Below are 115343 nucleotides of genomic sequence, written 5' to 3'. Positions count from 1 at the left end.
ACTGTTTGATTGGAGATTGCTCTCTGAGTAAGTCCGTGATTGACTAGTACTATTCTCAGTTAAACTCTCAACAGTACTTGAGTTTTGATTACTAACAGAAGCGGAAGTTGACTCCGTTTGTGAAGTGGTCCCTAAGACTTGTTCACCATTTAAGTTAGCTTGCTTTTGAACATTCGTGTCAGCAAAGGCATTACCGGTCATCATTGCACTACCGCCAAGGACAGCAGTCATTGCAGATAACCCTTTAATATATGCCTCAGTCGTGTCACTTAATTTACTTTCGTCTAATGCATCTGGGTCAACGTTCTTTGCTTTAACGCTATTCTTATCTTGAACAGCAAGAAGCTTAAAGAAGCGATCCAGAGAACTCATCCAGCCCTGATGTGTCTTGTAAAGTTTTACCTTACTGTCATCAGAATTGAACATCTTCTTTTTATTTCTCCGATTAACCATAAAAAAGCTCCCTCTCTAAAAATAGTTAAGTAAATATAAATAAATTGATTAGGGACAAAATTTATTAAACTCCTATCAAATAATAGCTTATTACTTTTTAACGAAAATGTTAACTCTTTTGGTCGATTTTGTTTATCAGATGTTCATCTTTCTTTTTTACTGTTACCAAGGCGTTTACTTTCTTTTACTTATATGTTTAATCAACCCATTTATGAAAAACCGTCAATCGGTCTATTTAACGGCATTTATTCTTATCCACAAAACAAATAAATAATTCTGATTACAAATTTATTTTTTGATTAAAGCCATTCTTAAAAGAGATATTTATTCTTACTAATTATTTTTTCTAATGACTTTTTTGTCATATGTACAGTAACTTATAGACTGTTCAGCCACATTTGAATAAAAAATAAAGAATCCATTTTTCAATCGATAATTACTGTAAATATAAAAGGAGCCAGAAGGATTTACTTTCTGGCTCCAATTTTAGAGAATTATCTAATTGTTGGTTGGTATTTTACACTAACCTTTCTACCATTTTGCATAAAAACACAAACCGTTTGCGGATCAACAGTTCCCTTAAACGAACGTTCTGGATAGTAAGTAATCATCCCCGTATCGGTTTCAATCTCTGCCTCACCGATTCGCTCACCATTAGCTGTTATTTCTATTACCGTTGTTGTCTTATTATCTTTCACAAAAACAGCTGGCTGGACTTCTGAGATCTTCATACTTGGCAACTCGTCCTCGCCAATTGCTTCAACTTTTGAGTGTCCTTGTTGACCATCAGAATATGAAATATTTTTTATATCATATTTCACCACGTTAACGCTAAAATCAACCTCATGTGAATCACCGTTTGCGGTTTTTACTAATAACCTTATTGGTGATGTCTGACCGCTAAATCCATCAGCAGCTTCAAAATGAATCTTATTTCCCTGGGTAAGGGTAAAGGTATTCACCCCGCCACCGAGTAATTTTTGTTTTAAAACCTTAGCGGGATTTTCTTGACCATTAACAATAAAGCTTAGCTTCGTTACTGGTAATTCAAGAATCGGCTGACTATCAGGAAGAATTAACCTGCGCGTTTCAATTTGTGGAATGTAGCTAGAATTACTGTACAACAAATTCTTTACCATATTTTGATACTGTTCAATAGATAAATTAGTATATAAAAATGGCGTTATCGTTGTATTACTAAGTACGATCTTCCGTTGCAAATGATACTGAGGAAGGAAAATATTTGGTTGATACTGGAAAAAGCTAACCCGAGCAAATTCATCATTAGAAATAATATATACTGGAGCAATTTTTCCTTGATATTGAGGATCGTTACTATAAAAAGTAACTTTTAATTTAAATAGATTATCAATTGCGGTAAAGGTTAATTGATACGTTCCAATAATTGCATTCGCTATTAACTGACCATTTTTATCTGCTTTAAGTGCTGGCAAAGTTGCAATCGCTTGTTGGACATTATCACGCTTAAATGAAATAAATTGTGTTCGTTGTGGCTCATTAAGGTAAGGAGATGGACTTAGCGCAAATGAAGTTTTTACTCCTTGATCATTATGGATATCAATCGTCTTCTCTTGACTTTGCGTTCCTAACAAGCCAAAGCTCTGCTGGTACCCACCAATATATGTGTCAGCCAAGTACAGTTCTTCGTTCCGTCCCTCATTCATCATTACAGTCGGATCAAAGCTTGTAATTTGGTTTCCCTTCTGATCAAGTAATACTCCTTGAGGTGCCTTAAGGCTGATTGAATTATAGCTCCCATCTGGATTTGGCGAAAATGTAACAGTCTGAATAGGGTGCTTCATATCTCCACTAACTGAATTAATGATAAGTGAGTTATTAATTTTACCTGCGTTATGATTAGCTTTAGTATCAGTCTTATCAGCAAGAGCAGTATTACCATTAATTTTTGGAGAAGCTGACCAATCAGCCACATTATTGAGGTTTGTATTCTTTTGTTGATCGTAATCGGTCATTTTTCATCTCTCCCGCAATCCTTTCACTGATAATTTTAAGGTCTACTCAGTATTATTTTCACCTCAAATATTAGACTCTTCACATCAATTTTTCAAGCGTCTTGTTAAAAAAATAACAATATTTTTTATCGGATGTTAAAGCGAGAAAAAGGCTAAGCAAACATTGTTGCTTAGCCTTTTAGTTCATAAATATAAATATTAAATTGACATTTTAATTATCTCTATTAGTTTATCGATTCATCCTTAAATTCTGGTTGATAATTACACTCAATTTTCTGATGCTCCTCAAGGTAAAGCATAACGGTTAACTGATCTAACTGGCCAGAATAAGTGGTTAATTTTACTAGTTTTATTTCTCCCGTTTCCGGATCGAGCTGAGCTTCACCAACCGTTTGACCATTAGCGGTGATATTCACAATAGTTGTATTATCCCCATCCTTACTAAAGAATGCTTGAACTACGCCAGCCTCCTTTAGTGTTAATCGATCATTCCCAGCTTGAAATGTAACTCGGTCATGATCAGCTGAGTGAACAACTACCGGCCGCAGAATAACTGTTGTGTAATCAACAACATGTTGATCACCATTAACTGTTGTAACTGCTAATTTTAATGGATCCGTTTTCCCGCTGAAATTCTTAGCTGGGACTACATCAATTTTATTACCGTTGATCTTGAAGAGGTTATTTTCACCATTTATTGAAAATTGCTTCAACTTCGAAGCTGCTGATTTTTTACCATTAACAATAAAGTGGATGACCTTAACTGGAATTTCTAAATATGGATGACCAGCATCATCACTACCCTTTTTTACAATAACTTGATCAGAATTATTTTTTTCTACAGCAGGATTAACTAACGCAGGGATTGGGGACTGGCTAACTGAAACAGTCTGAATCTTTCTTCCAGCAGAAGTAGTTTCTGATCTGGTAATCGTTGGTTCTATTGATAACTCTTCATGTGCACTTACGGATGAACGAGTTTCTCCTTGTTTCTGAAGCATCATCTTGTATTCAGCAAGGCTCATCTTGGTCCGTATGGAAAGTGGCTGTCCCACTCCCGTCATTGTCGTTACCGTATTAGCAACGAAGCTTTCTTTATCATCTGGTAATTCTTCTTTAGTAAATTGATTTTCCATAATATTACCACTCCACTTCGCTAAATGATTGTCACAGTTACCCATTTTATAATCCAATTATAACTATAAAATTGGCAAAATTACCTAGCAAATTCCAAACAGCTTAAAACTCCCGGAGCGCATCTCCTAAGAACTTCCAATAGTCCAACAGGAGCGACATATCAACCACACTTAAGTCATCAAGGCCAAGTTTGGTCATGTCGTTGAGGCTTACCCGGAGAATATTTAAGAAACTCGTCATCCGGACAATCTTGCCCTGCTGGATCTTAGGGATTCGTTCAAGGATAGATGACTGTAATTGCTGTAGGATTCCGTCATAGAAACCGGCTTTATCAGTCGCCTGAATTGGCATAGCATCAAAGATCTCCTCGCTTTGTTGAGAGAAAGACTGATACCACTGGTCCATTGCAGTCCAGTAAAGCTGGTACAACCGTTGATCCTCGGCAGTTCCGTGTTCTGGACGGTAACGATTAACTGCCTTCCACTGGGCAAGGATTTCAAGATACAATGACTCATGCTGGGTCCATACTTGGTCCTCACGGGTTGCGGTAATCCAATGCTGCATATCATCGATCAATTTTTGCGGATTGATGTTCTGGTTCACTCCAAAAACTCCTTTCGGGATTAAATGATTCGTCACTACTTACCACGACTAAAGAATTGGGCTGCTTTAATAGCCCGTTGCCAGCCCTGGTAAAGTTGGTTTGCTTGATCTTCAGCCATCTGAGGCATAAATTCATCCCCAATTTTAGAGAGCTTCTTCACTTCATCTTGGTCATGCCAAAAGTCGACGGCCAAGCCCGCAAGAAATGCTGCTCCCAAGGCAGTTGTTTCTTCCATAGCTGCCCGTCTAATTGGGGTTTGTAGAATATCAGCTTGGAACTGCATCATGAAGTTATTCCGTGATGCTCCACCGTTAACGGTTAATGCTTTCAGTGGCAATTGAGTATCCTTGACCATTGTATCAACAACATCGCGAGTCTGATAGGCAATTGCTTCCAAGGTTGCCCGAATAATGTGACCACGGTTGGTTCCCCGAGTCAGACCAAACATTGCTCCCCGAACTTCCTGATCCCAGTATGGTGCTCCTAGTCCAGTAAATGATGGAACAACGTAAACCCCACCAGTGGTTTTGGCATCGACGGCCATTTGTTCTGACGCACTAGCATGTTCAAAAAGTTGTAGACCATCACGCAACCATTGAACGGCGGAACCAGCAACAAAGATACTCCCTTCCAGGGCATAGTGGGTTTCTCCGTTGATTCCATAGGCGATCGTTGTCAGTAAACCGTTATTAGACAAGGTGGGCTCCAAGCCAGTATTCATCACAATAAACGCCCCGGTTCCATAAGTATTCTTGACCGAACCCTTTTCGTAAGCCGCTTGACCAAAGAGAGCCGCCTGCTGATCCCCAGCAATGCCGGCAATTGGGATCTGCACACCGTAGAAGTGATAGTCTCCCGTATAACCATAGATTGCTGAGCTTGGCTTTACCTCTGGTAGCATTGCCTTAGGAATACCCAAAAGTTTCAGGATATCATCATCCCACTTGAGATCATGGATATTAAAAAGCATCGTCCGGCTAGCGTTAGTGACATCCGTTGCGTGGACGCGCCGTCCGGAAAGGTTCCATAGTAACCAGGTATCAATCGTCCCAAAGAGGAGATCACCATTAGCAGCTTTCTCTCGTGCACCCGGAACCTGATCAAGAATCCACTTAATCTTGGTGGCGGCAAAATAGGAATCAATTACCAGTCCCGTCTTCTGGTGGATCACGTCCTTATAGCCGTCCTTGATCAAGGATTCCGCAATCGCACTGGTTTGTTTTGACTGCCAAACGATCGCGTGGTAGATAGGCTTCCCAGTATGGCGATCCCAGATAATCGTGGTTTCCCGCTGGTTGGTAATCCCAATTGAGGCAATCTTATATGGAGGGATTTGTGACTTGATCATTACGTTAGAGATAACCGACTGGACAGCATCCCAGATCTCGAGTGCGTCATGTTCCACCCACCCTGGCTTAGGAAAATATTGGGGGAATTCCTGCTGACTCATAGCTACTTTATTACCATCATGATCAAAGATAATGGCCCTGGTACTAGTCGTTCCTTCGTCAATTGCCATTACATATTGTTGTTCATTCAAAGTAATCATCCTTTTTAAATTAAATCGGGAATCAACCCTCACGAGAACCTGTCATAATTTACGGCTGAAAAAAGAGGCTGGGGGTCATCCAGCCTCTTTACTATTTTAGAGATAATAATGCAACAACGCAGTAGCTATCCGGCAGTTAAAATTCCAATAATAAATCAGCATTCCAACTCCCGTGCCATTTTTGCGGAGGTGGGACAATGAACTAGACGAGCTATTTTTATCCCTCTCTCATCTCCAAATGTTATAGAATCTCATCGCGAGAAACCTAACAGGCTGACTTTTATCATGTCAGGTCTGCAACGGCTATTCCCGTTGTTTTATCTTACTTGTCGCTAACCATCTTGCCGGCTACACTGTAACGATCCTTCCGCATTTCATTCAATACGATGTGGATCCGTTCAGCTGGAACATTAGCGTCTTTAGAAATAGCAGCGGTAACGTCCTTAACCAAGGCCTTTAGTTGTTCATCAGTTCGTCCTTCAAGTAAGTCAATATGTACTAACGGCATCTGTGTGCCCTCCCTTGTTCAATTTCTTTAATCTTACCATATCACCAAGTGTCCGGCAATCATTCTTCTTAACCACGACGGCCAAGTCGTTGTCGAACCTCCTTCACAATTTCATACGGTCCGGTGTAAAGAATGTGGTCACCGTATTCAAGAACGGTATCGCCATTTGGTGAAATTGGTTTATGCTTCCGGTAAATCCGGCTAATCGTAATTTGGTTAATTAGTGGTAGTTCGTGTAATTCAGCCCCTACATAACGCCGGTTATGAATTGTTACTTCAAACAATCCTGCCCGCGCACTCATTAACATCTCAAAGACTGATGGCGATTCAATAAGCGACCGGAGAACACTATTTTGGACAACGTAACTATTAAAGACTTCGACCCCCATACGGTGTAGCTCGTTCATATGGTCAACGGCCGTTTGAGGATTTTGGACGCTTGCGATAATTCGCTTAACCCCATGATTCTTCGCTAATTTAGCCAACCGGTAATTTTTCTCATCCTTCCGGAAACCAAGGACCATCACATCAGCATCAAAGTAGTTTCCTTTTTCAAGAACTGCTTCATCAATCTCTGGGAAGTATTTCAAGTCGTCAACCTCACTATTGAAAGTCTTATAGTTATCTTCCTGGTCTGTCAGCATCCGGACATCATACCAGTTATGCGACAACTGCTGAGCAACCGGGACAGTTAAAACATTGCTTCCAATGATCACGATCCGTTCCTTAACGAGGTCTTCTTTAGCCAACTTGTAAGTTGAATTAAAGATAATTGGCGCAATGATACAAACAATCACCGCGGCTAGGACAAAGGCAGCCGATTGACTACTAGTAATTGCGTGGAGATTTTGAGCAACTTGTAGCGATGGCAAGACCAATGTAATCGTCGTTACCGTTAGAAAACCACCCGCAAAAGAATTCCGCCCGTTAAAACGCCGTCGGTAAACCAAAACGGTCGGCAACTTAGCAACGATAAAGCAGAAAACCAGAACTGGGATCAATGCTAAGGCCGTCTTATTAGCGAATAATGATTTCAGATCAAGACGCACCCCAGTCATGATAAAGAAGACTGGAATGAAGAAGCCGTAACCGATCGAAGTTAGTTTTTCCTGAGTAGCCTCACTTGGTTCAAGAAGCTTCATGACCATTCCGGCAAGGAAGGCCCCCAAGATATTTTCCGCACCAACCGTTTCAGCAACGGTAACTAAAGTAAAGATCAGGAAGAAGGCCAGGCGAATATCAAGCTGGGTCGTAGCCTTAGAAACCTTATTGAACCAGATGTACGGCTGCTGAAACCGTCGCAAGAGGATAATTGCCGCCAGAAAGAGGAGGACAATTAACCAGAGGCGACCAGCATTATGACCGTAGATTGAGGCGTAAAAGGTAAGCGCAATCATTGGAACTACTTCACCCAAAACCGCCGTTAACAAAATCGTTTGCCCCATTGGTCGACTCAAGATTTCCTTTTCCTTCAGAGTCGCAATGACCACTCCCAAGGCCACTGTTGAGAAGAGAATTGTCCCTAAGAGGATGTCCGAAAACAGTCCCATAAAGTGGAGGATGGCCCCCAATAGGAACGCAGTAATGATGACGCAGGTAAAGCTAAGGGCGGCCATCGATACCGGTGAATTAGCTGTCCGTTTCTGTCCGGGTATTTTTTTGAAGAGATCAAAGTTAATCTCCATCCCGGATAAGAACATTAACAGAATCACTCCAAGGCTAGACAGGAGGTGCAGGTAACCTGTTTCTTGGACAACATTAAATGCACTCTTTCCCAAAAGAATCCCGATGACGATTTCCGCAACCGCAGTCGGGATACTTGAAACCTTGAAGCGGGCCATCACGATTGGAATTATCAGTGCGGCCAACATCACAATCAATAGTGATAGTTGTTGCATGTTTAACCTTCTCTCTTGTAAATAATTATCTTATTATATGATCTTTTTATGGGGAACTCCAGAAACTATTCAAGCTGGGAATTCACCCTTTAGTGAGTCTAATTGGCTAACCTAAAATAATGAAGATTGATGATATATTAATATTTAAAATATAGAATGCTTTTTCTAACCTTTGCTAAACAGTGAGGTATAATTGAGACAACGACCGTAAGGATAGTGTCACTGTCTCTCAAAACGGTGAGATAAATTAATTTAAAAGGGGTTTAAATATGCCAAACAAATTATCCGCATGTACGAGTATTTTGATTGGAAAAAAAGCCAGTATTGATGGCTCAATTATGGTTGGGCGAAACGAGGATGCTAAGGCTGCCTGGCCAAAGCACATGGTGATTCACCCTCATGGCGCAGTTCCCCGAAAATTCATTTCAAAGGAAACTAAGCTTGAGATTGACTTACCCGACGATAGTGCCCGTTATTCTGCCACTCCAGAATGGACGGACAAGTATGGACTGTTCGAGGAAGACGGAATTAACGAATACGGCGTTGCGATGAGCGCAACTGAAAGTGCTTACTCAAACAGTTTGGTTCTTGGTGCTGATCCGCTAGTAAAGAACGGTTTAAATGAGGAAGCAATGGTTACCGTTGTCTTGCCATTTGTAAAAACCGCCCGTGAAGGAGCCCTCCGTCTAGGCAGTCTAATTGCCAAGTATGGGACTGGCGAGACAAACGGGGTTTTATTTGCTGACGATAATGAAGCCTGGTACTTTGAAACCGGTGCGGGACACTACTGGGTTGCTCAACGAATCCCGGATGATTGTTACGCGGTAGTTGCTAACCAACTAGCAATTCAAGAAATTGACTTTAACGATCCGGAAAATTTCATGTTCCACCCCGGAATCCAAGAGTTCGTGGAGCAGAATCACCTGAACCCTGATCCCACAACGTTTAATTTCCGCAAAATTTTTGGAACCGCTGACCGCTCAGACGCGATCTATAGTGAACCACGGGTATGGATTGGCCACCAGATGTTCAGTCCAAGTCAAGCCAGCAGTGAAACTCCAGAATCAACCGAATTACCATTCCTGATGAAGCCAGATCGTTTACTTTCAGTCATTGATGCGCAAAACTACTTAAGCAACCACTATGAAGGAACCGAATTTGATCCTCTCACTGATGGTCCAAATGCTCATAAGTACCGACCAATCAGCTTAGCAAAAACCCAAGAATCACACATTCTGCAGACTGGCCGAAAAGGACCAAGCATTCACTGGCTTGCCATGGGAGTTGCTAACGAAAGTACCTATGTACCATTCTTTAATGGGATCACGAAGCTCCCAGCTCCCTATGGTCGCGGAAAACTACCAGCTCAATTAAATTCAGCTTACTGGATCTTCAAACATGCTAGTGTGCTAGTTGATAGCCACCTCCACGACTTTTTGCCCCTTCTTCGGGATGTTCAAAAGGAACGGAACAGTGCTGCACAAAAGCTCATTCGGGAAACGGACGAGAAAGTACCAACGTTACATGGGGATGCCTTAACCAACTTTTTGAATGCCCAAAGCGACAAATTCGCTACCGATACCCTAACGGCTTACAAGAACTTAGCTCTAGAATTAATTACTAAGATGACCGATTATTGTGAATTGAATTTTAAGACGGATGAGAATCTGTAACGAAATTAAGTTGAAGTGCTGAGAGATTGATCATCGGCACTTTTTTGGTTTAAATAAAATAACCAGTAACTCCTCAATATAAGTTACTGGTTATTCTTAATCTTTAGTGTTTCTCGGCTCCTAGGTCGCGGCTCTGCTCACCCCACCGGAAACTCTTTGGGGCGAAAACATTTTACTTATCCAATACAATATCAGATGGCTTTACTTCGCTACCAAAGTAAGGCTTAAGTTGGCTGTTGTAGTCTTGAGTGAAGAAGCCTTTCTTAGTTAACTCAGTGATCTCCTTGTTGGACCAATCGAGGAGCGACTTATTACCTTTCTTCACAGCTGGAGAAACGTATTGTTTAGGACCGATGCTCTTGATACCAACCGTGTACTTTGGGTTCTTCTTTACCCAAGCATAGAGGTAAGAGTTATCATCGGCCAAAGCAACGGCACGGTTATTCTTCAGAGCATTAAACTGTTGTGTCTTAGAATCAAACTTCAAGAGTTGAACACTAGGTTGCTTACTGGTGAAGTAGTTTTCAGCAGTAGTTCCCTTGGTAACAATGACCTTTTTGCCTTTCAATTGACTAACCTTGGTGATGGCCTTCTTCTTTGGTGAAACAACACCAACGGAAACCTTCATATAAGGCTTAGCAAAGTCAACGACTTTCTTCCGTTCAGGAGTAACGGTGAAGTTAGCCAAAACAATATCGGCCTTATTAGAATTCAAAGTATCTACCCGGTTATTGGCGTTAACTTGAATGAACTTCGGCTTTACTCCAAGGTCCTTGGCCATTTGACGGGCTAATTCAACATCATAACCAACCCGCTTACCATCTTTATTTACCCAACCATATGGCGGTAAATCACCAAAAACTGCCACCCGCAGTGTCCCCCGTTTCTTAATGGCGGAAACAGAACTTGAGTTACTTTCGGCACTAACCGTAGTTGGCTTAACATAGCTTGCTCCGGCAAACAAAGCAACTGCTCCTACTATTGTAAAAGCACCAGCAATAATTTTCTTCCAATTAATTTTCTTCATCTTAATTCTTCCTTCCTAAAATTCCATACTTGATAAGAATTCCGCTGCTCTCGTGGTCTGTGGACGTTCAAAGAATTGCTTTCCTGGGGTTTCTTCCAAGATACGACCGTTCTCTAAAAAAAGCACCCGGTCCGCAATCTTGGCGGCAAAGTTCATTTCGTGAGTCACAATAATCATTGTCATGTGATCCTGATCAGATAACTCCCTAATGATTTCGAGAACTCCGCGGACCATTTCGGGATCTAATGAGGCGGTTACTTCATCAAAAAGCATCAATTCGGGATGCATTGCTAACGCCCGAACAATGGCAATCCGCTGCTTTTGTCCACCGGATAGTTGCCGGGGGTAAGAATTAGCTTGGTCGGCAAGATCAACCCGTTCCAAGAGTTCCATCGCTTCCTTTTTAATATCCGCGCGGTTCCGTCCTTGGACTTTAGTTGGAGCCAGAAGAATGTTATCCAAGACGGTCAAGTTAGGAAAAAGATCGTAACTTTGGAAAACCATCCCGATTTTTTGACGCAACTTCTGCCACTCCTTCGGGGCCGGATTGATTTTCTTTCCTTTAAAGTAAATACTTCCTTCTCGGAACGGTTCAAGACCATTAAGCGTTCTAATCAAGGTACTCTTTCCTGAACCAGATGGCCCAAGGAGGGTCACTACCTCACCTTTTTTGAGCTCAAAGTTAATGTCATGAAGCGCTTGCCAATCCCCATAAAACTTATTTAAATGTTCAACTTTTAGAATTTCTTCCGTCATAATTCCACCTACCTATTTTTGTTCTGCCTTTGCGGTTAAGTGCTTTGACCATAGTGATAATGGGTAATCAACGATAAAGTAGAGGATAAAGATTAACCCGTACACCCAGAAGATTCCAGTCGGGTGCGTCTGGCTATTCGCCTCAATAATCTGCTGACCGACATTGATTACATCCATAACACTAATCATCAGTAACAGCGAGGTTGTCTTGATCACTCGGGTAGCCAAGTTAATAGTTGCCGGCAATTCAAGCTGGATTGCTTGGGGAAGCAGGACATAGAGGAAAAGCTGCCATTGGTTCAGCCCCAACGCTAGGCCAGATTCTCGCTGGTGTTGGGGAACGGATTCAAGCGCTCCCCGAACGATATCTCCAAATTCGGCAGCGACCCATAGAGAGAAGGCTAAGACTGCCATCCAAGTTGCCGGGAGATTAATATCAAATTGCCGAGGCAAGATGTAGTAAACCAGGAATAAGAGGACCACCGTTGGCACAATCCGGAAAAATTCAAGGTATAACAAGAGAATAAAACGAATAATCCGACTCCGCATAGTCCGCAGAAGGCCAAAGATTGTCCCAATCAAAAGGCCAATCACTAGGGAAACAACCGCGATCCAAACCGATGTCCATAGACCACCCATTAGTCGAGCAAAGTTCGTTCCTTCAAAGAGAACACTAATCCCCGAATGCGCCATAACGGACCCTCCTTTCAAGCCAATCAAGTAGTAAGATTACTGGAATCATGATAATTGCATAGGCGATTACCAACATCAACAAGTATTCGTTGGACCGGTAGTACATTCCAATCAAGTCCAAGGCGGTGTTGGTTAGTTCCGGAATGGCGATCACAGAGAAGATTGATGTTTCCTTAATCAGGAAAATAATGTTCGCTGCCAATGCCGGAACACTCAACGATAGGCCTTGGGGCAAGACAACGTACCGGGCAAGTTGGTACTGGTTCATCCCCAGTGCCTCTCCCGCGTCAATCTGCGTTTGACTCACCCCGTTGAAACCACCGGTAAATCCCTCAGCCATGTATGCACCACCGAGGAAAATCAAACCGATAATCCCACAGGTCTCAGCCGTCATCTTAATCCCCATTACCGGAAAAGCATAATACAAGAAAAATAACTGAATTAATAAAGGGGTATTCCGTGCCACTTCAACGTAAGCTCCGAATACCTGATGTAATACTGGGATCCGGAAATACTGAATCAAACTCGTAATGATACCAACAATAATCGATCCAACAATCCCGATCAATGAAAGCCACAGGGTCAATTTAAATCCCTGGACAAAATTTGGTAGGCTTTGCTGGATTATCGTCCAATCCATCGATAGATCATCCTCTCTCATTTTTACCGCGAAGCCAAAATAAAAAAGGCTCACAATTCCAAATCCAGAATTGTAAGCCTAGTTTATGGGCAGTTAAAATAAATACTTATCTCAACCATTTACTAGAGTACAAATTACTGAATTTTTCCACACCAAAAGTCTTGTTACAAGCACTGCAACAAGCAAAACAAACTGCTTTTGGCATGGCAAAACTCTGCATAATCTGAACTCCCTTCGTGATTAATTACCTAAATTCTACATGATAATTACCAAAAGTCAATAGGAACAACTAACTTTTTGTAAGTTTTAGTGTCTACTAACTATTTAACATTGCTAAAAGCTAGAAAAAACTTATTAATGAAGTCAAAAGGACAATAATCAAAATAATCCCCATGATAATTTTAGCAGAACTAAATTTCTCAGGTTTCTTAGCATATGCCTTCCGATGTTCCTTTTCAACATGATTTAGCCGATCAAGAGCATGTTTCGCTACCATTGATTCATTATTATCTTGCTTTGCCATCTGTTATCGCCCCAATCACTTCACTATACTGCTCAACAGTAGCATCATTAGCATATTCGCGTTGAGTATCAATCAATTTTTTCATTAAGGCTGGCTTGAGTAATGCCGCCAAGATCGTTTGCGTCATCTGTGGTACCTGATTAAGCTCAAAGATATTTTGTGGAGCAACAAATTGCGGCTCATGAATGGTATTCTTAAAACCAAGAATTAGCATATTTTGTTCAAATGCCGCCCGAACACTATCCAAGATTTCGCTTCCATGGTTGATATCAAGATAAATATCACAATCTTTTAATAGCTGCAATGCTCGTTTCCGACTAACATTTGGATAAACTTCAACGTTCGGTCGTTCACCAAATGCTAACAGCTTTCCGGACATTTCTGTTACTGCAGCAATCCGGAATTCAATGTTTGGCATCCCCCTTACTAATTGATCTAAATTTTCAATTTGATCAGAATTAGTCATAATTAAAATCCGGGGTTGTAATTTATTTCCACGTGGATGAGGATAAATCATCCCCAAGTAATGGAGATCGTCAACATTCCCTGTTCCTTTAGGGAATAGTTCTCGCCGGCGAACCCAATCACGGTGTTTCTGGAATACAATATGTTTTGTCCGTGTCCGGTTATTAAGAAGATATTGCATATTTCCGGGAATTGTTGTCCCAGTATCTTCATTCCAAAATAAGGTATCTGTCCCACCAGTTGGTAGTTCATCCATTACCCATAACGGATGACTAAGTGAGTTATAGAAAACATGATCTAAATTGTATTTCCGGAATTGCAAATAAAAAGTCGTAAATTTCGCTAATGATGTAAAGTGACGGTGGAGTCCCTTAATATCCAAGAAAAGATCTTCAGCCGTAAAGTTCCACTCAATCACAACCTGACCGTGACTATTGAAGTATTTTCGGTAAGTTGCCTTGCCCTCATAATAGTAGGTCTTCGCAAAGAGGTGCCCATGATTGTTGTAATGGTCAACCCATGATACCGTTCCAATATCATTAAACCATTGAACCTCTTTAACAAAGCGAGAATTATCAGTTGCACTATAAATAATCCGTGCTTTCATTTGATCTAAATTATAAATTTGGCCGCTTTCTCCAGTACTCAGGATCCGCCAGTAACGCGGAATTTTAAGCTGATTAAAGTAAAGCGGATCATCTCCATCATCTAAATCACAAAAATACTTAAATGGCGAATCAACATCATCAGGTAAAAAGCCATTATCAATCATTGCTACTGATGGAATCTTAATTTTAGCCATTTTTTGTGAAAAAAGAAAGTCACGGGAACTACCATCATATTTTTCAAATAGGTTAATCATTCTTCAATTCCTCCAATAGCTTCCCCCAACGCTTAACGACATTATCAGTCAAGTATGGCTCGGCTAATTCATATGAACGTTGAATGAACTTTACTTGATCTGCTTTAGTAAAGAGTTTGACGACCGCTTCAGCCAAAAGATTAACCTTCTTATCGTCACTCCAGTCTTGAGCATACGGTAATAGGTAGCCATTTTTACCATCATCTATAAAAGTCTGATTACCATACGGAACATCAAAACCAATCATTGGTAATCCGGAACCAACTGCTTCAAGCAAGCTCAAGCCAAATCCTTCACTTGTCGAACCGGCAATGTAGGCAGCATACTTCTGATAAACAGTAGTTAAATCATGCTGTCCCATAAGGCGAATATATGACTGGGCCTTATACTGGTTAATCAATTGACTCAAGCGCCCTCTTTCACCACCCTGCCCATAAATATCAAGTGTCACATCTGATATTTCTTGGTGAGCTTTTACAACCGCTTTGATCAACCAGTCAACATGCTTTTCAGTTGCCAACCGTGATGCTGTGATTAATGAATGTTGCTTCCGTTTAGTTGTGGGGTGGGTTAACTTCTTAAGGTTACCCACTGGAATCGTTGTAACATTTGGCTGAACATTTTGATATTGCTTAAACTGTTTTTTCAACAAATCACGTTGTTTATCGGTCGCAACGATAAAACTAGCAACATCTTTAGTGTGGGTGAATTGATACTCATAGAAGTTGTTCCATAAAACATTTTTCTTGGTAGTATAGTGATCATCATAGTGATCCGCATGAACAACGATTACCAACTTAGCAGGATTATGATGTTCAAAAATTAATTGACCATTAATCAAGATATTTCCATCATCTTCTCGATCAAGAATAATGGTATCTTCCTTGGTTAACTTTAATTGTTTCAACATTTCTAAATAAAGATCGTTCTTTGAATAGTAGATCTTATCAGGAAATTCAAAGACCTCATGTTGTCCCCGAACATGTTGAGTATAGGCAACACTACCATCTTCATTGTAAAAATCACGGTGGGTAACCTGATTATTATCTTTGACCCCATTATAATATTCAGTTGCGTACTTTGTGTAGGAGTAAAAATCACGTTTAACCATCACTCCGTTAGCAACATAGGACACCTGATCAATCGTTTTCTTTTCCTGATCATGAAAACGAACATTAATCGATAGTCCTTCATTAGCTAAAGTATAGAAATAGTTTTTGCCACCATTAAGTTTCTCCCGTTTAGCATTCCGTTCCTTGAGGTTAATCGCTCTCTCAAACTTACTCAACGGGTAATCAGATGGAGCAATTCGTACGTTAGTAAAAAAATTATAGAACCAGATAATCTCATCATCAGAATAACCAAGGTTCCTCGTCAGATCCTCAATGTTGTTGGCTAAGATTAGATCTGAAAAGATAAATTTAGCAGGTACATTTAATTTCCGTAAAGACTGAGCCCGGTAAGCCTGAGCGTATTCCACCCCACTACTTGCCCAACCAATCCCAAGGTTGACATTATATACAGTCATCTAATCATCCTCCCGTATAACTAGTTAAAACTAACCACAAGTTGGTTCTTCTTATTTAACTTAATCCGACTTAGTAGTAAGTTATCAACCGCTTTTTTCCGTGCTTCACGAAGCATGTTTTGGTAAGAGTTAAAAGCCTTTACTTGATATACATAACCGGGATCACGACCAGCCAGTGACCATGGTTCAACAATAATCCGTAAATCATTAAGGTAATTGACCTGATCAGTCCAGCAACTATCCAGCGCGGTTAATAGAGCTGCACGATAAAACTGGTTTAACTGCTCCGTATTGATCAAGGTTTTGTACTTCTCCTTTAAAATATCAGTACACAAGCCTTCTAAGTATTTCTTTAATTCCTTACGGTTATACATTAGATTATCCGGAACTTTAATTTCCTTATATGTAAAGTGCTCATTAATCAAGCGTTGCAACTGACTGGGAGTCCATTCAGGCTGTGTATTTAAGAAATCATCAATTCCTTCGCTTAACCAGTTTCCGACAGTCCGCTCTAACCGAGTATTATTCATCAACTTTTCCCGTTCTTTATAAAATTGGGTCCGTTGAATTCGTAATGCTACCTCATACTTATTCGTCTTCTTCCGTGAACGTACTTCACCATCTGCTACCCGACTCTTTAGCATCTCAAGACTAAAACGGATGCGCGGACTCTTCAGTTCCTTCGGCATGGCCCCTTTACGCCGGCTATCAACTAACTTCCGGTACATCTTCTTAAAGCGCTTCGTACTTGCCTTAGCAATATAGCTATCTTCAAGGGAAATATAGAATTGGCTCGACCCCGGATCTCCCTGCCGACCTGCACGACCTGCAAGTTGTAATTTGACTCGTTCTGGAAGCATCTCAGTCCCAATAACCGCAAGGCCACCTTTTTCCTTAACACCGGGGCCTAATTTAATATCAGTTCCCCGTCCAGCCATGTTAGTTGCAACCGTTACGGCTCCAGGCTGACCCGCATCCTTAATAATTGCAGCTTCCCGGGCAATATTAAAGGCATTCAGAACGTTATGCGGGATTCCCCGGTCCAACAGTAATTCAGAAATAATTTCAGAATTTTCCACCGAACCAGCAACCAACAGGATTGGTCGTCCTGCCTTATGAAGCGCGATTGCATCATTCAGGGCCTGCATCAATTTTTCCGAAGTTGTTAGGTAAATCTTAGCGGGATAGTCTTTTCGAATAACTGGTTTATGGGTAGGAATTGGAACAACCTTCATATTGTAAACGTTAATAAATTCATCCTCATCACCTTTAACAGTCCCACTCATTCCAGAAATTTTATCGAACAGACTAAAAAGGCTTGGGAACGTAATCGAGGCGGCTGTTTTCTGGTTATCAGTAATCTCCACATGTTCCTTTTGCTCAACCGCTTGGTGAAGACCAGTATTAACTTTAACCCCGTTTTTCAACCGTCCATCAGTTTCATCAAGGAGAATAACCTTCCCCCTTTCAACCAAGTAATCATGACCATTCTTCATGAAATAGTGGGCGCGTAATGCCAAAGCGATGTGACGATATACCTCTCGGCTTTCGTCACCATACAGGTTCCGAATCCGAAAATATTGTTCAGCACGTTGAACTCCGTTATAAGTCAACCAAACTGCCTTGTCACGGCGACGAACAGTAAAGTCACGTTTGGGTACAAGGGTCCGGACAAAGTCATCACATAAGCGGTAAAGGTTAGACTGAAGCATTGGGGCACTTGCAACAACAAACGGTGAGGTTGCCTGGTCCAAAAGAACATCATCCACTTCATCAATAATAACGTAGTGGTAGGGACGCAAGTATTGACCATCTTTATTTGCCGCCAAATTATTGAACAAGTAATCAAACGCTAGGTTACTAGCAGTTGTATACAAGATATCCGAGTTGTACCATTTTCGCTTCTCTTCAGGACGAACTTTTCGGTCCGGATCATCCTTAGGAAAGCCGGTGCTGACTGTTAACCCCATCCATTCATAAACGGGGGCAAGTTGTTCTTCATCCCGTTGGGCCAAATAAGCGTTTGGTGTCACCAAAATTGCTCCTTGCTTACTTAAAGCGTTCAAGTATAAGGCTAAGGTAGCGGTTAGTGTCTTCCCTTCACCAGTTTTCATTTCCGCAATATAACCCTGGTTAAGGACAATCGCCCCCATTACTTGGGTATCATACGGAAACATCTTAAGCACTCGTAAATCAGCCTCACGCATTGCAGCAAAGGCACGTGGAAGAATTTGATCGACAGTTTTCCCGTCAGCTAGTTGCTTCTGAAGAATCTTAGTCTGTGACTTTAGTTCTTCGTCACTCATCTCCCGCATTTTGGGAGCCCACTTATTGACTTTCCGTAATTGACGTTTAACCTCGTGACGTTCAATAGCATCAAGGATCATTTGACTTTCACCCCTCCCCACAAACCATTAATTGCGTGAGTAATAGCATTCCAGTCAGGATCAACAAGGTTAGCATTACTCCATACTGGAATATCTCGGCTTGCATAAATCTCATAGTCAATATGCAACTTATCATCCTGGGTTGCCTCGGTTAATAATAATTTGGTTTGCGGACTCGCTTTATGAACTTTTCGTAAGATCTTATCAAGATCAGCCGATGTGCTAATTAAGTGAGCATAAAGTTGGTTCTGCTGTTCAAGCCAGTGGATAAGCGTTTCAGCCAGATCACCATCATACTGCCAGCCAATACTAATGATCTGTAAGGGGAGACCATTAAGCATCTTTCCAACCGCTTCCCAAGTTTTCTTTACTCGTTTTGGATCGTGCATTACGACAACATTAACGGGTTGATCAGAAGTGGAATTAATTGGTTGATGAAACCACAGATTTTCATGAACATTTCGTGGCAGCTTTGCTGGACAAATCTCAAGTCGTTTAAACCGTAAACTGGTACACCCCGTGTTTACTAAACTAATCTCATAGTGAACTGCGCCAACTGGAAATGTAAACACCTTTTCCAAATTATGAAATTCAAGTCGATTAATTTCCTCACCCTGACCATTGAAAAATACGATCCGCGTAAAAAATCCTTGTGCTGGATCAGAAGAAGCCTTAACGGAAATTCGGTAACGTTGATTAATCCGAAGCAATGGTAATTGGGGAACAATCTTATTTGACTGAAAATTATAAACAGAACTCCATTTAATAATATTCTTTCCTGGAACCATTAATGGATTATTGAAATCCACTTCTTTTTTGGCGGAAATCGTCACTTTGGAACCGTTATAGTAAGTATTCCACGCTGGTCCCCAATACACTTGGTTAATATAACTTTGCATTTTATTAGCCCTTCCTGCCAAAATCATTCTGCATCAATTCTTTCAACCGACTAACAAACCAACTAACAACCTCAGGATTATCATTGTGTCGACCTGGAAAACCCTTATAAATAAACTGGCGAGCTTTTTTTACGGCACGATTATTTACAAGATCATGGTACGCTAAGTTGTCATAGTCGTCATCTTTCATGTAAGCAATGAATAGTTTAGTATTGGTCAGATCACATTCAGTAAAATCTTCCCAAAAAGTTTGGTCGATCATATTCAAATCAGCAATACTTAAGTTCTTGGCTAACTGTGAATCAATATCAAAAATCGTATCAAATTCATCTGGTCGATGAAGGCGTCCTCGTAGAGCAACATAACCAAGGTTCGTAATGGGCTTGGAAACAATAATTGCGTGTGCTCCTAGTTCTGCCCCATATTTTAAAGCCGGGTATGTCCCCATTGAAATTCCATTTATTATTAACTGATCATTCGTAAACCCTAATTTTTTAAGGTGCTTAGTGATCTTTTCTTTGATTAACTCAGAAATGCTAGAACCAGTATAGAATTGACCGACCTCTAAGCGAGGATCCGTGAAAAGAAGCGATGGCGCATGAACACTCCTAAAGAGTGGATAGGCTTCAAATCCCTCTAATTCACGGGCACCAGAAAAGTAAACATTTAGTGGTGGCTTTAAATCACCCGGATTAAAGTACACACCAACTTCTTCCCGCGTTTGCGGATCAACTAATCGATCCCCACCAACGATATAATTACCAACCCCGCGACGGGACCAACGAAGATGAAGATTACCCAGAACTAGAACTCCTTGACCCCTCGCTTCTAATTGAATATTGGTTAATCTCCCTACACTAACCGGAGATAACGGTAATTCCTGTTCTTGTGTGGAATCCATATCAAGCACAAATGACTTTGCTGGGTCACCATCTCCACCAAGAGGGCTATAAAAGGCACGTAAACGAAGATGTAAATTATTAGTACTCTGCTGTTCAAGCCAAAATTTAACAACCCTATTTGGATCAATAAAAAGTGAGGGGCGATAATTCCCTAACGAACGCCACTGCTCTGCCGTATCAACATTCAGAATCAAATGTCCCTCATCGTGAAATTCCATTCCTTGAATATATTGATCGTTAATCATCAAGTTTTGTGGTGAAACCCGCATCCCCGATTGACCAAAATAATATTTACTTGGCAAACCATCAATTAGTTTCTGTGGCTCCTCTTTAATCGGCTTTGCTAGCTGGAGGCGAAGATAAGTCTGTCCGGCAACGCTAATTTGCTGTTTTGCTTCTGGAACATAAAGGACGGTGTATGGATCAGATAACCATTGCAACTTTGCCCAATCTTCATCATCTAGCTGATTTGCTCCGGTAATGATCACAACCGTATAACGATGCGGTTTTCCTTCCTCTGTCGGGCGTGGATAGGCATTATATTCCCACTCTATGTCTTCAGGAATTACATATTTAGTGGACCAATCCTCCGGCCCGAGTTGAAGAACATTCATTACTACTCACCTTACTTTGCTGTAACTTGTTGCCAAACTTTTAACATATTTTCTTCCGAATATTGGTTAAGCATTTGAACATCATATGTTAATGCCGTATTCCAGTTCTTCAAGCTATCGATGTAGTAGCTTAATGCGATCGGAAGTTGAAGAATACTCTCACAAACAAACCCATTTTTCTTATTAATGATTGCTGCTGTTTCAGCTTGACGGATTTGGGGGATTCCAACGTTAATCGTTGCCATTTGAAGAAAACTGTCTGGTCGTTCTCCCCAATCAATAACAAGTCGAATCTTATCGAGGGCCCTCATCATATCATTGTTATTTGTCCAACGGTGCACCCTGATTTCTAATTCAGGAGTTTCCTCCTTTTCATCCGGAATAACCCGTTTGAGCATTGGTTTCTCCGGCTTTAACTTAAATTCACCTGGATGAGCCGCTTTCAGTTCTTCAATCATTTGGTTTGCCAACTGTTCTTTTTCAGTAGTATAGGCAAACATATAGAGAGCTTCACCTTTCGGGTTCTTAAGTAACCGCTGATATATTAATTCAATAATCGGACGCAACAAATCAGGATCAACATTTTCAACAAAAACACCTATTCGTTGCTGAAGAATCTGCTGGCTGTGCCCTAGCTTAAATTGAGATGGGAAAAGTGGGATAACTCCGGTCTGAATAGCAACCATATAGTTTTTCTTCAACATTGCAGATGTTTCTTCCGAATCCACAAAAATACCTTGATTAGCTTCACTTCGTAATGCTTGAAGCGTCTTTTGAAATGGATGCCAGCTACTTACCGAATAAACGGGGCGTAACTTAGCAAAAATTTCATTTTTCACCGTTGACTGATCATCCATTGTTACGATGAGGTTATCTTCCTTGTGTAAGTAAGCAAGAAAGTGATTTTCAACAATTTCTGAAATCAAGTCTGTCATTTGCGAATAATGAAGATGTTTGGTGAATTGTGGAAGAGCAGAATTAATCTCTACTTCATCATTTTGGAGGAAATGTTTTAATCGCCAGTGGCCCTGCTCATCATAATATACATTAACAATCGTTTGTTGGTTTTTCAGTTGTCTTTCACGAGAAATAAAACCTCGACTATCAACATCAAGTATTCGGTTAACTTGTCCCTGCTGGTCGTAATACTGGACAGTTAAGATTTTCCCTTGATTATCCAACGTTACTTTAGCATAAACTTTATCCTTACGAATCGCATATACCCGGAATGCGGTGTAATTAAAGCTAATATCATCAGGCCAAGTCAAGTCCCGTATGCTAATCACTCGACCGGCAAGATGATCGATTCCCTGTAAATAATCAAAAACAGCAAAGATCCTTGCGGGCGCTAATGCCATTTCATTTATCTTGGTCATTAATTGTGGCTGATAGTCCGTTATAACTAAGCCAACCTTATTGTGAGTGTTTTGTAATAGCTGCATATGACTTGTAGCATCATCAAAGGCAATTTTAGGGACAGTCGTGGCCCAGTCTTCTTTTAAATCATGCCAAGCTGGTACTAAATAATCCAAGCTTATCCCTCTTTCTTCATTAACTTCTCATAACGGCTTGGGAACAGGAGCGTTAATAATTGGTCTTTAATTCCAGTCATAAACATAACCAGCATAACAATATTCATTGGAATAACTGCAAAGCCAGCAAACTTTCCTAAAAGCTGGTTTCCCAGTAATCCTAGTGTCAACTGAATAGCGTTAAGCAGTGCGCCCCAGAAGGAAACCCTTAATAACTTCTGCTTTAAGTACTCCTGCGTTGGCTTTCCTGGTCGAATTCCAAGAACATAATTATTACTATTCCGAAGTTGCTTTGCTTGTTCTTTAGGGTTAAATTGCATAAATGCGAAAAAATAGAAAAGGATAAATGCCATAACTCCACTAATAATCGCGTCAAAGTATACATTGGCAAAAACCGAATTGCGACCCAGAAAGCTCCCTATCATTGTTGGAAACATTAGAAGGGCCATTCCGATCATATATGTCATCATGGCTCCAGAGTTAAGGCCAATTGGTACAATAACCGGTTTAGCACTGCTTGGCATCGACGTATTAATTGTTTTGATTGGATAATAGGCATGCCCAAAAGCGTTCCAGAAAACAATCGCAAGAACTCCTACAAGGATCAAGGCAATTACCCAGAACAATGGATGGGATAAGGTACTAATCCCCTGAACTGCTTTTTTTAGGTTGGGGAGTGACATTGTTACCATGTTAAAAAGAACGATCGTAATTGTCCCCCCAATTCCAAATTCCATATTCATATATCCCATCCAGACAACAAATAAGCTTCCAGCGGTTAAAACAATAATTACTGCAATTGATTGAAAAACATCTGACGTCAAATGAAGGCCCACAACAAGAGTAATTGCCTGAATTAAGGTCAGAATTAACGTTATAATTTGTTGAACTACCATCATCTGCCGCATCGATAGTGAATCAAGGCTAAACAACTTCATCATCATTAAAAGCTGCATAATCAACATGGCAATCATTAAGGGGTTTAGCCCAATCATAAATAACGATAATTTTTGAAAATTAGCCCCACTCATAAAACTAACAACGCTTAATGGTGTGTTATTCAATAGATGATGGAATGACTTGGTAAATCGTGCAAATGGAACTGGAATTGATGATCCGAGCATGTATACCAGTAACGTAAGTAACGTCACGGCAACCCGGCGACGCAAATTAGATAACTGAGATGTTTTTCGCATTTTTCACACGCTTTCAAATTTATTACTGCTAAGAATCAATAAATAGTGATTTATCTCCCGATACTCTTTTCTCCACAAACGAGAAATCTTTGATCACTAAAGCTTACTAACAATTTAATTTTAATGCAAATAGATTATAAATAAAACACTTATTACTATATAAATGAAAAAGGGTCAGGAAAAAACAGTTTTTTCACCGACCTATTTTATTCTATAAATTATTTTTTAGTATTCTTAATTTAAAATCAATATTCTAATATTTATGGTAATTCCCGGCGACTAAATATGGCTGGCAAGATGTAGATGTACTTCTAAGATCTACGGATTAAGACGGTAGATACAATCCTCAACAATCTAATATTCATTCAAAATCACTATTCATAAAAAGCTTTGAATATTGCCTCAGTCAACGCCCGTTTTGTAAAGTAACCACCCTGAATTAATTTAGCAAATTCATTGATTGATTCTACCATTTTATCATACTCGGCCGTCGTCATTGTTTGAACGCGCTCTATAGCTTCAGGAAGGGTATCAGCGATAATCCCGAGATTCTTTTTTTCTATAATATCACGTGCTGGTGTACTACTATTAACGATGACTGGCAGTCCTGCAGCCAAGTAAGTTGAAAGCTTAAATGAGCAATTCATTTTCATATATTCAAGCCAATATGGATCTCCAGACCAAATTAACCCGAAGCCACCCGTATGACGAAGATTGTTTAATAATGACGCATCAGGCATACTGCCAACGAATTCAATGTTTCGTCCAACTCCCCATTCTTTTGGTGATGTAAAGACTCGTAACTTAACATTGGGATTAAACCAAGTACCACCAAATCCATATTTTTCTGGATTAGTCGGATCGCCGGCAAAGTTAATAATCGGCGTATACTGCGGTTTTTCTTTTCCCAGATCGATATCGACTTTGTGATCCCACATTTTTTGGATCACAATTTTTTTTACAGATAGTCCATGCTTACGAAGAAAATCAGCCATATATTGGGAAGGAACGATAATTACATCCGCCATATTGTAATACTTAATCCACTTCTCAAGAAGATAACGATTACTCTTCCACATCAAAGGAATAACATCATGAATAAAAATGATCCGTTTTAAGTGATCGTAAACTAACGTCCGCTTAAATAAAGCAGTATCCCATTCGACTGAATTCCAAGATGGCGACTGAAAGACGATTACATCCCCCATTTCAACTCCCGCTAGCATCCCGTCAAATCGCGCATTTAATGATTTTTTGCTTTCGCCTTCATCATGATATTGAAATACACCAATTTCACGAAAACCAAGTTCCTTGGTCGCAATGTCAGTTACCATATGTTGTGCCAACTTAGCTACCCCAATCATATGGTGAGTATTGGTAATGTGTACTCTCAAGCTATCCATCCTTCTTTCTAGATTCAATTATAGCAGAGTTAATTTTTTATAAAAAAGTCCCACGTTATACAGGTGAAACGTGAGAAACTCTTTCCCGATCCATTATTTATTTTACTTTATTGCATTTCATGCTTCTTCAACTGCTTTAACAAGTTGTTCCATTGTTTGGCTACCAAAAATAACCGGACCATCGTTAATCATCGTAGCTGGCACACTCATGATATTCTTTGCCTTTCGTAGTTCAGGAAAGTGCTGAAGGTCAATCATTGTAGCAGTGATGTTAGGATTTAATGCTGCCATCTGTTGACATGCCGCCACTACATCTGGACAGAAATGACAAGTAAGTGAAACCCCAATTTCTATATTAGCTGCAGGAAGTTTTTTTATCCGGTTAGTCATTTCTGGTGAAATTGTTTGTCCAGGTCCTGCAACATTATATACTCCAAGAACAAGTGAGTTTAACTCATGACCAGTTGGAATACCGACATAATGAAGTCCAGTATCTTTCCCTGTATCGTCAAGTAGTCTTAATTGAGGAAGGAGTTTAGCGTGCTGAGCTGCTTTGATTTCAACATTCAGGTGTCCATCTAATGTGGCAAATTCGGTTACAAAGTCAACTAACTGAGCACTTAATGGCGTTTCGTTGGTCAGTATCTGTAAGCTAACATTTCTTGTTAAGCGAGCAAAGATTGGCTGTAATTGTTGCACAATATCAGCTGTTAACCAATTACCCACATGCGGAGTGACTTCTTCCTGGTGCTCAAGCGAAGAAGTTTGCCCAACCGTTTTCGCCGGTTCCTTTGCATTAAAATGGATCGGAATCCTTAGTCGCTGTTTTTGTTCAGTTACATATTTTTCGGCAGCCGTTGCAGCTTCAGCACCGTCAGCAGTCGCTGTTACAATTTGTCGAAGTTCCTTTTCGATAATATCGCCAGCCGCAAAAACACCAGGGATATTTGTTTGCCGATGATCGTCCGTAATGATATATCCATGTTCATTAAGCCTGATAATCCCTTTAAGACTCTGTGTTGCTGGTTGGGTACCCACATAAACAAAGATGCCAAATATTTGGTCACCATCATCAAGGTGGTAAACGGTCTTTTTACCAGTCTTATTATTAATCAAGGTAGCAGCGGTAAGGTAATCATCACCTTCAACGCTTTCGACTTCGGTATTATATTCCACACTTACCTTGGGATTATCCAATGCCCGAGAAGCAATCAATGGTGGACAAGTAAATTGATCACCCCGAACCAATACAGTAACATGTTTGCCATAACGGCTTAAGTAATCGGCCTCTTCTGCTGCTGCATAACCCCCACCAACAACGAAGATTTGCAACCCAGTAAAGAGTTCGCCATCACAAGTCGAACAGTATGCTACTCCCCGCCCTCGAAACTTCTCCTCACCAGGGAAACCAACTTTCTTGGGGTTAGCCCCACCAGAAATAATAATGCTTCGGGCTTGATATTGTTGCCCATTAGCATCAATCACAGTTTTAACATCATCATTTAAATGATCATACTTGGTAACTTCAGCGTGCTTAATCTTAACGCCAAAGTCCGCAACTTGCTTTTGCATCTTGTTCATCAGTTCGGTACCGTCGACTTCTACTACCCCGGGATAGTTATAAACAACGGATGTCGTCGTTACTTGACCACCGACACTATTTCCTTCAAGGATTAAAGTATCAAGGGTTGCCCGACCAGCATAAAGGCCAGCCGTTAATCCAGCTGGCCCGGCACCGACGATGATCAAGTCATAGATATGCTCGCTCATCGGTGTTTCCTCCTATTAAATTAAAGCTTACCAACTAAGTCAAGACTTGGCTTGATTGAATCTTGACCTGGCTTCCAGTTAGCAGGGCAAACCCGATCACCATGTTCACGAACAAATTGGGCAGCCTGAAGTGTTCGTAAGATTTCATCAGCACTACGACCAATTCCCATGTTATTAATTGTATATGATTGAGTCTTGCCATCAGGGTCAACAAGGAAGACACCACGGTATGCTTGACCAGCATCTTCATCTAAAACATCAAACATCCGAGCAAGCTTGCCAGCTGGGTCAGCTAACATGTTGTACTTAATCTTACCAATTTTTTCTGATGCTTCAGCCCATGCTTTATGAACGAATTCTGTATCTTCAGAAACAGAATAAATATCAGCATTAGCTTGTTTAAAGTCTTCATACTTATCTTGGAGGGCTTCTAGTTCAGTTGGACAAACGAATGAAAAGTCAGCTGGGTAGAAGAAGAAAACACTCCATTTGCCTAAGACGTCAGCCTTGGTAACTTCCTTAGTCTTACCATCCTGATATGCGTTAACCTTAAAATCTTCAATTTCGTGACCGATAAAGTTCATTATAAAATCCTCTCCTTAATTTAGAACCATTCTTAATTACACTTTTAGTATAGTTAATTTAAGACTAAGATCAAGGCTAAATTAGAATTATTTTAAATTAATTATTTAAAATAAAAAAAGCTAACTTAGGAGCTTATCAACCTAAGTTAGCTGTCATTAATCAATTAAATTATTTACTTAACTACTAATTAGTAGTTTAGCACACTCTCATGATTATGTTAACAATATTTTACTAAAAGCTTTAGTAGTACAAAATCGCTACTAGACAGCATAGTCAAACGTGCTTGAGCTCTAACGACCTCAAACTCCGACGACAAGTTCGGCGCTCTACGACCTTACCAACTAGCCTTTTTTACACCAGGAATCTGACCTTTATGGGCAAGTTCACGGAAAGTTAAACGAGACATTCCGAACTTACGCATGTAGGCGTGAGGACGACCATCGTAACGATCACGATTGTGGAGGCGAACCGCACTAGAATTCCGTGGCAACTTGGATAAGCCAATGTAGTCACCCTTAGCTTTTAATTCCTTACGCTTTGCGGCATACTTCTTTACCAATGCTTCTTGATGCTTTAATTTAGCAATTTTAGACTTTTTTGCCATATATTCAAGATCTCCTTTTATATAAATAAATTTTCTAAAAATAAATTGACGATGACAGAATGACGAAACAGAAATAAACTAATGGCAAAAGCCCGTTCTTAATTTTCCCAATTAACCTATATCCTGTTTCATGCGACTGCTGCAACGAAATGTGCTTACCCCCGTGTATATTAAGGTTCGCACAATTATTAATTAACATTTGCGAACAATTCTTTATATTTAATTATACTAACTTTTTGTAAGACTTGCAAGAAATTTGACTATTTTTGACCAATTCGTTTGCAGTAGTCTAAGTACTGTTGAGCATAGCCATATTTCCGGTTAAGTCGGGTCAGCTTTTCTGGATCATGAGTGTAGGCTCGCCCCGTCTTCATCATCAGGTCATAGAGTTCAAGATACGGAACCGCAGACTGATCAGCAATTGCCTGCTCGGCTTTCCGATCATATCCAACATGACGGAAGTTAACGGACGCCATCCCCATGTCATCTACCTCAATCACCAGGTAGTGAGCTCGCATATCACAATGGAGTTTATCCCACCCATTAAAAGGTTCACCAACTGCTCCCGGATTCATCACAATTCGCTCATCACTAGCATAACGCATGATCTCATGGTGAACATGAGCATAAATTGCGACATCAATCGCTGGATCAGCAGCTGAAAAAAGTTGATCAAAGTTCTGTGTCGCCTGTGTTGGAAAGAGAGCCTGCCCCATATTTAGCCATGGTAAGTTATGAGAAATTCCAAAATTAAGTGGACCAATCTTTTTCGTAACATGCAATGGCCAACTTGCAATCTCCTCAACCATCCCCCGTGGAGCATTTTGACCAACATACTGAGCTAGTCGACCAAAGTAAATATGTGATGGGAACTTCACATCCATCTTCCCCCGAACACCATTTACTACGAGATCATCCCAATTTCCCCGGACAATTACCGTTGGACTAATCGTCTTAAACAATTGCCAGATTTCACTCACACTTGGTCCTGGCATCAATAGGTCACCAACAAACCAGTACTGATTAACATGCTGCTGACGACTATCACGGTACATTGCCCGCATTGCACTCAGGTTTCCGTGGACATCAGAAAAAACTGCAATCCTTATTTTCATTAAACTGCTTCCTCTCCTAGAATCACATTTATTGTACCAGAAGAATTTTTAAATGACGTAAAATTTGATTTGACAGATCATGGTAAACTATTTTAGTAATCTAAAATAAAGGGGTAATAGTGTGAATCAACAAGGTCAAATCAATTCACGGATTCGTCGAATCGTTACTATCGTGTTACTTGGAGCGTGTTTCATCAGTTTAGCCAGTCAAACCATGATGGTAACAGCACTGCCAGTTATTCAGGAGGAGCTTCATGTCTCACTAAATGCAGTTCAGTGGTTAACAACCGGATATACCTTAATTATCGGGATTGTAACCCCACTTTCATCCAATATGTATGAGAAATTTACTAACCGACACGTCTTTACTGGAATTATCGGAACATTTATCATCGGAACACTTGTCGGCTGTTTTGCCAGTAACTTTGCTACCCTTTTGCTAGCTCGCCTGATTCAGGCGGCAGCTGGGGGAATGCTCATGACCTTCCAAATGACAACCATGATTTCGATCTACCCAATAGAAAAGCGGGGTGCCATCCTTGGTTTGTCCAGTCTGGTTATTTCTGCAGCCCCGGCTCTGGGTCCAACCATTTCTGGATTAATCCTAGAATTTCTCTCCTGGCGTTGGTTATTTATTTTAGTATTGCCATTAATGATCCTAGCTTTTATTGTTGGGTATCTAAAGTTACCCAACTTTTCTACTCCACGACCAATTAAAATCGACTATCTTTCAGTTTTAATTTCTTTGATTGGTTCTGGTCTAGCACTAGGAAGCTTAACCGTTTTCCAAATTAACCTATGGTATGGTTTAGCGATGCTTATTGTTGGACTCCTTATTATTGCCGTCTTTACTAAGCGACAACTTCGCTTGAAAAACCCAATGTTAAAGGTTCAAATCTTTGCCTATCCTTCCTTTCGTTGGATGACAATTGTGGGAATCTTTGCTTTTATGGTTCTTCTGGGTACAGAACAATTAATGCCAATCTATACGGAAAAAATTCTTGGAATAGGAAGTTTTCTCTCAGGGTTAATCCTTCTTCCCGGTGCGATTGGAAATGCCATTACCGCTTACTTTGTTGGCCCGATTTATGACAAGTATGGACCAAAATGGTTGGTTATGATTGGAGCGGTAATTATGCTGTTGGCTTCGATCCCGTTAGTCCTAGTCAACCACCATTCTTCAGTCCTTATTCTTACCGTAGCCTATATGCTCCGGATGATTGGAAATGCCTTTGTTTTCAGTCCTGCCCTTTCGGAAGCATTTTCTGAGTTAAGTCAGGAAGAAAATAGTCATGGAACAGCCCTCAATAATACTCTTCGTCAAGTATCAGGAGCCGTTTCGGTTACCCTTTGCGTGGTAATTGCTAATACTCCCACTTCGTTAGTAAGTGGGATCCGCTATGGTATGTGGTCAACTGTGATTATGGTGGTCTTAATGATTTTATGCTTCTACCATTATTTAAATATTAAGAAAGCTAACCAGAAATAGCTTCTTGTAGGAGAACTTGTTATACTCATAATTATTACAATTATAAAAGGAGTAATTATTTATATGGATTCTGAGCTATCCCCACAGTGGCGCAAAACTTTCTATTCATTATGGATTGGTTGTTTTATAACCGGGATGGGATTCTCAATGACGATGCCGTTCGTTTCACTTTTTATCAATGAACTTGGTAACTTTTCCAAATTTCAATTAAATTTCTATTCTGGGTTAGCATTTGGTGCAACCTTCGTGAGTCAGGCAATTGTTTCACCACTTTGGGGGAGCCTCGCTGACCAAAAAGGTCGAAAACTAATGTGTATGCGGGCTTCAGGAGTGATGGCTTGTACTATCTTTATTACAGGACTTTCTCAATCTGCATGGATGATTATCGGAATGCGGTTCCTCCAAGGTGCTTTTTCCGGTTACATTAACAACGCTGCGGCATTAATTGCTGGTGAAACGCCCCACAGTAAATCCGGTTGGGCAATGTCCGCCATTTCAACTGCCGGAATTGCCGGAAACCTAGTTGGTCCATTACTTGGCGGGGCCCTTTCCGGTTCTTTTGGTTACCGAATTCCTTTCTTTATTACCGGCTTCTTAATGTTCTGCGTTTTCCTTAGCACTACTTTTTTGGTTAAGGAACGGCATTTTGTTCCAATTAAGAAGGAAAAGATGCGACCAATTCGGGAAGTAATGGCTGATATTCCAAACCTCAAATTAATCTTTGTGACTTTCTTTACGACCTTGATAGTAATGGCATCATCGATGTCTATTAGCCCAATCATCAGTTTATATGTTCGTCAGTTGATGCATAACCACGGGAACATTGCTTTCGTTGCCGGAATTGTTGCCGCAACACCAGGGCTGGGAACATTAATTGCCGCATCCAAAGTCGGTCATACAATGGATAGAATTGGACCGGAAAGAGTATTACGGATTGGGCTAATCACCGCTTTTATCTTGTTTATTCCGATGACTTTTACCCATTCGCCTTGGTCATTAGCCTTTTGGCGTTTCCTCCTTGGCATTGCAAATGCTGCCTTAATGCCAGCTGCACAGACAGTTCTTACGCTCAACGTACCAACAGAAGCTTTTGGTCGAGTCTTCAGTATTAATCAGTCTTTCCAAGCTGGAGGTGCGGTTTTTGGTTCGCTCTTAGGTTCTGTTATTTCTGGCTTATCCTCATACCCAATGGTCTTTGCGATTACCGGACTTACTTTACTTCTTAACTTCATTTTGGTTGTCATTGTTCAACCAAAAAAAGCAAATAGCAATTAGGGAGATATCAGCATGACAACAACAAATCATTTAAAAAGTGAAGACGAAGTTAACCAGTTATTTACTCGAGTGGCACCCCACTATGATAAGCTTAACAACGTTATCAGTTTGGGAACACAAAAATGCTGGCGAAAAAAGCTTTTGGCAGGCTTAGAATTCAGACCAGGAATTAAGGCACTTGATATCTGTTGTGGGACTGGGGACTTAACGATTGCGATGGCTAAACGGTTACCCCAAGGTCGTGTTACCGGCGTCGATTTCAATACGGCAATGTTAAAAATTGCTAAACGCAAGGCAAAGACGATCCCAAACCTAATTTTGATTAACGGGGATGCGATGAATCTCCCATTAGATGACGATTCCTTTGACATTGTCACCATCGGCTTTGGTTTACGGAATGTTCCGGATGCTGATAAAGCATTGACTGAAATTTACCGGGTATTGAAACCTGGTGGTCAGCTAGGGGTTCTTGAAATGTCGCAACCGACTAATCCATTTATTAAGCTTGGGTGGAAAATGTACTTTAAAACCTTTCCTTATCTAGCTAAGCTTGCTGGAGGCAAAGTAACCGACTATCAATACCTCCAGCAAACGAGTCAACAGTTTGTATCCGCTAAACAGTTAGCTAAAATGATCGAAAATACTGGATTCAAATTCGTAACCTATACTCCACTCAATTTTGGTGCTGCTGCACTTCATTTTGGGATTAAAGAGTAAAATAATACATCTCCCATCACCAACAACTAAAGCTAGTGACATAAGAGCCGATACTCTTATATTGAATATCTGAATCACAATTTCTACATTCCAATCCCATACGTTATTACCTGAACGAGGGAACCGATAAGGAGGATTTTTACAGCACACGGGAAAGTCCTTTTTTTAACTTGCTCATGATAAAAAATTTTAGTTTGTTTGACTACAAAGGGAATAATCAAAAGTGTTAAAAGCATCGACCATGGTGCTAAACGAGCCATGACGGCGGTAATAATTGCTAAGAAAGCAATCACATTTTTAGTCGTGAAACTATTGAGTCCCTGCTTGACACCGATAAAGTGAATGATCGTGTGCCGATGATTATTTTCATCTTCTTGAGCATCACAGATATTGTTAGCGAGCATCAAGTTTGAGATCCACAGTTCACACGGCAACGCCACTAACCAGATTTTAATTAAGTTCCGCCAACTCCAATCAAAATTACCGGCTTTATTAATATAAACTGAAATCAGCATAATCATAAACCCCATTGTAAAGCCGGAAAAAAATTCGCCAACTGGCAAACTATTAAGTGGAAAAGGACCCGAAGAATAGAGAATTCCCACAGCAAAGCAGAAAATTCCCAACCACAAAAGTGGTAAGCCAACCCGGATTACCAAATAAATCCCAATTAAAGCTGCGACAATACTAAAGATGAAGATTAAAGCTAACACTAATTTAGGAGAAATCTTTTCCCGACCAATTATATTAGTATTCTTTTTGTAGTCTTCAGTATCAACAGCATGGTTATAATCATTATAATTATCCATCATGTCAACAGCCATATTAAAAAGTAGCATTGCAATAAAAAAGAGGATTGAGTTAACCAGGCTAAATGAGTGGTAATAATAAATACTCATACAGACCCCGAGAAGCATCGGCAGGATACTAGCAGTCTTTGCCTTAATTTCAACTAATTCTAAAAAGACATCTAATGACACATTCATACTTCCAATTCTATTTAATTTATTGTTACAATATGATAGTACACCAATACAAAGGAATTATCATTCAATGGACAATCATTATTTCCAAAGTGATCCGCAACTTAATAGCGCATTAGAAAAAGTTAATCAGCTGATTAACCAACGAATAAAAGTTAACAATCAAAATTTACAAACAGCATTAAAAAAAATGGCTTCAAAAGGCGGCAAATATTTACGGCCTGCCTTTTGCTTAACCTTTGCCCAGTTTGGCAATAATAACTGGAAGAGTCCGCAACTAATTAAAATCGCTTCCTCATTAGAGATCCTCCATATGGCAACTCTGATTCATGATGATGTCATTGACGATTCTCCTGAAAGGCGAGGAGAAGAGAGTATCCAAACTGCTTTTGGCAAGGATACCGCTGTTTATAGTGGGGATCTCCTCTTTACAGTCTTTTTTGATCTTTTAGTAGAAACTATGGAAAATTCACCATATCTCTCAATCAATGCCCAAGCAATGCAAAAAATTTTAGCTGGAGAACTTGGCCAAATGGACCAGCGATACCGTCAACAAACTTTTCTCGAATACTACCGTAATATTAATGGTAAGACCGCTACTCTCTTTAGCTTAGCTGCTCAGGAAGGCGCCTATTTTGGTGGCGCTGATTCGAGAACTGTCCATCTTGCTAAACACATTGGTCAAAATATTGGAATTGCTTTCCAAATTCTTGATGATATCCTGGATTATAAAATTGATGGGGGCCTGAATAAACCAATTCTAGAAGACCTTTCAACTGGTGTTTATTCTCTTCCACTTCTTCTAGTTCTCAAAGATTACCAAGAAGAACTAATGCCATACCTAGCCAAGAAACGCACCATGACGTACAAGGATACTTTAAAAGTCCAAGAATTAGTTAATCGTTATGGTGGGGTCACACAGGCCCATCAATTAGCGGGTAAATTTACCAATAAAGCTTTACAACTAATTGATGAATTACCAATTAACGGGACACAAAAATTATTGAAGCGAGTAACTGGCCAACTTTTAGACCGCTCAATATAAGCATAAGGAAGTAATAATTTGAAACGACAATTATACATTTTATATCTTCTGACAATGGCAATCTTGGCGGTCGTTTCGATCCTCTTAATCGCTTTCGACTTTGCCCATGAACTTGACCTTAATAACGAGCCATTTAAAGCAGTCAATAATTGGATCTTAGTCATTTTTACGGTTGATTACTTTACCCGCTTTTTCCTCGCCAAGGATAAAAAGAAGTTTCTTAAACATAATATTTTTGATCTGCTTTCGATCATTCCGGTCAGTGGTCTTTCCTGGATCTTTCGTTGGAACCGAATCAGCCGAGTTTTTACCGCTTTACGGATCGTCAGGTTAATCGGTCTAACGGGGAGATTAAACAAGTTTATCGAAAAGGATGGTCTCCTTTACTATACTTATGTAACTTGTGCCGTTCTCCTAATTTCTGCCGCCATGTATAGTGTTTCTGAAAAAACAAGTTTTTCGAATGCACTCTGGTGGGCAATCACTACTGCCTCTACTGTTGGTTACGGTGACATTTCACCCAAAACCACAATTGGGCGAGTCGCTGGTGTTTTACTAATGCTTGTTGGAATTGGCCTAATTGGGGTGATCACCAGTACCATCACTGAGTACTTCTCTCAAGCAGATAATAATCAGGTTCAAGATAAGCTGGACGTGATTGAAAAGGAAAATCGGGAATTACGGTCTGAATTAAAAAAGTTAAATGAACATTTAAATAAACTTGAGAAAAAATAGGAAATATATAATATAAAAAACTCCAGAGATTTAAAATTAAACTCTGGAGTTTTCTCTATTTGAAGGCTATTTATGAAGCTCACTTAAAGAGCCAATTCCCAATTGTGCCATTTTTTGAGGTAACTGCTCAATGATATGCGGCATAGCCAACGCATCATGAAAATGAGCAGAGCCAACCTGAACAGCGGAAGCCCCAGCTAGAAAGAATTCGATAACATCTTCTGCGGACGCGATGCCTCCTTCGCCAATAATCGGAATATTAACGGCATGGGAAACCTGGTAAATCATTCTGATAGCTAACGGCTTAACGGCGGTTCCAGAAAGGCCACCCATCACATTACCAAGAACCGGTTTTCTAGTCTTAAGGTTAATCTTCATTCCCAATAACGTATTAATCATACTTAAGCCATCTGCACCTCCTGCTTCAACAGCCTTTGCAATTTCAACAATATCGGTCACATTGGGCGTTAATTTAACATAAACAGGAACATCCCTACTTACCACCTTAACGGCTCGTGTCAGTTTTTCTGCAATTTTAGGATCGGTTCCAAATGCCATTCCACCGTGTTTAACATTCGGACAGGAGATATTTATTTCTAATGCATCTACTAGGTGCGTTGCTACTAATTGTTGGGTAACTTTAACATAATCTTCAACACTTGCCCCGCCTACGCTTGCAACTAACGGTAAGTCTGGATATTGCCGCTTTAGTTGGGGAATCTTTTCTTCCGCAACCACCCTTACTCCCGGGTTTGTTAAACCAACTGAGTTTAAGACCCCATCTCCTAACACACTAATTTGTGGTTGAGGATTGCCTGTCCGTGCTTGGAGTGTAGTTGTCTTAATTACAATTGCCCCCAGTCGATTAAGGTCATACTTGCGTGCCTGAGGGACATCCCCAAAGCCAAAGGTTCCTGAAGCAGGCATCACTGGATTTTTCATTTTCAGACCAGGTAAATTTACGGTAACGCGTACATCCGTCATGCAAAATCCTCCCCATTTCGTGAATAAGCAACTTTACCATCTACTAATGTTAGATCCGTGGTTCCATATACTCGTTGACCGGTAAAGGGGTTATTTACCCCTTTTGAGCGGTAACCTTCTTTAGTAATCTGCCGTTCGGTATTCAAATCAAAAATTGCGATATCAGCTGGTTGTCCTGGTTCCAAATGGCCAGCATTCCTTAGACCAAATTGTTCTGCCGGAACCACACTCATCCAGTTTAGCAGTTGAGTCAAACTAAATACTCCTGACCGGACAAATTTAGTATAGAGCATCGCAAAGGCAGTTTCACTTCCGGTAATCCCGTTTGCAGCCCCACGCATGTCGTCTTTTGGCTTTTCTTCTCGAGAATGAGGGGCATGATCGGTGGCAATCATGTCAATCGTACCATCAAGCAGTCCTTCAATCACTGCCTGACGATCTTCCTCATGTCGAAGTGGTGGGTTCATCTTAAAATACGAATTATTTGCGGGAATATCGTGGTCAGCTAGTAAGAGGTGGTGTGGTGTTACCTCACAAGTCACATTAACCCCTTCTTTTTTTGCAAGGCGAACTAATTCAACACTTTCTTTCGTTGAAACATGACAAATATGATAATGAACTCCCGTTACTTTAGCCAAGACTAAATCTCGGGCAATCTGCGCCGACTCGGAAACACTTGGTGCTCCAGGTAGCCCAAGTTTGTCTGCTGTCTTTCCAGCCGTCATTACCCCACCAAAAAGAAGGGAATTATCCTCAACATGAGCTGCTAACGGTAAGCCGACCTTAGCTGCTTCAGCCATAGCACGATACATTGTCCCAGCAGTTTGAATCCCACTACCGTCATTACTAAAAGCAAAGGCACCAGCAGCTTTCATGGCCTGAAAATCAACCAGCTGATCACCCTGGCGATTAACTGTAACACTTGAATATTGAGCAATATGAACAACACTAGCTTTTTGATTACGCTTAACCATCTGACGAATTTTATCTGGAGTATCCGGAACAGGGTCCACATTAGGCATTGCTCCCACGGTTGTAAAACCACCATGGGCAGCAGCTTTACTCCCCGTTTCGACTGTTTCCTTATAGGTGAAGCCGGGATCCCGGAAATGAACATGAACATCAACTAAACCTGGAGTAACTAACTTATCATGAGCATCAATCACTTGGTTAGTCTCATCTTCAGCGATTGTTCCTTTCCCCAATGCTTGAATCTTACCATCTTGAATCAATACGTCTGCTTCCACTAGTCGACCATTGACGAAACATTGGCCACCCTTAATTAGTATTTTCATTATTTTAAACCACCTAACTTCCGTCCACGAAGAACAGCTTCTAACATTGCCATTCGCATGAAAACTCCATTTTGCATTTGCTCATAAAACTTGCAGTTAGGTGCTTCTACCAGACTTCCTGCTAGTTCAACATCGTGATTAATTGGGCCCGGGTGCATGATAATCGCATTCTTCTTTATCCGGTTATAACGTGCTTCGTTAATTCCATATTTTTCATGGTAAGATTCGGCTGAGAACTTTGCTTCATTGGCATCCCTAACATGACGCTCGTGTTGAACCCGGAGGAGCATAAGAACGTCCATTTCACTAACTAGGTCATCAAGAGGCATGAACTTACCGTACTTATCAAACGCATGGTCGTACCAGTAGTCAGGCCCGGAGAAGTAAACTGAAGCACCGAGACGATTTAAAATTTCCATATTACTACCGGCTACACGAGAGTTAGTAATGTCACCAATGATCCCGACTTTAAGACCGGCAAAGTGGCCAAAGTGTTCATGAATTGTCATCATGTCAAGCATACTTTGAGAGGGATGCTGTCCAGAACCATCCCCCGCATTAACAATGCCCATGTCAAGGTGAGAATCTGCTTGAGGGTGAATTAGCGATTCATAGTAAGCATTCGTGGAGTGACGGATAACTGCTAAGTCTACCCCAAGAGCATCCATTACCAACATGGTGTCATACATGGTCTCACCCTTTTTAACTGAACTGTGTTGGGGATCGAAAAAGATGTCAGTTAAGCCAAGACGCTTTTCTGCAACCTCAAAACTAGTGTGCGTTCGCGTTGAGTTTTCAAAGAAAGCGTTAGTAACGTAAACCGGCTTAGTTAACGTTGGCGTCTTTCCACCGTCTTTATAATATTCAGCGCGGTGAATCAGTGAAAGGACCTGTTCTGCCGTTAAATCTTCAACAGTAACGAAGTGGTGGAGCTTAACTAATGGTAATTCAGTCATAATTGAATTAACTTCCTTTATTTAAAATTTGCCCTAAAGAAAAACACCAGGAACAGTGGAGGCCTGGTGTTAACGAAATTTTTTAAAGTTAGTTAATCTTACTTTGAAAAAGTCGTCTTTCTAGCCTCACGGGACTAAATTAAAGGACATTGATTGTTGCTAATAATTTACTCTTACCACCCATAAATGTCAAACAAATTTTGCTAATAATTTCATAAATTAATAAAAATAGCCGAGTACACATATATCGACAAGCTATTTAACGTATAATTAAAAGTGAAAACAATCTTGGAGGCATAATAGTGCAAAAATTATCAAATAAGCAAAAGCTCTGGTTAATTATTATTATTGCTACTGTAGCAGTAATTTTACAGTATGTTTGTGGTTACCCACTTCTTGCCCAAATTCTAGTAACGGTCATTGGAGCAGTGGTCGCCCTTTCGATGTTTATCGGGATGATTAAGTCGATTCGTACTGGTGACTACGGGGTGGATTTACTAGCAATCCTGGCAGTGGTGGCAACTCTGGCAGTTAGTGAATACTGGGCCGCAATGGTAATCCTAGTGATGCTGACTGGAGGAGATGCCCTGGAAGACTACGCAGCAAAAAAAGCCAATACCGAGTTAAAGGTCCTCCTTGACAATACTCCACAAACTGCTCATGTAGTTAAGGATGGGACCACAATTGATGTTGGCGTTAAGGAAGTCCCAGTTGGTGCCCAAATCATTGTTAAACCAGGCGAAATCATTCCCCTTGACGGTAAAGTAATTACGGGCCAAAGTGACCTTGACGAATCATCCCTGACTGGTGAATCACGACCAGTAAGTAAGATTCCCGGAGACGATGTGATGTCTGGCTCAGTCAACGGCTCAAATTCAATTACGATTAAAGTTACAAAGCTGGCTAAAGATAGCCAATATCAACAACTAGTTAAGTTAGTCAAGACGGCCGAGTCGTCTCCCGCCCACTTTGTCCGCCTTGCCGATCACTATGCCATACCCTTCACAATTGTAGCGATCGTCATCGCGCTAATTGCATGGTGGTGGTCTGGCAACCCGGTGCGGATAGCGGAAGTCTTGGTCGTTGCCTCACCATGTCCGTTAATTTTGGCAGCACCAATTGCAATGGTCTCGGGGATGAGTCGAGCTTCGCGAAACGGGATTGTGGTTAAGACAGGAACTGTTCTAGAAAAATTAGCGAATGCAAAAACCGGAGCCTTTGACAAAACAGGAACCATCACCAATGGACAATTAGAAGTTGGTCAAGTTATTGTTGCTCCCAATACTAACTTCACTAATGAGGAAGTTCTTAAATTAGCAGCTAGTGCCGAAAGTGAGTCGTCACATATTCTTGCCCGATCGCTAATCAACTATGCTAAAAAGCAATCAATTAAGTTAAGCCCAGTTAAAGAGTTACAGGAGTTAACTGGAAAGGGAATCACCGCAAAAGTTAACGGTCATCAACTAAAAATCGGGAAACTCACCTTCGTTGATCCAGTCGGAGAGCAGGAACTTCTCCCTTACACTGCTATTTATATTGCAATTGATGGTCAGTATGCTGGAGCGGTTACTTTTGTTGACCATATTCGCCCCGAAGCACGACGTACAATGAACGAATTACGTAAAATGGGGGTTACTAATCTGATGATGCTCACGGGAGATCAAGCCTCATTCGCTAATGAGGTGGCAAAGCAGGTTGGAATTTCGGATGTGAAAACTAACCTCCTCCCCCAGGGAAAAATTGCAGCATTAAAAGCCATCCCACTAGATCAACATCCGGTATTTATGGTGGGGGATGGTGTTAACGATGCCCCATCATTTGTCACAGCCGATGTTGGAATTGCGATGGGGGCCCATGGTGCAACTGCAGCTAGTGAATCAGCTTCGGTTGTAATTATTCGCGATGATCTTTCACGCATTGCCAAAATTGTGGAAATTTCGCAAGACACAATCAGAATTGCTAAGCAAGCCGTTTTGATTGGAATCGCAATTTGTACAATCCTTATGCTTATTGCCTGCACTGGAATTCTCCCTGCATTTGTTGGGGCAATGTTCCAGGAAGTGATCGACACTGTTTCAATCTTGTGGGCATTAAAGGCACGGAAAATTAGGTTAGATTAAATTCCAAAAGGGACCATGATATTCGTCCCCCCCTAGGAGAAAATGCTACAGCATAATATATAAAAAGAGGACACTAGTGTTCGGTTAAAAATCTGAACGCTAGTGTCCTCTTTCTACTTGTAAGGAGTTTCAGAAGCTAACGTGGTGTTGAAAATCGAACTAGCACGCTAGTCCTGTCCATTCCCTTTAGTTTGTTGCGTATAATTTTTTTACTGCTTGAACGTCAACAGGTTGAATAGTATAGAAGGACCCAGCAGGTTGCATTACAGAAACCTGCTTAGTGTGATCAAGGCCTATTGCATGCCCGAGTTCATGTTCAGCTGTATTAATGATTCGCTGCTGATCATAACCGTACCCCGGATCAAGAAGGTAGCGTTGGTTTAAATAAACGTTAGCGTGAACAAAGTGGTTATTAATTGAGTTTGTTGACGTTTTAGTCAAGCCAGCTGCATTGGTACTATCGTTGTCCATTGCACTCACAACGATTTCCGCTTGCTGACGACTAGTAACGGGACGGAAGGTAAACGCACCTGTCTGATTCCACTGCTGAATTGCTGATTGAGCAGCTGAATCAAGGGTCTTATTCCCCGTACTCACGTAGATCGTTGCTGTATTTGTTGCCCACCGTCCATTAGTAGGAATCGTTGTTGAATCAGTCTTTTGTTGATCAGGTTGTTGACTTTTTTGGGAGGAATCACTCAGATTTAAGTTCTCCCCATTATTACCAATTAAATTAACAATTCGTTGACGAAAGCTCCAGATCATTGCGGTTGATGCTGCTTGAATTTGAGAATTAGTGAAATATAACCAACAACCACCGATAATTAATGTCCAAATAACCAATCGTTTAAAAAGACGAAAGATCCCTATCTCAGCCACCTTCTTTCTTAATGTTAACCATTCTAGCCAATAATAATTACCAAAATATGACTAGGGGATTAAGTTTTTATTAATTATCATCTTATTTGATAATTAAAGATCAATCTCCAATTTAATCGGTGTGTGATCACGACGTTTTCCAGAATCAATCATAGTTGATTTTTTAATTTTCCCTGCAATTCGGTCACTAACAAGCCAATAATCAATTCGCCAGCCAGAATTATTCTGCTTACTAGTAATTACTCGTTGAGCCCACCAAGAATAAACTCCTTCTTTATCTGGATTAAGATGACGAAAACTATCAGTAAAGCCAACCGCCAACAACTGAGTAAAATGCTCTCGTTCCTCATCAGTATAACCAGCTGAATGATGGTTAGTTTCTGGATGGGCCAAGTCAATTGGCTCATGGGCAACGTTAAAGTCACCACTCACCATCACTGGCTTTTGCTGATCCAATTTTTGAAGATATTCCCGATAACAATCATCCCAAAGTTGGCGACTAGCTAACCTTTTCAGGCTACTACCGGAATTAGGAGTATAAACCTCGGTTACAAAGAAATCTGGAAATTCAAGGGTAATGATTCGTCCTTCATCATCCATCGTTTCTGGTGCACCAATTTGGGGATAGGTAACGGTAGGTTTATACTTTTTTAAGTAGAGGTACATCGTTCCCGCATAACCCTTCCGCGCAGGTTCAACTGAACTCCGCCACGCTACCTGGTAATCAGGGAACAATTCTTGCAGAACACTAAAATGTTTCTTTGTAGGGCCATTTTGGGAAAGTTTTGTTTCTTGGATTGCGATTATATCTGGCTTTTCATCTGCAATTTTATGAAGAACGTCCCGGGTTTCCTCAGCTCTGGTTGATGTTCCTGTTAAGGCCGCGTTAATTGAATCAATATTCCACGAAATTAGTTTCATTGTAACTTCCCCCTAGTTTTCTTTTTCAATATCGCTCTGTTTAATGAAAACACCATCCGGGGTTGTCTTGCCCTGACGATGTGCAATTTCTTGATATGCGGCAGTTAATGCTTCTTTATGGTCAACACCAACCAATCGACAGAAAATCAATAGGGCAATTTGGAGATCGCCAATACTATCAACTAGTCGTGCATGATTTTTCTTATTATAGGCTCCCGACAGTTCACCGACTTCCTCCGCTAGTTTCATAAATTCAACCCGCGGATCAGCTTGGTCAATTTTTCGTTGGTGTGCCCATTCCATAATCTTAGAAATTAATTCTTCGTAAGTCATTTTAAGGCTCCTTTATTCGAATAGTTCACTTTCTATCTTACCAAATTAACTGAACATTAGACTTACTTCATTCTAATTCCGCCCACTTTATATTCTTTTAGAAAATCCAAGTAGTCAGTAATCCCTCGATTATCAAGAAAAGAGAGCGATGATAACTAACTGATATGGGGATTTTTTAGCACTCGTCTTTTTACTACTTTCATTTGACTAAAAACTCATGTAAAATAGAGGTGTCTTATCAAAGACACACACCATTTATTATTTAAGTTATCCTCCCAAAGATAACTAGAAAACATATAGAAAGTGCTGATTCTCCAATCCAGAATTAGCACTTTTTTAATAGCCGTCTATAAATATTTAGCAGCGAAGCTTATTAATATATAACGTATTTCTCCAACGACTACGTATTAAGCTTATGTTGTTTGTTGAACATAGGCCTTACCTGTCAATTCTTGGTATTGTTCAGGAGTAGCGCAAAAAATCTAATTAATACCTCCTCGCTCCTAGAAATCATTGACTCACCATATCGATAATACATGCTAAATCTTTGGCATACATAAGATTTGACTTCGTTTAGTTATTTTTCGAATATAATTGACTCTAGTTAGCCTTTAGACTATTCTTTACTAAAAAATAAACTTACATATAAGCTATTTATTTTTGTTAGTTCTTTTATTTTTTAACTAATCACCAACTATAATATTAGCTTTTAACTATTAAATTATTCGAAAGGCAGTACAAAAATAAATTTAGCAGATAGAATTAAAGCTTTAGCCCCAAAATATGGGATAACTATCGCAGAATTAGAACGAAAAACTGAAATTTCAAATGGACAAATATCCAAGTGGAGCGTTAGATCACCTAAAACGGAGAATCTTGAGAAAGTTGCTAATTATTTTCATGTATCATTAGATTACCTAACTGGAAACACAAGCAGCAATAAAACAGTCGATCTAGATGATGAAAATGTTATTTTTACCTATCAAGGTAAACCGTTATCTGAGGAAGATACAGCATTAATAAAACGGTTGATGAACGGGAAAAATTAGTATGAACAATCTGATTTCAATTTTGATTAATTACGTCTTGGACTGAGGAATATCTTAGATGATAATTTAACAGTAGCTGCACTCAAATAGAATATTATACTCACTTACAGCAATCAATATCCCACTCTCATATTGCTCTAACAATGATATTGAGATTAACAAGCCGATTACTTTTTATAAGCAATTCGGTATAACATTTAATATTGAATATATCATGAGTTTCAAATTAAGAAATATTATGTAATTCATGTCCAAACGTGAAGACGTAAAAAGCTTCTGAAACTTCTTTTACTATTTCGTTTTATTCCAGTACGACTAAGCGTAGAAAAGTTAGTCCAAAACCTGAACGACGTTAAAAGCTGAAATTATAAGGAGCTTTATAATGCGAGTAAATCTCAAAAATCCTAATACACATCAATTAAAGCAAGTTAAAGTTGGCTTTTCCTGGACAACTTTCTTCTTTGGCTTCTGGCCTGCTCTATTTCGTGGTGATTGGAAATGGTTTGGTATCCAACTAATTATCGTAATATTCGTGGCATGTTTTACATTTGGACTAGGAACAGGAATTGTTGGCATTGTTTTTTCATTTTTCTATAACAAGTTATACATTAACGATTTGTTGGAATCTGGTTACGTTCCCAATGATAAAACATCAGAAGATATTCTCTTGAGTAAAGGTATTACTGTAGCAAGTAATTAAGACTTCATACAATTACTATCGGCTTTATGCCGGATACATATCATGAACTAGGAAAAGCAGTTTTACATAGGTTGGAGGGAAATAAGAAGTAAGCTTGATTTTAACAGATTAGACATAGTGTTTAGTCAAAGCAAATATAATTAAGGTATTCATAAACAATTTTTGTTTTTAATTTTGCATTATAATTAATCATATAAACCTGTTTTATATCAGCGTTGACTTTACAGTAGCAGTTACGCTCAGCTTTACTGGGTGAATAAACACCAGCACAACGTTTTAGCTCATGAAAAATAGTACTAGGAATACCATACGTAAAGTGATCCCCAGAATAATTAAAGTCTAGAAGCATTTTACGCTATTTTATAGTAAGTTAATTATAGCTCATAGTGGGAAGAATAAATTTAACAACCAAATTAAATTTATTCTCCCCACTATGAGTTTTTTAATTATGTTGCATTTCGATGGTAAATTTTTAACATAAAAAATACCACTCACATTTCTGTGAATGGTTTCAATTTCAGTTGATAGATACTTAAAAATCCAAAACAAAAAGAACCCTTGCTACACAAGGGTTCTCTCTTACTACTTGTCGCGACGCTTTTCAGCGATACGAGTAGCCTTACCAGTACGTTCACGTAAGTAGTACAACTTAGCACGACGTACACGACCATGACGAAGAACGTCAATCTTAGCAACACGTGGTGAGTGTACTGGGAAAGTACGTTCAACACCAACACCGTTACTAATCTTACGAACAGTGTAAGTAGCACTGATACCAGCACCGTGACGCTTGATAACGATACCTTCGAACATCTGAACACGCTCACGTGAACCTTCAACGATGAGAGCGTGAACTCGAACAGTATCACCAGCACGGAAGTCTGGAATATCATCCCGTAATTGACTTGCAGTAATCTTTTCGATTAACTTGTTTTGACGCATAAAAATTCTTTCCTTTCGCCGACATTCATGTCCGATGGGGCAGCGGAACACCGTTTCTCATGGCTAAACAGCCATTTATTACTATACTAGCTTTTCCTCTCCCTTTCAAGGGTTATTTTGATTGATGTTCCTGATTAATCACTGAATGCCGAATTCCATAAACAAAGTAAATAATCAACCCGATTAGGAACCAAAGTCCCATCATGATCTTGGCGTCAACATTTAATCCCCAGAAAATTACTAATGAGAACAATGCAGAGATTGCTGGCAATACTGGGTAACCGGGCATCCTGAATTGAGCTTCCGGAAGATCCCTCCCTTCACGAGGACGGAGCGCATAGATGCCAAGTGAAACAAAAATAAATGCTACTAATGTCCCTGCTGAAACCAGTGTGGCCAAGAAGGTAAATGGAAAGACGGAGCCCAGAATCATTGCCAAGAATGTAATCATCCATAAAGCCCGATTAGGGACATGTTTTTGGTCAATATGACCTAAGCCCTGTGGAAGAAGACCGTCCCGACCAAAAGCATAAATCAGCCGTGATGATGCAAGTAAGATTGCGATTAATGCTGAGAAGATACCGACAATAGCCACAATCGATAACAAGTTGGCAGTAATATAATGTCCCGATTGCCGTAGGGCCCAGGCAGCCGGTTCTGCATCGTTTGCATAACGACTATACTTGAACATCCCAACAAGGACTAGTGAAACCGCAATGAAAAAACCGGTCCCTAAAACAAGGGTCCAAATTAGACCACGTGGCATTGTCTTCTGAGGATTAATTGTTTCCGCAGTGTTTGCTGCAATTGCATCAAAGCCTACATATGCAATAAATATTTGAGCAGTTCCGGCTAGGATCCCCTGCCAGCCACCAAATGATGTTCCTACAACGTGTGGCGGAATAAAGGGGGTATAGTTTTGTGGGTGAATAGCCGTCATCCCTACGACGATAAACATCAAGATAACCAATAACTTCACGCTCACAATAATATTCTCAATCCGACTAACTTGGTGAACACCACGCGAAATAAGAATTCCTACAGCCAAAATCGCAATCGCTGCTAAAATATCAACATACGAACCCTGGTGAGGATTAAAGCCGCCCGTTAATGCCACTGGTAATCTCACATCAAGACTTGCCAGGAATCCTTGCATATAAGCAGACCAGCCAGATGCCACAAAGGCAACTGAAATAAAATACTCAGCAAGAAGGGCCCAACCCGCAATCCAACCAAAAAATTCACCAAAGAGAACATTAATCCATGAGAAGGCTGAACCAGCAAATGGCAAGACTGATGATGTTTCGGCATAGGCTAACGCTGATAGACCGGCTCCAATTGCGGCAACGATAAAGGCTAACGGAACAGCCGGCCCTGTATGCTCTGCCGCTACGATTCCCGGTAAAGTAAAGATAGCTGTACCGACAACCATCCCGGTTCCTAGTCCAATTAAGTCAATTGTCCGGAGACTTGGGGTTAATTTAGCATCCTTACTTCGGTATATTGCCGGATTTTGTTTCCAAAACAGCCGTTGAATAAACTTCCTCATCGCAACTCCTTCCTAATCTGGCACATCCGGATCTTGGTCGAGTTTTAAATCTTCAAGCATTAGCCGTTGCTCATGATTCAACTTAGCCGTTTTCAGTAAATCAGGGCGTCGTTCTAGTGTTCGTCGTAAGGATTCTCGTTGACGCCATTCCTTAATCTTTTGGTGGTTTCCGCTAGTCAAAACTTCGGGAACCTTCATTCCGCGGAAATCTGCCGGCCGAGTATATTGTGGATATTCAAGTAATCCATTACTAAAGGAATCACCCATTGGGGAAGACATGTTTCCTAACACACCTGGAACAAACCTTACAGTTGCATCAATCATTACCATCGCAGCCAATTCTCCACCAGTAAGAACATAGTCACCTAATGACGCTTCATCTGTCACGAGGTTGCGAATTCGCTCATCATATCCTTCATAATGACCACAAATAAAGGTAAGATGCTCTTCTTGTGATAATTCTTGAGCATATTCTTGATCAAACCTTCGTCCAGCAGGATCCATTAAAATTACCCGTCCTTTTGGATAGCGCCCTTGAGTTTCCTCATCAATTGCGGACATTGCATCAAAAATGGGCTGTGCTTGTAGGAGCATTCCCGCACCACCGCCAAATGGTGCATCATCAACCCGATTATGTTTGTTGTCTGTATAATCCCGGAAATCGGTAACTTTTATATCAAGAAAGCCGTTATCTTGTGCTTTACCAATAATTGATTCACCTAACGTTGCTTGGAACATATCAGGAAATAAGCTTAAAATATCAATCCGCATTATTCGAGACCCTCCAATAACTCAACTTCCACGATACCTTTTTCAAGATCAACATTCTTAATCACATCATCAATCTTTGGCAATAAGAGATCTGATTGTTTAGGTCGTTGAACAACCCAAACATCATTAGCACCAGGTGAAAGGATTTCCTTAATCTTTCCTAATTCTCGACCATCAACCGTCTTTACAGTTAACCCAATTATTTGATGATAGTAGTAACTACCGTCCTCAAGTGGCTGTTGATCCTTCTCGCTAACCATTAACTTATGGTTACGAAATACTTCAACATCATTAATATTGTCGTATCCTACAAACTTAACAAGTAATGATCCCTTGTGCGGTCGTGCAGATTCAATTGTTAATTCTACTGGCTCTCCTTGAGACTCATCTAAATACAATTTGGCACCCTTGGCAAAGCGTTCATCAACAAAATCAGTAGTCGGAATCACTCGAACTTCACCACGGATCCCATGGGTATTAACAACTTTTCCAACATTATAAAATTTCATTCAATTTTCTCCCTAAAATTGACAAAAACTCCCACAGACTAGTGTGGGAGTTTTATGTTAGTGACGATGGTCATTTATTAGTAACCGGATCTTTTTTGAATTGGAACGTCGTGGACGTGCTCCTTCAACGACCGTACGCAGTGCTGAAGCAATATGTCCCTGCCGCCCAATTAAGCGACCAACATCTTGAGGATGAACATCAACAACGTATCGTTGAAAATGCTCATCTTCAGATTGAGTAATTGTTAAATCATCCGGACGTTCTAACAATGGGGTTACTAAACTACGAACCAGTTCTTCAATACTTGTCTCAGTCATGACTAAACATCACTACTTCTTAGCATACTTTGATTCGTGGAACTTCTTCATAACACCGGCCTTTTGAAGCATGTTACGAACAGTGTCAGAAGGTTGAGCACCCTTTTGTAACCAATCCATAACGGCATCTTCGTCAAACTTGATTTCCTTAGGAGTGGTCAATGGGTTGTAAGTACCTAAAGAGGTAATGAAACGACCATCACGTGGTGCACGTGAATCAGCTACAACAATACGGTAGAATGGACGCTTCTTTGAACCCATACGCTTTAAACGAATTTTAACGGACATTCTTTGCACCTCCCTGTAAATTTCTTAACAGATAATAATATACCAGTCTTCCAAAAGAATGTAAAGTATTTTTTCTTGACAGGCTAAATATTTTCTTCTTTTTTGATAAGTGACCTACTGAAGCCAAGTCCAATCATCATCCTACTAGATTGCAACCCATTTTATGATAACTAGGTCTTCTTAAGTCGGTTGGACTAACTTAGATAAAAGATTGACTTACTACTATCCCTAGTGTCAAGAATTTGTAAATCATCTTGCAGTTATGATTAAAAATACAGATAATAACTTGTTACTTATCTTTTTAATTACTAAAAAACTGATTAGCGGTCTCGTCTGAAGAGAATTTACTAGGACTACTAACCAGTCTTTATTACAATAAAAGCTATTTACTAACGACGCTTTCGTAATTTTCGGAGCTTTTTTATTCGTTTTTGCTTATCCTTCTTCATCTTTCGGGCCATGTGACTCATTGCCATTTGCCCCATCCGACCACCAGGCATTCCCGGCATTTGACCACCAAACATGTTTTGCATTCCACTAAAGTTACCATTTGTAACCTGCTTCATCATCTTCCGCATTTGGTTAAACTGCTTAATCATCCGATTAACTTCAACGATTGGCCGACCAGCACCGGCAGCTAACCGTCGACGACGACTCGGGTTCATTAAGTCTGGATTTTCCCGTTCTTCAGGGGTCATGGAGTAAATAATTGCCCGAATGTGATCTAGCTGTTTAGGATCAAGGTTCAAGTTCTTCAGAGCAGGATTATTCGCCATTCCTGGCATCATCTTAATAAGATTTTCTAGTGGCCCCATTTTAGTTACTTGATCCATTTGGGATAGGAAGTCGTTGAAATCAAAAGTATTCTCACGCATCTTATCCATCGTTGCTTGGGCTTGTTCCTCATCGAAATCCTTTTGGGCCTTTTCGATCAGGGTCATCATGTCCCCCATCCCGAGGATCCGCGAAGCCATCCGATCTGGGTGGAAGACATCAAGATCAGTCATCTTCTCACCTTCACCGACAAACTTAATTGGTTTACCGGTAACGGCACGAATTGACATAGCAGCCCCACCACGGGTATCACCATCGAGCTTGGTTAATACAACCCCGGTAATATCAAGCTTATCATCAAATCCTTGGGCAGTATTTACAGCATTTTGCCCCGTCATTGAGTCAATTACCAAAAGGATTTCATTAGGATTAACAAGTTCCTTAATGTTTGCTAATTCATCCATTAACTGCTCATCAATCTGGAGACGCCCAGCAGTATCAATGATTACGTAATCATTATGGTTCTGCTTAGCTACCTCCATCCCCTCACGAACAATGTCAACCGGATCAACGTTAGTTCCCTTTTCAAAAACTGGAACATCAATCTGATTAGCAACCTGTTTTAACTGGGTGATTGCAGCGGGGCGATAAACATCGGCCGCAATAAAGAGTGGGCGTGCCTTGTTTTCGTCCTTTAACCGAAGTGCTAATTTGCCAGCAGTGGTTGTTTTACCAGCCCCCTGAAGACCAACCATCATAATTACAGTTGGAATATGGGCGGCCTTGTTCAGAGGGACTGCTTTCTCCCCCATCAGTTGGGTTAATTCATCATTAACAATCTTAACAATTTGTTGGGCTGGGTTTAACCCTTTAAGAACGTCTGCACCTGTTGCCTTTTCCCGAACTTTCTTTACAAAGTCCTTAACAACGGTAAAGTTAACATCGGCTTCGAGTAATGCTAGCCGAATTTCCCGCATCGTTTCACGAAGATCTGCTTCGGTAACCTTGGGCTTTCGCCGCAGCTTTTCCATCGCCTTTTGCAGACGATCAGTTAATCCTTCAAATGCCATCTTTTATTCTTCCTCCAAATTTTCCAAATGACTTACAAGGTTATTCAACTGTCGATCATTCGGATAATGTTGTGTAACGTATCGCTGGATTTCGTCAGCTTGTTTATTCCGCACTCGAAATTCAGCATCCAAGTGTAGCTTAGCTTCATAATCTTCCAAGATTTTTTCTGTCCGCTTGATATTATCATACACTGCTTGCCGACTTACGTGAAAGTTTTCGGCAATTTCACCAAGCGAAAAATCATCAGCATAGTAAAGTTCAAGGTACTGATTCTGTTTTTCCGTTAAGAGTGGCTGATAAAATTCAAATAGTGAGTTAATTCGTTCATTTTTTTCAATTTCCATTAGTAAGCAGACCCCTTACCTAATCAACTTCTACCAAATCCTTGAATAGACCATAAACAAACTCACTAGCATCAAACTTCTGTAGGTCGTCAACCTTTTCACCTAAGCCAACGTACTTAACTGGTAAGTGAAGCTCATTTCGAATTGCCAAAACAATCCCCCCACGCGCTGTTCCGTCAAGCTTGGTGAGAACAATTCCCGTAACATCCGTACTTTCCTTAAATAACTTAGCCTGATTAAGGGCATTTTGACCTGTAGTGGCATCTAAAACAAGGAGAACTTCATGTGGAGCATCGGGAATTTCACGGGTAAGGATTCGTTTCATCTTTGCTAATTCCTTCATCAAGTTAACCTTATTTTGCAACCGGCCGGCGGTATCAACAAAGAGAATATCATAGTTTTCCTTCTTTGCTTTTTGTACAGCATCAAAAACAACAGCCGCAGGATCGCCCTTTTCTGGACCAGTAACGATATCAACACCATCACGCTTAGCCCAAACATCTAGCTGTTCAGTTGCCCCAGCGCGGAAAGTATCAGCAGCGGCTAACAAAACTTTCTTTCCTTGCTCCTTAAATAAGGCTGCCATCTTCCCAATTGTGGTTGTCTTCCCAGCTCCGTTAACACCAACAAACATAATTACGGTTGGTCCTTCTTGAGCTAAGGTTAAATCAGAATTTTCGTCTTTACCGGCTTCGTCGTATAACTCCACCATCTTTTCGATGATAACATTAGAAATATCCTGCTTGCTCTTGGCATTTTGCAGTTTTACTTCTTCACGTAACTCATCACTGAGTTTCATCGCCATATCGTAACCAACATCCGACTCAATCAACATATCTTCTAGGTCATCAAAGAAGTCTTCATCAACATGCCTGAAATTAGCTAAAAAGCGGTTTAACCGAGCCCCAAATCCAGTCCGTGACTTTTCTAATCCGTAATCATACTTTTTAGCCGTGCTTTCTTCTTCTGGTTCAGTAGTTTCATCTGATGTTGCCACTTTTATTGGCTCGCTATGAGCTTCACTTGTAATTTCCGCAGGTTCGTTTTCAGCTTTATTTGCAACTTTAAATGATTCAGTAGTTGCTTCTGCGGTTTCTGCAGTTTCAACTTGTTCTTGGTCCGATGTTGATGAACCAGCGGACTCAGCGCTGTTACTTCCAGCAGCTTCTTCAGCTACCGGTGTGGTATCTTCTGTACTTTCACTTGTAGTATCTTCTGTACTTTTACTTTCTTCTGCAATGTGTTCAGTTAAGTGTGGAGAGACCGCCGCCTTAGAACTAAGCTCAGTACTCAATTCAGCCGTACTCTCTTCACTTATAGGATTGCTTTTAGCTTCCTTGATTTCTTCATTTACAGCTGACTCAGTAAGACTGCTTTGCAAGGCTGCTTTGTCCTTGTCAGTATTCTCTACTTGTTCCTCAGCCTTTGGAGCTTGGCTTTCCTCTTCTTGTGTATCCTCATGTTTCTTATGACGACGAAAAATATCAAATAGTCCCATAATCTACGCCTTCTTTCTAATCATTCGAACGCTCTAATGTATCAATAACATCAACTGAAACCATTCGGGAAACACCTGACTCCTGCATCGTAACTCCATAGAGGACATTTGCATTCATCATTGTTCCCTTACGATGAGTAATCACAATAAATTGTGGACCATCATTACCGAAGTGACTCAAGTAGTTAGCAAACCGCTGAACATTGACCTCATCTAAGGCCGCTTCAGGTTCATCCAGGATCGCAAATGGTACTGGGCGGACTTTCAAAATAGCAAATAAAAGGGTAATTGCCGTTAACGCCTTCTCCCCACCTGAAAGAAGACTCATCCGCTGGTTCTTCTTTCCTGGTGGTTGGGCCATAATATCAATCCCAGTTGTTAGCAGATCGTGTGGCTCAGTTAAAACTAGTCGAGCATGACCACCCGCAAAAATTTGTTGGAAAGTCTGATCAAAGGCGGCTGAAACTTTTTTAAAAGTCTTATTAAACCGTTCTTTAACCTGCTGATCCATTTCACTCATCGTTTCATTTAACCGATCACGTGAAGCTAACAAGTCGGCTTGCTGTGACGAGAGAAAATCATACCGTTCCTTAACACGTTTATATTCAGTAATTGCCCCAGTATTAACCTCACCAAGATCATCTAATCCCCGTTTTAATAATTTCAGCTTAATTTTTAGTTGATCATCCGGTAAATCACTAATATTTTTTCGAGCTTCATTAATTGTCATCGAGTATTGTGAACTCAAATGGTTCAAATAATTATCCATTTGAGACTCCTGACGAACCCGCTGAGCATCCAGTTGGTTCCGTTCATTTGTCGCGGCTGCTAACAATTCACGTAGACGATCATGTTCAGTTTCAGCCGTTGTAACCTGCTCATCGAGCAACACTAATTTTTTCTTTATTGTCGTCGATTGCTGCTTAGCGGAACCTAATTGTTGCTTAGCATCATGTAATGCTGATTCATTAGATTCATTATCTGCATGGTTACTATTAATCTGTAAATTGAGTTGCTGGAGCTGATCCTTAAGGTGTTCGATATTAATTTGGAGAGTTTGTTTCTCATATTTTAAATCATGCCGACGATTCTGAATCTGTTGCAAGCGTTCCTTAGCAACCGCAATCCATTGTTCCATCTGATGAAGTTGCTGACTCTGTGCTGATTCATCGTTTTGTAATTGCTTAACCTGCTCTTGTAATTCGGCGATTTGCTGCTTATTAACATCAAATTGGCGCTGAGCATCAGTCAATTTCTGGTCATTCTTAGTCAACTGTTGTTCATAGTCACCGTGTTGATGTCCCTGCTGTCCAGATTGAAATTCCAGTGCTGAAACTTGTCGTTCAAGTGCTTGTCGCTGAGTTTGTAAAACCTGCTCTTGACCACTTGCAGAATGAAGTTGTTCAGTTGCACGGTGAAGCTTTGATTGCAATTCCTGTATTTGTTTACCAATAGTTTTTTGTTCGTTCTGTAATTGTGCAACCTGCTTTTCCAATTTACCAGCGGTTAATTGCTCTTTAGTCAGAGCCCCCTGTAGTTGGTTTGCTAACTGCTTTTGACTAAGAAGACCAATCCGTTGATGACGGTTAGCCCCCCCAGTCATTGCTCCACTGGCATTAATCAGTTGTCCATCAAGCGTTACAATTCTGACATAGTGGTGACCGTGTCTAGAAATGGCTGTGGCATGATCAAGGTTATCGACAACAACCGTGTTCCCCAAAAGATGTTGAGCCACAACTTCATACTTATCAGCATACTTAATCAAGTCAGTTGCCCGACCAATATAACCAGGCAATGAATCTAATTGACTAAAAATTGATGAAGATTGACGATGCTTTAACGTATTAAGAGGCAGAATCGTTACCCGTCCAGCCCGGCGCCGAACTAAATAATTAATGATTTGCTTGGCGGTCGATTGTTGATCAACTACCAGTTGTTGCAACTGACTACCAAGAACTGTTTCAATTGCTGTTGTATATTTATCAGGGACATCAAACAATTCGTTGACTGCCCCTTCAAGCCCGGTAAATTGCTGCCGCTGCTTAAGAACATTTTGAACGCCTTGATAGTACCCCGAATACTCTTCTTGCATTGATTGGTAGTTTTTAATCCGTGACTGGAGTGAATGAACATCCCCCAGAGAACGATACCATGAACGCTGAGCTTCTTGGTATTTTTCTTGTAGTTGACCTTGATGACTCTGTTGAGTTTCTAAGCGTTTTCGTAAAGTGGTAACTTGTTCTTGATAACTCCCAACCTTTTTTTGGGCGTTTTTTTCCTGACCCTCAACATTATTTAGACGTTCTCGAGCTGACTGAAGTTCTGCATTACTTTGCTGTTGAGCGCTCACCGTCTGCTCGTGATTACTCTTCAAAAATGCTTGTTGATTTTGAAAGGTCGTGATTTGCTGCATTAAATCAACTTGAGTTCCCCGAAGCTTTTCCAACTGTTCATTAACATGTTGGATTCTCTGACTACTACTCATTTGTTTTGCAGCAGTTAATTCAGCATGGTGGGAGGCAATAGCCTGTTCTTGAGAACGAATTTGATCATTAACCTGAGATAAACTATGAACAGCTGCTGCTTGTTGATCTTGAAGCTTTTTTAGCTGTGCAGCCAACCGTTCACGTTCTTGGACTTGCTGTTCACGCTTAATTGAAGATACTGACTGTTGATTTTGTAATTTCCCGATCATTTCAGTACTGGTCAGAATTTTTGCTTGGAGTTGATCCTTGCGTGATTGAAGACTAGTTTGTTGCTCCTTTAGCTTATTCAAACTCACTGTTGATTTTGTAAGTTTGGAACGGTAATTATCAACCATCCGTTGATCATTTTCTAGTTTATTTTTTAAGCTTACAAGTGACTTATCTGTTTGATCATAGAGATGCACCGTTTGTGTCCTGTCCAATAGATCATACTGGCCCTTTTGCTCTAAATAATCCTCAGCAAGTGCACTCTCGTCAGCTAATGGTTCTAATTGGCTGGTTAATTCAGCAATAATATCATTAACCCGGTTCAGGTTATCCATTGTTAAACCAAGCCGTTTTTCCGCAGTATCCTTATTCTTCTTATACTTTGCCACCCCAGCAACCGTTTCAATAATTGAACGACGATCAGCTGGTTTACCGTTAAAAATCGCTTCAATTTGACCCTGAGAAATTACGGAAAATGATTCTCGTCCCAATCCAGAATCAATGAAAAGATCAGTAATATCCTTCAAGCGGACTTCTTGACCATTAACAAGATACTCACTATCCCCATTCCGGTATAACTTTCGCGTAATAGTTAGTTCAGTAAAATCACTCGCCAGGTAATGATCGCTATTATCAAAAGTAATTGAAACAAGGGCGCGATTAAGTGGTTTTCGGTCATTTGAACCGTTAAAAATAACATCTGCCATCTTATCACCCCGGAGCTGATGGGCAGATTGTTCACCCATTACCCAGCGAATTGCTTCAATAATGTTACTTTTCCCACTACCATTTGGGCCAACGATTCCCGTCATTCCAGGTTTAAATTTAATTGTAGTCTTCTGAGCAAAGGACTTAAAACCATCCAATGTTAGAGATAATAATCGCATAATGCTTACTTACCTTCTTGACGCAACTTATTAAGGGCGTGGCTAGCAGCTTGCATTTCAGCATGCTTCTTTGATGAGCCAATTCCCTCACCAATTACTTTACCATCTGCAGATACATTAACCTTAAATTTAGGATCATTCTCCGTTCCTGATTCTTCCAAGAGTTGGTAGTCAATCTTAACATCACCATTACGCTGTAAGAATTCTTGAAGGCTCGTCTTAGCATCAACAGCATGGTCAAACCATCCCATATCAAGTTTAGGGAAAATTACACGCCGAACAAATTTTTCAACAGCAGGACGTCCCTGATCTAAATAAAGAGCACCCACGAAAGATTCAAAAATATCACAGAGTAGTCCTGGACGTTGTCGCGCACCGGCCATTTCTTCCCCATGACCGAGACGGATATATTGATCAAAGTGACATTCCTTAGCGAACTTGGAAAAACTATCCTCACATACCATTGCTGCCCGCAAACGGGTTAACTTTCCTTGAGGTAATTCTGGGAATCGTTTGTAAATATATTCAGAAACAACTAATTCCAACACGGCATCGCCAAGAAATTCAATTCGTTCATAGAATTTAAGTCCTTGATGAGGATGTTCATTAACATATGAGGCCTGAGTAAATGCTTCTGCAAGTAAATCAGGATTATCGAAGTGAATATCAAATTCCTTGGCCAAGTAGTCTTGTAAATCCTTAATAGTAAAAACTTCCTTTCTATTAATTAAAGATGCGAAAAAAGCCGCGACAAAGTACAAGCCTTCATCACGGACCACAAAAAACTATTAATCAGCAGTATGTTCGTCAATGTAATTAACTACTTCACCAATCGTACTTAGCTTTTCAGCATCTTCATCATCAATTTCTTCACCGAACGTATCTTCTAATTCAAGAATAAATTCAACAAAGTCAATTGAATCAGCATCTAAATCTGTCTTCAAATTTAATTCATCGGTAATTTTTGCCCGATCAACATCAAAGTGATCAGCAACAATTTCTGAAACCTTATTAAAGATTTCTTGCTTTTTATCTTCAGCCATTGACTGTTACCTCTCTTTATTAGTTCGCTACTATTTTAGGCGTTTTTTGCCTTCTTGTCTACTCATTGTTTTGGTTAAAAAATTCAACGGTCTTATCGACGACCCCAGTCTTAAGCATTGTACGGATTTGACTAATAGTATTCTTTACTGCGGCGGGATCTGATGAACCATGAGTTTTTACCACAGGGGCCTTTAGTCCAAGAAGAACAGCCCCACCATACGTTGATGTACTCATCTTTTGACCAATTCGATGGAAAACAGGCTTTAACATTAGATAACCAAGTTTAGCACGAAGGCCACCGTTTAAAATTCCGTCTTTAATTACAGTCAGCATCATTTTAGCGGTCCCTTCAGTTGCCTTTAAAGCAGCGTTAGCAGTCCAACCATCACTGACAACAACATCCGCTTTACCAAAGAGAAGATCACCGGATTCAATATTTCCAATAAAATTAAGTTCCTCTTCGGCGTTTAAAAGTTGCCAAACCGCTTTATGCAACTTATCGCCCTTATCTTCTTCAGCACCATTGTTAAGAAGCGCAACCCGTGGATTAGCAACGCCAAGAACCTTTTCGGCATAAAACTTACCCAGATAAGCAAATTGAACTAGGTTTTTCTCCTTGCTTTCAGCATTAGCACCACTATCAAGATAAACGAAGCTTTGCCGTTTAGCACCTGGCTTAGTAATTGGTAGAATACTTGTTAATCCAGGACGATCAATCCCCCGAATTCGGCCAACAATAAAGATTCCAGCAGCGAGAACCGCTCCAGTATTACCGGCAGAGAAGAAAGCGTCTGCATTTCCCTCTTTAACTGCATTAGCAGCACGGACAATTGATGAGTCCTTTTTCTTTCGGATGGCACGAACTGGTTCTTCACCCATCGCAATCTCTTCAGTTGTTTTTATAATATTTAAACGATCATGATTCTTAATCATTGACGTAAACTTATCTGGATTACCATAAAGATCAAAGGTCAGGTCAGGATACAAATCCCGCGCTTCTTCAACCCCTTCAATAATCGCTTTGGGAGCATTATCGCCACCCATTGCATCAACAGCAATTTTCATTAACATTAACCTCCTAGTCAAAGTGTGTTTCGAGTTGGTTCCGTTTCAGATAAAGGACAAGTGGCAAATTATCATCGATCTGATCCCAATGGGGAGTAGTTAGCAAGTTAGTCGCATCTTCCTTAGCAATTTGTAAAATTTTCAAGTCACCAACTGGATCACCAACCTTAAAATCAGGAACCCCGGACTGTTTCGCACCAAGGATATCTCCCGCTCCACGAAGCTCGAGATCCCGTTGAGCCACTTTAAAGCCATCCGTTGTCGCAACCATTGTTTTCATCCGTTCTATTCCCTCATCTGTTTTTGGATCAGCAATTAATAAACAGTAACTTTGCCGTTCTCCTCGGCCTACGCGCCCACGTAACTGGTGTAACTGAGCCAGACCAAAACGGTCCGCATTATAAATTATCATTACCGTTGCATTTGGATTATCAACGCCCACTTCCACCACTGTCGTTGAAACAAGAACTTGGATTTTACCTTCCTGAAACTCCTTCATTACAGCATCTTTCTCATTACCGTTCAAGCGACCATGGAGAAGACCTACTTTATAGTCGGGATGAAAGTAATCAGCTAATCGTTGGTAAAGATCAGTCGCATTTTGTACATCGAGCACTTCAGATTCCTCAATCAAAGGACTAACAACATATGCTTGCGCGCCACTCGCTAACTGTTCACGAAGAAATTTTAACGCATCATTACTTTGTTTATCCTTTAACCACTGTGTTTCAATTGGCTTACGACCAGCCGGCAGCTCATCAATAACCGAAACATCCATTTCCCCATAGGACGTAATCGCTAATGTCCGTGGTATTGGCGTTGCTGTCATTGCAAGAACATCGGGATGTTCTCCCTTTTCCCGCAATTGCTGACGCTGATTAACACCAAAACGGTGTTGTTCATCGGTAATTACCAAACCAAGGTTAGCATATTGCACATCCTCCTGAATCAAGGCATGTGTTCCAATAATTAGGTTAATCTCACCTTTTTTGATCGCATTAACTAATTCACGATGCTGCTTAGCAGTTAACGAACCGGTAAGTAAGCCAACATGAACATGAGTACCAGCAAAAACTTTCACTATTTTTTCGGCATGTTGGGTTGCTAGAATTTCCGTAGGGGCCATTAAAGCAGCCTGGTAACCAGCCGTAATCGTGGCATAAATTGCAATCGCTGCAACAATTGTTTTTCCAGAACCAACATCCCCCTGTAGGAGTCGGTTCATTTGAATTGGCTGCCGTAAATCACGACAAATTTCGTTAACAACTCTTTTCTGAGCATTAGTCAGCTCAAACGGAAGCTGAGAAATAAACTCTTTTAATTCATCGTTGCGATATAGGATCCTCGTCCCATCCTCCTGGCGGTATGCCCGTCTAATTGCTTGAAGTCGTAGCTGAAAGAGGAAAAATTCCTCGTAAGTAGCCGTACGTCTGGCCGCCTTAGCAAGAGCCTGATTCTCGGGGAAGTGAAGCTCCTTAATCATTTCACGTCGATCCATTAAGCGGTAACGTTGTCTAAGCGTTCTCGGGAGCAAGGTCGGGATCACGTGTTGGTAATCTTCGTATGCCTGACGAATCAACGATCGTAAAGTGCTCTGCCGAAGATGCTTATTTACCGGGTAAACAGCTCCAAATTCATTTTCTGGCGTACCCGTAGTAGTTACTAGTTTTGTCCCAGTTACCTGTTGACGAGTGGCATCCCATTTTCCCATTACGGTTACGGGACGTTCTAATTCAACCTGCTTTTTCAAATATGGCTGATTAAAGAAGGTTACCATAATTACTTGCTGACCAACTTTTAACCGAAAACTTAATCGGTTACGCCGATATCCAAATCGACTAAATAATGGCTCAGAAACAATTTTTCCTTTAACGGTTACTTTTTGTCTATCCTTAACCGTTTTTAAGTCATTTGGTGTAAAGTCGTTATACCTAGTTGGGTAGTACGTTAGCAAATCTTCAATCTTATCAATATTTAAAGTTGCTAGTTGTGCAACCCGTTTGGGACCAACTCCCTTTAGTACTGAAACCGGATCCTGAAGACTCTTCATCATCCTACCCCCCCAACCTTTAAAAAGAGCCGGATGGCATCAGGTAACTGGTGTTCTACATCCAACTCCATCATTAATTTAAATTATTCAACGGAAATTAAGTATGGATATACTGGTTGGTCACCCTCATAAATTTCGGTTTCCAGTTCATCATCCATTTCTTCAACAGCAGCCTTAATTTCTTCAGCTGTTTCCTTATCACCATCTTGTCCATAAAGAATTGTTACAATTTCACTGTCTTCATCAAGCATTGCTTTAACCATCTTGATTGCAGCTTCTTTAAGGTCAGGATCGGTATCAACGATCTTACCATCAACAATTCCCATAAAGTCATCTTTCTTAATTGATTGACCATCAATTTTAGTATCACGAATAGCATTGGTTACCTCTCCGCTCTTAACAGTTGAGAGATTTGCTTCCATGTGTTTTTGATTATCTTCTAAGGATGCTTCAGGGTTATATTCAAGAAGAGCTGTCATGGCTTGAGGGATAGTTTTACTATGGACAACCTCAGTTGGAATATCAGCAATTTCAGCAGCCTGTTCAGCAGCCATAAAAATATTACCATTATTAGGTAAAATGATCGCTTGCTTAGCCTCACTACTATTAATTGTATCTGCAATATCTTGGATACTTGGATTCATTGTCTGACCACCCTTAATAGTGTGGGTAACCCCAAGACTCTTTAGCAATTTAGCAATTCCCTCACCAGATGTCACTGCAATCACTGCGGTTTCTGTTTTTGGTTTAGCAGATTCGCGAGCCTTTTCAATTGGTGTTTCTGAACGTTCTGCCTCTTCTTCATCATGTTCCATGATTTCCTCTTGTTGCCAAACCATGTTATGAATTTCAATAGTCTGAAGATCACCAAATTGCTGACCCCAAGATAATACTTTACCAGGGTGTTCCGTGTGAACATGAACCCGGACTACAGAATCATCGTTCAAGACGAGTAAGCTATCACCCATTTTAGCAAGGTAGTTGTAGAAAGTGTCGTAATCAAACTCTTGCTTGACTTGCTTCCCTTTACCAAGACGAACAAGCATCTGAGTACAATAAGTATATTGAATATCTTCAGGATTTAACTTTCCTTGAACACTTTGGTGGTCCATTGCCTTAACCATCTCATCGACTTCAGCGTTATCAGGCTTATAGCTATCGTCCTTATCAACTTTACCACTTAAAGCTTCATCAAATGCTTGAAGGACAAAAACAAGTCCTTGACCACCAGAATCAACAACGCCAACCTGCTTCAAAACAGGTAATAATTCAGGCGTTTTCTTTAAAGCAACCGTTGATGATTCATAAATCGTATGCATAACTTCAACAACATCATCAGTTTCTTTAGCCTTTTCCAAACCAGCTTGAGCGGATTCCCGAACAACTGTTAAGATCGTTCCTTCAGTTGGCTTCATTACGGCTTTATAGGCTACTTTAGCACCATTAGCATAGGCAGCAGCAAAATTCTGAGCATTAAGAGTAGTTTTTCCTTCAGCTCCCTTAGCAAAGCCACGAAAAATTTGTGAAAGAATAACTCCCGAATTCCCCCGGGCACCCATTAACAAGCCTTTAGCCAAGGCAGCAGCAAGGTCGCCAACTTTGGTGCTATTTGCATTACGTTCGTATTTGGCACCGCTTTCCATAGAAGATGTCATATTTGTCCCTGTATCTCCATCTGGAACCGGGAACACATTTAATGAATTGATAAATTCAGCATTCTTGCTCAGCTTACTAGCAGCAGCTTGAACCATCTTGCCAAATTCAAGATTCGTAATTTCAGTTACAGCCAATTATCTTTCCTCCTAGTAACGCAAATTAATCGTCGAGTGACCGAACACCTTGAACACAAACATTAACTGAGTTTGCCGTAATGCCAAGCATTGATTCAAGGTTATACTTTACCTTTGATTGAACACTCTTTGAAACCTCAGAGATTTTAGTGCCATAGCCAACGATGATATTAACATCAATAGCAACACCGTTATCTTGTTGACGAACGACAACTCCACGACTGAAGTTTTCCCGACGCAGTATTTGGTTAACACCATCCCGTAATGGATTCCGTGCTGCCATACCAACTACACCATAGTTATCAGTAGCAGCGCCACCAACAACTGCTGAAATCACGTCATTATCGATATCGATTATTCCAGATTGTGTTTTAATTTTAACCGCCATTATATGGCCTCCTTATTTTGGTCAATCAATGCCCATTAAAAAATAAGCATTTTCAGCAATCATACTGTTAAAAACTCATATTAATAATACCATAGCAGACGAAATGAAAAAAGTCGTCTGATTAATGATAGTTAAGGGCATATACTATTTTTTAAATAAAAAATAAGTCGTTCAAAACTGAACGACCATATTTTTTGATTTAATTAAACCCGAGTCACTTTACCGGACTTCAGTGTACGTGCTGAAACGTAAACCTTCTTAGGCTTGCCGTTAACCAAAATGGTTACCTTTTGCAAGTTAGGCTTCCAGCTACGACGACTTGAGTTAAGGGCGTGAGAACGCTTGTTACCAAAGCGTGTCCGTTTACCGTTGATAAAATCTTTAGCCATTGGTGGTACCCTCCTCTTCTCATCTATGTTTTTTCGTTTTTACGCATCTGCGCTATAACTCACTTAAACAATTTACCATAGGCTGGATAACAATGCAATAGTTTTCTTTCAAGTAAATTTCCTTGACAGGCTAATTAGTTACCAGATCACGTGACTTAATGACGGCTATTACCCCAGACTTAAAGCTGAAATGATTTCGTTCACCATTAAACTCATTACTCGACCAACAGAAAGGAATCGTCGAATTCCAATTATTCAATGGATACTTTTCATCAACTAACGTTAAACCGACTACTGGAGTTAAGTTAACAAATGCTAAATATTTAAACCCAAGTTGAGCGCTAAGTTCATACTTCCCCGGCAAATAGTAATCAACAATGTTTTGCTTATCAATAAACTGAATATTCTCAAGGTAGTCACGAAATTCTTCTTCTAACGGTAAAAAGAGGTTGCTTAAATATTGATCTAACCGACCACCAGTAGCCCCAAAAATCGAGATTTTATCTGGATGATAGAGTTCAATTGCGTTCTTTACACCAAGTTGGGTATCGGTGTAATCCTTTACTGGGGGAAATAGCTGAATGCTATTAATTAACTTTTTTACACGTTTAAATTGTTGATCATTTGTCGAATCAAAATCCCCAATCGCAGCTACAGGAACTATCCCTTCTTTAAGGAGGCGAGTCGCCCCAATATCAACCCCTAACCATTTTTCGTTTTTTCGAGCCCGAACTACCTCTAAAGGAATTAATTCTTTCGGTCCCCCTACCATAATATTTACTCGCATTGACCTCTCCTTAAAAGAAAAGCACCGCTGACTATAATGTCACCCGACGCTTTTACTAGGTTATTTAGTTGCATCCTTTAATGCTTGAATCCGTTCAGCAGGATCATCAGCATTATAAACGTATGAACCAGCAACTGCTACTGTTGCTCCAGCATTATAACAATCAACGACGGTTTGGTTATTTACCCCACCGTCAATTTCAATATCAAAGTTATAGCCCTTGTTCTTCTTAATTTGGTTAAGTTTAGCAATCTTTTCAACAGTCTCAGGAAGAAACTTTTGCCCACCGAATCCTGGATTAACAGTCATTACTAAGACCTGATCAACCATATGTAAAACCGGTTCAATCATTGCTACCGGTGTACCGGGGTTGATGACTACCTCCGCCTTTACGCCGCCATTCTTAATAATTTGTAGTGCCCGGTGAATATGTTGGGTCGCTTCTACCTGAACTCCAATAATATCGGCACCTGCATCAATAAATGCAGGTATAATATGCTCAGGATTTTGAACCATTAGGTGACAGTCAAGAACCATCTTTGTAATTGGACGAATTGCCTTTACAAAGCCAGGGCCATAAGAAATACTTGGTACAAATGAACCATCCATCACATCGATGTGAAGATATTCAGCACCAGCTTTGTCTACCTTTTCAATATCCTTCTGTAAATTAACATAATCAGCACTGAGAATCGAAGGTGCTACTTTAATCATTTTATCAATCCCTCATTTCCTATTCTTACCATAGTCCGGTTTTTGATTGACAATCAAGTTATGAAATTGAACGTAATTGTCATACCGACTTTCCATGATTATACCATTTTTTACTGCATCTTTAACTGCACATTGCGGCTCTTTCAAGTGAAGGCAACCACGGAACTTACATTCCCGTGCTAACCCTTTCATTTCAAGAAACAGATTTGGTAGCTCTTCAACCGTCATATCAAAAGTTTCATATGAAGAAAATCCAGGCGTATCAGCAATCCAAGCGCCAGCCACATTTAACAAGCTGACTTTCCGTGTTGTATGCCGTCCCCGCTTTAATGCAGTTGAGATTTCTCCTGTCGCCAGTTCTAAACCGGGAGCAAGATGATTTAATAATGTCGATTTCCCGGCACCTGTTTGTCCCATCATTGTAACAATTTGACCATACAAAAGTTCTTTAAGCTCTTGAAGTTGTTCAGGAGCAAATACTTCGCGACTAAAGAAAACTCGGTACCCAATCTTTCGATAGCCAGCAACGATTTTTCCCAACTTCGAATACTCGTCATCATCAAGAAGATCGGTCTTTGAAAAATAAATTATTGGAGTAACCTTTTGTGCCTCAAGGGCGATTAATTGGCGATCCAACAAATTTGTCGAGAAAGTTGGCTTCTTGGCTGCTGTCACTACCACAGCAGTGTCAACATTAGCCACTGGTGGCCGAACCAGTTTATTCTTTCGTGGTAGCACACGAAGGAGGTAGCCGTCTTCGAATTCCACCCGATCACCAACAATTGGCTTAATCTTTTTGGCACGAAAGTTTCCTCGTGCCCGTGTTCGATAAATTTCACCCTCAGCTAAAATATCGTAGAAGCCACTTAGTGATTGCTGAATTATCCCCTGTTTCACATTTTACCTCCTTAAGCTGTGATGTTCGTTGCACTCATAATTGTTCGACCGTTCCGAACAACTCGGTAAGCCCCTGTTTCCCCCTGTCTAAGGGTAAACGGAACATTAATCGTCGTCTCTTGGTTAATTGTAATATCTTGATATTGCATAGTTAGATTATGCTGTGCATCTTTAATATATACTTGAACTCGATTTTCATGTTGACCACCATTACCGTCAAATGGAATATTAATCTGAATATTAGTGGTCTTTGTTTCATTACCAGAATTAGCCACGGTTACCGTCAGTGTATCGCCACGGCTTAATGTGGAACCTGCTTTAGGTGTCTGTGCAACTACGTGGTTAGTTGCAATGGTCTTGGACGTTTTTTCTTGAGTGGTTAATTGCAAGTTATGCTCATTAGCAAACTTCTGAACAACACTAATATCTTGGTTCTTAAAATCAGGAATTTTAATCTGTGGTTTACCCGCGCTTACTTCAAAACGAATGGTATGGGAAGCTGTAGCAACTGTCTTTCCTTTTGCGTAATTCTGTTTCATTATTTGTCCAGGATCAACCGTTTCTGAATGAACTCTAACTTGTTCAACATGGAAACCTTTCGCCCGAAGACTGCTTGCTACATCCTCGTAATCAGAACCAACATAATCAGCCATTGTCATTTGTTTGACCCCTTGACTCACCTTTAAATCAACATAACTATTAATCCGCGCCTTATCGCTGCCATTTGGCGAGCTACTGATCACTTGATTTTTCGGAACATTTGGATCATAACCACGAGTAATGTTTCCAACCCGCAAGTTATGCTTATGAAGAGTTTGCTCTGCCTTTACAGCACTTTGACCAGCCACATCTGGCATTACGACAGTCCGCCCTAAAAACCACCAACCACTTCCGCAAATAATGATTAAAATAACCATACCGATTCCTAATGAAAAATACTTTTTATAACGATACCAGAAGGAGCTTGACTCATTTTTAATTTGTTTTTGAGGCTCCTGTGACTCCTGCTTACCATGATGTTTTGGCAAATCTATCACTTTCGTTTCACCATCATCGTCACCATTAAGCTCAAGTCGTGATTCATTCTTTCTTGCTGGATCTAATGCTGTTTTTAAATCGGCTGCCATTGCTGCAGCTGATTGATAACGTTTTGCTGGATCCTTAGCAGTAGCTTTGATTACTACATTCTCCAACGCTTGCGGAATATTCTTATTAAAATTACGAACTGACGGAACGTTTTCTTTAAAGTGTTTAAGAGCAATTGAAACAGCCGTTTCTCCTTCAAACGGTACTTTTCCTGTCAGTAATTCGTACAAAATAATTCCTAAAGAGTAGATATCAGATTGCTTAGTAGCAATACTTCCCCGTGCTTGCTCTGGAGAAAGATAATGAACAGAACCCATCAACGTATTTGTCTGTGTCAATGAGTCCTGGTAAGCTGCAACAGCAATCCCGAAATCAGTAATTTTAATATTCTTATTTTCATCAATTAAAATATTTTGTGGTTTTAAATCACGGTGGATAATTCCATGATCATGGGCAGTCTGAACTGCTGATAATACTTGCCCCATAATATCGACCACTTGTGGTAACGGAATCGGAAAATTTTTCTTAATATACGCCTTCAGGTCGGTTCCTTTAACGTATTGCATTACCATAAACTGCATTCCATGATCTTCACCAATGTCATAAACCCCAACAATATGAGGATCATTTAATTGGGTTGCTGCCATTGCTTCGCGTTCAAAACGACGTTGTGTGTTTGGATCATCTCGTAAATCAAGGCGAAGTAACTTAACTGATACTTTGCGATCGAGAAGTTCATCATGCGCTAAATAAACATTCGCCATCCCGCCTTCACCAAGCGTGCGAATAATCCTGTATCGTTTACCGATCTTATATCCAGGATTCATTTACTACCCCTCCTGGTCTCCTACTAACCCAATCAGGACAGTGATATTATCTGGTCCACCAGCATCATTTGCCATTTTAACTAGTTGCGAACACTTTTCGGCTACCGAGAGCCCGGATTCTAACACCTTTTTCATTTGGTCTCGAGTAACCATCTTGGATAAACCATCAGTGCACAACAAAAACTGGTCACCAGGAGCAATCTTGAAGCGATTAACTTCGATCCTTGCATCAGCTGATGCCCCAATGGCACGAGTAATAATGTTGTTTTGTGGATAATTACGGGCTTCTTCTTCTGTAATGTCGCCATGCTTAACCAGTTCGTTTACTAATGAATGGTCGATCGTGACCTGTGTTAACATATCACCGTGGAGGACATATCCCCGACTATCACCGATATTAGCCACTACCATTGCCCGCTCAAAAATAATGGTGGCAACCATGGTAGTACCCATTCCCTGATACTTTGGGCTTTTCTTTGATTTTTTTAAGATTTCGTCGTTGATTAATTGGACCTCACGTGCGAACCACCGAATTGCTTCTAGTGATGAGTTTGGTGAGGCCGCTTGGAATTGACGACCAAGACTCTCAACGGTAACCTGAGCAGCAACATCACCGCCTCGGCTACCACCGATTCCATCAGCAACGACCACCAAGATAGTTCCATCAGGAGCAGTAAACTTTGCTACTCGATCCTGATTTTCTTTCCGTAGATGACCAATATCTGTTTGATAAGCAACTTCCATAAATAATGCTTTCCCTTCTACAGATTTCGCTTAAGGCTACTAATAAAGAAGCCATCGGAATCGTAATCGCTCGGCATAATTGTTAAGGTTGCCGAATCTCGATCGTCCTTAATTGCCCGTGCAGTCTTTGTCCGCTCCAGTTTAAATTCTGGATGACCCTGAAGAAATTCATGAACTGTCTGGTCATTTTCTTCCTGCAAAATTGTACACGTGCTAAAAGTAATTATACCGCCTTTTTTAACTTTTGGGGCAACCGCATTTAAAATTGCCAACTGAATTTTATGTAGTTGTTGACTATCTTGCTCAGTTTTTGTGTACCGAATTTCTGGTTTACGCCGTAATAAACCAATCCCACTACATGGGGCATCAACAAGAATTCGATCAAATTCCTCATCTTTAAATTGTTCAGTAACATTTCGGGCATCTAATGCTAATGGAGTAACTTCTCCTCCAACACCCATTCGTTGAGCGTTCTTTTCAATCAATCTGACCTTATGCTGGTGGATATCAAGCGCAACAACTTCCCCCCCTTGCTCCGAAGAAAGTTGTTCAGCAATTTGCACAGTTTTTCCACCAGGGGCCGCACAAGCATCTAAAACCTTAAATTGTGGCTTTAGATCCATACTTTCAACTGCCAACATTGCACTCTCATCCTGAATTATAATGGTACCGTTTTTTAACAGTGGAGAATTAATAACATTACCTGATGTCACAACTAGGGCGTTAGCCGCAACTTGACTTTCATTAGTCTCAATTCCCTCTTCACGTAACCGTTCCTTCACAGTTTTTAAATTGCTTTTTTTAGTGTTAATTCGAATTGAAACGTGTGATGGATCATTAATCGCCTGAAGAATCTCCTTAGTAACTCGCTCGCCATTCTCTTTAATAAGTAGTTCAACTAGCCATTGAGGCACACTAGTCGTAAGTGAAAGCCGCTTTGAAAGAGGCTTGATTTCAGAAAAATCAGGAAAACCATTTCGTAACGCAGAATGAAGGACTCCAGTAACGAATTTTCTTATTCCCGGATTTCCGCGTCGCTTAGCAATTTTAATTGTTTCATCAGTTATTGCCCAATTAGGAACTCGCTCTAAATAATGGAATTGGTAAAGTGCCGTTAATAAAAGAGTTTCAACCCATGAATCCAGCTTTTTACCAGATGTTAATGACTTTAACCAGTATTCCAAAGTAAGCTGGTGCTGAAGAGTCCCATAAACGATCGTCGTTACTAGTCGTCGATCCGCAGGGCTCAATTCATGCCGCCGAAGTGTTTCATCAACTTGTAAATTCGAATATGCCCGTGTTTTACGCACCCGTTCTAAGGAAGTAAAGGCTAATTCTCGAGCATTATGTGGGATAAACTTAGTCATCAGTTATCACTTGCATCCCTTCTTTAATGTTTTGGTGACCGTTCAAATAAGCAGTAATATTCATCTTTTGCTTACCAGCAGGTTTTAACTCGTTAATTTGATAAGTTGTTCCATTGCCGGCAGCAATTACAAGATGGTGCTTATCAACCCGAACAACTTTTCCCGGTTCTAGGCTTGTCTTCTCATCTAAGGGAGTTACATCGTAAATTTTCGTCCGTAAACCATCAATTTTCATGTTACCAATTGGTGCCGGGCGTAATCCTCGAACCTTATAATCAATTTTATCTGCTGTCATTGTGTAATCAATTTGTTCTTGAGCACTAGAAATATTTGGTGAAAAAGTAACTTTCTCGGGATCCTGCTTTTGCGGATGAACATTCCCACTAATTAAGTCAGGCAATGTTTCTAACAAGAGATCTCTCCCAAGAATACTCAATTTCTTAAACATCGTCCCGTTATCATCGTCAGCTTCGATCGGGATTGAACGTTGAGAAATCATATCTCCCGCATCCATCTTCTTTACCATATACATAATCGTGATCCCAGTTTCCTTATCACCATTAATAATTGAATATTGGACTGGTGCGCCACCACGATACTTAGGTAATAGTGAACCGTGAACATTAATTGCAGCAATTCGGGCAGCCTCTAACAACTTAGTTGGCAAGAATTGACCATAAGCAGCCGTGATTAAAAGATCCGGTTGCATTTCAATAATCTCCGCCATTTCTTCACTCCCACCTAATTTAGTTGGTTGTAAAACTTTAATTTGATTTTCTACTGCTAACTTCTTTACTGGTGAAGAAGTCAAGACATGTTTGCGCCCCACCTGATGATCTGGCTGAGTCAAAACAGCCTTAACATCATATTCAGGCGCGTCAATAAGACTTTCTAAAATTGGCACAGCAAATTCTGGAGTTCCCATAAATACGATTGATGTTGACATAAGTACGTCATCCTTTCATTTACATAAAATATTGTGGATCAGGATCAATTGAAACTTGGACGTCCGCCCGTCCTTTACTTTGAGTTTCTTGAAGAATCCTTTGTAAAGTTGAATGCAACCGTTGATCCTGCTTATATTTGATTACAATTTGATAATAATAACGGCGCTTCATTCGTGCAATTGCCCGTGGAGTTGGGCCAAGAATAATTGTTGACGGCATTAAATTTTCAACCAGTTCTTGCTTAATTTTCGTCATCGTACGAGCAGCAACTGACTCATCTTCATGACTCGCCATAATCCGAATTGTAAAGTAATATGGTGGGTAACTCGCTTGACGACGCAATGCCATTTCCTGTTTAAAAAATGCTTCATAGTTATTTTTCTGCGCTAGCCGAATAGCGTAATGGTCTGGGTTATAAGTTTGGATAATTACTTCACCCTTTTTATCAGCCCGGCCAGCCCGGCCACTCACCTGACTTAATAAATCAAAAGTTCGCTCACTCGACCGAAAATCTGGCAGTCCTAAACCGGTATCAGCATTCAAAACTCCCACTAAGGTCACATTAGGAAAGTCAAGTCCCTTTGCGATCATCTGGGTTCCCAAAAGAATATCTGCTTGATGTTGACCAAACTGCCGCAAAAGTTTTTCATGCATTCCCTTACGTCTTGTGGTATCAACATCCATCCTTATAATCCGCGCATTAGGAATCAGACGATTTAACTCCTGCTCTACCTTTTCAGTTCCAGTTCCATAATAACGAATTTCACGGCTACCACAATTAGGACAATAACGCGGAATCGGTTCTTCATGGCCACAATAATGACACTTCATTGTGTGACTATCTAGATGAAGAGTTAAAGAAATGTCACAATTAGGGCATTTTAGAACTTCTCCACAGTCACGACACATCATAAATGAAGAAAATCCTCTCCGATTAAGCAACAACATACTTTGTTCGTTTCTTACCAAGCGATCCGTTAATTTTGCTAATAGTTCTCGAGAAAAATTACTCTCTCCGCGTTCCTTAATTTCAGGTCGCATATCAACTACCTGAATTGGCGGAAGCGGTCGCTTATTTATCCGGTGTTTTAGCAAAAGAAGCTGGTAAACGCCCTTCATTGCCCGCGCTCGACTTTCCAAACTTGGGGTGGCAGAGCCAAGAACTACCGGGGCACTATTAGACTTACCCCGCCATTTAGCAATTTCTCGAGCGTGGTATCTGGGCGACTCATCTTGCTTATAGCTCGATTCATGTTCTTCATCAAGAATAATAATTCCTAGATCTTTTAATGGAGCAAAAATCGCAGACCGCGCCCCAACTACCACTTTAGCCTCACCACGTTCAATACGTCGCCACTCATCAAAACGTTCACCATTAGAAAGGCCACTATGAAGAACCGCCACCTTTGAACCAAACCGGCGCCGAACTCGGTTAACAATTTGGGTAGTTAACGAAATTTCCGGAACAAGCATTAATGCCGTTTTATGATTTTTGAGTGCTCTAGCAATTGATTGCAGGTAGACTTCAGTTTTTCCACTACCAGTAACTCCTTCTAAAAGAAAGACCTTACTTTGAGAGTCATCAATGGCCTGATCAATTTTATTAACTGCTACTTGCTGTTCGTCATTTAACTCTAAAGGCTTTGAAAGGTGTTCATCATTAGGTAATTTTTCCTGGGTATGGGGAGTTCGGTATACTTCAACTGGTACCTTTGCTAACCATCCTTTTTGAACTCCCACATTAAATGTTGCCGCCTTTAATCCACTAACTCTTTCAGCATCCGTTTGTTTGACTGTTTTACCAATAATACTTTGAAGGTAGGACAAAAGGCGTTCCTGCGCATGAGCATTGGAATGAAGTGAAGTTCGTGCTTCCTCAAGTTCTTCAAAGTCCAACTGTGGTCGAATACCAACCGTGGTTTTTGGTTTAGCCTTATCTGCTACTACATATTCAAACCGCACCTTTTTTTGCTTCTGTAATTTTAGTAAACGACTAACAATTTGTGGATCAGATTGCACTGTGGCGAAATCAAGTTCGTCTTTACCATGAAAAATATCAAAGGCAGTTTGCTCATCAACCTCATCGATTATCCGTACAATCCGTGTAGTTTTAGCCTTTAGCATATTAGGAAGCATTGTGTAAATACTGGAAACCCAAAAAGCATAGGTATGGTCAGCAAGCCACTTACTCAGTTTTAACAATTCATCATTAATTACAGGTTGGAGATCCATCAAGGCACTAATTGCTTTCAATTGACCATCATACTTTGTCGGCTGATCTAACCCCACAACAAATCCCTGAACCTGCCGCTTTCCATTCCCAAAGGGAACAATAACCCTCATTCCCTTTTGAATTTGATTTTCAAGTCGAGGAGGCACTTGGTATGTGTAAGGCTGGTTTGTTTGCATTGTGGGAACATCAACAATTATTTGTGCTAACTGTGCCACATATTTCACCTCACCTTATCTTCGTAGCAAGTAACTGAATTAACTTTGTCGCTATTTCCCTCTTTGTCATTTTTGGCCACTTAATTGGTGATGTACCTAGTTGCAAAAGTGTAACTTGATCTAAATCACTTCCAAAGGCACTATCATTACCCGCAACATTATTTGCAATAATTAAGTCAGCATTCTTACTTTCTAGTTTCTTATTAGCATTTTCTAATAAAGAATTGGTCTCGGCAGCAAAGCCAACTACAAACTGATCAGAACGCTTTTTTGCGGCTGTTGTTTTGAGAATATCGGCTGTTTTTACCAACTGAAGTTCTAATTCTTCCTGTTCAGGGTGCTTTTTTATCTTTTGACTAGCAATTTGAGACGGCCGAAAATCAGCAACAGCTGCTGCCATAATCAAAATATCAGATGCAGGAAACAGCTTCCCAACCATCACTTGCATCTCCTCAGTACTTTCAACGCGGTAAATTTTGATCTGCTTATTTATTGGTTGCGGAACTGTAATTTGTCCAAGAACTAGTTCAACATGAGCACCAGCATTTGCGGCTGCCTCAGCAATTGCAATCCCCATTTTTCCAGAAGAGCGGTTTCCGATAAAGCGAACCGGATCAATCGGCTCACGAGTTCCACCAGCAGTAATAAGGAGATGTTTACCGGAAAGGAACGTTCTACCAGAATTAGAATTATTGATAATTAGACGTAATTGGTTAGTGATTTCATCTGGCTCCGCAAGTCGTCCCTTCCCCTCATAACCTTCCGCAAGCATCCCTGTCGCCGGTTCAATAATTCTTATTCCATCTTGCTTTAACTGAACAATATTTCGCTGGACAGCTGGATTTCTCCACATGTGAGTATTCATTGCGGGAACAACAATTATTGGCGCGGTAGTAGCTAAAAGGGTGGTCGATACCGCATCATCAGCAATTCCATTTGCCATTTTGCCAATAATATTAGCTGTTGCAGGTAATACAATCGCAAAATCAGACCAATCCGCAAGTTCAATGTGAGGAACAGGGGAATTGTTTTGATCCCATAATGTTGTTAATACGGGTGCATGAGTTAATGCATGTAATGTTGTAGGAGTAATTAATTTTGTTGCAGACGCGGTCATCGCTACCCGGACCTGGTGACCATTTTTTTCTAAAGAACGAATCACTTCAATCCCCTTGTAAAGAGCGATCCCCCCTGTCATGTATACCGCTATTTTTGCCATTTCATACCCTCCAAATTTTAAATCCAAAATCGATTATATCATTCTCACGCTACTTTTCCCTCACTACCACTCGAATTAATTATCGATAAAAGAAAAGCACCCGTAATCTTAGAGAATTAATCATCTAGAAATTACGAATGCTTCAATTTAGTATCAACTACTTAAGACTAATCTTGTAGGTCCTCAAAGTGATCTGGATCAATTGTAACCTTATCGGCTTCAATTTCTTCCAGAGCTTTCCCTACTGGCTTACTTGAGTAGTAATGATCAAGTAGTGGAGCGGAACCACGTTCTAATTCGTGGGCACGCTTACTTGCTAGCATCACCAAAGAATAACGGGAATCAATCCGCTTTAATAATTCATCAACAGATGGAAAAAGAATCATTGTGCTGAATCTCCTAACATTTCAAGATATCGTGGCATTACTCGATTAACCCGGAGCCGTTCTGTACGGATAATGTCCTTAATTTTAGCAACAGCATTTGGAACTTCGTCATTAACAACTGCGTAATCATAATTTTGCATCATCCGAATTTCATCAAAGGCTTTTCGAATTCGCTTGTTAATAACTTCCATACTATCAGTCCCCCGGTGAATTAAACGTTGCTTCAACTCATCCAAATCAGGTGGTGTTAAGAAAATGAAAACACCATCTGGGCACTTCGAACGAACTTGCATCGCACCGTTAACTTCGATTTCAAGGAAAACGTCTTTCCCAGAATCTAAGGTTTCATTAACATATTTTAATGGGGTCCCATAATAGTTGTCAACATACTTTGCGTATTCAAGCATTCCACCGGTTTGAATTTCATGTTCGAATTCTTCCTTTGAAACAAAGTAATAGTCAACACCATTTTTTTCGCCAGGACGCGGTTTCCGTGTTGTCATCGAAATAGAATATTGAAAATCATTATCATTGGAATCAAAAATCGCTTTACGTACTGTTCCCTTACCTACACCAGAAGGACCGGAAAGTACGATTAACATTCCCCTTTTTGCCATGCTGATACTCCTATCCAAATATAACGTATTATTACTATAATGCACTAAATGGGTGTTAAAATCAACTATTCCGTTAAAGCAATTTTTAAAATTGCCTATTGCATTTTTGAACATTTGTTCATATACTATAATCACAAACAAATGTTCGGAGATGTTTGAAATGCAAATGGAACAATCTTTATTCAAATCAACATCAACTTTTCTTAACAATAAATTGCAACAACTTCTTGATAACGACTTTTCAGTTCAAAAAGAACAAATTAAATTACTGACTCCCCAACCGATAAAACAACGCCTTTCTTTCCTGGAAAGGACAATTAACAGCCGGATTAAGGTTCTTGTACAACTAATGCCAGTTAATAATACTGGTTACCCGGTCAATGTCCGTGGAACAGTTAAGAGAATGAGGGATGAACGATATTTAATACAAAGTCATAACGTTAGCTACGTTGTTGATATTAACCAAATACGTTACATTGCCAATATTTAATTATACTAAGAGAGTTAAAAGAGGGTGAGAAAAATATTTTTCTCACCCTCTTTTAACTTGTTACTAAATATTCTCTCAATTTACAAAGCCTAATTGTAAAAATCCTAATAAACTAGCTTTGTAGCGCAACCAAAGCCCTCAAGTCTAGCTACGAACGTTTCCAATGATTTCATATGATTTATCGTTCTAAGTTAGCCAACCATGCTCTCAAGAAAGCTAATTCCCAGCTTTTTTATCTTTGAGCCATTTTTAACAATTCTTGAGCATGCTCTTTTGTTAGCTTTGTTACTTTCTCCCCCGAAAGCATTCGTGCTAACTCATTTACCCGTTGAGACTCATCAAGAATTGTTACCATTGTTGTTGTTCGCTCGTCCTTAACATGCTTTTGAATCAAGAAATGGTGTTGAGCGACCGCGGCAACCTGCGGCAAATGGGTTATGCAAAGGACCTGTGACTTATCAGCAATCACCTTAATTTTATCCGCAATTGACTGAGCTACCCGTCCACTCACGCCAGTATCAACCTCATCAAATATAATACTTGTTACGCCCTCATTTTGCGCAAAGATTGTTTTGAGAGCTAACATCACTCGTGAAAGTTCACCACCAGAGACAATTCTCGCCAATGGTCCCATCATTTCTCCAGGATTAGTTTGAATATAAAATTCAACCTCATCAATTCCCGTTGGAGTGAAGTGCGGACGAGACTGCTTAGCAAAATGAACCTCAAAGACTGCCTTATCCATATATACTTCTTTCAATTGTTGATGAACAAGTTTTGTTAACTGGTGGGCCGCTTGTTGACGAATTTGGCTTAACTGTTGGCCTGTTTTAGTTAGTCTTTCCTCAGCAGTGGCTAATCGTTCTTCTAAATCACTGTTTGAATCAGCCGCTTCTTCCATCGAGTCAAGTTCATGTTTAATTTTAGCGTAATAATCGAGAACATCTTTAACACTGTCACCATATTTATGTTCTAAATCGCCAATTATTGTTAGTCGCTGATCAATTTCTCCAAGGCGGTTATCATCAAATTCTAGAATATCAAGCTGGCGACTGGCTTCCGTTGCCACATCTTGAAGAGCATAGTAAGCATCATTTAATGATTTACTCAATGAATCATATGCAGCATCAAATTCGGTAATCTCATTAATTGAATTCATTACGGTTGCAATTTGATCAAGGACCGCCCCCTGATCGCCACCATTAAAGACTGTCACCGCTTGTCGTAAAGAGTTATTAATCTGTTGAAAGTGTTCTAACCGATCACGCTCACTCATTAGTTGTTCTTCTTCTTCAACTTTTAGGTTTGCCTCTGAAATTTCTTTTACTTGATAGCGAAGCATATCTAATCTTTGTGCCCATTGCTGCTCGTTATTTTGCTTTTTACTAACAGCAGCCCTTAATTTCATATAATCCTGATATTCTACCCGATAGTGGTTCAATAGTTCTTGAATATCATTATGGGCAAATTGATCCAACATCCCCAAATGATTTTCTGGCTGTAATAATAACTGGTGTTCATTCTGGCCTTGAATATCGACTAATCGGGACCCAATTTGTCGCAATGTTGCAGTATTGATTAATTGACCATTAACTCGGATCACATTTCGACCACGACGATAGATCTCTCGGGAAATGATTAAAATTCCGTCCTCATGATCAATTCCAAGTGAATCTAGCAATTCATTAAATTCTAAATCCTGAGGAAGCGCAAATTGTCCCTGAAGAGAAAGTTTATCCGCACCGCGACGAATATATTCTTGTGAACCTCTTCCTCCAGCGAGTAACCCAACCGCATCAATAATGATTGATTTTCCGGCACCAGTTTCACCAGTTAAAACTGTCATGTGATCAGAAAAGTCTAACGAAAGGTGTTTAATAATCGCCAAATTATCGATTGTTAGTTCCTGTAACATTTAGTCACCCTTAATTCATTAAATTCCAAAACATTTTTTCGACGTTAATTGCCGCATCAATTGACCGACAAACAATTAAAACCCCTGCATCATCACCAATTACCGAAAAGACACCGTCAATCTCTAATTGGCGAATCAGACTAGCCATTACCGGCCCATTTCCTGGATGCATTATAATTGAGAGAAACTGCTCTTGTCGTTTTAAAGAAATCATATTATTTGATAACTCAGTACTCAGTCGCGTTTGGTTATCAATCTCCCCTTGCGCTGGCAATGCATAGCGGTAGCCACCGTCGTTAGCGGGAACCTTAACTAGTTGCAATTCTTTAATATCACGAGAAATCGTTGCTTGAGTAGCATAAACATTCTTTCCTTTTAATGCAGCAACTAAATCATCTTGTCGTTCAATTTGACTTTTAGCGATAATTTTGCGAATTAATTGTTGACGCTCAACCTTCTTCATTTATTTTCACTCCTTAATGGTTAAGTTCTTCGTCAGCACGTGCTAATACTTGATTAATATTAACTTGATCTGCAATTTTTCCTTTCTCACCACGTAATTTTAAGTGTACAAGAAATTCAACATTTCCTTGCCCGCCTTTAATTGGTGAAAAATCTAAGTTAAGGACGTCAAAACCATCTTCTTGTGCAAAAGTTAATACGTCTTCAAGAACTTCCTTATGAACTCCATGTTCCTTAACAATCCCGTGCTTCCCAACTTTGTCTCTACCTGCTTCAAATTGTGGTTTGATTAAGGCAACAACTTCACCACCTGGAATAAGAATGTTAGCTAATGGCGGAAGAATTAAGCGTAAAGAAATAAAGGAAACGTCAATCGAGGCAAATTCCGGTTGACCTTGTTTAAAATCTGCTAACTTACTATACCGAAAGTTAGTCTGTTCCATTACTACCACTCGTGGATCTTCACGAAGTTGCCATACTAATTGATTAGTTCCTACATCAAGAGCATAACTTAACTTGGCCCCATTCTGCAACATTACATCCGTAAAGCCACCGGTTGAAGAACCAATATCTAACACAGTTTTATCTTTAACGCTAATATTAAAGACTTTCAATGCCTTGGCAAGCTTTAAGCCACCACGACTTACATATGGCATTTTATGTCCCTTCATATGCAACGTTGTCGTTACAGGAATCTTCTCTCCTGGTTTGTCTAGCCGTTCATTATTTTTTCCTAAAATTTCACCAGCCATCACGGCCCGTTTTGCTTGTTCACGGGAATCAAAAAGGCCTTGTTTTACTAATAAAATATCAACTCGTTGTTTTTCCATCTTTATCCTCACAATTTAAAGTATGACAAGAATTGGTCATACGCACTAAAGTCACGCTTGGTTGCTTCATTCAAAGCTGCTTGAGTATTTTTCGCTTGCCGTAATACCAAGTGCAACTGTTCCTGAGCACCATGAACTCCCAATAATCCGGGATAAGTATTCTTATGCTCACCAGCATCCTTATGAACTGCCTTTCCCATTTTTTTCGTGGTACCAACAACGTCCATTAAGTCATCATAAATCTGAAATGCGAGCCCAAATTGAGCGCCAAATTGAGCTAAAAGAGCTTTAACCACTTGATTCTGCTCTGTAATGATTCCGCCAGCTAAGACAGCATACCGCAAAAGTGCACCCGTCTTTTGGCGATGAAGGTATTGCAACTGTTCAAGGCTCAAACGCTCATGTTCTCCTTCAATATCTCTTGCTTGACCAGCAACCATTCCAAAAGGCCCAGCAGCTTCTGCAAGTGCCAATGCCAGATTAGCACGAACATCCGCAGGTAGCTGATTATCAGTTACCCATTGAAATGCCATTGTCAGTAGCCCATCTCCCGCTAAAGTTGCCATCCCTGCACCGAATTTTTTATGGTTAGTGGGTTGCCCACGACGTAAATCGTCATTATCCATTGCAGGAAGGTCGTCATGAATCAGTGAATAGGTATGGAGTAACTCAAGCGCAGTTGCTGCCTTCATCACATCTTGAGTAAGTTCTCCACCTAACACTTGCACAGTTATTAACGTTAACGCTGGACGTAAACGTTTTCCGCCAGCATTAACTGAATACTCCATTGACGCTGCCAAAGTGTCCTGATCGATGTCATCAGACATTTTTTGCTTTAAAAATTGATCAATCTGCCCTTTTAGGTCTTTTAGTCCACGCATCAATTTACTCTCCTAGAGGCTCATTATCACTGCCATATCCACGATTACCTCCACCGTTATTGCTTGGATCGTCAGTTGCCTTTTCGTATTGTTTTTCGTTTCCCTCATCATCAATTAGGCTTCCTAATGTCTTTTCAGCACTCGTCAACTTCTTTTGCAGGGCCCGAGCCAATTCGATTCCTTCCTTATATTGACTCAACGCCTCCTCTAGCGGAACATTGCCTTGTTCAAGGTGACTAACAATTTGTTGAAGTTGGTTCAATTGTTCTTCAAATGTGGGCTTCTTTTCTTCTGCCATTTTCATTTCTCCTCCGTTCCAGTAATTTTTGCAGTTGCTTTTCCATCATTAAAGTGGAGAGTAACCTCTTGATTGTCTTCTAATTCTTTAACCGTATTAACAACAGCCCCCTGGTAGGTTACATATGTATATCCTCGTCCCATAATCTTTAAAGGGCTCAATGAATCTAATTGTTGAATTAAACTTATCAATTTCTGTTGACGTTGTTGTTGACTATTCTTGGCGCTATTTAATAATCGGTTTTGGAGCTGATCAACTTTTTCCTGAGTACGCTCAATTGTATGTTGAGGAGAAACAGCTCGAAGGCGCCCCTGTAATTGTTGAACGGTACTCAAACGATCTTTTACTAAGTTCTTAACATTACTATTTAACGTCTGTATTAGTTGATCTAATTTTTGTGCATAGTTCTCGTATAGCCTACTTGGTTGTTGAAAAATGTAGCTTTGCAATTGCTTTTGCAACTGTTTCCGGTCAAAATTAATCACATTTTTCATCGTATTGTTCAATCGGACTTGATCATCCTGAAGAGTCATTAATATATCAGCAAGCCGATTTGGTGTTGCTAATTCTGCAGCAGCGGTAGGAGTTGCAGCCCGTTGATCAGCAACTAAATCCGCAATGGTAGTATCGGTTTCGTGACCTACTGAAGAAATCACCGGAATTTGACTATCCGCAATTGCTCGCGCAACAATTTCCTCGTTAAATGGCCAAAGATCTTCTAGCGATCCCCCACCACGACCAATAATCATCGTGTCAAAATTTCCCATCTGGTTAGCACGATTAATTTGGCGTGCAATATCTGCAGCGGCTTTATCCCCTTGAACAACAGTTGGGAATAAAACTACTTGAGCAATTGGGTAACGACGGCGAACCGTGGTATTAATATCACGAATTACGGCACCATCCAAACTAGTTACCACAGCAATTCTCTTCGGAAATTGGGGAATTGGTCGAGGAATCTGATCAAATAGTCCCTCACCCCCTAATTTCTTTTTCAACTGTTCAAATTGAAGGTAGAGAGCACCAAGTCCATCTGGTTCCATCCGTTCAACATAGATCTGATAGCGGCCACTCTTTTCATAAAGTCCAATATGACCAACTACTAAAATTTTCATTCCTGTTTCCGGGCGGAAGTTTACTTTACGAAATTGGCGTTCAAACATTACGGCATCAATAACCGCGTTTTCGTCCTTAATACTAAAATATTGGTGACGTTGACGAAGCCGAAAATTTGAAAGTTCACCAGTTAAATAAACTGTCTTCAAATAAGGATCACGATCAAATTTTTGCTTTAAATAACTTGTCAGCTCACTAACTGTTAGGTACTGACTTCTATCCATTATGACTCCACTCCGTAAGATCAACAGTTTGTTCCATTAACGACGCAATTGTCATAGGGCCAACACCACCAGGGACTGGCGTAATCATCTTTGCCACTGGCGCAACACTATCAAAGTCAACATCCCCCGTTAGTGTTTTATCTGCCAAACGATGCATTCCAACATCAATCACCACTGCACCCTGTTTTACCATTTCGCCAGTAATCAGGTGCTTAACTCCCGCAGCAACGATTAAAATATCAGCCTGTTTAGTTAATTCTGTAAGGTTTTGAGTGTGGCTATTAGCAACTGTTACGGTCGCGTTAGCATTTTCAAGAAGCGCTGCCATTGGCTTACCAACAAGAATACTTCTCCCAATTACAAGCGCCCGAGCGCCGTCCAACTTTACTCGATAATGCTTTAAAAGTGTCATTATCCCACGTGGTGTACAACTAACAGGATAGTTGACATTCACGTTATTATACAGACAACCGACATTAAAGGGATGGAAACCGTCAACGTCTTTTCCGGGATCAATTGCGTTTAAAAGTTTATCCCCATCTAAATGTTTAGGAAGGGGTTCTTGAATAAGAATTCCGTTAATATTTTCATCTGCATTAAATCGACGAATATCATGTAAAAGCTCATCTTGACGAATATCTTCTGGATAAGTTGAAAGAACAGAATGGATCCCCAATTTCTTAGCCTTTTTATCTTTCATTCGCGTGTAAATTTTACTTGCTGGATCATCACCAACTAAGATTACCGCTAATCCAGGAACAATCCCTTCATTAGCTAATCGTTTTACCCGTTCTGCAGTATTTTTGTTAACCTCTTTTGCTACGGTACGACCATCAATTAATGTTGCCATTCTGTCATTCCCCTTTTCCAGTTTGACTAAAAACATTTTACCATATCAATACACAAAGAAACTTAAAGGAAAAAAGAGAGTTTGCGTTTTCTTCCGCACCCTCTCTTTCTCGCAAAATTATTTTAGGAAAACTATTTGTTTTCCTTTGCTTCTAATTGACGTTCAAATTTTCCTAATGCGCCATTAATAAATTTACGGGACTTATCATTACTGTATGACTTTGCTAATTCCAACGCCTCATTAATTGCAACAACAGTTGGAACCTCATTAATAAATTGAATTTCGTACAAGGCTAACCGTAAAATTACTAAGTCAGTTTGAGCAAGACGGTTAATTTCCCAACCACTTGCTAATAATTGACTAACCTGTGAATCAAGCTCTTCTTGGTGCTCACTAACGCCTTTAACTAACGTTTGTAAATAAGCTGGTATTTTATTAGGATGATTTGGTAATGAATCATAAATGTCAGCTAATGTTGCATCGGGGTTTGATTGCTTAGCAAATAAAATTTGAAAAGCTTCTTCACGAATTACATGTCGGTTAACCACCATTACTTTTCACCAGCCTTATCATCATGTTCACCAAAAATATCGTCTGGATCAACCGTTTGTTCTTCCTTCTTTTGAACAATTCCCCTGACGTGAATATTAACCTCACTAACATTCAAATCAGTCATCAAAGTTACTTGTTGCTTAACTCGATCTTGAATCTTTGCAGCAAGCTTAGGGACAGATACACCATAATCAATATAAACATCAATATCAATAATTAAATTATCATTCTGGTTTGACAACTTAACACCACGACGCTGGTCAGATCTTCCTAATAGTTCACCAAAACTATTAGCGAGCGAGCCATACATCTTTGAAACACCGTCAATTTCACTTGCAGCAACTCCAGCAATAATTTCAATAACGCGAGGCGCCACTTCAATCGTACCAAGAGATTGATCTTCACTGCTTAAAATGATCTTTGAATCTTCTGCCATTGTAAGTCCCTCCATTGTAATCTTTCATAAATCAATCTGACTTCTAAATTAAGTTAGTAATTCCGTTCTTTATCGAAGTATCTCACTATTATTTTGCACTATCTAATAGAAAAAAGCAACAATCCCATTAGCTAGTTTTAAGCAAGAATCTTCTGTAAAATTAATTTAATCTATTCGCTCATTAATCCTTAACAATAATCAATTCTGTCGGCGCAGTCGTAATCACTTCAGCACCTCCATGAGTCACCACAATATCATCCTCAATTCGAATTCCACCAATTTCAGGAATATAAATTCCCGGTTCAACTGTAATTACTTCATTATTCTTTAACGTAACATTCGTTGCGCCTGGAGCATAAGTTGTCGGAAGCTCATGAACGGTTAAACCAATACCATGTCCCATCCCGTGGTTAAACTCATCACCATAACCAGCTTCTTCAATTAATGAACGACCCGCAAAATCAAGTTCGTCACCATGAATCCCTACTTTTACCTTTTCTATTACTAATTTACGGGCTTCGTTAACGATTCGGTAAACGTCACGAAGTTCAGGATCAATAGAACCTACTGCAAAAGTTCTCGTCATATCAGCGGTGTAACCATCAAGGTAATAACCAAAGTCTAATGTGACCACATCACCGTCTACGATTAATTTATCTGAAGCAGTAGCGTGGGGCTTTGCTGAATTAGCACCACTAGCTACAATTGTTGGAAACGAGGCAGCCGATGCACCATGCATTTTCATCCAATAATCTAGCTTAATTGCCAGTTCACGTTCGGAGACACCAGGGTGAACAACGGATAAGATATATTCAAACCCAGCCGATTGAAGCTCTGCTGCCGCTCGCAATTTGGTAATTTCAGTACTGTCCTTTATTAAACGCATGCGTTCAATTAAATAATGAAATGGCACAATATCACAACTCATTAATTCGTCGAAAACATCAAAAAGTTGATAAGAAATTGAATCTTCAAAGCCAAGAACTGTTAAATTAAGACCCTCGCAAATCTTATTAACGGAACCATAATAATCACGACTAATCGTCGCAACAACCTCATCAGATTCAAATTCTTCTAAGGCAAGTTGGTAACGATCATCAGTAATTATAATCGCATTCTGGGGCGTAATCAGTAAACAACCATCCCCCTGAAGAAGGCTAAATCCCGTTAAATAATAAATATTCTTGGAGTCAGTCACCAAAAAAGCATCAATAGCTAATCTGTTAAATTTCTTTTGTAATCTGCTAATTCTTGTCATTGATTTTAATCTCCTATTTCGATTTTATTATATGCATTTTAGACAGTAATTAGTTAATTTTTATTTAAACTAAAAAAGACTGAACCATTAAAGCTCAGTCTTTTTAGTTATTCGGCAACCGGGTAAACAGAAACCTTTCGCTTATCACGGCCGAGACGTTCAAACTTAACACGACCAGCAATCTTAGCGTAGAGAGTATCGTCACCACCACGACCAACATTTTCACCCGGGTTAATATGAGTACCACGTTGACGGTAGATGATTGATCCAGCTGTCACGATTGAACCATCAGCAGCCTTAGTACCAAGACGACGACCAGCTGAGTTCCGACCGTTAGCAGTGGAACCACCCCCCTTATGGTGAGAGAAGAATTGCAAATTCATAATCATAATCGTTCACCTCCAACAAATAATTTTAATTTTCAAACATTTTAACTTCAATGTTTTGAGGGTAACTTTCTGTAATATCACACATTCCATTAAAAAATGTCTGCATAATAACTTGAGCATCATGAGTCAAGCTAATATCAGTAACTTTAAGAAAGCCACCATTATTATCATCACTATCAACTGCCGCGGGAGTCTTAGCAACTCCTTCTAAAGCATTAATAGTAGATATAGATAAAGCAGATGCGGCTGCACAAACAATATCCTGACCATATGGACCAGCATCAGCGTGCCCCATCATTTGAAAAGCGGTAATTTGGTGATCCGAATTAAAATTAAAAGATACCCGAATCATTACTTACCTCCGCATTAAGCATTGATCTTATTAACAGTAACCTTAGTATATGGTTGACGGTGACCTTGCTTAGTGTGGGTATGCTTCTTAGGCTTGTACTTAAAGGTAACAACCTTCTTTTCCTTACCCTGCTTATCAATAGTTCCTTCAACTGATGCACCATCAACAAATGGAGTACCAATCTTAGTACTATCGCCACCAACAAAAATTACTTGATCAAAAGTAACCTTGTCACCTTCCTTAGCATCAAGCTTTTCAACGTAGATGGATGAACCTTCTTCTACCTTGTATTGCTTACCGCCAGTTACGATAATTGCGTACATAAATTTGTGCACCTCCTTAATTCTAAGACTCGCCGAACCAAGCAGCATTCCACTTTAAACTTGGCAGCGTGCGGTTGTAGTTGTTGGGTCACAAATACAACAGTTGCATCATATCAAAGATTACTTTGTTAGTCAACCATAACTTCATTAACGAAAATAAAAAAGAAGAGCTAACTGGTATTCGCCCGTTTAGCTCTCCCTAAATTTAGATTCATTGAATATCCCGTAATGCCGAATTAGTTTTATGGCTAAGGGAATTCAGTAAGAGAACATTATTAGAATCTAATCGATCGAGCATCTTCCCAACGCTTTGTGTCATGTAACGTGATGTATAAATCATTCCGTCTTTCAGCCAATGACTTATTAATCCAAGAAGTGCCGAATCAATGAAAGAGATCTGCAAATTTAACGGAACTTCTGGTTGCTTATCTGGTTCAGCTATCACAGCATAATACTTTGATAAATGATCTGATAAACGATCATAAAGTTGTTCGTAAAAGAAGTCATTTCTCTTATTATTCAGTAATACATCAAAAATATCAGCTTCATTTTCAATGTACTGAAACGCCTTCTGGAGCGAAAACACCTTCACCGGTTGCCCATTAGTAAAACTAAGGTCCTCACTCTCTACCATCACTTGAGCAAAGAAGTCATCAAGAAGGTCATTGATTGCCGACTTAATAAAATCTTTCTTATCTTTATAGTGAAGGTAGAAAGTTTCTCGGGTGATGTTGGCGGTTTCAGTAATTTTTTGAACACTGATGTCTTCTAACTTTTCTCTCCGCATCAGATAAACTAAGGCTTTGCGAAGATTATTACGAGTCTTCACTACACGTGGATCCGTCTTATGACCTGCCATAAATCATCATCCCTTCGATTTCAGCTTAAGTTCCCCTCGTTTCTTACTTCTACTAATTTAAAGTATAGGTTTAGAGTCCGTCCCCGTCAAACTATAAAAACGATTATTTTATAAAAAATACAATATCTTGTCAATTTATATTGACAATTTGGGTAACGAAATTATATACTTATGTCTGTCTGAAACGGTAGCTCAACTGGATAGAGCATCGGTCTTCTAAACCGAGGGTTGAGGGTTCAAGTCCCTCTCGTTTCATAAAATGTGAAATAAAAAAGCCTAGTTTACTAGGCTTTTTTTATTTCACATATAGATTTTGTGCTACACGAAGATTAGTAATTCTTAAAATCATAATGACTCTTATTTTCTAAGTATCTTTCCAACAATCTTAAAACTTACAGGACACGCATTAATCTTAATTAATCTATTTTATTTACATATGATTAACTTATCTAACTAAATACATATTATATCCATAATAATATTAAAACTTTTCTCACTTTGTTTAAAATTCACCGAAAAGACAAGCTCAAAATCCGTTACCGCAAGACAAATAAATAAAAAACAGTTTTTTTCATTAAGTATCATTATGAATCAAAACACTTATGTTATAGAAATAAATCAAAAAAATTAATTATATTTATTCAAAAGAATATATTTTAAATATTTGATAAAGATTAAGAATTTTCCTTACTTATTAATTGCAAAATAATTAAAAAGTCTAATAATAAAAGTAGAGAATGCTTTTTGAGGTGATTTATCATGTTACCATTCTTTGTTATTATCATAATTTTAATTGGTTCAGTTGTTGGTCAAATTATGTTTGGTAATAAAAACAGTGATGATGGCCAAGTGACTGGAAAACACGTTGCTTCTCGCAATAGTTATAATAGTCGGAAAGCATGATCATTTTCGATTCAACAAAAGAGGACTAGTAAAAAGCTAGTCCTCTTTTTTTATTATTCTTTAACCCATTGATTCCGTTGTTGCTTAATTAGTTCTTTATATTTAGTACTGATCTCCTCACTACTAAATCCTAGATCAACTAATCCCCACTTTATTAGGAGGTGCCAAGCATGACGGAAACTTTCTTGACGATGATTATAATAAGCATCATTAAGAAAATGTTTAATTGCTAGGTACTGCTTGTTAAGTTCACCAAGCTTTTTGGTTGGCTCAGTTCGGTTAATCAAGTCCCACTGTTTTTGATCCATTACAATCAAATGAGTCCACTGCTGTTTTGCACTAAAAAGCAAAAATAATTCAAGTGATTGTAAATAATGTTCAAACGAACCTGGGATGTTTTCAGCAGGGCGATCAAGAACATCAAACCACCCATCGCTATTTGCTAGTTTTGCTAATTCAACGTCCAAAGCAACAAAAATTGTCTGTTTACGCGTTTCAGGGCCAATTTCAAGTTGCTTTGCTTCGTCAACATCAAGTTCCAAATCAATTACCTGATGTAATAAAATTGTCCAATTAATCATTTCTCTCTCCTTAAGCTAATCTTCAACAGTTGATTCAGTCATTAATGTCTTTTCCTGTTCGCCTTGTTCATCATCAGCGAACACTAATGGATCAGACTTAACAGCTAGTGAATCACGATTACTTAAGTACCAATCGCGAATAAGTTGGTAGTGAAGAAGCAAATCGAAAAATGAAACTTGATTATTAGGATCATGAACAGCAAAAAACCATTGTTGACTATAATCATCAGGATCAAATGAAAGATTAAGGTTTACCTGACGATCGAGCCGTAATTCAGCACCATTATTTTTCGGCAAGTTAAATAACATATAATCAGTTTCCGCCGTAGCAACAAATAGTCGGTCAATTACTGTTAATGATAATTCTGGTTTAGCTAATTCATAGTGTTGTTGGTTGTTTGTTCCAAGGATCCCTCGATCAATCACAAAATCTAAATCAGCATGAAGCGCTTGAGCAAAAAGCAATAGCGGCTTAATCGCCGACCGCAAATCAAGGTCAGAATACTTTTTTAATCCTTTAATAATAAAATAATTAACCAATGCTTTATTATTAAAACGAAGCATTTGATGTTCAAGGCTTAAAGAAAAAAGAGGTTCATCATCGTTCACATCCGTAAAAGCAGCATTTCCTTCGGCATCTTTAGTAAAGTGAAATAAAACGTTTTCCCCTAACGAAGAGATTGTTGCATAAAACCGATGACTAGTAGGATCTTCCGCAACTTTTAGTTCTTCATTGGAGTGCATTTCCAGCAGCCGACCCATCAAAAGCAAGTAGTAGTCAGCAACTTGATAGTGTTGAGGAAACTTAACAAATGCATCATCCAAGTTTAAATTAACCAATTCATCTGTAGCAGCAAGAAGATCATGGGCATCATCAGTTTGTGCAAGTTTGCTTAATAATTTGACATAGTGCTGTCCAATTTCCAACCCATGCTCAAATGAATGAGCTAACGCATTTAATTGTTCAGATGGTTGATTCAACATTCGATTATTGTTCATCATCTGTCACCTGCTTTTCCCCATCGTCAGATAAACTTTTAATATAATTAGCATATAAATTTCGATTAGCTAATTCGAAATCCTCAAAAGAACTAAAAGTATCTAAAATACTCTTTTGTTCATAACTCAAAATTGTATTTTCTTTTGAAAGTGAGAGAACGACTTGTTCATTATCCTTTATCGTTTGTGCTGCTGTCCGGGATTCTTCTTCCTCATCCTCTAATTTTTGGAGAGCGTTTAATAGGTTTTGTCGACTTTCTTTATTTTTACTACTTTCCCAAATTCCAGAATGTGAACTAATATCCTTTAATTGCTCTTGTAATTTAGCCCGCTTTTCTTCTCGTTCGCGTTGATGATCAATCAAATCTTGTAATCGATCATTTTCTGCAGAGATTTTATCAATTTTATCACTGTTATAGCGCTTATTATTATGTGCTAATTCAAATGTCTTTTTTAATTTGTCATACTCATCATCATTAAACAGGAAGCGAACATTAAGGACATCTAATTCCCCAAATTCGCGCCGATCCCACCAATTGCCAAAATAGATCCGGTAATGTCCAGTCTCATATTCTTCATAATAAAAGAATGGATACTTTTTCCCTAAATAATTAATTAAATTAACACTCAAGAAATTACTTAAATAATTAGTAATATCGTCAACCAAGCTCATTACACTCTGGTTGTTCGGTTGTTGTTCACGATGTTCAATTTCTTTAGCGTAACGTTGAGCATCTAATAATTGATATATTTTTTCATCATGGTGGTCTTTGACTGCTTCTTCAACCTGACGTAAGAAGGAAACCTTTTCTGAAATTTGTTGATTAATAATCCCACTCACATCACGAGCAGCCTGTTCGTGTCCTGGATTTACCATTGTACACCGCTCCTCACTTTAATAACTAGTTTTTATCTTAATCGACTTGCCGCAATATTTAAAGAACTTCATAACTTATTGAAGAGTTTCTTTACATTTAGTTTCCGTTTATTGATTTTAATAAGAAATGGACTATAATAAAAGAGTATAGATATAACACGCATGTGAAGTATCTATGTGTTTCGAAGCGTTTCGAAAAGAGGCGAAGTTAAATGGCACTTAGTAAGCAAGAACGTAAGGAAATGGCTCGTAAAGCCATGGAAAAGCGTGGCAGCAAGAAGCCAGATGGTTCTGGCTTTGCAAAGATTGATGCTGACGCCAAAAAGCTGAGCGATTAACTTTTTTTGAAGCAATTCACTCTTTATTCAAGAGACTTTAATTAAGCCTCTTGAATTTTTAAAGGCAAAATAATTTAAAACGACTCAGGATACTTAACAATTTAGTTAAGTATCCTGAGTCGTTTTTTATGCATTAATTATTCTAGTGCCGAGTAGCATTAACGTACTTTTCTAGTCGATCCATTCCCTCTTTTATTTGGTCCATACTAGTAGCATAACTAAAGCGTAAGTAGCTACTACCGCCCTCGCCAAAGTAGGAACCCGCTGTTATAGCAACTCGGGCCTTCTTTACAATATCATAGACAATTTTTGTATCATCCTGTTCTAAGAAGTTAGGAATCTTAGCAAAAATATAGAACGCACCCATTGGACGACTACAATCAAAGCCCATTGCGGTAAGCCGTTCTTTCATGTAATCACGACGTTTAATGTATTTTGCGTCCATTTCCTTTGTAGCTGCTGTTCCACTCTTTAGGGCAGCCTCAGCGGCATCCTGAGTAAACGTAGCAACATCTGTCATTACAAAAGAATGAACCTTAAAAATTTCACTAGTAATTTCTTCCGGTGCACAAAGATAACCAATCCGCCATCCCGTCATAGCATATGATTTTGAAAGGCCATTTGTTAAGATCGTTTGTTCAGGAAGTGCTCGAGCCATCGATGCGTAGCCCCCATCATAAATTAATTCACTATAAATTTCGTCACTGATGGCAAAGATTGGCTTCCCCTTAATTAGGCTAGCAAGATCATTTAATTCATCTTGAGTATATGCAATCCCAGTTGGGTTAGAAGGATTAACGAACACAATTCCCTTCACCCGATCGCCATACTTATCTAAATAGGATTTCAATAACTCAGGAGTCAATTTAAAATTTGTCTTAGATGTATCAATTTCAACAGCAGTACCACCAGCAATGACTGCATCAGGACTATAAATCGAAAAAGTTGGGGTTGGCACTAATATAATATCGCCAGGATTAGTAATCGCAGTAATTGCTGAATAGACTCCTTCTGTCACACCATTAGTAATTAAAATCTCAGTCTCGGGATTATAATGAAGGTCATAATTTTTAGCCAGGAAGTCGGAAACTGCCTTTAGAAGCCCCACAGTCCCGCGTTGAGGTGCATAGTGAGTTCGATTATTTTTGATACTCTGAATCGCTGCATTCTTAATATACTCGGGTGTATTAAAATCCGGCTCTCCAATTGTAAACTTAATCACATCATCAAATTGTGAAGCATAATTACTAAATTCAAAAACCTTTAACTTTGGAACGTTATTTAACGCCTTTCGCATATATTGTTTCATTTCAACCATTATTTATAACCTCGTTTTTTTATTTCTTACTAGATTACGTCTTTTGTTCAGTAACGGTCAAGACTATTCATTTAATTTTTTAAATAGGAAAATCCCTAAAGCACAGCAAAGCCAGACTTTAGGGATTTATTAAGTTCCTAATTATTAACTTTAAGCTTGAAGGGCTTCAATCATTCGATTAAGCAATTCAATATCTGTATCACGAGAATAAATATCCATGATTTCGTAAATTTGTGGAGCAGAAGTTGAACCAGTAAATGCTAAGTTTAGTGGGAAGTAAAGGTTCCGCCCCTTAACTCCAGTATCCTTACCAACTTCTTTAATGGCTTGACTGTAATCATCTGCACCATTCTCAAGTTTTACTTTCAAATCAGTCAAAATAGCCAACACTTCATCATTATTAAAGTCTTCATTGTCTTTAATAAGATCATAGTTAAAGTGTTCTTCGAGAACATTATAGTATGACCAAGCATATTCAATTACTTCCAGCAACTTATTCACATCACGTTGGTGAACATGGATTGTCTTTGCAAGTAAGTCCTTTAGTTGATCTTCTGGAATTGATTGAAGACGCTTTGCTTCTTCTGTTTCGCCTTCTTTAACTAATTCCATTGTCCGGTCAGTTAATTCTTCGACAGACATACTCTTAATGTATTGAGCATTCATCCAATCCAATTTCTTTTGATCAAAGTAAGCCGGTGCCTTGGACATCCGTTCAGGATCGTATACCTTAATCAATTCATCCTTAGAATAAATTTCACGTTCGCCAACTGGTGACCAACCCAAGAACGCAATAAAGTTAAAGATTGCTTCATGAAGGTAACCATGTTTCTTGTATTCACTAATAAATTGAAGAGTATCCTTATCACGCTTGCTTAATTTCTTCCGTGTCTTTGGATTAAAAATTAATGGAATATGACAGAAAGTGGGGTGTTCCCAGCCTAATGCTTCATAAATAGCAATTTGCTTTGGCGTATTTGAAATATGGTCAGCACCACGGAGAACGTGGGTAATATCCATTGTGTGATCATCAACAACAACCGCAAAGTTATAGGTTGGCATTCCGTCACTCTTTTCAATGATGAAGTCGCCACCAAGGTTATCAGAATTAAATGACACGTGTCCTCGAGCAATATCATCCCATTCATACTCGTGATCTTTTGGTAAGTGGAAGCGGATCGTTGGCTTTAATCCTTTTGCTTCGGCCGCCTTTTGTTCCTCTTCACTCTTACCATACCAACGACCATCATAGTGAGGAGCTTCATTATTTGCTCGTTGGCGTTCACGCATTTCTGCAAGTTCTTCTTCAGTTGAATAATCCTTGTAAGCTAAACCTTTGTCAAGGAGTTCTTGAATATACTTGTGGTAAATTCCCTTTTTGTTCCGTTCACTTTGACGGTATGGAGCATATTTAGGATTAGGTTTATTTGGACCTTCATCCCAGTCAATTCCTAACCAATGTAAGTTTTCTCTTTGACTTTCTTCTCCATCTTTAACGTTCCGTTTAGTATCAGTATCTTCAATTCGTAATACCATTGTACCGTTAAAGTGACGAGCAAATAAATAGTTAAAAAGGGCTGACTGCGCATTACCGATATGTAAAAAACCGGTTGGACTAGGTGCGTAGCGAACTCTGACCTTCTTATCATCCATGTTTGCGATTCTCCTTTAATATCTGTTTCACAAATAAATTTGTGACTGCAACATGTTTAATTGTATCGGAATGTTGCTATTTGTCAATTTCATTCAATCACAGATAATGAGGGAGCGCAAGTTTTTGCAATTAGTCCCTCATTCTTAATATCTGATTTATAGTTTTAATACTGTTCCATGTACCGTTGGCGTTCCCAATCTGAAACATGGGCACGGTAAGCATCATATTCACGGGTCTTAGCTTCTTCAAAACTTTGATAAAGGTGTCCACCCATTGAACCCTTAATTACATCATCTTCAGCTAAGTCCTTCAATGCACTGTGCAAAGTATCAGGCAAGTTAATAATTCCCTTGTTTCTCCGTTCCTTAGCAGTCATATCATAGATATTTTCATCAACGTTGTGAACTGGTGGTAAATTATTCCGTAAACCATCAAGACCTGCAGCAAGAACAGCGGCAATTGCTAAGTATGGGTTTGCTGCTGGGTCAGCCGAACGTAATTCAAGACGAGTTCCCATTCCCCGATCATTTGGAATTCGAACTAATGGTGATCGGTTAGAAGTTGACCATGCAACATAGACCGGAGCTTCATAACCAGGTACAAGCCGCTTGTAGGAGTTAACGATTGGGTTAACAATTGCAGTATAACTCCGGGCATGCTTCATCAAACCGCCCAAGAAGTGATAAGCAGTTTCTGATAGTTGTTCCTTATCATTTTCATCAAAGAAAGCATTTTGACCATCTTGAGTAAAGAGAGACATGTTAAGGTGCATCCCAGAACCATTAATCCCAGATAATGGTTTAGGCATGAACGTTGCATGGAGACCATACTTTTTAGCAATCGTCTTAACAACTAACTTAAAAGTTTGAATATTATCTGCTGCTTCGAGCGCATCGGAATATTTAAAATCAACTTCGTGTTGACCAGGAGCAACCTCATGGTGAGCTGCTTCAACGTCAAAGCCCATCTTTTCTAATGCCAGAACAATGTCACGCCGACAATCTTCACCAACATCCGCTGGTTCCATATCAAAGTAATTTTCAGAATCGTTAACTTTAGTAGTTGGGTTACCATTTTCATCCGTCTTAAAGAGGAAGAATTCAGGTTCCGGACCAATATTAAATGATTTGAAGCCCATTTGTTGCATCTCTTTAAGAACCCGCTTGAGGTTATTCCGCGGATCTCCTGAAAATGGTGTTCCATTAGTCATGTGAACACTGCAAATTACTCGTGCAACCTTACCATGATCAGCTCCCCAAGGGAAAGTTAACCATGTTGACATATCTGGGTAAAGGTACATATCACTTTCTTCAATCCGAACAAATCCATCAATTGAAGATCCATCAAACATGATCTTATTGTTCATTAACTTATCAAGTTGACTAACTGGTAAATCAACACTCTTAATTGCCCCAAATACATCGGTGAACATTACCCGCAAGAAGCGAATATCTTCATCCTTCACCATTTGACGAACTTCATCCTTAGTATATAAATGTCTTGCCATAAATTCATTCCCTTTCCTGAAGACACCTTAATAGTTTGATTTTCTTAATAAAACAAAGTAATAAACGATTATGGTTAACTTATCAACCTTTGCAACTGACCTAGACCAATTCAATCTAATTAACCTTATTTCATTAGAAAAACCCATTTTACTTAATACTGCTTAAGGATATCAATTGAAAACCATTAAGTCAATTTACTGAAAACGTTTTAACCTAATTAAAACTAAATTAATGTAAAAACTTTATTTTTTTAACCACGAATCAATAAATTGTTTGATTTCATTAGTATCATTCTTCCCACTTACTAAATCAAACCAATGAACATCCATCTTATTTCTAAACCAGGTCAATTGCCGTTTAGCGTAATGCCGTGAATCCTGTTTGATTTTTCCTACTGCTTCATCAAGCGAACATTCACCAGCAAAATATGAAAATAACTCATGATAACCTATTCCCTTTCCTGCTGGCAAATCGCTTCCTCCCTTGTCGTATAACCACTTTGCCTCATCAAGTAACCCTGAATTCATCATTAAGTCAACCCGTTTGTTAATCCGTTCATATAGTACTGGACGTGCTGTTGTAAGACCAATTAATAAGAATTCGTCTTTTGCACGTGATTGCTGTTGTTGAGAGAATAACTGGTTCCCAGTTTCAATTACTTCCAATGCACGAATTACCCTTCGTGCATTATTTTCAGGAATTGCTCTAGCGGCTTCAGGATCTTTCTTTTCTAATTGTTGCCAAACATAATGAGCTCCATGTTCTTTTAAAATATGTTGCCAATGCTCACGGAACATATCAGAACGTTGCTGATCCTGTTTACCGCCCAAGGAAAGGTTATTTGTTAACGCCTGTAAGTAAAAACCAGTTCCACCAACAATCAATGGCAAATGTCCGGAATTACTAATCTCCTTAATCCACCCGTTAGCTTCTTGTTTGAATTTAGCAACTGAATATCGCTGATCAACATCACAAATATCAATTAGGTGATGAGGAATTCCCGCCATCTCTTTAGAAGTTATCTTTGCTGTCCCGATATCTAAATGTCGATATACTTGCATTGAGTCACCGGAAACTACTTCACCCTTAAAAAAGGTTGCTAAATCAATTGATAGAGCAGTCTTACCAACTGCTGTCGGTCCTACAATTGCTATAACTTTAGACATTTTTTCTCTCCTTAAAGTAAATTTTGATCCTTCTCACTGGTAAAAAGTCGTTAAGTTTTGCATAATAGAGGTAACACTGAAATAAGAGGAGGCTATATCATGAAAAATTTTGCTAAAGGTGTTTTAATTGGTACTTTCAGTACATTAGCTGTGATCGCTAGTGGTGCATTCACTTTCCACAAGACTGTTGTTAAACCGATTGAAGATCAAGAAGAAAAATTTGATGAGAACCGGAAAGCTGCAACCCGAAAGAGTCGTTCCGCTCACCAAGCTTAATTACCATTATAAATAAAAAAGGAGCGTAATTACTCACAACTTTATTACGCTCCTTGGTATATAGATGACTCCCAAGTCCGAATTAAGTGGAATTGGGAGCCATTTTATATTCCGTGTTATTTACATTAACTAGTAATAACACTCTTTATTCTAATACTTTGACTTCTTTGTCTTCCCTTTCCAACTATTGTAACCACCCTTAAGGATATATAGTTGATGATAACCATGTTTTGCAAGGAAAGCAGCTGCTTGAGTACTAATTGCAATCCCTTGATCATACATATAAACGGGAAGATCTGGTCGTAATTCACCATACTGTTGTTTCAGATAAACATACGGTAAGCTTCGTGCTCCCAAAATATGTCCCTTTTTAAAGTCGGTTGGTTGACGCAAATCAATCACCTGTGCCTTACGCATCCCCCTATGAAATGCATCCTGATCCAACACAGTTGCATACTTCTTCCGACGGTAATATTGGAAAAGCCAACTAAATCCCCAGGCAAGAAGTAGAACAATAATAACGATATTGAAGGTTAATAACCCACTACTAACTCCAAGAACCACGCTAACGCTCCCTTACTTTTACATAAATTGCCGAGCTAATGAAGCAGCACCGATAACACCAGCATCATTACCAAGTTCAGCCAACTTTAATTGAGTTGATGTCCGAACAGTTGGGAAGGCAAACTTCTTGAAGTTTTCATTAACCCGCTTCAATAAGAAATCACCAGCAGCTGATACCCCACCCCCAATAACAAGGTATTCAGGGTTAAGAGCGTTACTTAAGTTAGCAGCAGCTAAACCTAAGTAGAATGCCACTTCATCAACAACAGTATTTGCCAAGTAATCATTTTGCTTAGCCAAATCAAAGACGATCTTAGCAGTAATTTCGTCACCATTATCAATCATTGCCTTTAGGCGACTGTCACCCTCATATTCTTCTGCCTTGTCTTGAGCAATGTGGACAATCCCGGTAGCAGAAGCATATTGTTCAAGACAACCCCGGTTCCCACAAGTACAAAGGTAACCATTTGGCTTAACGATCATATGACCAACTTCACCACCAGCACCAACCATACCATGAACTAGGCGACCATTGGAGATCAATCCACCCCCAACACCAGTACCAAGAGTAATAAAGGCAACATCATCCCCCTCATTACCAGCACCCTTCCAGCGTTCACCAAGGGCAGCAACGTTTGCATCATTATCTAAAGCAAACTTCATTCCGGTACCTTCTTCAATTTGTTCCTTAACATTTTGGGTAGTCTTCCAGTTAAGGTTATATGCACCAACAACAGTACCTTTATCACGGTCAATTGTTCCGGGCGTCCCCATACCAATTCCTATAAATTGATCCCGATCCATCTTGTACAAGTCAATATGGTGGTTAATTGAATCAATGATATCAGGAACAATATGTGAACCTTCATCCAAAATGTTAGTCCGTAAAGACCACTTTTGTTGAATTTCACCATTTTCAGTTAAAATGGCAAACTTAATAGTAGTTCCACCAAGATCAACACCAATTAATTTTTTAGCCATTATTCTCATTTCCTTTCATTTAAACGGTTCCTAAATAGCCGTTTCCTTTTTCTTTCTCTCGTTGTTCTTCTTCACGATGTTCCTGCCGAAGAACAATTTTCGCTTTCATATAGGTCTTGCTATCAACAACACCTGCTTGATATAAGTGATCTAATTCAATCGCAATTAATTCGATATCATATAACCGTTTTCCAACATAAACATAAACATTAAATTCTTTTAGTAACTGTTGAACATCATATAAAGTTCGATATTCTCGCGGTTTTGTCACTTCAATCACCTACCAATTGCGATTATCATGGCAACAATGCCAAAGAACAATATAACACTACCGATTAATCGTTTATAAAGACGAACGTAACCCACAAATGGCGCACCAACAACATATGACACTAGGAAACCACCAAAGAGGCCACCAAGATGCCCAGCTAAATCAATTCCTGGAAGAAATAAATCCATTACAATATTAATTCCAACCAAGATTAAAAATTGCCGACTCAAGTCATGAATTAAACTATTATCACGAAATGATTCACCAAGCATTAAAAAAGCACCGAACAGTCCAAAAAGTGCCGTGCTTGCCCCCGCCGAAATAGTGTTCGGTAAGAAGTAAGCACTAGCCAAATTTCCTGTAAAGGCACTAACAAGATATATCGCTAACATCCGCCAGTGACTAAATAATTCCTCAATATATATTCCTAAAAAATAAAGAGTAATACTGTTGATAATTAAATGGGCAACTCCAATATGGAGAAAAACTGGAGTAATCAGTCGCCACCACTGTCCCTCACGAATTAGTGGAGTAACACGAGCCCCACATTCTATTAAGATATTTGAATTAGTCGACCCACCTAATAATGTCATTACGATAAACGCGATAATCTGAATAGCTAAGAGGATAAATGTTACCGGGGCCCTTCGCCAAAGCTGATCTCTCATTAATCAGTCTCCGATAAAGAAAGAACCTTATCGACTGTTTTATCGTACTGCTCACTTTGCCATTCATCTTCATTTGCCAATTGAGTAGTAAATGATAACGAAATAGTATTACCGTCATACTTACTCAAGTAGCGATCATAATATCCGCCACCAAATCCGATCCGTCGACCTGATTGAGTAAATGCCACACCAGGAACAATCATCAGATCGATCTCATCTGGCTTATATACACGACCGTTCCGTGGTTCCAAAACTCCAAAAGTAGTTTCTACAAACTCACTATCTTCATTTAATTCCACAAATTCCATTTGACGATCTGGCAAGGTTCGTGGGACAACAATTTGGCGATTCTCATGACGAGCATGAAGAATAATTGGAGAAGTATCCAATTCTAAGGATTGACTTAACGTTGTTGCGATTACCTTAGCGTTCATCCACTCAGGCTGATCGAATAGCATTGAGGTTAATCTTTTTTCTTCATGTAAACGCGTATTAAGATCAAGTTGTTGCAATCGAGCAATATAAGCCTGACGCAACTCCTTCTTTGAATACGTCATTATCCTACAATCTCTCCTTTTAAACGTTTTCAATCTATAATTATCACAGCTCACTGTTATTTATGCAAGCGTTTTTTTACAAAGTAATAAAAAAGGCACCTAAAAAGGTGCTTTTTTATTACTTTGTTTCACGGTGTAAAGTAACCTTACGTTCCCGAGGGCAGTACTTGTTTAATTCAAGACGATCGGGATTGTGACGACGGTTCTTACTAGTTAAGTAATTCCGTTCGTGGCATGATGTGCATTCAAGGATAATGTTGACACGCATTGTCATGACCTCCTATTTTTTATTTATTTAACGTGGCTATTAACCCTAACTCGTACAACTATACCATTAATTAACCAGTTTGACCAGTCTTTTGTGATAATTGTTAAGGAAAACCACTTGACAGGCCCATAACTAGTTAATTATTACTTGTACTCTTAGAATCCTGAACAATCTTCCAGTAAGCGCTAAAAATTTGTTTAGCCATATTCAAGTTTGCTCCACCATTTTCATTGGTTACTCCAGGAATAGCGAGAGCAACAACAACTTGTGGATTCTTCGATGGTGAATAGCCTGCAAAACTAATTGTTGAGGTCTGGTGACCATTAGTTACAGTTTCTGCAGTCCCAGTTTTCCCGGAAATTGACGGCTTAGCGCTCCCTAGCGACTTTGCAGTTACGTAACTACTGGTTCCGTGAGTAACTTGATAGAGTCCCTGCCGTACCAAATCAAAATCTTCTTTTGAAGCAGGGATGGTAAATTGCACTTGCGGTTGAGTTGTTGATTCTACACGACCTAATTTACCATTCGATTTACTCCCCCGAATTTCTTTAACAATGTATGGTCGCATCCGATTTCCACCATTAGCAATGGTTGACATATATTGGGCAAGTTGAATAACGGTATATCCATCATAGTTACCATATGACAAATCAAGCGCCGAACCAATATGTTTCTGGGAAGATGGACCATTGTACCCAGCTGTTTCACCCGGTAAGTCAATTCCAGTCTTTTGTCCTAAGCCAAACATATTAAAGTACTGACGTTCCTTATCAAAAATGCTTGGTTTCAACGTTAATTGGGCCCCTGGCTTATAGTTCATTCCTCCCTCTTTCATGATTAATTGCATCATGTAAGAATTAGATGAAACTTCCAAAGCGGTCGGTGCACTCAAAGCCATGTTAGCTGACCCCGTCTTATTAAACCATGAGGCCTTTGTTGAAGTCCCAGCAACCTTGATTGGTTGATCAGTCAAGGTGTTATCTGACGGCGTAATAACACCGCTCATTAAACCTCCCATAATAGTGGCTCCCTTAACAACCGACCCCATAGTAATTGGGTGGTTAATTGCACCAATTTGATCAGGAGTTTGCTTTCCCGTCTTCTGGTTACGATCAATCCCGGCCATTGCATAAATAGCTCCTGTATGAGGGTTCATTACTACAGCATAAACTCCCGGAGAGTATGTAATCCCTGCAGATGAATAATTTTGCTCCAAAATTTGTTGAACGCGTTTTTGGAACTTAGCATTAATCGTTAGAACAAGATTATCACCCTTTTTTCCAGGATATTTAACTATCTCATTAGTAACCTTACTTCCGCTGGTAGTTACCTGAGTTTGTGACTTAGAACCAACTAAAGTACCTTGGAACATTTTTTCAAGATAACTCTGACCAACATTATCGCTTCTTGAATACCCCTGAGAAAGGAGACTATTAATCTGATCAGCTGGCAACCCAGATGAGGAAACCGTTCCTGTTAATGATTGAAAATCCTTTCCTTGTGGATAATTTCTTGTCCAAGCTGTTCCAATCTTAACACCGGGCATTTGATTAAGATGTTCCCCAACTTTGGCAAGCTCTTCACTAGTAACTCCTGACTTTTTGATGTAAGTTGTTGATAATGAGTATGCTCCTGTCATTGCAGCATAGATCCGAGCATTACTCTTTTCATGGCTTGATAAATGCCATTCTTCTGGATGGTTCTTCAAGTATTTCAATGCGGCATCATACTTCTCATCATCACTAGCATCTTGGGAAAGATTTAGCTTTTTGGTAATTTGCTTAAGGTTACTCTTATTTGCTAAATAGTAGTCTTCCTCGTTACGATCAGTTAAACGAGTATCACTATTATTTACGGTAATATATCTTCCTAAGCGGTTAGCAATTTTATAAAGTTGATCTGCAGTGACGTTAGAACTCTTCGTATAAGTAATTGCTTGGTGAGTCTGGTTACCTACAATTACCTGACCACGACTATCGTAAATCATTCCCCGTTGAACGTTATTTGTCTGAATGGTGGTATCTGATCGTTTAACCTCAGCTTTATATGACGATCCATGAAGAATCTGGAGGTAGAATAAACGACCAGCAAGCATTAACAGCAATATTCCAACAATCCAAAGCAATAAGTTCAGCCGTGAGGGAATTATGGATTGGGCATTTTTATGTTTACCCTTATTTGAACTGAAATAGTTCGTAATTCGATCAAAAAACTTCACAGTATTAAACTTCTCCTTTTACCGTGATGATTTCTATTGTAGCAAATTTTGCCTCATTTGGCAGTTAAACCTAACTTACCAAGATGCAATCATACACTTTATTGATGCAAAAATGAACACATAAACGGCTAAATCACCGAAACTTAACAGAACCTTCACATTCATGGTTAACGAATTCGGTATATAATAACAAAGATATTCTATTTAGGAGGACATTTTGTGCAATTCCGTTCTCAACTAAAAAAACAACATATTTTATTAATTAGCTTTCTCCTTCCCATGATTATAATGGGGGCTTATTTTGTCTATCGTTCCATGGCTCCCTTTGGGAAAAGCACCTTACTAACCGTCGACCTTGGTCAGCAATACATTGACTTTTTTGCCTACTTTAGGCGGTCACTGTTACATCACCCAGATGAATTCCTTTATTCCTTCAGTAAGAGCCTTGGCGGGGAAATGTGGGGAACTAACGCCTATTATCTCTGGAGTCCCCTCAACTTAATTCTTCTTTTCTTCCCGGCGGCCCACCTTTCTAGCGGTGTTTTAACATTAACCCTATTAAAATATGGCCTTTCAGGATTATCATTTGCTTGGCTCTTAACTAAAAGTAAACTCCAATCCGGAATCCGAATTCTTGCTTTTAGTACCGCATACGCTTTAAATGGCTGGATCATCGCTAACCAACTCAACATTCTCTGGTTAGATGCTATGATTTTCTTACCGCTAATTGTTTGGGGCCTCCACCAGATTATCTTTGCTCGCAAATTCTCTTGCTATATTAGTTGGCTCACTATCATGATTATTGATAACTATTATATGGCTTGGATGATCTGTATCTTTACAATTCTCCTTTTTATTTGGCAGCTTCCACTAATTAATGCTTGGAAAACACGTTTATACGCATTGGGTCGTTACATTCTTTCTTCATTAATTTCTGTTGGGATCAGCTGCTTTGTATTATTGCCAACTACTTATTCTCTTTTTCAAAGTAAGGGGACTTATACTAACAATCATATTAGGAGCCGTTTTGAATATAACCCATTAAAACTTTTAGCTAAGCTTGTTCCGGGATCATTCAACTTTAACCAAATGCCTAGCGGTCAAGCTAACATTTACGTTGGAATGTTAATAATGTTTGGTTTAGCATTATACTTTTTAAACCGAAAAATTAAACTTGGACAACGGATCATTGCTTTTTTAATTACTGCTTTCTTGATTCTTTCATTTTGCTATGAGCCTCTCGATCTCTTTTGGCATATCGGACAATTTCCTGTATGGTATCCCTCAAGATTTTCCTTTATTTTCTGCTTCTGGGTTATCTTTCTAGCAGCTACCTGCCTTCAAAAGGGATTTCAACCATCAAAATGGCAACTCGTTATTTTATTATTTTTTACTCTTACTATCTTCACATATGTTGAGACATTAACCGTTTCATATATTAACAATAGTCAAAAACTCATTGGCCTCGGTTTTGCAATTGTTGGCATTCTTTTCTTAGAGATTCCGCATTCGGTATCTCCAATCATGAGCGACCTCTTGCTAGTACTAATCGCCACTTGTGATATTTCGACTAGTGCTTATACCGCATTAAATCAAATTTCATACGTTAGCCAGCCAGAATTCGGGGAATATACCACAGCACTTAATAACGCTACTGCAAAGGTTAAACAGGCTGACCATGGTTTTTATCGCATTGCTAAGACCTTTATGCGGACTAAAGACGATCCTTTTCAAAGTGGTTTTAATGGTGGTGATCATTTTGGCTCAACCATTGTCCCAAGTCTTCCAGTATTTATGGGAGCAATTGGGCAACCAGCTGGTGATGGCTTTGTATCATATGATAATGGAACCCAGATAACCGATTCATTATTAGGCTTCCGTTATACAATGGCGGTAATTGATCCCGAGCGCTCAGAGCCATTTCTACCACTGTCTGGTTACCGTCCAGACTGGAATACCCAAGAACCGGTAGCAGTAACCAGTAACATTGGAATCCGGAAAAATAAGGCTGCTCTCCCGATCGCTTTCGGCGCTAATTCCCGAATCCTTAACTCTACGCGCGACACTTACGATCCAACGGCTTATCAATCCGAAATCTACCAAGACCTAGCAAACTCACCGAAGCCAATGTTTGAAGTTCAAAACTTTAATCAAGTTGACTTTCAAAACGTTCAAAGTGCTGACCAAATCACTGGTTCTGTTTTCAAAAAAGTACATCATAATGAGGGGGCTAGCGTAAAGCTAGAGATTATCCCTACTACTAACGATTCATATTACCTAACCATTGGTCCGAACGTTAAAGATGATGCCTCAATTACTGTTAATAACCGTCACTTTAGTCAATACCAAACATATCGAGATACAGTAATCATAAACGTTGCTCATCACCAAAAAGGGCAAAAAATCATTGTCACTTTCCATCTCAAACATTCTGAACTTTGGATGCAAAACGTTAGCCTGTACCGCCTAAATCAACAAGTATTTAATCATGACCTCAGAATACTACAGCGTTCACCATTAAAACTTAGTCAAGCGAGCGCAACCACCCTTAAAGGAACGGTTAATATTAAAAAAGATCAGGGAGTATTAATGACAACCATCCCCTATGATAAAGGTTGGCACGCTAAAATTGATAATCACCCAGTAAAGTCTCAGAAAGTAATTGGAACATTCTTAGCACTAAAAATTAATCCAGGAACCCATCATATTACTCTTCACTACCGACCACCATACCTTATTACTGGAATAATTATTAGTTTTCTCAGTCTCCTAACGGCATTTCTCCTCTCTCGATTGAAACGGAATAAGGAGGGCTTGAATATTAAATAGGAAAAATTGACTCTAAAGTACGGAAATCCGAACTCTAGAGTCAATTTTTTATCCATTATTAATTTACTTTCATTGAGCAGAAGCACCAGTTGAAGCGTCTGCCCTATTATCTATATGGTCGTCTGAATCTTTATCCAACCCAGCTACATCAGGAGTTGGATCTCCATCTTCATGCTTAAAATGGAAAACCGGCCCATCAGACTTCTTATCGTAGTCAACAATCATAATTAATCCCTTAAAAAACCATTCATCGAGGTTATCAATATGATAGTTAATATTATCCTTTCTCACTTCAAGAATGGGCGAAACTGGAACATCTTCCCGAGCAAATCCCTGGGAAAAGCCATGGTGAACTTCAGTTGAACCGTATGTCTTCCCATAAAACTTCACCCCTCCACCGTTTTCTAATCCAAGATTATCCTTAAACCAATCATTAGCGGCATCAGTTATAATCATTTTCATATCTTTCACACCCCTCCAGTTTTCATACTTTATGATAGCAGTTTCATTAACTAACAAAAAAGATATTCCCTTTGTTGAACTAATATTGTGATTTAATGGCAAGTTAAAACAAAATAAGGTTGGAAATAATTTTCCAACCTCATTTTTTCTACTCCACACTTAAAATTTTAACCTTCATCGTGCCATTAGGAATTTCAATTTCAACTTCTTCACCAACCTTATGGCCAAGAAGTCCTTTAGCCATTGGTGATTCGTTAGAAATCTTACCAGCAAATGGATCTGATTCAGATTCACCAACAATTTGGTAACTTTCAGGTTCTTCATTAGGAAGTTCCTGAATTGTTACCTTCCGCCCCATCGATACTTCATCCTTATCAACATCTTCATTATCAATAATCTCAGCATATTGAAGCATATTTTCAATTTGCGAAATCCGACTCTCAACAAAAGCTTGTTCATCTTTTGCTGATTCGTATTCAGAGTTTTCTGAAAGATCACCATAGCTTCGAGCAATCTTAATTCGCTTAATAACTTCTGGACGACGCTTTAATTTAAGGTCTTCTAGTTCTTGTTCAAGCTTTTGTTTTCCTTCCAAGGTCATTGGAAATGTTTTTTCTTCAGCCATTTAATTATACACTCCTATCTTGTATCCACTGGTAAATTACCATTTGTTTAAGTAATTGTAAATGATTATTCTAAAATAATTTTAACGACTTTCACGGGATTCTTGTAAAATTTTAACAATCTGCGGTGTTGAATATGCGGCTTTTAATTTAAAGGTTCCAGCTTTTACCCCAGCTTCCTTATGCGTTTGTAAGTAATAATCACAAACGAAGCTACTTCGTACTAGTTGTTTAGCTTTTAAAATTAACCCAACCTGATGATCAGTTGCCCCTTTCGGAATCTCAACATGGACAATCCGTCTTGAAGATGGATTAACTGGCTTCAACGCATAGTTGAAATACTGGTGAATTCCTAGTCCACAACAAGCGAGAATCACCAAGATAATAATAACGACTCGATTTTGCCGCCGTAGTTTATCGTTAGTCATTATTAACGAATCTCAGCCTTTAATTGATCTTGAAGGCGTTTTGTAACTTTAGCAAAAGCTTGGTTAACCTGATCTTCAGTCAAGGTTGCCTTAGTATCTTGATAAGTCAACGTGTACGCTAACGACTTCTTTCCGGCAGGAAGGTGAGCTCCACTGTAAACATCAAATAGGTGAACACTCTTTAAGAAAGCTCCACCACGTTTCTTAATCAGATCAACAATTTCTTCATTAGTAACATTTGTATCAACTAACAAGGCAATATCACGAGTAATAGTTGGAAATTTACTGATTGGCGTGTACTCATTTTCAACTTTCTTTGCTTTCATCAGTTGTTCAAGATTTAGTTCAAAGACATATGTTTCCGGAATCTTATATTCCTTAGCTGTTTGCGGATGAACTTGACCAACAAAACCAACTAGTTCATCAGCAATCAGAATATTAGCTGTTCGACCAGGATGCATTTCTTTTCTGGAATGATCAGCCACATATTCAATCTTCCCGGCAATTCCCATATTATGAAGGTAACGTTCTACCATTCCCTTTACTTGGAAAAAGTCGACCGGCTGATCTGCAATGTGCCAACTATTATTCAACAGCTGTCCAGTAAGGACACCAGCAACATGTTCTTGTTCCTCTGGACGTTCACCACCCCGAGGAATGAATACCCGTCCTTCTTCGTAAAGGGCAACATTATTAACGTTCCTAGAAACATTATAAGCAACATCAGTTAACAATCCACTAATAATGCTCATCCGTGTTGCCACGTGATCAGAACTCATTGGAAAGTCCAGCTTCATTGGCTCAGCTACCGGATCAATTTGGAATTGCTTAGCTTTTTCAACGGTTGTCAATGAATAACTAATTGCTTGATTTAAGCCCATTCCCTCAAAATCATGACGTGTAGCACGAATAAACTTTTGCCGTGGTGAAAGTCCACCATGATTACGAGTCATTACAGGTAGACTCTCTGGTAAGTTATCATAACCATAAATCCGTGCCACTTCTTCGTAGAGGTCAGCAGGTAAGCTAATATCCCAACGCCTTGCTGGAACAGTAACAAGAAGGGTATCATTACTTGTTAATTTATTAGAGAATGCTAAACGCTCGAAGACATCAGTAACATCTTCCATCTTTAGTTCAGTTCCTAAAACGTGATTAATCTTTGAAAGTGAAAGTTCGATTTCCTTACTCTTTGCTGGTTTTTCACTTCCTGTAACAATTCCCTGAGTAACAATTCCGCCAGCTAGTTCTGTAATTAATTGAGCCGCTTCATTAAGTGCGGTTTCAACCGTTTCGGGATTAATTCCCCGTTCAAACCGCATCGATGATTCACTATGAAGATCGAGACGTCGAGCCTGCTTACGAACCATGACTGAATCAAAAACAGCTGCTTCCAATGCAACAGTGGTAGTGTCTTTTGTAACGGCTGTTTCTTGACCACCCATTGTCCCAGCAAGGGCGATTGGCTTATTTCCACTAGTCACAACAATATCGTTTTCGTTTAATACCTGTTCTTCATCATCCAAGGTAACAAACTTTTCATCCTTTTGGGCATGACGCACACTAAGATCATGACTTGGCAACTTATCATAATCATAACTGTGCAACGGTTGACCATACTTAAGTAGAACATAATTTGTAACGTCCACAACATTGTTAATTGGCCGAATACCCGAATTCCAAAGACGGATTTGCAGCCATAATGGACTATCAGCAACCTTAACGCCCTTGATCACACGTAACTTGTATGTTGGAGCAATCTTTTCATCCGGAACATCTGCACTAATGAGATCACTGGTTGCTTGATCATCACTTTCTTCAACCGCAACTTCCTTAAAATGAGGCTTCAAATTATAAAAAGCAGCAATATCGTTAACGTTACCGTAAATACTTAACATATCTCCTCGGTTAGGAGTAACATCAGTATCGATAATTGTGTCATCCATTCCCAGATAACTAAATACGGACTCACCTGGTTGGGCATCTTCAGGAAGAATGTAAATTCCTTCTTCATAGGCCTTAGGAGCAATCCGATCACTAAACCCGATTTCTTGCAATGCACAGAGCATTCCATTTGACTCGATACCACGAATTTTACCACGCTTAATTTTCTGATTATCAGCAATCCGGGCACCATTCAATGCAACGATTACCTTTTGACCGGCAGCAACGTTTGGCGCACCACAAACAATCTGAAGTGGCTCTTCCTCACCAACATTTACTAAACAAACATGTAAGTGATCTGAATCAGGATGTGGTTCACAGGTTTCAACTTTCCCAACCACTAACTTCTTTAAGCCATCACTTAAAGAGTAAACATCATTAATATCAACTGATGTCCGCGCGATCTTTTCGGCAAGATCGCGTGGTGCAACATCAAGGTCTAAATATTCATTTAACCAATTATATGAAACTTTCATTGCCGTTATCCTTTCCGATCAAATTGAGTTAAAAAGCGAACGTCATTTTGGTAGAAGTTCCGAATATCAGTAACACCGTATTTCAGCATTGCAAACCGATCAGGACCTAATCCAAAAGCAAATCCACCAAATTCTTCCGGATCAACACCAGACATCCGTAAAACATTTGGGTGAACCATCCCAGCACCGAGAACTTCAATCCAGCCAGTGTGTTTACAAATGGAGCATCCCTTACCCATACAGTTAAAGCAAGTAATATCAGCTTCTACTGATGGTTCAGTAAATGGGAAATAACTAGGCCGTAAACGAACATCAAGTTTGTCACCAAACAGGGATTGGGCAACAACTTTTAAGGTTCCTTTTAAATCAGCCATCGTAATATGTTTTCCAACAACCATTCCTTCAATTTGGTTAAATTGGTGACTGTGAGTAGCGTCATCTGTATCACGCCGGTAAACCTTTCCTGGTGAGATCATCTTTAATGGTCCCTGATTAAAGTCATGCTTTTCCAACATCCGTGCTTGCATTGGCGACGTTTGTGTCCGCATCAGAATAGATGAAGTAACGTAGAAAGTATCCTGCATATCACGTGCTGGGTGATCCTTTGGCAAGTTTAACTTTTCAAAGTTATAAACTTCTTGTTCAACTTCATCACCAACGGCAACCTCATAGCCCATTGAAACAAACAGATCGACTACTTGATCAATGATTTGTTGAATAACATGGGGTTCACCTTGTGCCACTGGACTACCTGGCATGGTAACATCAACTGTTTCAGCCGCTAATTCCGCATCCATTGCAGCTTGCTCTAATTCTGCGCGTTTATTTTCAATTGCGGCATTTAATTCATCACGAACCTTATTAGCAAATTGACCAACTTTAGGCCGTTCCTCAGCACTTAAATTACGCATTCCTCGAAGGACGTTTGTGATTGGCCCTTTTTTCCCGAGCATTTTCACCCGAACTTGATTGATCTTCTTCAGATCTTCTGATTCTTTAATTTCCTGCAATCCTTCTTCACGAAGTTCAGCAAGTCGTTCTTTTAATCCCATAATTTCACTCCTTTATAGTAAATAAAAAAGCCCTGTCCGATTAGGGACGAGGCTTCGCGGTACCACCCTAGTTTGCATACAATGCACACTCAAAATCAATAACGGCGATCAACCGGAATATCATTACATACCAGCTCCGGAAATGAAATTCCCCGTACTCACTGACCACTAATTGCAGAATCATAGCGGCTCTCTAACAGCTACACCCAGGTACTAGTTTCCATCAACACTTTTAATATCACAGACTATTGTAGCTAAGCACCGTTATCAGGTCAAGGATAAATTAATTCCACTTGTCACTCCACTTATGAACGGTACTCATTACTTCACGAAGCTCTTGGCCCCGCCTAGTTAGCGAATAATCAATTCGATTTTCACCCTTATAAGTATTCCGAGTAACAATGTTTTCATCCTCAAGTTCTTTCAGTCGTTCGCAAAGAACCCGATCACTACACCCATCAATACTAGCGGAGAGATCCTTAAAGCGCATTGTATCCTTTACCAAAAGAGCTTCAATAATCAAACCATTCCATTTTTTGCCAAGAATTGAAAAAGTATGGGTGAATTTGGGGCAAAGCTTACAACTACCAGCATTAGCTGACTTCTCAGCTAATTGTTGCATAGTAACAACTCCCTTCCACAGACTACCATACAGACTTCATGCGATGCTTTCGAATCTTACGTGCTAGTTTAGCCCGCAGCGGACTAAAGAATTCGTGCTCCGCTTCAAAATCATCCACAAGGGAAACGATCCAGCTTTCACGATATTTAGGTAAAGCAAGGGTCGCCCCAAACATATGCTTCAAAATTATGTCTTTTTCCTTAGCGTTTAGCTTTGTTAGTTTTTCGGCATTACGCAAAGCTACCCGTGGATGAATAAACGCATGAGTCCCCAAGTCAAATTTAGTAGTTCGCCAATCATAATAAAAGAGGTCATGTAATAAGCCGGCGCGGGCAACACTCCGATAATCGAGATGCATTCGTTTTGCAATTCGGTAACTATCGAATGAAACCGCAATCGAATGTTGGAGACGGTTCGAGTGATGATGTTGTGTATACTGAGCTAACTTTTGAACCCCTGGCTGAGCTAATAAATCACTAACAATAGAAACATACTCTGAATCGGTTCGCCATTCATTAATTGACTTCATATAATCCTCCTCTTCTAATTATTAAGGATATTTTACAAGATTTATACTAACAAATAAATCATTACGCATTACAAATTTTTATTTAACTGAAACATTAAGATACCGGCCGAAATAGCAACATTAAGCGACTCAGCTTGTCCTCTCATTGGAATATAAAGGTTATCCGTAGTTTGGTTAAGGAGATGCTGACTCATTCCTTGTCCCTCATTTCCCATAATTAAGGCAAAGGTTTCTCCAGGTTCAACATCACGAAAACTTTTTGCCTGTGGGTTAAGTTGAGTCCCATAAACTGGGGCATTAATCTTTTTAAAGTCTTCGATCCATTTTTCCAGATTTCCTTCGTATAATTTTAAATGAAATTGTGAACCTTGCATTGATCGAATAACCTTAGGGCCAAAAATATCAGCCGAACGGTGACTCACAACAACTCCAGTAAAACCTGCTGCATCAGCAGTTCGAACCATTGTTCCAACATTACCAGGATCTTGTACTCGATCAAGAAATAGCCAGCCCCCACGCAAAGTATTTGAGTCTGGAATCTTGTGTGCATCAGGTAACGAAACCACCGCAGCAATTCCTTGCGGTGTAACTGTATCAGTAATGTGTTGCATCACTTCCTCAGTAACTTCATATGTTTCATCACTAAATTCTTGTAATTCACTGTAAGCGCGAAGTTGCTCCTCAGTCCCAATTAATTGTAAGAGATGATTTCCAGCCTGAGTAGCCTCATTCACTAAGTGCCAACCATCTAGCAAGTATGTTCCTGTTTGGCGACGATACTTCTTTGTTTGTAATTTTTTCCAATTTTTTACGTGTTGATTATGAATCGACGTAAGTTTCTCCATTTAATTGTCGTCTCCTCTTTTGATTAATTATACCATGATTATAGTGTACAATAATGTTAATAATTTCTATAGTTTTTAAGGATGATAGTAATATATGACAGTTCAATGTTTTGAAATAATTGCTCATGGTCAAGTTCAGGGAGTTGGCTTCCGCTACGGAACTATGCAGATCGCTACCCAACTTAATATAACCGGTAGCGTTCAAAATCTCCCTAATGGTACCGTTAAAATTATTGCCGAAGGAAACCAAAATAGCCTTAATAAATTTATCAGTCTAATTAAAAAGGGACCAACACCATTTTCCAAAGTTTCTAAACTAGAAGTCAGAGATTTGCCAACAGCTCAATACCAACTTTTTGTAATCAAATAGCATTAAAGCAGTAGAATTGCTAGTGGATTTAATGTTAAGATATGTACTGTTTTATATTAATCAATAATTATCTTAAATATACTAAGGGAGTATCTTAATGAAACGAAAACGACTTTCGGTAGCAGGACTATTAACTGTTGCCCTACTACTACTGACAGGCTGTGTAAGAACAACAAAGTCCGGTAAACCATACGGTCTGACATACACTTACCTAGCAAAGCCAATGCAACATTTAATGGAATGGCTTGCTAGTCATCTCGGAAACAATTATGGTTGGGCAATCATTGTAATTGTTGTGGTGGTACGAACAATCTTACTACCAGTAATGTTCTCACAAATGAAAAAGTCAACCATTATGCAAGAAAAGATGGCTAAGATCCAACCATTATTAAAGGAGCTGCAAAAGAAGCAACGTGAAGCCAAGACTCCAGAAGAACAAGCTGCTGTTGGTTCTCAAATGATGGCTGTGTATCGGGAAAATAACGTTAGCCTAACTGGCGGAATTGGTTGTTTACCATTATTAATTCAATTCCCGGTTTTCGCCGCTCTTTACGCCGCAATTCGGTATTCACCAGATCTCTACCATGCAACATTCATGGGCATTGCACTAGGGAAACCAAGCATTCTCTTCGCAGTCCTTTCTTTCATTGCTTATGCTGTCCAAAGTTACCTTGGTCTAATTGGGGTTCCGGAAGAACAGAAGAAACAAATGAAAATGGCAATCTGGTTAAGTCCATTTATGACTTTCTTTATTTCATTAACTTCATCTGCTGGTTTAGGGCTCTACTTCTTCATCGGGGGACTATTTGCTATTCTTCAAACCCTAATGATTAACGCCTATCGCCCACGAATCAGAAAGCAAATTGCTGAAGAAACAAAAAAGAACCCGGTTAAGGTTCCGCATACTCTAAAGACTAGCAGTTCAAATGCCAAAACAAATGATAACGTTTCTGCAGCAATCGACCAGTTAAAGAAATCTGCTGCCCCATTATCTTCAAATACACCAAAACAAACTAATCGGCAACGAAATGCTGGTAAGCAACAACACCACAAAAATAATAATTAAAACTAAAGAGGCTGGGAAACGTAAATCATTTTTCCCAGCCTCAAATTATTACTATACAACTTCAAACTTATAAAATCATAGGAGATATAAATATGATCAAGCCAATTAACTATGACCAATCTTTTTTACAACAGCAAGCTATTCCTGCCACCAAGCAAGATCTCAATATCGGAATTGATCTGCAGGACACACTAAAAACCCACCAAAACGAGTGCATCGGAATGGCTGCTAATATGATTGGTATTAATAAGGCCGTTATTATCGCCACTTTAGGTCCATTTAATGTCGTAATGTACAATCCACAAATTACTCAAAAGCGTATTCCTTACCAAACAGAAGAAGGCTGCCTTTCTCTTCAAGGCAAGAAACCAGTTACCCGCTACCGTCAAATTAAGGTCACTTTTTATAACCAAGAATGGCAACTCCAATCTCTTCAGCTCTCAGACTTACCAGCAGAAATTGTCCAGCATGAAGTCGATCACCTCAACGGCATTTTAATTTAACTACTAATCCATCCTGTTATCGCGTAATCGAATTTGCTAAGATAATATTAATGAAATAGGAACCACAAAATCGCCGGGTTTTGTCATAAATTACATTTACTTTCCAAACAGGCGTCCAGTCTTCTGGAGGATGGAAAGTCGATCTGGAGGTTTTATCTTTGTCAATTACAAGGGAAGTTTTTCACTACGTTAGTCGAAATATTATTGCCATGTTAGGAACATCAATTTATGTTCTAATTGATACCCTATTTATTTCGATTGCCGCTGGTGCCTTAGGACTGACTACTCTTAATTTAGCTCTACCCATCTTTAACTTTTTTAATGCTTTGGGACTGCTCCTCGGAGTTGGTGGTGCAACTATCTTTTCTCTAAATAAGATCCTCCACCCCGAGCGCATCGAATCACTATATAGTTCATTAATGATTTCGGCAGCTGTATTCGGAATTATTCTTGCACTCCTAATTGATTTGTTTTCAGTTAGCATTGTTGATTTACTTGGGGCCAATAATGCAACGAAAGAGTTAGCAATTACCTATGTACGAATTGTTGCTTGGTGTGGTCCGTTTGTAATGTGTAACTACATTAGTATTAACTTTATTCGCAATGATGGTAATCCGACTTTAACCATGTTAGCAACGGTAATTGAAACAACATCGGTGATTATCATTGACTGGTTCTTTATCTTTGGTCTGGGCCTTAAAATGGAAGGAGCAGCCTTAGCGGTTATTTTTTCACCAGCCATCAGTCTTGTGATTCTATCATTTCACCGACGTTTTAATAAACGGCGACTTCACCTTCATTTGGTTTACCCCTCTTTGAAGCCAATTATTGGTTCAGCCCGTTTAGGCGTGGCGGCAGCTTTGAATGAACTCAGTACGGGGGTTAGTGTATTCTTCTTTAATCACGTTCTTCTAATACTAGCAAACAACTATGCGGTAGCCGCTTACGGAGTTATCTCAAATATCGCTATTGTGGTTCTTGCGATTGCAAATGGTGTCGCCTTAGGAGTTCAGCCGGTTGCCAGTCGTGAATACGGCGAACACCATTTCAGTAATACATCTCAAGCATTGAGGCTTGGAATAATCATCACTCTGATATTTGCTTTTAGTGAGTTTATTATCTTAATCGTGTTTAAATACCCCATTATCAACATTTTTAATACTCAGGCCTCGAGTCAACTTGTCCACTTTGCAGCGATTGGTCTCCCCGTCTATTTCACCAGTGTATTCTTTAGTGCTATTAACTACTTGTTCATCCTGTTTTTAACAGCAACTAACTCAGCTCGTGCTTCCTTTACTTTATCACTCCTTCGTGGCTATCTCATTCTCTTACCATTAATTTTCATCCTTCCCCTTCTCTTTGGGATTAATGGGGTCTGGGCAGCAGTACCAGTAACTGAGTTAATAGTTACCATTATCGGAAGCGTTTTAGTCTACCAGCACATTCAGCAATACGATCAACAAAAAGAAAGGATCTAATAATCATTGAATCCGCATAATAATAAAAATACTCTAGTATTTCGGTTTTCCGGTGCTAGAGCATTTTTATTATCACGCGCGTACATGTTTTGATGTGTAATCATAGAGAATTCAGGCAACAATTCCAAAGAAGAGTGGTCCAATTGCTGTCCAGAAACCAGTTTGGAAGTCATGATCCGAGATCGGTCGGATACAAGTAAAGATTAATTCCCAAACAAACTATAAGTTCAATAAGTCATACTAACATCCTTGTCCAGAAACGGTTCTTAAAAACAACAAAGTCATGGGGGATATTCTTCCGTTGGAATGCTTGAGGACCATTCATTCTAAACATTTGAACCTATTTCTGGATTTGTCTTTGTGGGACATGATAATGACGATTCAGTTCAGATGATGATTGACCAGCTAAGTATTCACTGACAATTGTTGCTTTAAATCTTGAAGAATATTTTGACATAGAAAAAACGCCTCACAATCATTGGTTTTTTTGTCCAACAATTATGGAGCACTTCACTGGGCGTCCCATG

Annotated in this window: 113 protein-coding genes, 1 tRNA gene, 1 pseudogene and 1 other annotated feature (2 of these 116 only partly in view); of the genes and pseudogenes, 19 read left to right on the top strand and 96 right to left on the bottom strand. The window is 39.6% G+C overall.

Features of this window, described 5'->3' with window-relative positions; all coding sequences use genetic code 11:
- The 7 genes and pseudogenes from H5R64_RS08730 to H5R64_RS08530 form a co-directional block, all read right to left on the bottom strand.
- Positions 1 to 426 (bottom strand): annotated as a pseudogene (locus H5R64_RS08730) (serine-rich glycoprotein adhesin); its annotated part reaches 708 nt to the left of the window's first position; the annotation flags it as partial.
- Between the two features lie 521 nt (positions 427 to 947).
- A complete protein-coding gene (locus H5R64_RS08555; protein WP_182583353.1) occupies positions 948 to 2447 on the bottom strand; it encodes a hypothetical protein in 1500 nt (499 codons plus the stop codon).
- Between the two features lie 224 nt (positions 2448 to 2671).
- Complete coding sequence (locus H5R64_RS08550; RefSeq protein ID WP_182581153.1) at positions 2672 to 3583, bottom strand: hypothetical protein; 912 nt, start codon at positions 3581 to 3583, stop codon at positions 2672 to 2674.
- A gap of 103 nt (positions 3584 to 3686) precedes the next feature.
- A complete protein-coding gene (locus tag H5R64_RS08545; RefSeq protein WP_182581152.1) occupies positions 3687 to 4187 on the bottom strand; it encodes a hypothetical protein in 501 nt (166 codons plus the stop codon).
- Positions 4188 to 4222: 35 nt separating this feature from the next.
- The gene (glpK, locus tag H5R64_RS08540; RefSeq protein WP_182581151.1) at positions 4223 to 5728 is read right to left on the bottom strand and encodes a glycerol kinase GlpK; all 1506 of its coding nucleotides are present in this window, start codon (positions 5726 to 5728) and stop codon (positions 4223 to 4225) included.
- A gap of 331 nt (positions 5729 to 6059) precedes the next feature.
- Complete coding sequence (locus tag H5R64_RS08535; RefSeq protein WP_124031687.1) at positions 6060 to 6245, bottom strand: 2-hydroxymuconate tautomerase; 186 nt, start codon at positions 6243 to 6245, stop codon at positions 6060 to 6062.
- A 68-nt stretch (positions 6246 to 6313) separates the two neighbouring features.
- Positions 6314 to 8143 carry a monovalent cation:proton antiporter family protein gene (locus tag H5R64_RS08530; protein WP_182581150.1) on the bottom strand — a complete coding sequence of 610 codons (1830 nt, stop codon included), beginning with the start codon at positions 8141 to 8143 and terminating at the stop codon, positions 6314 to 6316.
- 269 nt (positions 8144 to 8412) lie between these two features.
- Between H5R64_RS08530 and H5R64_RS08525 the strand changes: the two genes are divergently transcribed.
- The gene (locus H5R64_RS08525; protein WP_182581149.1) at positions 8413 to 9816 is read left to right on the top strand and encodes a C69 family dipeptidase; all 1404 of its coding nucleotides are present in this window, start codon (positions 8413 to 8415) and stop codon (positions 9814 to 9816) included.
- Between the two features lie 172 nt (positions 9817 to 9988).
- Here H5R64_RS08525 and H5R64_RS08520 read toward each other — a convergent pair whose 3' ends face one another.
- The 17 genes from H5R64_RS08520 to H5R64_RS08440 all read right to left on the bottom strand — a co-directional run bounded on the left by H5R64_RS08520 (position 9989) and on the right by H5R64_RS08440 (position 29317).
- Entirely contained in the window at positions 9989 to 10843 is an 855-nt protein-coding gene (locus tag H5R64_RS08520; RefSeq protein WP_182581148.1) for a transporter substrate-binding domain-containing protein, read from the bottom strand.
- Between the two features lie 15 nt (positions 10844 to 10858).
- Entirely contained in the window at positions 10859 to 11599 is a 741-nt protein-coding gene (locus tag H5R64_RS08515) for an amino acid ABC transporter ATP-binding protein (RefSeq protein WP_182583351.1), read from the bottom strand.
- Positions 11600 to 11611: 12 nt separating this feature from the next.
- On the bottom strand, positions 11612 to 12292 hold the full coding sequence (locus tag H5R64_RS08510) for an amino acid ABC transporter permease (protein WP_182581146.1): 681 nt from the start codon (positions 12290 to 12292) through the stop codon (positions 11612 to 11614).
- A complete protein-coding gene (locus H5R64_RS08505; RefSeq protein ID WP_182581145.1) occupies positions 12273 to 12932 on the bottom strand; it encodes an amino acid ABC transporter permease in 660 nt (219 codons plus the stop codon). The genes H5R64_RS08510 and H5R64_RS08505 overlap by 20 nt, the downstream gene beginning before the upstream one ends.
- Before the next feature lie 340 nt (positions 12933 to 13272).
- Positions 13273 to 13455 (bottom strand): hypothetical protein, encoded by a 183-nt coding sequence (locus H5R64_RS08500; protein WP_182581144.1) that lies wholly within the window; start codon positions 13453 to 13455, stop codon positions 13273 to 13275.
- Positions 13439 to 14782 carry an accessory Sec system glycosylation chaperone GtfB gene (gene gtfB, locus H5R64_RS08495; protein ID WP_182581143.1) on the bottom strand — a complete coding sequence of 448 codons (1344 nt, stop codon included), beginning with the start codon at positions 14780 to 14782 and terminating at the stop codon, positions 13439 to 13441. The genes H5R64_RS08500 and gtfB overlap by 17 nt, the downstream gene beginning before the upstream one ends.
- Positions 14775 to 16310: an accessory Sec system glycosyltransferase GtfA gene (gene gtfA / locus H5R64_RS08490; RefSeq protein WP_182581142.1), complete on the bottom strand. Its 1536-nt coding sequence runs from the start codon at positions 16308 to 16310 to the stop codon at positions 14775 to 14777. The genes gtfB and gtfA overlap by 8 nt, the downstream gene beginning before the upstream one ends.
- A gap of 20 nt (positions 16311 to 16330) precedes the next feature.
- On the bottom strand, positions 16331 to 18697 hold the full coding sequence (gene secA2, locus H5R64_RS08485; protein ID WP_182581141.1) for an accessory Sec system translocase SecA2: 2367 nt from the start codon (positions 18695 to 18697) through the stop codon (positions 16331 to 16333).
- On the bottom strand, positions 18694 to 19596 hold the full coding sequence (gene asp3 / locus H5R64_RS08480; protein WP_182581140.1) for an accessory Sec system protein Asp3: 903 nt from the start codon (positions 19594 to 19596) through the stop codon (positions 18694 to 18696). The genes secA2 and asp3 overlap by 4 nt, the downstream gene beginning before the upstream one ends.
- Positions 19597 to 19600: 4 nt before the next feature.
- Positions 19601 to 21112: an accessory Sec system protein Asp2 gene (asp2, locus tag H5R64_RS08475; RefSeq protein ID WP_182581139.1), complete on the bottom strand. Its 1512-nt coding sequence runs from the start codon at positions 21110 to 21112 to the stop codon at positions 19601 to 19603.
- Positions 21113 to 21123: 11 nt separating this feature from the next.
- Complete coding sequence (gene asp1 / locus H5R64_RS08470; RefSeq protein WP_182581138.1) at positions 21124 to 22644, bottom strand: accessory Sec system protein Asp1; 1521 nt, start codon at positions 22642 to 22644, stop codon at positions 21124 to 21126.
- Between the two features lie 2 nt (positions 22645 to 22646).
- A complete protein-coding gene (secY2, locus tag H5R64_RS08465) occupies positions 22647 to 23840 on the bottom strand; it encodes an accessory Sec system protein translocase subunit SecY2 (RefSeq protein ID WP_182581137.1) in 1194 nt (397 codons plus the stop codon).
- A 374-nt stretch (positions 23841 to 24214) separates the two neighbouring features.
- On the bottom strand, positions 24215 to 25243 hold the full coding sequence (locus tag H5R64_RS08460) for a sugar transferase (RefSeq protein ID WP_325064706.1): 1029 nt from the start codon (positions 25241 to 25243) through the stop codon (positions 24215 to 24217).
- 117 nt (positions 25244 to 25360) lie between these two features.
- The gene (locus H5R64_RS08455; protein ID WP_182583347.1) at positions 25361 to 27013 is read right to left on the bottom strand and encodes an FAD-dependent oxidoreductase; all 1653 of its coding nucleotides are present in this window, start codon (positions 27011 to 27013) and stop codon (positions 25361 to 25363) included.
- 20 nt (positions 27014 to 27033) lie between these two features.
- A complete protein-coding gene (locus tag H5R64_RS08450) occupies positions 27034 to 27597 on the bottom strand; it encodes a redoxin domain-containing protein (protein WP_182581134.1) in 564 nt (187 codons plus the stop codon).
- 335 nt (positions 27598 to 27932) lie between these two features.
- A complete protein-coding gene (gene rpsN / locus H5R64_RS08445; RefSeq protein WP_182581133.1) occupies positions 27933 to 28202 on the bottom strand; it encodes a 30S ribosomal protein S14 in 270 nt (89 codons plus the stop codon).
- A 260-nt stretch (positions 28203 to 28462) separates the two neighbouring features.
- Entirely contained in the window at positions 28463 to 29317 is an 855-nt protein-coding gene (locus H5R64_RS08440) for a metallophosphoesterase family protein (RefSeq protein WP_182581132.1), read from the bottom strand.
- A 121-nt stretch (positions 29318 to 29438) separates the two neighbouring features.
- Here H5R64_RS08440 and H5R64_RS08435 point away from each other — a divergent pair, with 121 nt between their 5' ends.
- The 3 genes from H5R64_RS08435 to ubiE all read left to right on the top strand — a co-directional run bounded on the left by H5R64_RS08435 (position 29439) and on the right by ubiE (position 32798).
- Complete coding sequence (locus tag H5R64_RS08435) at positions 29439 to 30806, top strand: MFS transporter (protein WP_182581131.1); 1368 nt, start codon at positions 29439 to 29441, stop codon at positions 30804 to 30806.
- A 63-nt stretch (positions 30807 to 30869) separates the two neighbouring features.
- Positions 30870 to 32081 (top strand): MFS transporter, encoded by a 1212-nt coding sequence (locus H5R64_RS08430; RefSeq protein ID WP_182581130.1) that lies wholly within the window; start codon positions 30870 to 30872, stop codon positions 32079 to 32081.
- Positions 32082 to 32093: 12 nt separating this feature from the next.
- The gene (gene ubiE / locus H5R64_RS08425) at positions 32094 to 32798 is read left to right on the top strand and encodes a bifunctional demethylmenaquinone methyltransferase/2-methoxy-6-polyprenyl-1,4-benzoquinol methylase UbiE (RefSeq protein ID WP_182581129.1); all 705 of its coding nucleotides are present in this window, start codon (positions 32094 to 32096) and stop codon (positions 32796 to 32798) included.
- A gap of 83 nt (positions 32799 to 32881) precedes the next feature.
- Here ubiE and H5R64_RS08420 read toward each other — a convergent pair whose 3' ends face one another.
- Complete coding sequence (locus H5R64_RS08420; RefSeq protein ID WP_182581279.1) at positions 32882 to 33778, bottom strand: prenyltransferase; 897 nt, start codon at positions 33776 to 33778, stop codon at positions 32882 to 32884.
- Positions 33779 to 33851: 73 nt separating this feature from the next.
- Between H5R64_RS08420 and H5R64_RS08415 the strand changes: the two genes are divergently transcribed.
- Together H5R64_RS08415 and H5R64_RS08410 are read left to right on the top strand one after the other, a co-directional pair.
- Positions 33852 to 34826, top strand: a complete 975-nt coding sequence (locus H5R64_RS08415; RefSeq protein WP_182581223.1) for a polyprenyl synthetase family protein — start codon at positions 33852 to 33854, stop codon at positions 34824 to 34826.
- Positions 34827 to 34844: 18 nt separating this feature from the next.
- Positions 34845 to 35561 (top strand): potassium channel family protein, encoded by a 717-nt coding sequence (locus H5R64_RS08410; protein ID WP_308184660.1) that lies wholly within the window; start codon positions 34845 to 34847, stop codon positions 35559 to 35561.
- A 66-nt stretch (positions 35562 to 35627) separates the two neighbouring features.
- On the opposite strand, the gene H5R64_RS08405 is transcribed toward H5R64_RS08410, so the two are convergent.
- The 3 genes from H5R64_RS08405 to H5R64_RS08395 are packed head-to-tail and all read right to left on the bottom strand — an operon-like array spanning position 35628 to position 38796.
- Positions 35628 to 36545, bottom strand: coding sequence for a dihydroorotate dehydrogenase (locus tag H5R64_RS08405; RefSeq protein ID WP_182581224.1), 918 nt, complete (start codon positions 36543 to 36545; stop codon positions 35628 to 35630).
- Entirely contained in the window at positions 36542 to 37840 is a 1299-nt protein-coding gene (locus H5R64_RS08400) for a dihydroorotase (protein WP_182583345.1), read from the bottom strand. Before H5R64_RS08400 ends, H5R64_RS08405 begins: the two co-directional genes overlap by 4 nt.
- The gene (locus H5R64_RS08395; RefSeq protein WP_182581226.1) at positions 37840 to 38796 is read right to left on the bottom strand and encodes an aspartate carbamoyltransferase catalytic subunit; all 957 of its coding nucleotides are present in this window, start codon (positions 38794 to 38796) and stop codon (positions 37840 to 37842) included. The genes H5R64_RS08400 and H5R64_RS08395 overlap by 1 nt, the downstream gene beginning before the upstream one ends.
- 302 nt (positions 38797 to 39098) lie before the next feature.
- Between H5R64_RS08395 and H5R64_RS08390 the strand changes: the two genes are divergently transcribed.
- Positions 39099 to 40916: a heavy metal translocating P-type ATPase gene (locus tag H5R64_RS08390; protein ID WP_182581227.1), complete on the top strand. Its 1818-nt coding sequence runs from the start codon at positions 39099 to 39101 to the stop codon at positions 40914 to 40916.
- A 186-nt stretch (positions 40917 to 41102) separates the two neighbouring features.
- Here the strand turns inward: H5R64_RS08390 and H5R64_RS08385 are convergent, their stop codons facing one another.
- From H5R64_RS08385 to H5R64_RS08375, 3 genes are all read right to left on the bottom strand, one after another.
- Positions 41103 to 41795, bottom strand: coding sequence for a matrixin family metalloprotease (locus H5R64_RS08385; protein ID WP_182581228.1), 693 nt, complete (start codon positions 41793 to 41795; stop codon positions 41103 to 41105).
- A 93-nt stretch (positions 41796 to 41888) separates the two neighbouring features.
- Positions 41889 to 42716, bottom strand: a complete 828-nt coding sequence (locus H5R64_RS08380) for an exodeoxyribonuclease III (protein ID WP_182581229.1) — start codon at positions 42714 to 42716, stop codon at positions 41889 to 41891.
- A gap of 12 nt (positions 42717 to 42728) precedes the next feature.
- Complete coding sequence (locus H5R64_RS08375) at positions 42729 to 43049, bottom strand: MazG-like family protein (RefSeq protein WP_182581230.1); 321 nt, start codon at positions 43047 to 43049, stop codon at positions 42729 to 42731.
- A 743-nt stretch (positions 43050 to 43792) separates the two neighbouring features.
- On the opposite strand from H5R64_RS08375, the gene H5R64_RS08370 reads away from it, so the two are divergent.
- Together H5R64_RS08370 and H5R64_RS08365 are read left to right on the top strand one after the other, a co-directional pair.
- Complete coding sequence (locus H5R64_RS08370) at positions 43793 to 44098, top strand: helix-turn-helix domain-containing protein (RefSeq protein WP_182583363.1); 306 nt, start codon at positions 43793 to 43795, stop codon at positions 44096 to 44098.
- 382 nt (positions 44099 to 44480) lie between these two features.
- Positions 44481 to 44798, top strand: a complete 318-nt coding sequence (locus H5R64_RS08365) for a DUF2628 domain-containing protein (protein WP_182581231.1) — start codon at positions 44481 to 44483, stop codon at positions 44796 to 44798.
- A gap of 582 nt (positions 44799 to 45380) precedes the next feature.
- On the opposite strand, the gene rplS is transcribed toward H5R64_RS08365, so the two are convergent.
- The 28 genes from rplS to gmk form a co-directional block, all read right to left on the bottom strand.
- Positions 45381 to 45740 (bottom strand): 50S ribosomal protein L19, encoded by a 360-nt coding sequence (gene rplS / locus H5R64_RS08360; protein ID WP_056974551.1) that lies wholly within the window; start codon positions 45738 to 45740, stop codon positions 45381 to 45383.
- A gap of 112 nt (positions 45741 to 45852) precedes the next feature.
- Complete coding sequence (locus H5R64_RS08355; RefSeq protein ID WP_182583343.1) at positions 45853 to 47289, bottom strand: APC family permease; 1437 nt, start codon at positions 47287 to 47289, stop codon at positions 45853 to 45855.
- Positions 47290 to 47301: 12 nt separating this feature from the next.
- Positions 47302 to 48060 (bottom strand): tRNA (guanosine(37)-N1)-methyltransferase TrmD, encoded by a 759-nt coding sequence (gene trmD / locus H5R64_RS08350; RefSeq protein ID WP_182581568.1) that lies wholly within the window; start codon positions 48058 to 48060, stop codon positions 47302 to 47304.
- Positions 48060 to 48569, bottom strand: a complete 510-nt coding sequence (gene rimM, locus H5R64_RS08345) for a ribosome maturation factor RimM (protein WP_182583341.1) — start codon at positions 48567 to 48569, stop codon at positions 48060 to 48062. The genes trmD and rimM overlap by 1 nt, the downstream gene beginning before the upstream one ends.
- A 57-nt stretch (positions 48570 to 48626) precedes the next feature.
- Complete coding sequence (locus H5R64_RS08340; protein ID WP_182581570.1) at positions 48627 to 48887, bottom strand: KH domain-containing protein; 261 nt, start codon at positions 48885 to 48887, stop codon at positions 48627 to 48629.
- 12 nt (positions 48888 to 48899) lie between these two features.
- Positions 48900 to 49175, bottom strand: coding sequence for a 30S ribosomal protein S16 (gene rpsP / locus H5R64_RS08335; protein ID WP_102169442.1), 276 nt, complete (start codon positions 49173 to 49175; stop codon positions 48900 to 48902).
- Positions 49176 to 49564: 389 nt separating this feature from the next.
- Positions 49565 to 51019: a signal recognition particle protein gene (gene ffh, locus H5R64_RS08330; RefSeq protein WP_182581571.1), complete on the bottom strand. Its 1455-nt coding sequence runs from the start codon at positions 51017 to 51019 to the stop codon at positions 49565 to 49567.
- A 3-nt stretch (positions 51020 to 51022) separates the two neighbouring features.
- Complete coding sequence (locus H5R64_RS08325) at positions 51023 to 51364, bottom strand: putative DNA-binding protein (RefSeq protein WP_182581572.1); 342 nt, start codon at positions 51362 to 51364, stop codon at positions 51023 to 51025.
- Positions 51365 to 51383: 19 nt separating this feature from the next.
- Complete coding sequence (gene ftsY / locus H5R64_RS08320; RefSeq protein WP_182581573.1) at positions 51384 to 52862, bottom strand: signal recognition particle-docking protein FtsY; 1479 nt, start codon at positions 52860 to 52862, stop codon at positions 51384 to 51386.
- Between the two features lie 16 nt (positions 52863 to 52878).
- The gene (smc, locus tag H5R64_RS08315) at positions 52879 to 56442 is read right to left on the bottom strand and encodes a chromosome segregation protein SMC (protein WP_182583339.1); all 3564 of its coding nucleotides are present in this window, start codon (positions 56440 to 56442) and stop codon (positions 52879 to 52881) included.
- 5 nt (positions 56443 to 56447) lie between these two features.
- Positions 56448 to 57146 carry a ribonuclease III gene (rnc, locus tag H5R64_RS08310; RefSeq protein ID WP_182581716.1) on the bottom strand — a complete coding sequence of 233 codons (699 nt, stop codon included), beginning with the start codon at positions 57144 to 57146 and terminating at the stop codon, positions 56448 to 56450.
- Positions 57147 to 57230: 84 nt separating this feature from the next.
- Positions 57231 to 57485, bottom strand: a complete 255-nt coding sequence (gene acpP, locus H5R64_RS08305; protein WP_182581575.1) for an acyl carrier protein — start codon at positions 57483 to 57485, stop codon at positions 57231 to 57233.
- A 58-nt stretch (positions 57486 to 57543) separates the two neighbouring features.
- On the bottom strand, positions 57544 to 58551 hold the full coding sequence (plsX, locus tag H5R64_RS08300) for a phosphate acyltransferase PlsX (RefSeq protein WP_182583337.1): 1008 nt from the start codon (positions 58549 to 58551) through the stop codon (positions 57544 to 57546).
- A gap of 13 nt (positions 58552 to 58564) precedes the next feature.
- A complete protein-coding gene (recG, locus tag H5R64_RS08295; protein WP_182581717.1) occupies positions 58565 to 60601 on the bottom strand; it encodes an ATP-dependent DNA helicase RecG in 2037 nt (678 codons plus the stop codon).
- 83 nt (positions 60602 to 60684) lie between these two features.
- Positions 60685 to 62391 carry a DAK2 domain-containing protein gene (locus H5R64_RS08290; RefSeq protein ID WP_182583335.1) on the bottom strand — a complete coding sequence of 569 codons (1707 nt, stop codon included), beginning with the start codon at positions 62389 to 62391 and terminating at the stop codon, positions 60685 to 60687.
- A gap of 25 nt (positions 62392 to 62416) precedes the next feature.
- The gene (locus H5R64_RS08285) at positions 62417 to 62779 is read right to left on the bottom strand and encodes an Asp23/Gls24 family envelope stress response protein (RefSeq protein WP_182583333.1); all 363 of its coding nucleotides are present in this window, start codon (positions 62777 to 62779) and stop codon (positions 62417 to 62419) included.
- Positions 62780 to 62982: 203 nt separating this feature from the next.
- Complete coding sequence (gene rpmB / locus H5R64_RS08280; RefSeq protein ID WP_003713527.1) at positions 62983 to 63168, bottom strand: 50S ribosomal protein L28; 186 nt, start codon at positions 63166 to 63168, stop codon at positions 62983 to 62985.
- Positions 63169 to 63298: 130 nt separating this feature from the next.
- Positions 63299 to 63955 carry a thiamine diphosphokinase gene (locus H5R64_RS08275; protein WP_182581579.1) on the bottom strand — a complete coding sequence of 219 codons (657 nt, stop codon included), beginning with the start codon at positions 63953 to 63955 and terminating at the stop codon, positions 63299 to 63301.
- Positions 63956 to 64015: 60 nt separating this feature from the next.
- On the bottom strand, positions 64016 to 64669 hold the full coding sequence (gene rpe / locus H5R64_RS08270) for a ribulose-phosphate 3-epimerase (RefSeq protein ID WP_182581580.1): 654 nt from the start codon (positions 64667 to 64669) through the stop codon (positions 64016 to 64018).
- 12 nt (positions 64670 to 64681) lie between these two features.
- A complete protein-coding gene (gene rsgA, locus H5R64_RS08265; RefSeq protein ID WP_182581581.1) occupies positions 64682 to 65566 on the bottom strand; it encodes a ribosome small subunit-dependent GTPase A in 885 nt (294 codons plus the stop codon).
- An 11-nt stretch (positions 65567 to 65577) separates the two neighbouring features.
- Positions 65578 to 67479: a Stk1 family PASTA domain-containing Ser/Thr kinase gene (gene pknB, locus H5R64_RS08260; protein WP_182581582.1), complete on the bottom strand. Its 1902-nt coding sequence runs from the start codon at positions 67477 to 67479 to the stop codon at positions 65578 to 65580.
- Positions 67480 to 67482: 3 nt separating this feature from the next.
- The gene (locus tag H5R64_RS08255) at positions 67483 to 68223 is read right to left on the bottom strand and encodes a Stp1/IreP family PP2C-type Ser/Thr phosphatase (RefSeq protein WP_182581583.1); all 741 of its coding nucleotides are present in this window, start codon (positions 68221 to 68223) and stop codon (positions 67483 to 67485) included.
- A 17-nt stretch (positions 68224 to 68240) separates the two neighbouring features.
- Entirely contained in the window at positions 68241 to 69593 is a 1353-nt protein-coding gene (gene rsmB / locus H5R64_RS08250; RefSeq protein ID WP_182581718.1) for a 16S rRNA (cytosine(967)-C(5))-methyltransferase RsmB, read from the bottom strand.
- Positions 69583 to 70536: a methionyl-tRNA formyltransferase gene (fmt, locus tag H5R64_RS08245; RefSeq protein WP_182583331.1), complete on the bottom strand. Its 954-nt coding sequence runs from the start codon at positions 70534 to 70536 to the stop codon at positions 69583 to 69585. Before fmt ends, rsmB begins: the two co-directional genes overlap by 11 nt.
- Positions 70537 to 70555: 19 nt before the next feature.
- On the bottom strand, positions 70556 to 72985 hold the full coding sequence (priA, locus tag H5R64_RS08240; RefSeq protein ID WP_182583329.1) for a primosomal protein N': 2430 nt from the start codon (positions 72983 to 72985) through the stop codon (positions 70556 to 70558).
- Positions 72986 to 72995: 10 nt separating this feature from the next.
- Positions 72996 to 74204 carry a bifunctional phosphopantothenoylcysteine decarboxylase/phosphopantothenate--cysteine ligase CoaBC gene (gene coaBC / locus H5R64_RS08235; RefSeq protein ID WP_182581586.1) on the bottom strand — a complete coding sequence of 403 codons (1209 nt, stop codon included), beginning with the start codon at positions 74202 to 74204 and terminating at the stop codon, positions 72996 to 72998.
- Positions 74205 to 74371: 167 nt separating this feature from the next.
- Complete coding sequence (gene rpoZ / locus H5R64_RS08230) at positions 74372 to 74590, bottom strand: DNA-directed RNA polymerase subunit omega (protein WP_003717336.1); 219 nt, start codon at positions 74588 to 74590, stop codon at positions 74372 to 74374.
- Positions 74587 to 75207 carry a guanylate kinase gene (gene gmk, locus H5R64_RS08225; protein ID WP_182581587.1) on the bottom strand — a complete coding sequence of 207 codons (621 nt, stop codon included), beginning with the start codon at positions 75205 to 75207 and terminating at the stop codon, positions 74587 to 74589. Before gmk ends, rpoZ begins: the two co-directional genes overlap by 4 nt.
- 160 nt (positions 75208 to 75367) lie before the next feature.
- On the opposite strand from gmk, the gene H5R64_RS08220 reads away from it, so the two are divergent.
- Positions 75368 to 75697 carry a hypothetical protein gene (locus tag H5R64_RS08220; protein ID WP_231797920.1) on the top strand — a complete coding sequence of 110 codons (330 nt, stop codon included), beginning with the start codon at positions 75368 to 75370 and terminating at the stop codon, positions 75695 to 75697.
- Between the two features lie 232 nt (positions 75698 to 75929).
- On the opposite strand, the gene recN is transcribed toward H5R64_RS08220, so the two are convergent.
- The 14 genes from recN to H5R64_RS08150 all read right to left on the bottom strand — a co-directional run bounded on the left by recN (position 75930) and on the right by H5R64_RS08150 (position 86442).
- Positions 75930 to 77612: a DNA repair protein RecN gene (gene recN / locus H5R64_RS08215; protein WP_182581589.1), complete on the bottom strand. Its 1683-nt coding sequence runs from the start codon at positions 77610 to 77612 to the stop codon at positions 75930 to 75932.
- A gap of 10 nt (positions 77613 to 77622) precedes the next feature.
- The gene (locus H5R64_RS08210; protein WP_182581590.1) at positions 77623 to 78075 is read right to left on the bottom strand and encodes an arginine repressor; all 453 of its coding nucleotides are present in this window, start codon (positions 78073 to 78075) and stop codon (positions 77623 to 77625) included.
- A 13-nt stretch (positions 78076 to 78088) separates the two neighbouring features.
- Positions 78089 to 78904 carry a TlyA family RNA methyltransferase gene (locus H5R64_RS08205; protein ID WP_182581591.1) on the bottom strand — a complete coding sequence of 272 codons (816 nt, stop codon included), beginning with the start codon at positions 78902 to 78904 and terminating at the stop codon, positions 78089 to 78091.
- A gap of 8 nt (positions 78905 to 78912) precedes the next feature.
- The gene (locus H5R64_RS08200) at positions 78913 to 79788 is read right to left on the bottom strand and encodes a polyprenyl synthetase family protein (protein ID WP_407657594.1); all 876 of its coding nucleotides are present in this window, start codon (positions 79786 to 79788) and stop codon (positions 78913 to 78915) included.
- A gap of 1 nt (position 79789) precedes the next feature.
- Positions 79790 to 80083, bottom strand: coding sequence for an exodeoxyribonuclease VII small subunit (locus tag H5R64_RS08195; RefSeq protein WP_372456596.1), 294 nt, complete (start codon positions 80081 to 80083; stop codon positions 79790 to 79792).
- A gap of 2 nt (positions 80084 to 80085) precedes the next feature.
- Positions 80086 to 81423 carry an exodeoxyribonuclease VII large subunit gene (gene xseA / locus H5R64_RS08190; RefSeq protein ID WP_182581594.1) on the bottom strand — a complete coding sequence of 446 codons (1338 nt, stop codon included), beginning with the start codon at positions 81421 to 81423 and terminating at the stop codon, positions 80086 to 80088.
- Positions 81416 to 82273 (bottom strand): bifunctional methylenetetrahydrofolate dehydrogenase/methenyltetrahydrofolate cyclohydrolase FolD, encoded by an 858-nt coding sequence (folD, locus tag H5R64_RS08185; protein ID WP_182581595.1) that lies wholly within the window; start codon positions 82271 to 82273, stop codon positions 81416 to 81418. The genes xseA and folD overlap by 8 nt, the downstream gene beginning before the upstream one ends.
- 131 nt (positions 82274 to 82404) lie before the next feature.
- Complete coding sequence (gene nusB, locus H5R64_RS08180; RefSeq protein ID WP_182581596.1) at positions 82405 to 82824, bottom strand: transcription antitermination factor NusB; 420 nt, start codon at positions 82822 to 82824, stop codon at positions 82405 to 82407.
- A complete protein-coding gene (locus tag H5R64_RS08175; RefSeq protein ID WP_182581597.1) occupies positions 82824 to 83261 on the bottom strand; it encodes an Asp23/Gls24 family envelope stress response protein in 438 nt (145 codons plus the stop codon). The genes nusB and H5R64_RS08175 overlap by 1 nt, the downstream gene beginning before the upstream one ends.
- A 181-nt stretch (positions 83262 to 83442) precedes the next feature.
- A complete protein-coding gene (locus tag H5R64_RS08170; protein ID WP_182581598.1) occupies positions 83443 to 84519 on the bottom strand; it encodes a M24 family metallopeptidase in 1077 nt (358 codons plus the stop codon).
- A gap of 107 nt (positions 84520 to 84626) precedes the next feature.
- The gene (rpmA, locus tag H5R64_RS08165) at positions 84627 to 84908 is read right to left on the bottom strand and encodes a 50S ribosomal protein L27 (protein WP_182581599.1); all 282 of its coding nucleotides are present in this window, start codon (positions 84906 to 84908) and stop codon (positions 84627 to 84629) included.
- 25 nt (positions 84909 to 84933) lie between these two features.
- The gene (locus H5R64_RS08160) at positions 84934 to 85260 is read right to left on the bottom strand and encodes a ribosomal-processing cysteine protease Prp (protein ID WP_182581600.1); all 327 of its coding nucleotides are present in this window, start codon (positions 85258 to 85260) and stop codon (positions 84934 to 84936) included.
- 14 nt (positions 85261 to 85274) lie between these two features.
- On the bottom strand, positions 85275 to 85583 hold the full coding sequence (rplU, locus tag H5R64_RS08155) for a 50S ribosomal protein L21 (RefSeq protein WP_182583325.1): 309 nt from the start codon (positions 85581 to 85583) through the stop codon (positions 85275 to 85277).
- Between the two features lie 15 nt (positions 85584 to 85598).
- Positions 85599 to 85669: a sequence feature (ribosomal protein L21 leader region), on the bottom strand.
- A 125-nt stretch (positions 85670 to 85794) separates the two neighbouring features.
- The gene (locus H5R64_RS08150) at positions 85795 to 86442 is read right to left on the bottom strand and encodes a TetR/AcrR family transcriptional regulator (protein WP_182583323.1); all 648 of its coding nucleotides are present in this window, start codon (positions 86440 to 86442) and stop codon (positions 85795 to 85797) included.
- A gap of 181 nt (positions 86443 to 86623) precedes the next feature.
- On the opposite strand from H5R64_RS08150, the gene H5R64_RS08145 reads away from it, so the two are divergent.
- Together H5R64_RS08145 and H5R64_RS08140 are read left to right on the top strand one after the other, a co-directional pair.
- Positions 86624 to 86697 (top strand) — tRNA-Arg (locus H5R64_RS08145).
- Positions 86698 to 87201: 504 nt separating this feature from the next.
- Positions 87202 to 87345 carry a hypothetical protein gene (locus H5R64_RS08140; protein WP_182581603.1) on the top strand — a complete coding sequence of 48 codons (144 nt, stop codon included), beginning with the start codon at positions 87202 to 87204 and terminating at the stop codon, positions 87343 to 87345.
- Positions 87346 to 87398: 53 nt separating this feature from the next.
- Here H5R64_RS08140 and H5R64_RS08135 read toward each other — a convergent pair whose 3' ends face one another.
- The 3 genes from H5R64_RS08135 to H5R64_RS08125 are packed head-to-tail and all read right to left on the bottom strand — an operon-like array spanning position 87399 to position 89802.
- A complete protein-coding gene (locus H5R64_RS08135; protein ID WP_182581604.1) occupies positions 87399 to 87926 on the bottom strand; it encodes a hypothetical protein in 528 nt (175 codons plus the stop codon).
- A 15-nt stretch (positions 87927 to 87941) separates the two neighbouring features.
- Positions 87942 to 88928 carry a hypothetical protein gene (locus H5R64_RS08130; protein WP_182581605.1) on the bottom strand — a complete coding sequence of 329 codons (987 nt, stop codon included), beginning with the start codon at positions 88926 to 88928 and terminating at the stop codon, positions 87942 to 87944.
- On the bottom strand, positions 88915 to 89802 hold the full coding sequence (locus H5R64_RS08125) for an exonuclease SbcC (protein WP_182581606.1): 888 nt from the start codon (positions 89800 to 89802) through the stop codon (positions 88915 to 88917). The genes H5R64_RS08130 and H5R64_RS08125 overlap by 14 nt, the downstream gene beginning before the upstream one ends.
- 212 nt (positions 89803 to 90014) lie before the next feature.
- Between H5R64_RS08125 and H5R64_RS08660 the strand changes: the two genes are divergently transcribed.
- Positions 90015 to 90140 (top strand): hypothetical protein, encoded by a 126-nt coding sequence (locus H5R64_RS08660; protein ID WP_259409229.1) that lies wholly within the window; start codon positions 90015 to 90017, stop codon positions 90138 to 90140.
- Between the two features lie 142 nt (positions 90141 to 90282).
- Here the strand turns inward: H5R64_RS08660 and H5R64_RS08120 are convergent, their stop codons facing one another.
- From H5R64_RS08120 to miaA, 4 genes are all read right to left on the bottom strand, one after another.
- Entirely contained in the window at positions 90283 to 91458 is a 1176-nt protein-coding gene (locus H5R64_RS08120) for an aminotransferase class I/II-fold pyridoxal phosphate-dependent enzyme (RefSeq protein ID WP_182581607.1), read from the bottom strand.
- A 150-nt stretch (positions 91459 to 91608) separates the two neighbouring features.
- Entirely contained in the window at positions 91609 to 93111 is a 1503-nt protein-coding gene (gene gltX / locus H5R64_RS08115; protein ID WP_182581608.1) for a glutamate--tRNA ligase, read from the bottom strand.
- A gap of 164 nt (positions 93112 to 93275) precedes the next feature.
- Positions 93276 to 94619 carry a type I glutamate--ammonia ligase gene (gene glnA, locus H5R64_RS08110; protein WP_182581609.1) on the bottom strand — a complete coding sequence of 448 codons (1344 nt, stop codon included), beginning with the start codon at positions 94617 to 94619 and terminating at the stop codon, positions 93276 to 93278.
- Between the two features lie 243 nt (positions 94620 to 94862).
- Positions 94863 to 95786 carry a tRNA (adenosine(37)-N6)-dimethylallyltransferase MiaA gene (miaA, locus tag H5R64_RS08105; protein ID WP_182581610.1) on the bottom strand — a complete coding sequence of 308 codons (924 nt, stop codon included), beginning with the start codon at positions 95784 to 95786 and terminating at the stop codon, positions 94863 to 94865.
- 99 nt (positions 95787 to 95885) lie between these two features.
- Between miaA and H5R64_RS08100 the strand changes: the two genes are divergently transcribed.
- Positions 95886 to 96062, top strand: a complete 177-nt coding sequence (locus H5R64_RS08100; protein ID WP_182581611.1) for a DUF3042 family protein — start codon at positions 95886 to 95888, stop codon at positions 96060 to 96062.
- 150 nt (positions 96063 to 96212) lie between these two features.
- Here H5R64_RS08100 and H5R64_RS08095 read toward each other — a convergent pair whose 3' ends face one another.
- The 7 genes from H5R64_RS08095 to H5R64_RS08065 all read right to left on the bottom strand — a co-directional run bounded on the left by H5R64_RS08095 (position 96213) and on the right by H5R64_RS08065 (position 101589).
- Positions 96213 to 96626, bottom strand: coding sequence for a rhodanese-like domain-containing protein (locus H5R64_RS08095; protein ID WP_182581612.1), 414 nt, complete (start codon positions 96624 to 96626; stop codon positions 96213 to 96215).
- 18 nt (positions 96627 to 96644) lie between these two features.
- Positions 96645 to 97607: an ROK family glucokinase gene (locus H5R64_RS08090; RefSeq protein ID WP_182581613.1), complete on the bottom strand. Its 963-nt coding sequence runs from the start codon at positions 97605 to 97607 to the stop codon at positions 96645 to 96647.
- A gap of 19 nt (positions 97608 to 97626) precedes the next feature.
- Positions 97627 to 97878, bottom strand: a complete 252-nt coding sequence (locus H5R64_RS08085) for a YqgQ family protein (RefSeq protein ID WP_182583321.1) — start codon at positions 97876 to 97878, stop codon at positions 97627 to 97629.
- A gap of 5 nt (positions 97879 to 97883) precedes the next feature.
- The gene (locus H5R64_RS08080) at positions 97884 to 98546 is read right to left on the bottom strand and encodes a rhomboid family intramembrane serine protease (protein WP_182581615.1); all 663 of its coding nucleotides are present in this window, start codon (positions 98544 to 98546) and stop codon (positions 97884 to 97886) included.
- Positions 98546 to 99103: a 5-formyltetrahydrofolate cyclo-ligase gene (locus H5R64_RS08075; RefSeq protein WP_182581616.1), complete on the bottom strand. Its 558-nt coding sequence runs from the start codon at positions 99101 to 99103 to the stop codon at positions 98546 to 98548. The genes H5R64_RS08080 and H5R64_RS08075 overlap by 1 nt, the downstream gene beginning before the upstream one ends.
- A 118-nt stretch (positions 99104 to 99221) precedes the next feature.
- Positions 99222 to 99371: a 50S ribosomal protein L33 gene (gene rpmG, locus H5R64_RS08070; protein ID WP_182581617.1), complete on the bottom strand. Its 150-nt coding sequence runs from the start codon at positions 99369 to 99371 to the stop codon at positions 99222 to 99224.
- 136 nt (positions 99372 to 99507) lie between these two features.
- Positions 99508 to 101589 (bottom strand): peptidoglycan D,D-transpeptidase FtsI family protein, encoded by a 2082-nt coding sequence (locus tag H5R64_RS08065; protein ID WP_182581618.1) that lies wholly within the window; start codon positions 101587 to 101589, stop codon positions 99508 to 99510.
- A gap of 219 nt (positions 101590 to 101808) precedes the next feature.
- Between H5R64_RS08065 and H5R64_RS08060 the strand changes: the two genes are divergently transcribed.
- Positions 101809 to 104418: a YfhO family protein gene (locus H5R64_RS08060; protein WP_308184604.1), complete on the top strand. Its 2610-nt coding sequence runs from the start codon at positions 101809 to 101811 to the stop codon at positions 104416 to 104418.
- Between the two features lie 69 nt (positions 104419 to 104487).
- Here H5R64_RS08060 and H5R64_RS08055 read toward each other — a convergent pair whose 3' ends face one another.
- From H5R64_RS08055 to H5R64_RS08020, 8 genes are all read right to left on the bottom strand, one after another.
- A complete protein-coding gene (locus H5R64_RS08055) occupies positions 104488 to 104880 on the bottom strand; it encodes a HesB/YadR/YfhF family protein (RefSeq protein ID WP_182581619.1) in 393 nt (130 codons plus the stop codon).
- 148 nt (positions 104881 to 105028) lie between these two features.
- On the bottom strand, positions 105029 to 105505 hold the full coding sequence (gene greA / locus H5R64_RS08050) for a transcription elongation factor GreA (RefSeq protein ID WP_182581620.1): 477 nt from the start codon (positions 105503 to 105505) through the stop codon (positions 105029 to 105031).
- Between the two features lie 81 nt (positions 105506 to 105586).
- Positions 105587 to 105931 (bottom strand): endolytic transglycosylase MltG, encoded by a 345-nt coding sequence (locus H5R64_RS08045; RefSeq protein ID WP_182581621.1) that lies wholly within the window; start codon positions 105929 to 105931, stop codon positions 105587 to 105589.
- 2 nt (positions 105932 to 105933) lie between these two features.
- Positions 105934 to 108351: a phenylalanine--tRNA ligase subunit beta gene (gene pheT, locus H5R64_RS08040; protein WP_182581622.1), complete on the bottom strand. Its 2418-nt coding sequence runs from the start codon at positions 108349 to 108351 to the stop codon at positions 105934 to 105936.
- 5 nt (positions 108352 to 108356) lie between these two features.
- On the bottom strand, positions 108357 to 109403 hold the full coding sequence (gene pheS, locus H5R64_RS08035) for a phenylalanine--tRNA ligase subunit alpha (RefSeq protein WP_182581623.1): 1047 nt from the start codon (positions 109401 to 109403) through the stop codon (positions 108357 to 108359).
- A 283-nt stretch (positions 109404 to 109686) separates the two neighbouring features.
- Positions 109687 to 110025: a winged helix-turn-helix transcriptional regulator gene (locus tag H5R64_RS08030; protein WP_182581624.1), complete on the bottom strand. Its 339-nt coding sequence runs from the start codon at positions 110023 to 110025 to the stop codon at positions 109687 to 109689.
- A gap of 22 nt (positions 110026 to 110047) precedes the next feature.
- The gene (locus H5R64_RS08025; RefSeq protein WP_182581625.1) at positions 110048 to 110554 is read right to left on the bottom strand and encodes an HD domain-containing protein; all 507 of its coding nucleotides are present in this window, start codon (positions 110552 to 110554) and stop codon (positions 110048 to 110050) included.
- Between the two features lie 68 nt (positions 110555 to 110622).
- Complete coding sequence (locus H5R64_RS08020) at positions 110623 to 111399, bottom strand: TrmH family RNA methyltransferase (protein WP_182581626.1); 777 nt, start codon at positions 111397 to 111399, stop codon at positions 110623 to 110625.
- A 94-nt stretch (positions 111400 to 111493) separates the two neighbouring features.
- Between H5R64_RS08020 and H5R64_RS08015 the strand changes: the two genes are divergently transcribed.
- From H5R64_RS08015 to H5R64_RS08000, 4 genes are all read left to right on the top strand, one after another.
- Positions 111494 to 111769 (top strand): acylphosphatase, encoded by a 276-nt coding sequence (locus H5R64_RS08015; protein WP_182581627.1) that lies wholly within the window; start codon positions 111494 to 111496, stop codon positions 111767 to 111769.
- A gap of 97 nt (positions 111770 to 111866) precedes the next feature.
- The gene (gene yidC / locus H5R64_RS08010) at positions 111867 to 112835 is read left to right on the top strand and encodes a membrane protein insertase YidC (protein ID WP_182581628.1); all 969 of its coding nucleotides are present in this window, start codon (positions 111867 to 111869) and stop codon (positions 112833 to 112835) included.
- A gap of 92 nt (positions 112836 to 112927) precedes the next feature.
- Positions 112928 to 113338, top strand: coding sequence for a peptide deformylase (locus H5R64_RS08005; protein WP_182581629.1), 411 nt, complete (start codon positions 112928 to 112930; stop codon positions 113336 to 113338).
- A 209-nt stretch (positions 113339 to 113547) separates the two neighbouring features.
- Positions 113548 to 114816, top strand: coding sequence for an MATE family efflux transporter (locus H5R64_RS08000; protein ID WP_182583361.1), 1269 nt, complete (start codon positions 113548 to 113550; stop codon positions 114814 to 114816).
- Positions 114817 to 115247: 431 nt separating this feature from the next.
- Here the strand turns inward: H5R64_RS08000 and H5R64_RS07995 are convergent, their stop codons facing one another.
- Positions 115248 to 115343 carry the end of an APC family permease gene (locus tag H5R64_RS07995; RefSeq protein ID WP_182581630.1) on the bottom strand. Its footprint extends 549 nt past the window's final position, so the window shows 96 of its 645 coding nt (coding positions 550–645); the start codon falls outside the window, past its right edge; it ends in the stop codon at positions 115248 to 115250.

The sequence above is a fragment of the Limosilactobacillus fastidiosus genome, from assembly GCF_014145505.1.
GTDB classification, from domain to species: domain Bacteria; phylum Bacillota; class Bacilli; order Lactobacillales; family Lactobacillaceae; genus Limosilactobacillus; species Limosilactobacillus fastidiosus.
Note: the sequence above shows the minus strand (reverse complement) of the source record. Positions and strands in the feature narration are given on the sequence as shown.

Excerpts from the sequence above, each read along its gene's own strand:
- H5R64_RS08555 (WP_182583353.1), bottom strand. The coding sequence starts at position 2,447 with ATGACCGATTACGATCAACAAAAGAATACAAACCTCAATAATGTGGCT.
- H5R64_RS08550 (WP_182581153.1), bottom strand. The coding sequence starts at position 3,583 with ATGGAAAATCAATTTACTAAAGAAGAATTACCAGATGATAAAGAAAGC.
- H5R64_RS08535 (WP_124031687.1), bottom strand. The coding sequence starts at position 6,245 with ATGCCGTTAGTACATATTGACTTACTTGAAGGACGAACTGATGAACAA.
- H5R64_RS08530 (WP_182581150.1), bottom strand. The coding sequence starts at position 8,143 with ATGCAACAACTATCACTATTGATTGTGATGTTGGCCGCACTGATAATT.
- H5R64_RS08525 (WP_182581149.1), top strand. The coding sequence starts at position 8,413 with ATGCCAAACAAATTATCCGCATGTACGAGTATTTTGATTGGAAAAAAA.
- H5R64_RS08520 (WP_182581148.1), bottom strand. The coding sequence starts at position 10,843 with ATGAAGAAAATTAATTGGAAGAAAATTATTGCTGGTGCTTTTACAATA.
- H5R64_RS08515 (WP_182583351.1), bottom strand. The coding sequence starts at position 11,599 with ATGACGGAAGAAATTCTAAAAGTTGAACATTTAAATAAGTTTTATGGG.
- H5R64_RS08510 (WP_182581146.1), bottom strand. The coding sequence starts at position 12,292 with ATGGCGCATTCGGGGATTAGTGTTCTCTTTGAAGGAACGAACTTTGCT.
- H5R64_RS08505 (WP_182581145.1), bottom strand. The coding sequence starts at position 12,932 with ATGGATTGGACGATAATCCAGCAAAGCCTACCAAATTTTGTCCAGGGA.
- H5R64_RS08500 (WP_182581144.1), bottom strand. The coding sequence starts at position 13,455 with ATGGCAAAGCAAGATAATAATGAATCAATGGTAGCGAAACATGCTCTT.
- gtfB (WP_182581143.1), bottom strand. The coding sequence starts at position 14,782 with ATGATTAACCTATTTGAAAAATATGATGGTAGTTCCCGTGACTTTCTT.
- gtfA (WP_182581142.1), bottom strand. The coding sequence starts at position 16,310 with ATGACTGTATATAATGTCAACCTTGGGATTGGTTGGGCAAGTAGTGGG.
- secA2 (WP_182581141.1), bottom strand. The coding sequence starts at position 18,697 with ATGATCCTTGATGCTATTGAACGTCACGAGGTTAAACGTCAATTACGG.
- asp3 (WP_182581140.1), bottom strand. The coding sequence starts at position 19,596 with ATGCAAAGTTATATTAACCAAGTGTATTGGGGACCAGCGTGGAATACT.
- asp2 (WP_182581139.1), bottom strand. The coding sequence starts at position 21,112 with ATGAATGTTCTTCAACTCGGGCCGGAGGATTGGTCCACTAAATATGTA.
- secY2 (WP_182581137.1), bottom strand. The coding sequence starts at position 23,840 with ATGCGAAAAACATCTCAGTTATCTAATTTGCGTCGCCGGGTTGCCGTG.
- H5R64_RS08460 (WP_325064706.1), bottom strand. The coding sequence starts at position 25,243 with ATGGATAGCTTGAGAGTACACATTACCAATACTCACCATATGATTGGG.
- H5R64_RS08455 (WP_182583347.1), bottom strand. The coding sequence starts at position 27,013 with ATGAGCGAGCATATCTATGACTTGATCATCGTCGGTGCCGGGCCAGCT.
- H5R64_RS08450 (WP_182581134.1), bottom strand. The coding sequence starts at position 27,597 with ATGAACTTTATCGGTCACGAAATTGAAGATTTTAAGGTTAACGCATAT.
- rpsN (WP_182581133.1), bottom strand. The coding sequence starts at position 28,202 with ATGGCAAAAAAGTCTAAAATTGCTAAATTAAAGCATCAAGAAGCATTG.
- H5R64_RS08440 (WP_182581132.1), bottom strand. The coding sequence starts at position 29,317 with ATGAAAATAAGGATTGCAGTTTTTTCTGATGTCCACGGAAACCTGAGT.
- H5R64_RS08430 (WP_182581130.1), top strand. The coding sequence starts at position 30,870 with ATGGATTCTGAGCTATCCCCACAGTGGCGCAAAACTTTCTATTCATTA.
- ubiE (WP_182581129.1), top strand. The coding sequence starts at position 32,094 with ATGACAACAACAAATCATTTAAAAAGTGAAGACGAAGTTAACCAGTTA.
- H5R64_RS08415 (WP_182581223.1), top strand. The coding sequence starts at position 33,852 with ATGGACAATCATTATTTCCAAAGTGATCCGCAACTTAATAGCGCATTA.
- H5R64_RS08405 (WP_182581224.1), bottom strand. The coding sequence starts at position 36,545 with ATGACGGATGTACGCGTTACCGTAAATTTACCTGGTCTGAAAATGAAA.
- H5R64_RS08400 (WP_182583345.1), bottom strand. The coding sequence starts at position 37,840 with ATGAAAATACTAATTAAGGGTGGCCAATGTTTCGTCAATGGTCGACTA.
- H5R64_RS08395 (WP_182581226.1), bottom strand. The coding sequence starts at position 38,796 with ATGACTGAATTACCATTAGTTAAGCTCCACCACTTCGTTACTGTTGAA.
- H5R64_RS08380 (WP_182581229.1), bottom strand. The coding sequence starts at position 42,716 with ATGAAACTAATTTCGTGGAATATTGATTCAATTAACGCGGCCTTAACA.
- H5R64_RS08375 (WP_182581230.1), bottom strand. The coding sequence starts at position 43,049 with ATGACTTACGAAGAATTAATTTCTAAGATTATGGAATGGGCACACCAA.
- H5R64_RS08365 (WP_182581231.1), top strand. The coding sequence starts at position 44,481 with ATGCGAGTAAATCTCAAAAATCCTAATACACATCAATTAAAGCAAGTT.
- rplS (WP_056974551.1), bottom strand. The coding sequence starts at position 45,740 with ATGCGTCAAAACAAGTTAATCGAAAAGATTACTGCAAGTCAATTACGG.
- H5R64_RS08355 (WP_182583343.1), bottom strand. The coding sequence starts at position 47,289 with ATGAGGAAGTTTATTCAACGGCTGTTTTGGAAACAAAATCCGGCAATA.
- trmD (WP_182581568.1), bottom strand. The coding sequence starts at position 48,060 with ATGCGGATTGATATTTTAAGCTTATTTCCTGATATGTTCCAAGCAACG.
- rimM (WP_182583341.1), bottom strand. The coding sequence starts at position 48,569 with ATGAAATTTTATAATGTTGGAAAAGTTGTTAATACCCATGGGATCCGT.
- H5R64_RS08340 (WP_182581570.1), bottom strand. The coding sequence starts at position 48,887 with ATGACTGAGACAAGTATTGAAGAACTGGTTCGTAGTTTAGTAACCCCA.
- rpsP (WP_102169442.1), bottom strand. The coding sequence starts at position 49,175 with ATGTCCGTTAAAATTCGTTTAAAGCGTATGGGTTCAAAGAAGCGTCCA.
- ffh (WP_182581571.1), bottom strand. The coding sequence starts at position 51,019 with ATGGCATTTGAAGGATTAACTGATCGTCTGCAAAAGGCGATGGAAAAG.
- H5R64_RS08325 (WP_182581572.1), bottom strand. The coding sequence starts at position 51,364 with ATGGAAATTGAAAAAAATGAACGAATTAACTCACTATTTGAATTTTAT.
- ftsY (WP_182581573.1), bottom strand. The coding sequence starts at position 52,862 with ATGGGACTATTTGATATTTTTCGTCGTCATAAGAAACATGAGGATACA.
- smc (WP_182583339.1), bottom strand. The coding sequence starts at position 56,442 with ATGCGATTATTATCTCTAACATTGGATGGTTTTAAGTCCTTTGCTCAG.
- acpP (WP_182581575.1), bottom strand. The coding sequence starts at position 57,485 with ATGGCTGAAGATAAAAAGCAAGAAATCTTTAATAAGGTTTCAGAAATT.
- plsX (WP_182583337.1), bottom strand. The coding sequence starts at position 58,551 with ATGAAAATTGCTGTTGATGCAATGGGTGGCGATAATGCTCCCAAAGCG.
- recG (WP_182581717.1), bottom strand. The coding sequence starts at position 60,601 with ATGAAGAGTCTTCAGGATCCGGTTTCAGTACTAAAGGGAGTTGGTCCC.
- H5R64_RS08285 (WP_182583333.1), bottom strand. The coding sequence starts at position 62,779 with ATGGCGGTTAAAATTAAAACACAATCTGGAATAATCGATATCGATAAT.
- rpmB (WP_003713527.1), bottom strand. The coding sequence starts at position 63,168 with ATGGCTAAAGATTTTATCAACGGTAAACGGACACGCTTTGGTAACAAG.
- H5R64_RS08275 (WP_182581579.1), bottom strand. The coding sequence starts at position 63,955 with ATGCGAGTAAATATTATGGTAGGGGGACCGAAAGAATTAATTCCTTTA.
- rpe (WP_182581580.1), bottom strand. The coding sequence starts at position 64,669 with ATGATTAAAGTAGCACCTTCGATTCTCAGTGCTGATTATGTTAATTTA.
- pknB (WP_182581582.1), bottom strand. The coding sequence starts at position 67,479 with ATGAATCCTGGATATAAGATCGGTAAACGATACAGGATTATTCGCACG.
- H5R64_RS08255 (WP_182581583.1), bottom strand. The coding sequence starts at position 68,223 with ATGGAAGTTGCTTATCAAACAGATATTGGTCATCTACGGAAAGAAAAT.
- fmt (WP_182583331.1), bottom strand. The coding sequence starts at position 70,536 with ATGTCAACATCAATCGTATTTATGGGAACTCCAGAATTTGCTGTGCCA.
- coaBC (WP_182581586.1), bottom strand. The coding sequence starts at position 74,204 with ATGGCAAAAATAGCGGTATACATGACAGGGGGGATCGCTCTTTACAAG.
- rpoZ (WP_003717336.1), bottom strand. The coding sequence starts at position 74,590 with ATGATTCTTTTTCCATCTGTTGATGAATTATTAAAGCGGATTGATTCC.
- gmk (WP_182581587.1), bottom strand. The coding sequence starts at position 75,207 with ATGGCAAAAAGGGGAATGTTAATCGTACTTTCCGGTCCTTCTGGTGTA.
- H5R64_RS08220 (WP_231797920.1), top strand. The coding sequence starts at position 75,368 with ATGCAAATGGAACAATCTTTATTCAAATCAACATCAACTTTTCTTAAC.
- recN (WP_182581589.1), bottom strand. The coding sequence starts at position 77,612 with ATGTTACAGGAACTAACAATCGATAATTTGGCGATTATTAAACACCTT.
- H5R64_RS08210 (WP_182581590.1), bottom strand. The coding sequence starts at position 78,075 with ATGAAGAAGGTTGAGCGTCAACAATTAATTCGCAAAATTATCGCTAAA.
- H5R64_RS08205 (WP_182581591.1), bottom strand. The coding sequence starts at position 78,904 with ATGGAAAAACAACGAGTTGATATTTTATTAGTAAAACAAGGCCTTTTT.
- H5R64_RS08195 (WP_372456596.1), bottom strand. The coding sequence starts at position 80,083 with ATGGCAGAAGAAAAGAAGCCCACATTTGAAGAACAATTGAACCAACTT.
- xseA (WP_182581594.1), bottom strand. The coding sequence starts at position 81,423 with ATGGATAGAAGTCAGTACCTAACAGTTAGTGAGCTGACAAGTTATTTA.
- folD (WP_182581595.1), bottom strand. The coding sequence starts at position 82,273 with ATGGCAACATTAATTGATGGTCGTACCGTAGCAAAAGAGGTTAACAAA.
- nusB (WP_182581596.1), bottom strand. The coding sequence starts at position 82,824 with ATGGTGGTTAACCGACATGTAATTCGTGAAGAAGCTTTTCAAATTTTA.
- H5R64_RS08175 (WP_182581597.1), bottom strand. The coding sequence starts at position 83,261 with ATGGCAGAAGATTCAAAGATCATTTTAAGCAGTGAAGATCAATCTCTT.
- H5R64_RS08170 (WP_182581598.1), bottom strand. The coding sequence starts at position 84,519 with ATGACAAGAATTAGCAGATTACAAAAGAAATTTAACAGATTAGCTATT.
- rpmA (WP_182581599.1), bottom strand. The coding sequence starts at position 84,908 with ATGATTATGAATTTGCAATTCTTCTCTCACCATAAGGGGGGTGGTTCC.
- H5R64_RS08160 (WP_182581600.1), bottom strand. The coding sequence starts at position 85,260 with ATGATTCGGGTATCTTTTAATTTTAATTCGGATCACCAAATTACCGCT.
- rplU (WP_182583325.1), bottom strand. The coding sequence starts at position 85,583 with ATGTACGCAATTATCGTAACTGGCGGTAAGCAATACAAGGTAGAAGAA.
- H5R64_RS08150 (WP_182583323.1), bottom strand. The coding sequence starts at position 86,442 with ATGGCAGGTCATAAGACGGATCCACGTGTAGTGAAGACTCGTAATAAT.
- H5R64_RS08140 (WP_182581603.1), top strand. The coding sequence starts at position 87,202 with ATGTTACCATTCTTTGTTATTATCATAATTTTAATTGGTTCAGTTGTT.
- H5R64_RS08135 (WP_182581604.1), bottom strand. The coding sequence starts at position 87,926 with ATGATTAATTGGACAATTTTATTACATCAGGTAATTGATTTGGAACTT.
- H5R64_RS08130 (WP_182581605.1), bottom strand. The coding sequence starts at position 88,928 with ATGATGAACAATAATCGAATGTTGAATCAACCATCTGAACAATTAAAT.
- H5R64_RS08125 (WP_182581606.1), bottom strand. The coding sequence starts at position 89,802 with ATGGTAAATCCAGGACACGAACAGGCTGCTCGTGATGTGAGTGGGATT.
- H5R64_RS08660 (WP_259409229.1), top strand. The coding sequence starts at position 90,015 with ATGGCACTTAGTAAGCAAGAACGTAAGGAAATGGCTCGTAAAGCCATG.
- H5R64_RS08120 (WP_182581607.1), bottom strand. The coding sequence starts at position 91,458 with ATGGTTGAAATGAAACAATATATGCGAAAGGCGTTAAATAACGTTCCA.
- gltX (WP_182581608.1), bottom strand. The coding sequence starts at position 93,111 with ATGGATGATAAGAAGGTCAGAGTTCGCTACGCACCTAGTCCAACCGGT.
- glnA (WP_182581609.1), bottom strand. The coding sequence starts at position 94,619 with ATGGCAAGACATTTATATACTAAGGATGAAGTTCGTCAAATGGTGAAG.
- miaA (WP_182581610.1), bottom strand. The coding sequence starts at position 95,786 with ATGTCTAAAGTTATAGCAATTGTAGGACCGACAGCAGTTGGTAAGACT.
- H5R64_RS08100 (WP_182581611.1), top strand. The coding sequence starts at position 95,886 with ATGAAAAATTTTGCTAAAGGTGTTTTAATTGGTACTTTCAGTACATTA.
- H5R64_RS08090 (WP_182581613.1), bottom strand. The coding sequence starts at position 97,607 with ATGGCTAAAAAATTAATTGGTGTTGATCTTGGTGGAACTACTATTAAG.
- H5R64_RS08080 (WP_182581615.1), bottom strand. The coding sequence starts at position 98,546 with ATGAGAGATCAGCTTTGGCGAAGGGCCCCGGTAACATTTATCCTCTTA.
- H5R64_RS08075 (WP_182581616.1), bottom strand. The coding sequence starts at position 99,103 with ATGACGTATTCAAAGAAGGAGTTGCGTCAGGCTTATATTGCTCGATTG.
- rpmG (WP_182581617.1), bottom strand. The coding sequence starts at position 99,371 with ATGCGTGTCAACATTATCCTTGAATGCACATCATGCCACGAACGGAAT.
- H5R64_RS08055 (WP_182581619.1), bottom strand. The coding sequence starts at position 104,880 with ATGAAAATGATTATAACTGATGCCGCTAATGATTGGTTTAAGGATAAT.
- greA (WP_182581620.1), bottom strand. The coding sequence starts at position 105,505 with ATGGCTGAAGAAAAAACATTTCCAATGACCTTGGAAGGAAAACAAAAG.
- H5R64_RS08045 (WP_182581621.1), bottom strand. The coding sequence starts at position 105,931 with ATGACTAACGATAAACTACGGCGGCAAAATCGAGTCGTTATTATTATC.
- pheT (WP_182581622.1), bottom strand. The coding sequence starts at position 108,351 with ATGAAAGTTTCATATAATTGGTTAAATGAATATTTAGACCTTGATGTT.
- pheS (WP_182581623.1), bottom strand. The coding sequence starts at position 109,403 with ATGGGATTAAAAGAACGACTTGCTGAACTTCGTGAAGAAGGATTGCAG.
- H5R64_RS08030 (WP_182581624.1), bottom strand. The coding sequence starts at position 110,025 with ATGCAACAATTAGCTGAGAAGTCAGCTAATGCTGGTAGTTGTAAGCTT.
- H5R64_RS08025 (WP_182581625.1), bottom strand. The coding sequence starts at position 110,554 with ATGAAGTCAATTAATGAATGGCGAACCGATTCAGAGTATGTTTCTATT.
- H5R64_RS08020 (WP_182581626.1), bottom strand. The coding sequence starts at position 111,399 with ATGGAGAAACTTACGTCGATTCATAATCAACACGTAAAAAATTGGAAA.
- H5R64_RS08015 (WP_182581627.1), top strand. The coding sequence starts at position 111,494 with ATGACAGTTCAATGTTTTGAAATAATTGCTCATGGTCAAGTTCAGGGA.
- yidC (WP_182581628.1), top strand. The coding sequence starts at position 111,867 with ATGAAACGAAAACGACTTTCGGTAGCAGGACTATTAACTGTTGCCCTA.
- H5R64_RS08005 (WP_182581629.1), top strand. The coding sequence starts at position 112,928 with ATGATCAAGCCAATTAACTATGACCAATCTTTTTTACAACAGCAAGCT.
- H5R64_RS08000 (WP_182583361.1), top strand. The coding sequence starts at position 113,548 with ATGTTAGGAACATCAATTTATGTTCTAATTGATACCCTATTTATTTCG.